The 112,835-nt window shown below is 70.4% G+C and carries 109 protein-coding genes, 1 pseudogene and 1 riboswitch (1 of these 111 cut by a window edge); of the genes and pseudogenes, 50 read left to right on the forward strand and 60 right to left on the reverse strand.

Annotated features, from left to right (window positions below; all coding sequences use genetic code 11):
- The 3 genes in view from J2Y46_RS08910 to J2Y46_RS08920 are tightly spaced (at most 43 nt apart) and all read left to right on the forward strand, a layout consistent with a single transcriptional unit that may run on beyond the window.
- Window positions 1–98: the 3' portion of a carbohydrate ABC transporter permease gene (locus tag J2Y46_RS08910; protein WP_045300821.1), read on the forward strand. 745 nt of this gene lie to the left of the window's left edge; the window shows 98 of its 843 coding nt (coding positions 746–843); the start codon falls outside the window, past its left edge; its stop codon occupies window positions 96–98.
- 43 nt (window positions 99–141) lie between these two features.
- Window positions 142–1,095 carry an ROK family protein gene (locus J2Y46_RS08915; RefSeq protein WP_045300823.1) on the forward strand — a complete coding sequence of 318 codons (954 nt, stop codon included), beginning with the start codon at window positions 142–144 and terminating at the stop codon, window positions 1,093–1,095.
- Window positions 1,088–1,867: a glucosamine-6-phosphate deaminase gene (locus J2Y46_RS08920; RefSeq protein WP_045300825.1), complete on the forward strand. Its 780-nt coding sequence runs from the start codon at window positions 1,088–1,090 to the stop codon at window positions 1,865–1,867. Before J2Y46_RS08915 ends, J2Y46_RS08920 begins: the two co-directional genes overlap by 8 nt.
- A 15-nt stretch (window positions 1,868–1,882) precedes the next feature.
- Here J2Y46_RS08920 and J2Y46_RS08925 read toward each other — a convergent pair whose 3' ends face one another.
- From J2Y46_RS08925 to J2Y46_RS08945, 5 genes are all read right to left on the reverse strand, one after another.
- Window positions 1,883–3,274 (reverse strand): FAD-linked oxidase C-terminal domain-containing protein, encoded by a 1,392-nt coding sequence (locus J2Y46_RS08925; protein ID WP_310241733.1) that lies wholly within the window; start codon window positions 3,272–3,274, stop codon window positions 1,883–1,885.
- Window positions 3,271–3,663, reverse strand: a complete 393-nt coding sequence (locus tag J2Y46_RS08930) for a YrdB family protein (RefSeq protein WP_045300829.1) — start codon at window positions 3,661–3,663, stop codon at window positions 3,271–3,273. The genes J2Y46_RS08925 and J2Y46_RS08930 overlap by 4 nt, the downstream gene beginning before the upstream one ends.
- A 94-nt stretch (window positions 3,664–3,757) precedes the next feature.
- Window positions 3,758–5,641: a sigma-70 family RNA polymerase sigma factor gene (locus tag J2Y46_RS08935; protein ID WP_310241736.1), complete on the reverse strand. Its 1,884-nt coding sequence runs from the start codon at window positions 5,639–5,641 to the stop codon at window positions 3,758–3,760.
- Between the two features lie 313 nt (window positions 5,642–5,954).
- The gene (nagA, locus tag J2Y46_RS08940) at window positions 5,955–7,091 is read right to left on the reverse strand and encodes an N-acetylglucosamine-6-phosphate deacetylase (protein WP_045300831.1); all 1,137 of its coding nucleotides are present in this window, start codon (window positions 7,089–7,091) and stop codon (window positions 5,955–5,957) included.
- Between the two features lie 27 nt (window positions 7,092–7,118).
- Window positions 7,119–8,633 carry a family 20 glycosylhydrolase gene (locus J2Y46_RS08945; RefSeq protein WP_396653172.1) on the reverse strand — a complete coding sequence of 505 codons (1,515 nt, stop codon included), beginning with the start codon at window positions 8,631–8,633 and terminating at the stop codon, window positions 7,119–7,121.
- A 151-nt stretch (window positions 8,634–8,784) separates the two neighbouring features.
- Window positions 8,785–8,869: riboswitch (ZMP/ZTP riboswitch) on the forward strand.
- 38 nt (window positions 8,870–8,907) lie between these two features.
- Here J2Y46_RS08945 and glyA point away from each other — a divergent pair.
- Window positions 8,908–10,182 (forward strand): serine hydroxymethyltransferase, encoded by a 1,275-nt coding sequence (gene glyA, locus J2Y46_RS08950; protein WP_045300835.1) that lies wholly within the window; start codon window positions 8,908–8,910, stop codon window positions 10,180–10,182.
- A gap of 232 nt (window positions 10,183–10,414) precedes the next feature.
- Window positions 10,415–11,296 (forward strand): bifunctional methylenetetrahydrofolate dehydrogenase/methenyltetrahydrofolate cyclohydrolase, encoded by an 882-nt coding sequence (locus tag J2Y46_RS08955; protein WP_045300837.1) that lies wholly within the window; start codon window positions 10,415–10,417, stop codon window positions 11,294–11,296.
- A gap of 2 nt (window positions 11,297–11,298) precedes the next feature.
- On the opposite strand, the gene J2Y46_RS08960 is transcribed toward J2Y46_RS08955, so the two are convergent.
- From J2Y46_RS08960 to J2Y46_RS09030, 15 genes are all read right to left on the reverse strand, one after another.
- The gene (locus J2Y46_RS08960) at window positions 11,299–11,946 is read right to left on the reverse strand and encodes an NAD(P)H-dependent oxidoreductase (RefSeq protein WP_310241741.1); all 648 of its coding nucleotides are present in this window, start codon (window positions 11,944–11,946) and stop codon (window positions 11,299–11,301) included.
- Window positions 11,943–12,425: a MarR family transcriptional regulator gene (locus tag J2Y46_RS08965; RefSeq protein ID WP_310241743.1), complete on the reverse strand. Its 483-nt coding sequence runs from the start codon at window positions 12,423–12,425 to the stop codon at window positions 11,943–11,945. The genes J2Y46_RS08960 and J2Y46_RS08965 overlap by 4 nt, the downstream gene beginning before the upstream one ends.
- Window positions 12,426–12,581: 156 nt before the next feature.
- The gene (locus tag J2Y46_RS08970) at window positions 12,582–13,316 is read right to left on the reverse strand and encodes an amino acid ABC transporter ATP-binding protein (protein WP_310241745.1); all 735 of its coding nucleotides are present in this window, start codon (window positions 13,314–13,316) and stop codon (window positions 12,582–12,584) included.
- On the reverse strand, window positions 13,313–14,158 hold the full coding sequence (locus J2Y46_RS08975) for an amino acid ABC transporter permease (RefSeq protein ID WP_310241748.1): 846 nt from the start codon (window positions 14,156–14,158) through the stop codon (window positions 13,313–13,315). The genes J2Y46_RS08970 and J2Y46_RS08975 overlap by 4 nt, the downstream gene beginning before the upstream one ends.
- A 22-nt stretch (window positions 14,159–14,180) precedes the next feature.
- Window positions 14,181–15,032, reverse strand: coding sequence for a transporter substrate-binding domain-containing protein (locus J2Y46_RS08980; RefSeq protein ID WP_310241751.1), 852 nt, complete (start codon window positions 15,030–15,032; stop codon window positions 14,181–14,183).
- Between the two features lie 103 nt (window positions 15,033–15,135).
- Window positions 15,136–16,209 (reverse strand): DUF6596 domain-containing protein, encoded by a 1,074-nt coding sequence (locus J2Y46_RS08985; RefSeq protein WP_310241754.1) that lies wholly within the window; start codon window positions 16,207–16,209, stop codon window positions 15,136–15,138.
- The gene (locus tag J2Y46_RS08990) at window positions 16,209–16,589 is read right to left on the reverse strand and encodes a YciI family protein (protein WP_045300849.1); all 381 of its coding nucleotides are present in this window, start codon (window positions 16,587–16,589) and stop codon (window positions 16,209–16,211) included. Before J2Y46_RS08990 ends, J2Y46_RS08985 begins: the two co-directional genes overlap by 1 nt.
- A 76-nt stretch (window positions 16,590–16,665) precedes the next feature.
- Entirely contained in the window at window positions 16,666–17,229 is a 564-nt protein-coding gene (locus J2Y46_RS08995) for a hypothetical protein (protein ID WP_310241756.1), read from the reverse strand.
- Between the two features lie 55 nt (window positions 17,230–17,284).
- Complete coding sequence (locus J2Y46_RS09000) at window positions 17,285–18,082, reverse strand: transglutaminase family protein (RefSeq protein WP_310241758.1); 798 nt, start codon at window positions 18,080–18,082, stop codon at window positions 17,285–17,287.
- Window positions 18,083–18,150: 68 nt separating this feature from the next.
- On the reverse strand, window positions 18,151–18,957 hold the full coding sequence (locus tag J2Y46_RS09005) for an aldolase/citrate lyase family protein (protein ID WP_045300858.1): 807 nt from the start codon (window positions 18,955–18,957) through the stop codon (window positions 18,151–18,153).
- Window positions 18,942–19,727: a fumarylacetoacetate hydrolase family protein gene (locus J2Y46_RS09010; RefSeq protein WP_310241760.1), complete on the reverse strand. Its 786-nt coding sequence runs from the start codon at window positions 19,725–19,727 to the stop codon at window positions 18,942–18,944. The genes J2Y46_RS09005 and J2Y46_RS09010 overlap by 16 nt, the downstream gene beginning before the upstream one ends.
- A gap of 10 nt (window positions 19,728–19,737) precedes the next feature.
- A complete protein-coding gene (gene hpaD / locus J2Y46_RS09015) occupies window positions 19,738–20,898 on the reverse strand; it encodes a 3,4-dihydroxyphenylacetate 2,3-dioxygenase (RefSeq protein ID WP_045300861.1) in 1,161 nt (386 codons plus the stop codon).
- Window positions 20,899–20,944: 46 nt separating this feature from the next.
- Window positions 20,945–22,504 (reverse strand): 5-carboxymethyl-2-hydroxymuconate semialdehyde dehydrogenase, encoded by a 1,560-nt coding sequence (gene hpaE, locus J2Y46_RS09020; RefSeq protein WP_310241762.1) that lies wholly within the window; start codon window positions 22,502–22,504, stop codon window positions 20,945–20,947.
- A 56-nt stretch (window positions 22,505–22,560) separates the two neighbouring features.
- Window positions 22,561–23,250, reverse strand: coding sequence for a GntR family transcriptional regulator (locus tag J2Y46_RS09025; protein WP_045300865.1), 690 nt, complete (start codon window positions 23,248–23,250; stop codon window positions 22,561–22,563).
- Window positions 23,247–24,797 (reverse strand): fumarylacetoacetate hydrolase family protein, encoded by a 1,551-nt coding sequence (locus tag J2Y46_RS09030; protein ID WP_310241765.1) that lies wholly within the window; start codon window positions 24,795–24,797, stop codon window positions 23,247–23,249. The genes J2Y46_RS09025 and J2Y46_RS09030 overlap by 4 nt, the downstream gene beginning before the upstream one ends.
- Before the next feature lie 127 nt (window positions 24,798–24,924).
- Between J2Y46_RS09030 and J2Y46_RS09035 the strand changes: the two genes are divergently transcribed.
- Complete coding sequence (locus J2Y46_RS09035; protein ID WP_310241767.1) at window positions 24,925–26,310, forward strand: MFS transporter; 1,386 nt, start codon at window positions 24,925–24,927, stop codon at window positions 26,308–26,310.
- A gap of 65 nt (window positions 26,311–26,375) precedes the next feature.
- Here J2Y46_RS09035 and J2Y46_RS09040 read toward each other — a convergent pair whose 3' ends face one another.
- Window positions 26,376–26,984: a TetR/AcrR family transcriptional regulator gene (locus J2Y46_RS09040; RefSeq protein WP_310241769.1), complete on the reverse strand. Its 609-nt coding sequence runs from the start codon at window positions 26,982–26,984 to the stop codon at window positions 26,376–26,378.
- Between the two features lie 113 nt (window positions 26,985–27,097).
- On the opposite strand from J2Y46_RS09040, the gene J2Y46_RS09045 reads away from it, so the two are divergent.
- From J2Y46_RS09045 to J2Y46_RS09090, 10 genes are all read left to right on the forward strand, one after another.
- Entirely contained in the window at window positions 27,098–27,832 is a 735-nt protein-coding gene (locus J2Y46_RS09045; protein WP_157005619.1) for an enoyl-CoA hydratase/isomerase family protein, read from the forward strand.
- Window positions 27,832–28,752: a 3-hydroxyacyl-CoA dehydrogenase family protein gene (locus J2Y46_RS09050; protein ID WP_310241771.1), complete on the forward strand. Its 921-nt coding sequence runs from the start codon at window positions 27,832–27,834 to the stop codon at window positions 28,750–28,752. The genes J2Y46_RS09045 and J2Y46_RS09050 overlap by 1 nt, the downstream gene beginning before the upstream one ends.
- On the forward strand, window positions 28,752–30,884 hold the full coding sequence (gene paaZ, locus J2Y46_RS09055; RefSeq protein WP_310241773.1) for a phenylacetic acid degradation bifunctional protein PaaZ: 2,133 nt from the start codon (window positions 28,752–28,754) through the stop codon (window positions 30,882–30,884). The genes J2Y46_RS09050 and paaZ overlap by 1 nt, the downstream gene beginning before the upstream one ends.
- A 35-nt stretch (window positions 30,885–30,919) precedes the next feature.
- Window positions 30,920–31,342, forward strand: coding sequence for a hydroxyphenylacetyl-CoA thioesterase PaaI (gene paaI, locus J2Y46_RS09060; RefSeq protein ID WP_310242334.1), 423 nt, complete (start codon window positions 30,920–30,922; stop codon window positions 31,340–31,342).
- Between the two features lie 39 nt (window positions 31,343–31,381).
- Complete coding sequence (gene paaA / locus J2Y46_RS09065) at window positions 31,382–32,356, forward strand: 1,2-phenylacetyl-CoA epoxidase subunit PaaA (protein WP_310241774.1); 975 nt, start codon at window positions 31,382–31,384, stop codon at window positions 32,354–32,356.
- Entirely contained in the window at window positions 32,356–32,661 is a 306-nt protein-coding gene (paaB, locus tag J2Y46_RS09070; RefSeq protein ID WP_310241776.1) for a 1,2-phenylacetyl-CoA epoxidase subunit PaaB, read from the forward strand. The genes paaA and paaB overlap by 1 nt, the downstream gene beginning before the upstream one ends.
- 110 nt (window positions 32,662–32,771) lie before the next feature.
- Entirely contained in the window at window positions 32,772–33,569 is a 798-nt protein-coding gene (gene paaC / locus J2Y46_RS09075) for a 1,2-phenylacetyl-CoA epoxidase subunit PaaC (RefSeq protein WP_396653161.1), read from the forward strand.
- Window positions 33,563–34,075, forward strand: a complete 513-nt coding sequence (paaD, locus tag J2Y46_RS09080) for a 1,2-phenylacetyl-CoA epoxidase subunit PaaD (RefSeq protein ID WP_310241778.1) — start codon at window positions 33,563–33,565, stop codon at window positions 34,073–34,075. The genes paaC and paaD overlap by 7 nt, the downstream gene beginning before the upstream one ends.
- Window positions 34,075–35,292: a 1,2-phenylacetyl-CoA epoxidase subunit PaaE gene (gene paaE / locus J2Y46_RS09085; protein ID WP_310241781.1), complete on the forward strand. Its 1,218-nt coding sequence runs from the start codon at window positions 34,075–34,077 to the stop codon at window positions 35,290–35,292. The genes paaD and paaE overlap by 1 nt, the downstream gene beginning before the upstream one ends.
- Window positions 35,293–35,301: 9 nt before the next feature.
- Window positions 35,302–36,063 (forward strand): enoyl-CoA hydratase/isomerase family protein, encoded by a 762-nt coding sequence (locus J2Y46_RS09090; RefSeq protein WP_045300884.1) that lies wholly within the window; start codon window positions 35,302–35,304, stop codon window positions 36,061–36,063.
- A gap of 162 nt (window positions 36,064–36,225) precedes the next feature.
- Here J2Y46_RS09090 and J2Y46_RS09095 read toward each other — a convergent pair whose 3' ends face one another.
- Entirely contained in the window at window positions 36,226–37,878 is a 1,653-nt protein-coding gene (locus J2Y46_RS09095; RefSeq protein WP_310241784.1) for a thiamine pyrophosphate-binding protein, read from the reverse strand.
- Between the two features lie 151 nt (window positions 37,879–38,029).
- Here J2Y46_RS09095 and J2Y46_RS09100 point away from each other — a divergent pair, with 151 nt between their 5' ends.
- Complete coding sequence (locus J2Y46_RS09100; RefSeq protein WP_045300886.1) at window positions 38,030–38,338, forward strand: hypothetical protein; 309 nt, start codon at window positions 38,030–38,032, stop codon at window positions 38,336–38,338.
- Between the two features lie 16 nt (window positions 38,339–38,354).
- On the opposite strand, the gene J2Y46_RS09105 is transcribed toward J2Y46_RS09100, so the two are convergent.
- Window positions 38,355–39,068, reverse strand: coding sequence for an IclR family transcriptional regulator (locus J2Y46_RS09105; protein ID WP_045300888.1), 714 nt, complete (start codon window positions 39,066–39,068; stop codon window positions 38,355–38,357).
- A gap of 124 nt (window positions 39,069–39,192) precedes the next feature.
- Between J2Y46_RS09105 and J2Y46_RS09110 the strand changes: the two genes are divergently transcribed.
- The 5 genes from J2Y46_RS09110 to J2Y46_RS09130 all read left to right on the forward strand — a co-directional run bounded on the left by J2Y46_RS09110 (window position 39,193) and on the right by J2Y46_RS09130 (window position 44,169).
- Window positions 39,193–41,112, forward strand: a complete 1,920-nt coding sequence (locus tag J2Y46_RS09110) for an FAD-binding monooxygenase (protein ID WP_310241789.1) — start codon at window positions 39,193–39,195, stop codon at window positions 41,110–41,112.
- Window positions 41,113–41,353: 241 nt separating this feature from the next.
- Entirely contained in the window at window positions 41,354–42,823 is a 1,470-nt protein-coding gene (locus J2Y46_RS09115; RefSeq protein ID WP_310242338.1) for an NAD-dependent succinate-semialdehyde dehydrogenase, read from the forward strand.
- Between the two features lie 89 nt (window positions 42,824–42,912).
- Window positions 42,913–43,119: a dodecin family protein gene (locus J2Y46_RS09120; protein WP_045300893.1), complete on the forward strand. Its 207-nt coding sequence runs from the start codon at window positions 42,913–42,915 to the stop codon at window positions 43,117–43,119.
- Window positions 43,120–43,203: 84 nt separating this feature from the next.
- Window positions 43,204–43,572 (forward strand): hypothetical protein, encoded by a 369-nt coding sequence (locus J2Y46_RS09125; RefSeq protein WP_310241794.1) that lies wholly within the window; start codon window positions 43,204–43,206, stop codon window positions 43,570–43,572.
- 3 nt (window positions 43,573–43,575) lie between these two features.
- Complete coding sequence (locus J2Y46_RS09130; protein WP_045300897.1) at window positions 43,576–44,169, forward strand: GNAT family N-acetyltransferase; 594 nt, start codon at window positions 43,576–43,578, stop codon at window positions 44,167–44,169.
- A 48-nt stretch (window positions 44,170–44,217) separates the two neighbouring features.
- Here the strand turns inward: J2Y46_RS09130 and J2Y46_RS09135 are convergent, their stop codons facing one another.
- The 4 genes from J2Y46_RS09135 to J2Y46_RS09150 all read right to left on the reverse strand — a co-directional run bounded on the left by J2Y46_RS09135 (window position 44,218) and on the right by J2Y46_RS09150 (window position 45,779).
- Window positions 44,218–44,424 (reverse strand): three-helix bundle dimerization domain-containing protein, encoded by a 207-nt coding sequence (locus tag J2Y46_RS09135; protein ID WP_310241798.1) that lies wholly within the window; start codon window positions 44,422–44,424, stop codon window positions 44,218–44,220.
- Window positions 44,425–44,492: 68 nt separating this feature from the next.
- The gene (locus J2Y46_RS09140) at window positions 44,493–45,164 is read right to left on the reverse strand and encodes a VOC family protein (protein WP_310241800.1); all 672 of its coding nucleotides are present in this window, start codon (window positions 45,162–45,164) and stop codon (window positions 44,493–44,495) included.
- A 9-nt stretch (window positions 45,165–45,173) separates the two neighbouring features.
- Complete coding sequence (locus J2Y46_RS09145) at window positions 45,174–45,314, reverse strand: hypothetical protein (protein ID WP_169748710.1); 141 nt, start codon at window positions 45,312–45,314, stop codon at window positions 45,174–45,176.
- A 99-nt stretch (window positions 45,315–45,413) separates the two neighbouring features.
- A complete protein-coding gene (locus J2Y46_RS09150; RefSeq protein WP_045300903.1) occupies window positions 45,414–45,779 on the reverse strand; it encodes a DoxX family protein in 366 nt (121 codons plus the stop codon).
- 113 nt (window positions 45,780–45,892) lie between these two features.
- Here J2Y46_RS09150 and J2Y46_RS09155 point away from each other — a divergent pair, with 113 nt between their 5' ends.
- Window positions 45,893–46,324: a helix-turn-helix domain-containing protein gene (locus J2Y46_RS09155; protein WP_084695684.1), complete on the forward strand. Its 432-nt coding sequence runs from the start codon at window positions 45,893–45,895 to the stop codon at window positions 46,322–46,324.
- A 150-nt stretch (window positions 46,325–46,474) separates the two neighbouring features.
- Window positions 46,475–47,509, forward strand: a complete 1,035-nt coding sequence (locus J2Y46_RS09160) for a winged helix DNA-binding domain-containing protein (RefSeq protein ID WP_310241806.1) — start codon at window positions 46,475–46,477, stop codon at window positions 47,507–47,509.
- A gap of 147 nt (window positions 47,510–47,656) precedes the next feature.
- Here the strand turns inward: J2Y46_RS09160 and J2Y46_RS09165 are convergent, their stop codons facing one another.
- Window positions 47,657–49,093 (reverse strand): XRE family transcriptional regulator, encoded by a 1,437-nt coding sequence (locus J2Y46_RS09165; protein ID WP_045300909.1) that lies wholly within the window; start codon window positions 49,091–49,093, stop codon window positions 47,657–47,659.
- 141 nt (window positions 49,094–49,234) lie between these two features.
- On the opposite strand from J2Y46_RS09165, the gene J2Y46_RS09170 reads away from it, so the two are divergent.
- Window positions 49,235–51,115, forward strand: a complete 1,881-nt coding sequence (locus J2Y46_RS09170; RefSeq protein ID WP_310241809.1) for a phosphoenolpyruvate carboxykinase (GTP) — start codon at window positions 49,235–49,237, stop codon at window positions 51,113–51,115.
- A 238-nt stretch (window positions 51,116–51,353) separates the two neighbouring features.
- Here the strand turns inward: J2Y46_RS09170 and J2Y46_RS09175 are convergent, their stop codons facing one another.
- Window positions 51,354–53,351 (reverse strand): ABC transporter ATP-binding protein, encoded by a 1,998-nt coding sequence (locus J2Y46_RS09175; protein WP_310241811.1) that lies wholly within the window; start codon window positions 53,349–53,351, stop codon window positions 51,354–51,356.
- Window positions 53,352–53,377: 26 nt separating this feature from the next.
- Complete coding sequence (locus J2Y46_RS09180) at window positions 53,378–53,593, reverse strand: transcriptional regulator (RefSeq protein ID WP_045300911.1); 216 nt, start codon at window positions 53,591–53,593, stop codon at window positions 53,378–53,380.
- 152 nt (window positions 53,594–53,745) lie between these two features.
- On the opposite strand from J2Y46_RS09180, the gene J2Y46_RS09185 reads away from it, so the two are divergent.
- The 7 genes from J2Y46_RS09185 to J2Y46_RS09215 all read left to right on the forward strand — a co-directional run bounded on the left by J2Y46_RS09185 (window position 53,746) and on the right by J2Y46_RS09215 (window position 58,886).
- Window positions 53,746–54,687 (forward strand): ABC transporter ATP-binding protein, encoded by a 942-nt coding sequence (locus tag J2Y46_RS09185; RefSeq protein ID WP_045300912.1) that lies wholly within the window; start codon window positions 53,746–53,748, stop codon window positions 54,685–54,687.
- On the forward strand, window positions 54,684–55,556 hold the full coding sequence (locus tag J2Y46_RS09190; RefSeq protein ID WP_310241813.1) for an ABC transporter permease: 873 nt from the start codon (window positions 54,684–54,686) through the stop codon (window positions 55,554–55,556). Before J2Y46_RS09185 ends, J2Y46_RS09190 begins: the two co-directional genes overlap by 4 nt.
- Window positions 55,553–56,380 (forward strand): ABC transporter permease, encoded by an 828-nt coding sequence (locus J2Y46_RS09195; RefSeq protein ID WP_045300913.1) that lies wholly within the window; start codon window positions 55,553–55,555, stop codon window positions 56,378–56,380. Before J2Y46_RS09190 ends, J2Y46_RS09195 begins: the two co-directional genes overlap by 4 nt.
- Before the next feature lie 133 nt (window positions 56,381–56,513).
- Window positions 56,514–57,188, forward strand: coding sequence for a TetR/AcrR family transcriptional regulator (locus tag J2Y46_RS09200; protein ID WP_045300915.1), 675 nt, complete (start codon window positions 56,514–56,516; stop codon window positions 57,186–57,188).
- Window positions 57,185–57,595 (forward strand): hypothetical protein, encoded by a 411-nt coding sequence (locus J2Y46_RS09205; protein WP_045300917.1) that lies wholly within the window; start codon window positions 57,185–57,187, stop codon window positions 57,593–57,595. Before J2Y46_RS09200 ends, J2Y46_RS09205 begins: the two co-directional genes overlap by 4 nt.
- Window positions 57,592–58,197, forward strand: a complete 606-nt coding sequence (locus J2Y46_RS09210) for an SRPBCC family protein (protein ID WP_245619624.1) — start codon at window positions 57,592–57,594, stop codon at window positions 58,195–58,197. The genes J2Y46_RS09205 and J2Y46_RS09210 overlap by 4 nt, the downstream gene beginning before the upstream one ends.
- Window positions 58,194–58,886, forward strand: coding sequence for a DUF4166 domain-containing protein (locus J2Y46_RS09215; protein WP_310241819.1), 693 nt, complete (start codon window positions 58,194–58,196; stop codon window positions 58,884–58,886). Before J2Y46_RS09210 ends, J2Y46_RS09215 begins: the two co-directional genes overlap by 4 nt.
- A gap of 65 nt (window positions 58,887–58,951) precedes the next feature.
- On the opposite strand, the gene J2Y46_RS09220 is transcribed toward J2Y46_RS09215, so the two are convergent.
- The 7 genes from J2Y46_RS09220 to J2Y46_RS09250 all read right to left on the reverse strand — a co-directional run bounded on the left by J2Y46_RS09220 (window position 58,952) and on the right by J2Y46_RS09250 (window position 65,771).
- The gene (locus J2Y46_RS09220) at window positions 58,952–60,433 is read right to left on the reverse strand and encodes an MFS transporter (RefSeq protein WP_045300919.1); all 1,482 of its coding nucleotides are present in this window, start codon (window positions 60,431–60,433) and stop codon (window positions 58,952–58,954) included.
- Between the two features lie 229 nt (window positions 60,434–60,662).
- Window positions 60,663–61,016, reverse strand: a complete 354-nt coding sequence (locus J2Y46_RS09225) for a hypothetical protein (protein WP_045300921.1) — start codon at window positions 61,014–61,016, stop codon at window positions 60,663–60,665.
- A 62-nt stretch (window positions 61,017–61,078) separates the two neighbouring features.
- Window positions 61,079–61,555 carry a 6,7-dimethyl-8-ribityllumazine synthase gene (gene ribH, locus J2Y46_RS09230; protein WP_045300923.1) on the reverse strand — a complete coding sequence of 159 codons (477 nt, stop codon included), beginning with the start codon at window positions 61,553–61,555 and terminating at the stop codon, window positions 61,079–61,081.
- Window positions 61,552–62,826 carry a bifunctional 3,4-dihydroxy-2-butanone-4-phosphate synthase/GTP cyclohydrolase II gene (locus J2Y46_RS09235; protein ID WP_045300925.1) on the reverse strand — a complete coding sequence of 425 codons (1,275 nt, stop codon included), beginning with the start codon at window positions 62,824–62,826 and terminating at the stop codon, window positions 61,552–61,554. Before J2Y46_RS09235 ends, ribH begins: the two co-directional genes overlap by 4 nt.
- Entirely contained in the window at window positions 62,823–63,446 is a 624-nt protein-coding gene (locus J2Y46_RS09240; protein ID WP_045300927.1) for a riboflavin synthase, read from the reverse strand. Before J2Y46_RS09240 ends, J2Y46_RS09235 begins: the two co-directional genes overlap by 4 nt.
- Window positions 63,446–64,483: a bifunctional diaminohydroxyphosphoribosylaminopyrimidine deaminase/5-amino-6-(5-phosphoribosylamino)uracil reductase RibD gene (gene ribD, locus J2Y46_RS09245; RefSeq protein WP_045300930.1), complete on the reverse strand. Its 1,038-nt coding sequence runs from the start codon at window positions 64,481–64,483 to the stop codon at window positions 63,446–63,448. Before ribD ends, J2Y46_RS09240 begins: the two co-directional genes overlap by 1 nt.
- A gap of 328 nt (window positions 64,484–64,811) precedes the next feature.
- Window positions 64,812–65,771 (reverse strand): sugar-binding transcriptional regulator, encoded by a 960-nt coding sequence (locus J2Y46_RS09250; RefSeq protein WP_045300932.1) that lies wholly within the window; start codon window positions 65,769–65,771, stop codon window positions 64,812–64,814.
- 75 nt (window positions 65,772–65,846) lie between these two features.
- On the opposite strand from J2Y46_RS09250, the gene J2Y46_RS09255 reads away from it, so the two are divergent.
- Together J2Y46_RS09255 and glpK are read left to right on the forward strand one after the other, a co-directional pair.
- Window positions 65,847–67,586 carry a glycerol-3-phosphate dehydrogenase/oxidase gene (locus tag J2Y46_RS09255; RefSeq protein ID WP_310241828.1) on the forward strand — a complete coding sequence of 580 codons (1,740 nt, stop codon included), beginning with the start codon at window positions 65,847–65,849 and terminating at the stop codon, window positions 67,584–67,586.
- Between the two features lie 71 nt (window positions 67,587–67,657).
- The gene (gene glpK / locus J2Y46_RS09260) at window positions 67,658–69,196 is read left to right on the forward strand and encodes a glycerol kinase GlpK (RefSeq protein ID WP_045300936.1); all 1,539 of its coding nucleotides are present in this window, start codon (window positions 67,658–67,660) and stop codon (window positions 69,194–69,196) included.
- Between the two features lie 2 nt (window positions 69,197–69,198).
- Here the strand turns inward: glpK and J2Y46_RS09265 are convergent, their stop codons facing one another.
- Window positions 69,199–70,059, reverse strand: coding sequence for a DNA-formamidopyrimidine glycosylase family protein (locus J2Y46_RS09265; RefSeq protein WP_310241832.1), 861 nt, complete (start codon window positions 70,057–70,059; stop codon window positions 69,199–69,201).
- Between the two features lie 87 nt (window positions 70,060–70,146).
- The gene (locus J2Y46_RS09270) at window positions 70,147–70,713 is read right to left on the reverse strand and encodes a GNAT family N-acetyltransferase (protein WP_310241833.1); all 567 of its coding nucleotides are present in this window, start codon (window positions 70,711–70,713) and stop codon (window positions 70,147–70,149) included.
- A 741-nt stretch (window positions 70,714–71,454) separates the two neighbouring features.
- Between J2Y46_RS09270 and J2Y46_RS09275 the strand changes: the two genes are divergently transcribed.
- Entirely contained in the window at window positions 71,455–72,105 is a 651-nt protein-coding gene (locus tag J2Y46_RS09275; RefSeq protein ID WP_310242340.1) for a DUF559 domain-containing protein, read from the forward strand.
- A 274-nt stretch (window positions 72,106–72,379) separates the two neighbouring features.
- Here J2Y46_RS09275 and trpS read toward each other — a convergent pair whose 3' ends face one another.
- The 7 genes from trpS to sdhC all read right to left on the reverse strand — a co-directional run bounded on the left by trpS (window position 72,380) and on the right by sdhC (window position 79,378).
- Window positions 72,380–73,387, reverse strand: coding sequence for a tryptophan--tRNA ligase (trpS, locus tag J2Y46_RS09280; protein ID WP_310241834.1), 1,008 nt, complete (start codon window positions 73,385–73,387; stop codon window positions 72,380–72,382).
- A 30-nt stretch (window positions 73,388–73,417) separates the two neighbouring features.
- Entirely contained in the window at window positions 73,418–74,284 is an 867-nt protein-coding gene (locus J2Y46_RS09285; protein WP_310241836.1) for an exodeoxyribonuclease III, read from the reverse strand.
- A gap of 41 nt (window positions 74,285–74,325) precedes the next feature.
- On the reverse strand, window positions 74,326–75,753 hold the full coding sequence (locus J2Y46_RS09290) for a YhjD/YihY/BrkB family envelope integrity protein (protein ID WP_310241837.1): 1,428 nt from the start codon (window positions 75,751–75,753) through the stop codon (window positions 74,326–74,328).
- A gap of 76 nt (window positions 75,754–75,829) precedes the next feature.
- Complete coding sequence (locus J2Y46_RS09295) at window positions 75,830–76,630, reverse strand: succinate dehydrogenase iron-sulfur subunit (protein ID WP_045300948.1); 801 nt, start codon at window positions 76,628–76,630, stop codon at window positions 75,830–75,832.
- Window positions 76,630–78,453: a succinate dehydrogenase flavoprotein subunit gene (gene sdhA / locus J2Y46_RS09300; RefSeq protein WP_045300950.1), complete on the reverse strand. Its 1,824-nt coding sequence runs from the start codon at window positions 78,451–78,453 to the stop codon at window positions 76,630–76,632. Before sdhA ends, J2Y46_RS09295 begins: the two co-directional genes overlap by 1 nt.
- Before the next feature lie 44 nt (window positions 78,454–78,497).
- The gene (locus J2Y46_RS09305; protein WP_045300952.1) at window positions 78,498–78,947 is read right to left on the reverse strand and encodes a succinate dehydrogenase hydrophobic membrane anchor subunit; all 450 of its coding nucleotides are present in this window, start codon (window positions 78,945–78,947) and stop codon (window positions 78,498–78,500) included.
- Window positions 78,947–79,378 carry a succinate dehydrogenase, cytochrome b556 subunit gene (sdhC, locus tag J2Y46_RS09310; RefSeq protein ID WP_082497100.1) on the reverse strand — a complete coding sequence of 144 codons (432 nt, stop codon included), beginning with the start codon at window positions 79,376–79,378 and terminating at the stop codon, window positions 78,947–78,949. Before sdhC ends, J2Y46_RS09305 begins: the two co-directional genes overlap by 1 nt.
- A gap of 238 nt (window positions 79,379–79,616) precedes the next feature.
- On the opposite strand from sdhC, the gene J2Y46_RS09315 reads away from it, so the two are divergent.
- The 9 genes from J2Y46_RS09315 to J2Y46_RS09355 all read left to right on the forward strand — a co-directional run bounded on the left by J2Y46_RS09315 (window position 79,617) and on the right by J2Y46_RS09355 (window position 90,043).
- A complete protein-coding gene (locus tag J2Y46_RS09315) occupies window positions 79,617–80,732 on the forward strand; it encodes a mannose-1-phosphate guanylyltransferase (protein WP_310241840.1) in 1,116 nt (371 codons plus the stop codon).
- 179 nt (window positions 80,733–80,911) lie between these two features.
- Window positions 80,912–82,057: a BMP family protein gene (locus J2Y46_RS09320; RefSeq protein WP_045300959.1), complete on the forward strand. Its 1,146-nt coding sequence runs from the start codon at window positions 80,912–80,914 to the stop codon at window positions 82,055–82,057.
- Window positions 82,058–82,168: 111 nt separating this feature from the next.
- On the forward strand, window positions 82,169–83,683 hold the full coding sequence (locus tag J2Y46_RS09325; protein ID WP_310241842.1) for an ABC transporter ATP-binding protein: 1,515 nt from the start codon (window positions 82,169–82,171) through the stop codon (window positions 83,681–83,683).
- The gene (locus J2Y46_RS09330; RefSeq protein WP_045300962.1) at window positions 83,680–85,047 is read left to right on the forward strand and encodes an ABC transporter permease; all 1,368 of its coding nucleotides are present in this window, start codon (window positions 83,680–83,682) and stop codon (window positions 85,045–85,047) included. The genes J2Y46_RS09325 and J2Y46_RS09330 overlap by 4 nt, the downstream gene beginning before the upstream one ends.
- Window positions 85,044–86,324, forward strand: coding sequence for an ABC transporter permease (locus J2Y46_RS09335; protein ID WP_045300964.1), 1,281 nt, complete (start codon window positions 85,044–85,046; stop codon window positions 86,322–86,324). Before J2Y46_RS09330 ends, J2Y46_RS09335 begins: the two co-directional genes overlap by 4 nt.
- Before the next feature lie 95 nt (window positions 86,325–86,419).
- Window positions 86,420–86,821, forward strand: coding sequence for a cytidine deaminase (locus J2Y46_RS09340; RefSeq protein ID WP_045300966.1), 402 nt, complete (start codon window positions 86,420–86,422; stop codon window positions 86,819–86,821).
- Entirely contained in the window at window positions 86,818–88,119 is a 1,302-nt protein-coding gene (locus J2Y46_RS09345; RefSeq protein WP_310241847.1) for a thymidine phosphorylase, read from the forward strand. The genes J2Y46_RS09340 and J2Y46_RS09345 overlap by 4 nt, the downstream gene beginning before the upstream one ends.
- Window positions 88,120–88,213: 94 nt before the next feature.
- A complete protein-coding gene (locus J2Y46_RS09350; RefSeq protein WP_045300970.1) occupies window positions 88,214–89,329 on the forward strand; it encodes an adenosine deaminase in 1,116 nt (371 codons plus the stop codon).
- A 324-nt stretch (window positions 89,330–89,653) separates the two neighbouring features.
- The gene (locus J2Y46_RS09355) at window positions 89,654–90,043 is read left to right on the forward strand and encodes a hypothetical protein (protein WP_310241850.1); all 390 of its coding nucleotides are present in this window, start codon (window positions 89,654–89,656) and stop codon (window positions 90,041–90,043) included.
- Between the two features lie 501 nt (window positions 90,044–90,544).
- Here the strand turns inward: J2Y46_RS09355 and J2Y46_RS09360 are convergent.
- From J2Y46_RS09360 to J2Y46_RS09410, 11 genes are all read right to left on the reverse strand, one after another.
- Window positions 90,545–91,501 carry an SDR family oxidoreductase gene (locus J2Y46_RS09360; protein WP_310241852.1) on the reverse strand — a complete coding sequence of 319 codons (957 nt, stop codon included), beginning with the start codon at window positions 91,499–91,501 and terminating at the stop codon, window positions 90,545–90,547.
- A complete protein-coding gene (locus J2Y46_RS09365; RefSeq protein ID WP_310241854.1) occupies window positions 91,498–92,508 on the reverse strand; it encodes a bile acid:sodium symporter family protein in 1,011 nt (336 codons plus the stop codon). Before J2Y46_RS09365 ends, J2Y46_RS09360 begins: the two co-directional genes overlap by 4 nt.
- Window positions 92,505–93,875 (reverse strand): NAD(P)/FAD-dependent oxidoreductase, encoded by a 1,371-nt coding sequence (locus J2Y46_RS09370; protein WP_310241855.1) that lies wholly within the window; start codon window positions 93,873–93,875, stop codon window positions 92,505–92,507. Before J2Y46_RS09370 ends, J2Y46_RS09365 begins: the two co-directional genes overlap by 4 nt.
- A 112-nt stretch (window positions 93,876–93,987) precedes the next feature.
- Window positions 93,988–94,716, reverse strand: a complete 729-nt coding sequence (locus tag J2Y46_RS09375; protein ID WP_052676865.1) for a TSUP family transporter — start codon at window positions 94,714–94,716, stop codon at window positions 93,988–93,990.
- Window positions 94,717–94,720: 4 nt separating this feature from the next.
- Complete coding sequence (locus J2Y46_RS09380; RefSeq protein ID WP_310241857.1) at window positions 94,721–95,527, reverse strand: alpha/beta hydrolase; 807 nt, start codon at window positions 95,525–95,527, stop codon at window positions 94,721–94,723.
- Between the two features lie 113 nt (window positions 95,528–95,640).
- Complete coding sequence (locus tag J2Y46_RS09385) at window positions 95,641–96,792, reverse strand: mannitol-1-phosphate 5-dehydrogenase (protein WP_310241859.1); 1,152 nt, start codon at window positions 96,790–96,792, stop codon at window positions 95,641–95,643.
- On the reverse strand, window positions 96,792–97,229 hold the full coding sequence (locus tag J2Y46_RS09390) for a PTS sugar transporter subunit IIA (protein WP_310241861.1): 438 nt from the start codon (window positions 97,227–97,229) through the stop codon (window positions 96,792–96,794). Before J2Y46_RS09390 ends, J2Y46_RS09385 begins: the two co-directional genes overlap by 1 nt.
- 150 nt (window positions 97,230–97,379) lie before the next feature.
- Window positions 97,380–98,936 (reverse strand): PTS mannitol transporter subunit IICB, encoded by a 1,557-nt coding sequence (locus J2Y46_RS09395; RefSeq protein ID WP_310241863.1) that lies wholly within the window; start codon window positions 98,934–98,936, stop codon window positions 97,380–97,382.
- Between the two features lie 46 nt (window positions 98,937–98,982).
- A complete protein-coding gene (gene ptsP / locus J2Y46_RS09400; protein ID WP_045300981.1) occupies window positions 98,983–100,638 on the reverse strand; it encodes a phosphoenolpyruvate--protein phosphotransferase in 1,656 nt (551 codons plus the stop codon).
- A 3-nt stretch (window positions 100,639–100,641) separates the two neighbouring features.
- Window positions 100,642–100,920, reverse strand: a complete 279-nt coding sequence (locus J2Y46_RS09405; RefSeq protein WP_045300983.1) for an HPr family phosphocarrier protein — start codon at window positions 100,918–100,920, stop codon at window positions 100,642–100,644.
- A 42-nt stretch (window positions 100,921–100,962) separates the two neighbouring features.
- Window positions 100,963–101,316 carry a PTS sugar transporter subunit IIB gene (locus J2Y46_RS09410; protein ID WP_045300984.1) on the reverse strand — a complete coding sequence of 118 codons (354 nt, stop codon included), beginning with the start codon at window positions 101,314–101,316 and terminating at the stop codon, window positions 100,963–100,965.
- A gap of 120 nt (window positions 101,317–101,436) precedes the next feature.
- Here J2Y46_RS09410 and J2Y46_RS09415 point away from each other — a divergent pair, with 120 nt between their 5' ends.
- On the forward strand, window positions 101,437–103,371 hold the full coding sequence (locus J2Y46_RS09415; protein WP_310241869.1) for a PRD domain-containing protein: 1,935 nt from the start codon (window positions 101,437–101,439) through the stop codon (window positions 103,369–103,371).
- Window positions 103,372–103,493: 122 nt separating this feature from the next.
- On the opposite strand, the gene J2Y46_RS09420 is transcribed toward J2Y46_RS09415, so the two are convergent.
- Both J2Y46_RS09420 and J2Y46_RS09425 read right to left on the reverse strand, forming a co-directional pair.
- Window positions 103,494–104,447: a hypothetical protein gene (locus J2Y46_RS09420; RefSeq protein ID WP_310241870.1), complete on the reverse strand. Its 954-nt coding sequence runs from the start codon at window positions 104,445–104,447 to the stop codon at window positions 103,494–103,496.
- A gap of 285 nt (window positions 104,448–104,732) precedes the next feature.
- A complete protein-coding gene (locus J2Y46_RS09425; RefSeq protein WP_310241872.1) occupies window positions 104,733–105,317 on the reverse strand; it encodes a GNAT family protein in 585 nt (194 codons plus the stop codon).
- Window positions 105,318–105,542: 225 nt separating this feature from the next.
- On the opposite strand from J2Y46_RS09425, the gene J2Y46_RS09430 reads away from it, so the two are divergent.
- The 5 genes from J2Y46_RS09430 (at window position 105,543) to J2Y46_RS09450 (ending at window position 110,774) form a co-directional block, all read left to right on the forward strand.
- Window positions 105,543–107,090 (forward strand): ABC transporter substrate-binding protein, encoded by a 1,548-nt coding sequence (locus J2Y46_RS09430; protein WP_310241875.1) that lies wholly within the window; start codon window positions 105,543–105,545, stop codon window positions 107,088–107,090.
- 105 nt (window positions 107,091–107,195) lie between these two features.
- The gene (locus tag J2Y46_RS09435; RefSeq protein ID WP_045300989.1) at window positions 107,196–108,155 is read left to right on the forward strand and encodes an ABC transporter permease; all 960 of its coding nucleotides are present in this window, start codon (window positions 107,196–107,198) and stop codon (window positions 108,153–108,155) included.
- Complete coding sequence (locus tag J2Y46_RS09440; RefSeq protein WP_211255946.1) at window positions 108,152–109,033, forward strand: ABC transporter permease; 882 nt, start codon at window positions 108,152–108,154, stop codon at window positions 109,031–109,033. The genes J2Y46_RS09435 and J2Y46_RS09440 overlap by 4 nt, the downstream gene beginning before the upstream one ends.
- Complete coding sequence (locus tag J2Y46_RS09445) at window positions 109,030–109,860, forward strand: ABC transporter ATP-binding protein (protein ID WP_310241878.1); 831 nt, start codon at window positions 109,030–109,032, stop codon at window positions 109,858–109,860. The genes J2Y46_RS09440 and J2Y46_RS09445 overlap by 4 nt, the downstream gene beginning before the upstream one ends.
- Window positions 109,857–110,774 (forward strand): ATP-binding cassette domain-containing protein, encoded by a 918-nt coding sequence (locus J2Y46_RS09450; protein WP_310241880.1) that lies wholly within the window; start codon window positions 109,857–109,859, stop codon window positions 110,772–110,774. Before J2Y46_RS09445 ends, J2Y46_RS09450 begins: the two co-directional genes overlap by 4 nt.
- Window positions 110,775–110,937: 163 nt before the next feature.
- Here the strand turns inward: J2Y46_RS09450 and J2Y46_RS09455 are convergent.
- Window positions 110,938–112,347 (reverse strand): annotated as a pseudogene (locus J2Y46_RS09455) (phospho-sugar mutase); the annotation flags it as partial.
- Window positions 112,348–112,835 lie beyond the last annotated feature (488 nt).

A 112,835-nucleotide genomic window follows, 5' to 3' on the forward strand; every position in this document is an offset into this window, starting at 1 on the left:
CTGCGTCGACGATCATGGCGGTTCCGGTCATCGTGTTCTTCCTCTTCGTTCAGCACCGCATGACGAGCGGTCTGGTGGCAGGGGCGGTCAAGGGCTGATGCGCGCGGACGACAACGCCGCCTCCCACGGGGAGGTCGGCCGATGAGGGTCGGGCTGGACGTCGGCGGGACGAAGACCGACGCCGTCGCGGTCGACGCCGACGGCGAGATCGCGGGTCGCCTTCGCATCCCCACGGGATGGGGACCGGATGCCGTGGCCCAGACCGTCCTCGACGCCGTGCGTGCGCTCGGCTCGGAGGCCGGCGTCGACCTCTCCACCGTGCAGTCCGTCGGGGTAGGCATCCCAGGTCAGATCGAGCCGGGCACCGGCCGCGTGGTGCACGCGGTGAACCTCGGCGTCGACGAGCTCGACCTCGCCGCCGCCGTCGCGCCCCGGCTGGGGGTGCCGGTGCAGGTCGAGAACGACGTCAAGGCCGCCGCACTCGGAGCGCACGCGCTCCACACGAGGGGCGGCGCGCCCGCGCCGGGCTCGATGGCGTATCTCAACCTCGGCACCGGCATCGCCGCGGGAATCGTCTCGGACGGCGTCCTCTGGCGGGGCGCCCGCGGCACCGCGGGCGAGGTCGGCCACATCTCGGTCGACCCGAACGGGCCGCTGTGCCGCTGCGGCCAGCGCGGCTGCATCGAGGCCTTCGCGGGCGGCGGCGCGATCGCTGAGCGCTGGGCAAAGCGCTCCGCGCTGCCGGTGCGCGACGTCTTCGACGCCGCCGATGCGGGCGACCCCTCTGCCCGGCAGCTGCGTGGCGGGCTCGCCCGCGGCGTGGCCGCCGCGATCCGGGTGCTGGTGCTGACGGTCGACGTCGATATCGTGGTCCTCGGAGGAGGTGTGACGGCGTTGGGAGACCGACTGATGACGGATGTCGCAGCCGAGCTCGCGGCCAGTGCCGAGGCATCCCCGTTCATGCGCTCGCTGCACCTCGCCGACCGGGTCGAGCTGCTGCCGCCGGGTTCGCCGGCAGCCGCACTCGGAGCCGCGCTGGTGGGTGCGGAGGGCGACGCCACACACGACGCAGAGGAAGCACTGGTCCATGGCTGAGATCGTCATCGTCAAAGACAAGGCCGCCGCGGGCGCGCTCGTCGCCGACCACATCGCAGAGCTCGTCCGCTCGAACCCCGAGACGGTCCTGGGGCTCGCGACGGGGTCCACGCCGCTGCCCGTGTACGAGGCGCTGCGCTCGCGGCTGGAGGGCGTCGACCTTTCGCGCGTGCGCGGATTCGCGCTCGACGAGTACGTGGGCATCGACCCCGCTCATCCCGAGAGCTACCGCTCGGTGATCACGCGCGAGGTCGTCGAGCCGCTGGGTCTCAACCCCGAGCTCATCCGCACGCCCGACGGCACGCCGGAGGGCATCGAGCATCACGGCGAGGAGTACGACGAGGCCATCCGCGACGCCGGCGGCATCGACCTGCAGATCCTCGGCATCGGCACCGACGGCCACATCGGCTTCAACGAGCCCGGCTCGTCGTTCTCGTCGATCACCCGCGTGAAGACGCTCACCGAGCAGACGCGCCGGGACAACGCACGCTTCTTCGATTCGATCGACGACGTGCCCATGCACTGCATCACGCAGGGGCTCGGCACGATCCTGCGCGCGCGGCACATCGTGCTGCTGGCTTTCGGCGAGGGCAAGGCGGCCGCGGTCGCGGGGGCCGTCGAGGGTCCGCTGTCGGCGTCGCTGCCGGGCTCGGCGATCCAGCTCCACCCGCACGCGACGATCGTGGTCGACGAAGCCGCCGCATCGCAGCTGACCCGCTCGGACTACTACCGCTACGCCTACGACAACAAGCCGGAGTGGCAGGGCATCTGAGGCTCCCGCGTCAGCTCAGCGCGCGAACACCTTGCCGGGGTTGAGGATGCCCTGGGGATCGAAGACGCGGGTGATCTGCCGCTGCAGCTCCCACTGATCCTCGCCGAGCTCGTCGGCGAGCCAGCGGCGCTTGAGCACGCCCACGCCGTGTTCGCCGGTGAGCGTGCCGCCGAGGCGCAGCGCCGCGCGGAAGAGGTCGTCGGCGGCCGCCCAGATGTCGTCCGGCGCCTCGACGACGCCGAACTCGTCGGGCTCGGCCTCGAAGATGAAGTTGGGATGCAGATTGCCGTCGCCCGCGTGGGCGACCGTGGGGATCACGACGCCGTGCTCGCGTTCGACGCGGGCGATCTCGTCGAACATCGCGGGCAGGGCGCTGCGGGGCACCGAGACGTCCTCGATGAGGGCTGTGCCGAGCGATTCCATGGCGGGGTGCATCGACCGGCGGATCGCCAGCAGCCGCTCGCCCTCTTCGCGGTCGTGCGAGACGACGGCCGTGCCTCCGGCGCGACGGAGCACGTCGGCGATGGCGTCGGCCTCGGCGATCGCGGCCGGGCCGTCGGTCTGGATGGTGAGCTGCGCCGCGCCGGGCGTCGGCGCCTCGAGCGCCAGGAGCGCGTGCACGGCGGCGAGGGACGCGGCATCCATCAGCTCCATGATCGCGGGCTGCGCACCGGAGGCGGTGACGGCGGACGATGCCTCGGCCGCCGTCCGCACGTCGGGGAACGTCGCGGCGATCGTGCAGACCTCGCCGGGCACGAGTCGGCGCAGCTTCAGGGTCGCGCCGACGACGACGCCGAGAGTCCCCTCGGACCCGATCACCAGCGACGTCAGGTCGAGGCCCGTGACGCCCTTGACGGTGCGGTGGCCGAGGCGGAGGAGCCGACCGTCCGCGAGCACGAGGTCGACGCCGAGCACCGCGTCGCGCACCACGCCGTACTTCGCGCACAGCAGTCCGCCGGCGCCGGTGGCGATGTTGCCGCCGACCGTCGAGATCGCCCGGCTCGCGGGATCGGGAGCCCACCAGAGGCCGTACGGGGCGAGCGCGGTGTTGAGGTCGGCGTTGAGGACGCCCGGCTCCACGACCGCGAGGAGGTCGTCGGGGCGCACCTCGAGGACGCGGTCCATGCCCCGCACCGACAGCGAGATCTCGCCGTCTCCGGCATTGGCGCCGCCGGCGAGGCCGGTGCCGGCGCCGCGGGTGACCACGGGCGCGCCGGTACTCGCGGCGATGCGGAGCGTCTGCTGCACATCGTCGATGCTGCGGGCGTGCACGACGGCGAGGGGGAGACCGGATGCCGCGTGCCCCGACTTGTCGGCGCGCGCGGCGGCGAGCGAGGCCGCGGAGGTGTCGACGCGATCGCCGAGTGCCGCGCGCAGCTGGTCGAGCGCGTCGGCGCCCGAGGTCACGACAGGCGCCGCCGGCCGGCGATGACCCCCGCGGTCACGGCGACGACGCCGAACGCGACGCCGATCCACGCGTTGCCCATCGACCACCAGGCGGCGGTCGCGGACACGTAGACGAGCAGCTCGACGATGGCGCGCACGAAGGGGTGCACGGCGAACACGGCGCGCGGCGAAACGAACAGGGCCCAGAGGAGGATCGCGATCACGGGGGCCCCGACGCCGGCGACGATGTTCCACGGGAACGGCCACATCGTGAAGCCCCACAGCGCGAGCGTGCCGAACGCGAAGATCTCGCACACGAACGCGATCACGTCGATCGCCGAGAGGGGTGCGCGCGTTCCCGGTGCCGGTTCGGCAGGGCGCGCGGGAGTGACGTTCGGCGTGTCGGACATGGCTTCCAGTCTACGGCGGCATGCTCCGCGCGTCCGCCGGGCACCGGTGCGCGGGCCCGGCGCTGAGCGTCGCGGGCGACCCGGGACGCGGGGGTCAGTTGCCGCCGTCGGCAGGCACCGTCTCGACGGGCACGTGTGCCACTTCCGGGGCGTTCGCGGGCGTCTCGGTGGTCGTTGCGGCGGGCATGCGCTCGACGACTCCGTGTCCGAGGCCGTTCGGGGGGCTCGCATTCCGCTTCGAGGTGCCGGTGCCGGCGCCCGTGTTGCCGCCGTTGCCGTTGCCGGTGCCGTTGGTGGGGGTGCCGTTGCCTGTCGAGCCGCCGTTTCCGGTGTTGCCGCCGTTGCCGTTGCCGTTGCCGTTGCCGTTGCCGTTGCCGTTGCCGTTGCCGTTGCCGTTGCCGTTGGGGGTGCCGTTGCCTGTCGAGCCGCCGTTTCCGGTGTTGCCGCCGTTGCCGTTGCCGTTCCCGTTCCCGTTGTTTCCGGACTCGCTGGTGTTGTCGCCCGACGACTTGCCGTTGTCTCCCGTGCTGCCGGTGGCGAGGCGATCGACGCCCTGTGCGTTGCCGTTGTTGCTCGACTGGTTGCCGGTGCTGCCTTGAGCTTTGCCGTTGCCGGACTGGCCCGTGGCCTTGCCGCCGGCCGACGAAGCGGTCCCCTCGCCTGTTGCGCCGCCGTCGCCCGCAGCGGGGTCGGGGACGACGGGCACGTCGGCCGGGCCGGGACCCGGCTCGGCCGGAAGCTGGAGCGCGGTGTCGCCGGTGTCGTCCGGCAGAAGCGCCGGGGCGTTGACGTTCTCGGCGAGGACCTCGTCGGTCGGCGTGGGCGTCGGCGCCGGTTCGGGGCCGGCCGTGGCCGGCAGCATCACTGCCGCGGCGACCACGCCGCTCACGACGAAGAGGCCGGCCGCGGCGAGTCCGGAGGCCGCGCCGATGCCGGCGACGGCCGACGTGCCGAAGACCGCCGCCGACGAAGCGACGGCGGTCGCCGCCCCTGCTGCGCCGACCGCCCCCGCCGATCCGACGCCGGCCGACGTCGCAGCCGCACCGACAGCCGCACTCGCGCCGGCACTCGCACCCGCACTTGCGCCCACGACTCCGCCCGGGGCGATGGTCACCGTGCTGTGCACCACGCTCGAAGGCATCGAGGCCAGAGCCACCAGGGAGGTGCCACCGCCCTGAACCGTCGCGAGGTAGCCTGCGGTGCCGACGGCACCCAGGGCGATGGGCAGCAGCACGAGCGCCAGCCGGCTCGAGACCTCCTTGGCCTCGCTCGCGACGATCGAGCAGCGCACGCAGTGCGCGAGGTGCTGCTCGAGCTTCGCGAGGTCGCGCCGGCCGAGGTTGAGACGGGTGTACGCGCCGAGGCGCTCGATGGTCCACTGGCAGTCCGAGCCGTCGACCACAGACCGCAGGTGGGCCTGGATCCAGGCTTCGCGCAGCCCTTCCCGCGCGCGGAACGTCAGCTGGGCGACCGCCGTCGGCTTCATGCCCAACAGCGGCGCGATCTCGGCGGGCTTCATGCGTTCGATCTCGGAATACCAGAGCACCTCCTGCCACCGTGTCGGCAGGCTGCGGAAGGCCTGATGCGTCAGGCCGCGGTCGAGCGCGGCCTCGCTCTCGTGCTCGGCGCCCGAAGGATCCTCCACGCCGTCGAGCTCCTCGTACGCGGTCTCGCGGCGCGCGCGCCCCCATGCCGCCGCGGTGTTGCGGATGCTGGTGAACAGGTACGCGCGGAACGAGCCGGTCGGCCCGCCGCCGTGCGCGATCGAATGGTAGATGCGGGTGTACGCCTCTTGCACGAGGTCGTCGGCGTCGAGGCTCGATGTCATGTTGCGCGCGACGGTCACGCCTGCGCGGTAGTGGCGCCGCCAGAGCTCCGCGAACGCGTCGGTGTCGCCCGATCTCGTCCGCAGGACGAGATCGGCGTCGGCGTCAGCGACGACGTCCGTCTCGTGCTCCTGCACTTCCTCGTGGTCCATGGGCCCCCCAGTTGCGCGGCGCACATCGACGACGTCGATCCCGGGTGCGGACCGTGGTTCGCTCCATTGTCGTCGCCGCCTCCGGATTTGACCAGGGCTGCGACGTGAGGGCGCGGCATCCGTCCTGAGCGAATATCCAGAATTCGCGTAATAGACGGGGGTTCTCCACGTCTCTTTCATCAGAGTGGCAGGCCGCCCTTATGAGGGGCCCGGCGGCGGCCGCCCCCGCGGGAATCCTGCGGGCAGGGCGGGGCTCGGAGGTATCTCGGGGGAGGGACCTTCGGCCCCGCCTTTCACGCGCGCGCCGGCGTACTCAGGCGTCGTGCCCCGCGACCCACACGCGGCGCACCGCGAGGGTCTCGTCGAGCAGTACCGCGTCGGCGGGCGCGCCGATGTCGAGGGTGCCGAGATCGCCGCGGTGGATCGCGTGGGCGGGCTGCCGGCTCAGAGCGTGCGAGGCGACCTCGAGCGGCACGCCCGCGGCCACGACGTGGCGAAGGGCGGCGTCCTGCGTGAGCGTCGAGCCGGCGATCGCGCCGCCCTCTTCGAGCCTCGCGACGCCGTCGGTCACGCGCACGGCGAGGCCGCCCAGCTCGTACCGGCCGTCCTGCGACCCGGCCGCGGCCATCGCGTCGGTGATGAGCGCGATGCGGTCGCCGGCCACGGCGAACAGCGTCGCGATGAGCTCGAGGTCGACGTGCACGCCGTCGGCGATGATCTCGAGCGTGACGCGCTCGTCGCGCAGGCCCGCGACGACCGGGCCGGGGGCGCGGTGATGGATGCCGGGCATCGCGTTGAACGCGTGGGTGAGCAGCGTCGCGCCGGCGTCGAAGGCGCGTCGTGTCGTGTCGGCATCGGCGTTCGTGTGGCCCACCGCGACCGCGACGCCGGCGTCGACGAAGCGCCGGATCGCATCGAAGGCTCCGGGGCGCTCGGGGGCGAGGGTGACCTGGCGGATCGTGCCGCGTCCCGCCTCGAGCAGTCGGTCGACGGATGCCGCGTCCGGCGCGCGCAGCAGCGACTCGGTGTGCGCGCCCTTGTGGCCGGGGTCCAGGAACGGACCCTCGAGGTGCGAGCCGAGGACGGTGGGATCGGCGTCGCAGAGGTCGGCGACCATCGCCACACGCGCAGCGAGGTCGTCGATCGGCGCAGTGATGAGCGAGAGCACCGCGCGCGTCGTGCCGTGGGCGCGGTGCACGGCACGCGCGGTGGACACGGCCTGCGGGCCGTCGTCGAAGCTCGCGCCGGCGCCGCCGTGGCCGTGGATGTCGATGAACCCGGGGACGAGGCATCCGTCGCCGCCGTCCACGACCTCATCGGCGGGAGGGAGGTCGCCGCCGACACCGGCCGACGCGACGCGGCCGCCGTCGAACAGCGCCCATCCGTCGAGGCGGTCGCTGTCGACGGATACGGAGCCCAGCAGGCGGACGGAGTGGACGAGGGTGGCCATGCGGTGCTCCGGATCACTCGGCCGAGGTCATTCGGTGACCCACGGGATCTCGTCGGACGGGTGGAAGCCGATGCCCATGCTGGTCCACAGCGGGCCGAGGGCGCCGACGCGCTCGCGGAACGACGCCCAGGTGCGCAGGTCGCTCGCTCCGGTCGCCGGCGACCAGGCGGCCTCCGCGGCGGCGGCCGCGCGGGGGAACGCCATCGTGTCGATGTCGGCGGCGGTGCGGATCGTCTCGGTCCACAGCGGCGCCTCGACGCCGAGGATGCCGGAGTCGTCGACGCCGGGGAGCACATCGGACGGCTCCCACGAGTAGGCGCGCTCGACGCTCGTCGGGCCGTTCGCCCAGGTGAGGCCCAGCTCGGGTCCATTCGGGTACTTCATGTCGAGGTAGATCGCGTCGGCGGGGGAGAGGATCAGCTGCGCGCCGTTGTCGACGAACGCCGTCGCCTTCTCGGCGGCGCCCTCCTGCGGTGTGAGGAACCCCCAGTACTGGCCGACCGTGGTGTCGGCGATGCCGACCGCGGCCCCGGCCTCGTGCCACGCCACGGGCGTCTTTCCGAGGTCGGAGATGATCTCGCTCGCTCGCCCGACGAACTCCGCGAAGTCCTCGTCGGTCGTCGAGAGCGACTCGTCACCGCCGAAGTGCAGGTACGGGCCCGGGGTCATCGCGGCGAGCTCGCCGAAGACGTCCGCCACGAAGTCGTAGGTCGCCTGGTCGTGGATCTTCAGCGAAGAGAACCCGACGGCCATGCCGTCGTACGGTGCGCCGGCGCGCGGCTCGTCGCCGCCGTAGTCGCGGATGACCTCGCGCATGTGGTCGCTGACGCTCGGGTCCTCGGCCAGTTCGGGGTAGGCGAGCCCGACTGCGTGCGTGTGCCCGGGCATGTCGATCTCGGGGACCACGATCATGTGACGGGAATCCGCGTACTCGACGATCTCGCGGTAGTCGTCCTTCGTGTAGAAGCCGCCAGGGTCACCGCCGACCGAGGTTCCCGACGCCTTCTCGGTGAGCTCGGGCCGCGAGTCGAGGTGGACGCGCCAGCCCTGATCGTCGGTGAGGTGCAGGTGCAGCGCGTTGAACTTGAGCGATGCCGCGTGGTCGATGTAGGCCTTGACCGTCTCGACGGGGTGGAAGTGGCGGGCCACGTCGAGCATGACGCCGCGGTACGCGAAGCGCGGGGCGTCCTCGATCGTGACGGGGGATACCGTCCATTCGTCGCCGTCACGGGCGATGAGCTGGCCCAGTGTCTGCACGCCGTAGAAGAGTCCGGCCGCGTCGGCGCCGGTGACGGTGACGGATGCCTCGTCCACCGCGATCCGGTAGGACTCGGGTGCGTCCGAACGCGCGTCGATCCGCAGTTCGATGCCCGCGCCGTCGCCGCTCGCGAGGGTCAGCGCGGTGCGGGCCTCGACGATCGCCGACAGGGCGGCGGCAGCATCCGCCTCTCCGGTCACCGCCGTGGCGGACGAGAGCCGGAAGGGCGCGTCGGTCCCGGCCTCGATCGAGACGGGGGCGGGGACGACGGCGGGAAGCGACACGGTGTCTCCATTCTGTGCGACCGGGGTGCATCCGGCCAGCAGCGCAGCGGCGAGGACGGCTGCCGCGACGGCCCGTCCTCGTCGACGATTCATGTAAAGAGTCCTAACAAAAGCGATCGGACTCAGCCTAGTGGTTCGTGTTCCGTTATGCTCGGTGTGTCGCGACTGGCGTTGAGGTGGGCCACCACCGGGGAGCGACCGACTACGGCATTCGACCGCACGCCTGGGCCGATGTGGGACACCCCTATCTGAAAGCCGTGAGTCTGGAGATCGCATGACCGATCAGTTCTTCAACGCCCCTCTCGCCGAGGTCGATCCCGAGATCGCCCAGGTGCTCGACCGCGAGCTCGACCGCCAGCGCGGCTACCTCGAGATGATCGCCTCCGAGAACTTCGTGCCCGTCTCGGTGCTGCAGTCGCAGGGCTCGGTGCTCACCAACAAGTACGCCGAGGGCTACCCGGGCCGCCGCTACTACGGCGGCTGCGAAGAGGTCGACGTCGCCGAGGAGCTCGCCATCCACCGCGCCAAGGCTCTGTTCGGCGCCGAGTTCGCGAACGTCCAGCCCCACTCGGGCGCCACCGCGAACGCCGCCGTGCTGCACGCCATCGCCCGCCCCGGCGACACGCTGCTCGGACTGTCGCTCGACCAGGGCGGCCACCTCACGCACGGCATGAAGATCAACTTCTCCGGCCGGCTCTACAACATCGTCGCGTACGGCGTCGACCCCGAGACCTCGACGATCGACATGGACGAGGTGCGCCGCCTCGCCGTCGAGCACAAGCCCAAGGTCATCATCGCCGGCTGGTCGGCCTACCCGCGTCAGCTCGACTTCGCCGCCTTCCGCGCGATCGCCGACGAGGTCGGTGCGACCCTATGGGTCGACATGGCGCACTTCGCCGGTCTCGTCGCGGCCGGCCTTCACCCCAACCCGGTCCCGCACGCGCACGTCGTGTCGTCGACCGTGCACAAGACCATCGGCGGCCCCCGCTCGGGCTTCATCCTCACCAACGACGCCGACATCGCGAAGAAGATCAACACCGCGGTCTTCCCGGGCCAGCAGGGCGGCCCGCTCATGCACGTGATCGCGGCGAAGGCCACCGCGTTCAAGCTCGCGGCCACTCCCGAGTTCAAGGAGCGCCAGGAGCGCGTCCTGCGCGGCGCCCACATCATCGCGGAGCGCCTGTCGCAGCAGGACGTGAAGGACGCCGGCATCGCCGTGCGCTCGGGCGGCACCGACGTGCACCTCGTGCTCGTCGATCTGCGCAACGCTCAGATCGACGGCAAGCAGGCCGAGGACCTCCTGCACGAGATCCACATCACCGTGAACCGCAACGCCGTCCCCAACGACCCGCGGCCCCCGATGGTCACGTCGGGCCTGCGCATCGGCACGCCGGCGCTCGCGACCCGCGGTTTCGGCGACGCCGAGTTCACCGAGGTCGCCGACGTCATCGCGCTCGCGCTGCAGCCCGGCGCCGACGTCGAGGAGCTGCGCCTGCGCGTCTCGGCCCTGACGGCCGCTTTCCCGCTGTACCCCGACTTCCGCCACTGAGCGGGAACGCCGTCGCACCGCGGCGGCATCGTCTGGTACCACTTGTCGACACGGGTGCCGCGGCCCGGCACCGGGCCGCGGCATCCGTCCCGCCCCCTCCTCGACCACGATCCGCGAGAGTGCAGCTGATCGCCGAGATGGTGGGTGGTTCCCTGCCTTTCGTCCGCCAGCTGCACTCTCGCGGGCCGGGGTACCCAGGCCCAGAGCGCACGACCACACGAGGAGACCAACGATGACCGCACATAAGCTCGACGGGCGCGCGGCTGCGGCCCAGATCAAGGACGAGCTGCGCGAGCGCGTCGCGGCGCTCAAGGACCGCGGCGTCACGCCCGGCATCGCGACCGTGCTCGTCGGCGCCGACCCGGCGTCGCAGCTGTACGTCGGGATGAAGCACCGCGAGTCCGAGGCCATCGGCATGAACTCGATCCAGCGCGAACTTGCGGCCGACGCCACGCAGGCCGAGGTCGAGGCGCTCATCGACGAGCTCAACGCCGACCCGGAGTGCCACGGCTACATCGTGCAGCTGCCGCTGCCCAAGCACCTCGACACCGACGCGATCCTCGAGCGCATCGACCCCGCGAAGGACGCCGACGGCCTGCACCCGACCAACCTCGGGCGCCTTGTGCTCAACGTCAACTCCCCGATCACGACGCCGCTGCCGTGCACGCCGCGAGGCGTCATCGAGCTGCTGCTGCGCAACGACTACGACCTCAAAGGCAAGGACGTGGTCGTCGTGGGCCGCGGCGTGACCATCGGCCGCTCGATCGGCCTGCTGCTCACGCGTCGCGAGATCAACGCGACCGTGACCCTGACGCACACCGGCACGGCCGACCTGTCGCATCACCTCCGCCAGGCTGATGTGATCGTGGCCGCCGCGGGCGTCAAGCACATCGTGCAGGCTGCCGACGTGAAGCCCGGTGCGGCCGTCCTCGACGTGGGCGTCACCCGTGAGGACGACCCCGAGACCGGCAAGTCCCGCGTCTACGGCGATGTCGCGCCCGATGTCGCCGAGGTCGCCGGCTACGTCTCGCCGAACCCCGGCGGCGTCGGACCCATGACGGTGGCGCTGCTCATGACCAACGTCGTCGAGGCCGCGGAGCGCTCGCTCGCCTGACCTCAGGCCGCGACGAGCGCGGATCGCTCGCGCGGACGCACGGACTCGGCATCCGTCGCTGCGAGCGAGGCCATCCCGCGGACCCAGCGCTCGCGGTCGGCCCCGGTGCTGTGCCGCACCTGCGCGAGGCGCGTCACCCCACGGACCTTGATGCCGCAGTACTCCAGTGTGGCGTTGCGGAGCGACCGGATCGGCGCGTTGCGGTAGACCCACGCGTTCCAGAGCACGGGGGAGTCCATCGTCATGACGATGCGTGCGCTGCGCCCGGTGAGCAGCTTGTCCCACAGTCGCCCGGTCGGGCGGTAGCGGTAGGCGAAGCCGCGCACGAAGACGCGGTCGATCCACGTCTTGAGGGCGCCCGGAAGCGACCCCCACCATTGCGGGAAGAAGAACACCAGGTGGTCCGCCCAGTCGACGTCGGCGACGTAGGCGGCGACCTCGGGCGTGAGCGGAACGTCGGCGTCGGTGCGGGGCAGGCGCACTTCATCGCGGACGGACGGATGCTGCGGCACGGCGTCGTTCGCGAGATCCACGACCCGCACCTCGGCGCCGCCGGCGCGCGCGGCGTCGGCGTACGAGCTGGCGAGGGAGTGGTTGAGGCTGCCGGCGAAGGGCGTGCCGACGATCACGAGGATGCGGGGAGCGTTCATGCGAGGGTCTCCTGAGGGTGGTGGACGGCACGCGGGCCGGGCGCCGGCTGCTGCTGGATGAAGGCGGTGAGGGCGATGAGCTGGGCGTTCATGCGAGGGGCGTCGATCGGGTCGCCCGCGAGTGACGGGTGCGTCAGCATCGCGGCGAACTCGCGCTCGAGCACCTCGCCGGCATCGCGCACGAGGGCGGTGCCCTTGGGGGTGAGCGAGAGCAGGATGCTGCGACCCGCACCGGGCTGGGACGCTGCCGTGATCCAGCCGTCCTCGACGAGTGCGGGCACCCGCTTGCTCACGGCGGCCTTGGTGACGCCGAGGCAGCGGGCGAGCGTCGTCATGTCCACGGGCTCGTGGTCGTACAGCACGGCCAGGAACTGGAAATGGTTGAACGTCACGCCCCACCCCGCCTGAAGCGCGGTGTCGGCGAACGCGTCGATCTCCGCGATGAGCTCGTGGAGGGTGAAGGTCAGGCGGTCGGACACATAGTGAGTAAACCAGTTGACTCACCATAAGTCAACAGGTTGACTCGCCCCGCCGCGTTCACATCACGTGATCTCGCCGAGGCGATGCGTTATACGCGCGCATAACGGGTGCGCTCGGTGAGATCACGCGATATGGACAGCGCGGCCTGGCCTCACTCAGGCGGTGAAGCGGGCGAGGAACTCCCGGGTGCGTGGTTCGCGCGGGGCCGCGAGGACGTCGGCGGGCGGCCCCTGTTCGACGATCGTGCCCGCATCGAGGAACACCACGCGGTGGGCGACATCCCGCGCGAACGCCATCTCGTGCGTCGCCATGAGGATCGTGGCGCCGTCGGCGGCGAGCTGACGCACGAGCTCGAGGACCTCGCCGACGAGTTCGGGGTCGAGCGCCGAGGTGATCTCGTCGAGGAACAGCACCTCGGGGTCGGTCGCGATGGCCCGCACGATCGCGGCACGCTGCTGCTGGCCGCCTGAGAGGCGGTCGGGGTGCTCGCGCGCCAGGTCGGCGAGCCCGATGAGGCCGAGCAGTTCGAGCGCACGAGCCTCGGCCTCACGTCGGGGAGTGCGGTGCACGACGCGCGAGGCGAGCGTGACGTTGTCGAGCACCGTGAGGTGCGGGAAGAGGTTGTAGCTCTGGAAGACCGCGCCGAAGCGGGCGCGTACGCGGTTCGCATCGATGCGCGGATCGGAGATGTCCTCGTCGTCGAGGAAGATCTGCCCGTCGTCGATGGGTTCGAGGAGGTTCAGGCATCGCAGCAGCGTCGACTTTCCCGATCCGCTCGCCCCGATCAGCGCGACCACTTCGTGAGTGGCCAGGTCGATGTCGACGCCGCGGAGCACTTCGCGCTCGCCGAAGGACTTGTGGATGCCGGTCGCCCGCAGCAGGGCGGTCACAGGATCGCCCCCGCCTGCTCGCGCTCGCGCAGTCGCGCGGTGTACCAGTCGGTGAGCCGGATGGTGGGGATCGCGAGCAGGATGAACAGCACCCCGGCCACGACGTACGGCGTGAAGTTGTAGGTGAGCGAGGCGACGGATCTCGCCGCGGCGATGGCGTCGACCGCGCCGAGGATGGAGATCAGCCCGACGTCCTTCTGCATGGAGATGAAGTCGTTCATGAGGGGCGGCGTGATCTTGCGGAAGGCCTGGGGCAGCACGACGCGGCGCAGCGACTGCACGTAGCCGAGGCCGAGCGCCCGCGCCGCAAGGCGCTGCGACGGGTGGACGGCTTCGATGCCGGCGCGGATCACCTCGGCGACATACGCGGAGTACGTGAGCGTCACCGCGATCACCCCGAGCAGTACGACCGGCATGCGCGTGTTCGTGATGGTCGGCAGACCGAAGCCGATGAGGTAGAGCACGATGATGAACGGCAGGCCGCGGAAGAGGTCGGTGTAGCCGGCCGCGACCACGCGCGCCGGGAAGAAGACCGGTCCGCGGAGGGTGCGCAGCACGGCGATCACGAGTGCCACGACGGCGACGGTCACGACGGAGTAGGCGAGGACCTGCAGGTTGATCAGGAAGCCGTCCCACACCTTCGGCAGCGCCTGGATCGCGACGTCGAGGTTGAAGAACGACTGCTGGACCTTCGACCAGCCCTCGGTGTTGATGACCGTCGCCCAGACGATCACCGCGAACGCGATCGACGACGCGATCGCGATGAGCACCGACCGCCGCGAGCGGCGGTGCCGGTAGGCGCGACGGTCGAGCTCGAGCGCGCTGGGCTGGTGCGGGCTCACCGAACGAACGTAGCGGACGCGGTCACTGCAGCTGAGGCACGCCTTCGCTGAGGACGGCGAGCCACTTCTCCTCGAGGGCGTCGAGGGTTCCGTTCTCGCGAAGCGTGTCGACGGCCGCGGTGACGTCCGCGGTGAGCGGGGAGTCCTTCGCCAGGAGCAGGCCCCACTGGTCGGGTACCCCCGCTGCCGGGAGCTCGCCCACGGTGAAGGAGTCGTCGATGTAGAAGTTCACCGCGGTGTAGGCGGTCGGGGTGTCGAGCACGAGGGCGTCGATCTGTCCCGCCTTGAGCGCGGCGACCGCGTCTTCGTTGGAGCTGTAGAGCTGCGGCGTGGTGGTGGGCGCGATGGCCTGTTCGATCGTCGTGGCGCTGGTGGATCCCGACATCGCGCCGAGCACGAGGCTCTTGAGGCCCGCGATGTCGGTCACGCCCTCGGCGGCGCCGCCCTTCAACGCGACCACCGACTGGCTGGCCTCGTAGTAGGGCGACGAGAAGTCGACGGCCTGCTTGCGCTCGTCGGTGATCGTGTACTGCTGGATGTTGAAGTCGAAGCTCTTCGGCCCGGGCGCGATCGCCGACTCGAAGCTCGTCCGCACCCATTCGACGTCTTCGGGGGCGAACCCCAGCTCCTCGGCGACGGCGTAGGCGACCGCTGCCTCGAACCCCTCACCCGACGCGGGGTCGTCCTCGATCACGTACGGCTCGTACGCCGTCTCGCCGGTCGCGATGGTGAGCTTGCCGGGCGTGAGGTAGCCCGCGTCGGCGGCCGACTCGCTGCTGGCCGGCGCGGAACCGGAGGCGCAGCCGGTCAGGGCGAGGGCCGCGACGGCGATGCCGGCGGCGGCGATGCGGACGAGACGGATGCGGCGCGACATGGGTGCCTCCAGGAGTCGAGTGTCCGCGCGTGCGTGCTGTCGCTGCGCGGATCCCTCCATCTTGGCGACGGGCCGGGCGGAACGGCGCGCGCGGGTCGGTTTGTTACACGTCCGATGCCGAGGGGGCGCCGGTGGCGAGCCGTCCCTCCGCGGCGGCCAGTGCGGCGCGGGCGCCGTCGGTGGGCGCGATCGCGACGAGCCCGCGGTACAGCTTCACGAGCGCCTCGACGTCGAGGGAGCCGGTGCGGGCGCGGTCGCAGTGCACGGCCTGGATCGCAGCCTCGAGCTGGAAGCGCCCCAGCGGTCGCCCCAGCGACGAGGCGCGACGCAGCAGAGCGGCGCCCTCCGCGATGAGGGCGCGATCCCACTCGGCCGGGTCCTGCTCGTCGAGCGGCGGCCACGGAACGTCTGCGCGGGCGGGCGCACGCGACTGCGCGTAGGTCAGCAGCGCGGCGAGGCCCCACGCCTCCGGCTCGTCGTCGAGGAGGGTCGCGGTGAGCACCGCGAGCCATCGCGCCTCATCGGCGAGCGACTCGCGCGGCTCATCGCCCTGGTCGAGCCAGCCGATCGCGTACGCGCCGTAGATCGCCTCGAGCACGTCCGGCAGCCGGGAGGGGATATCGGCGCGGGTGGGGATGCGCAACGGGATGCCGGCGTCCCGGATCCGCCGCTTCGCGCGTACGAGCCGCTGGGCCATCGCGGACGGCTCGACCGCGAACGCACGGGCGACCTCGGCCGCTTCGAACCCGAGCACCGTCTGCAGCATGAGCGGCGTGCGCACGGCGGGGTCGACCGCCGGGTGCGCGCACGCGAAGAGCAGTTCGAGTCTGCGGTCCGGGATCGCCTCGCCGCGCTCGAGGGCGCTGAGCGCGTCGACCTCGAGCTCGTCGGCGCGTGCCGCGATGATCCCCTCGTCGAGCGGCACACCCGTACGGCGGGCCGCCGACGAGAGGGCGTCGCGCAGTCGGTTGCGGGCCACGGTGACCAGCCACCCTTCGGGATTCGCGGGGATGCCGGCGTCCGGCCACGTGCGCAGCGCCCGCTCGAACGCGTCGGCGAGGGCGTCTTCGGCGAGCGAGACGTCGTGCGTGGCAGCGGCGACCACGGCCAGGATGCGGCCGTACGACTCCCGCGCGGTGCGCTCAGCGACCGCGAGGGAGTCGGATGCGGCCGGCATCAGCTCGCGAACGGGGTCCAGGCGCCGTTCTCGAAGCGGGTCGCGCTGGGCCGCACCTCGACGGTGCCCCAGCTGATCGACGGGGCCTTGCCGGCCCAGCCGATGGCGGCGTCGAGGTCGGCGACATCGACCACGAACGTGCCGCCGAGCTGCTCCCTGGTGTCGGCGAACGGTCCGTCCTGCACGCGCAGCGTGCCGTCGGGCGCGGTGACCGAGGTGGTCACGGCCGAAGGCTGCAGCACCTCGGCCGACACGAGCACGCCGGCCGCGTCAAGCGCCTTGGCGTACTCGTCGAACTCGCGCATGCCCTCGCCCCAGGCGTCGTCGCCCATGTCTTCGGGGGTCATCTCGGGGTAGTGGAGGAGGAGTGCGTATCGCATGGCGTCGTCCTTTCTGGAGGGGTATCGACACCCTCATGACGATCGGCGCCCGCCCGGATCGACAGGGCGGGCCGAATCAGCCCTTGCCGAGTTCGTCGAGCATGCGTCGCTGCTCGTCGGTGAGCCCGTCGTTCAGTTCGCGCCGGGCGGCGGATGCCTCGGGGGAGGGGATCGGCGGGGCCGCAGCATCCGTTCCCGCAGCCTTCGAACCGGTCGCCTTGTCGTAGAGCGTGCCCGCGTGGGTCTCGACCTTGTCGTCGATCGCGCCATAGATCGCCCAGCCGATGAGGAGGATCACCGGCGGGATGACCCAGCCCCAGAACGCGCCGAAGATGCCGCCGCCGATGGAGACTCCCGTGAAGACCACCGTGACGATCCAGACGAGGAACGCGACGGCGAAGGCCAGCAGGAACTCGACGAGCTTCTCGCCGGCCTTGGTGCGCTGGTTCGCGGACTTAGCCGCCATCGAGCGGAACCACTTCTCGACGAGCGGCTTGATCCAGATGACGAGCGCCGTCAGCACGATGCCTGCCCAGAGCGCGGCCCAGCCGACGCGGGCGGGCGTGAGCCAGCCGACGACCAGCAGGACGACGATGTTGAACACCAGCAGCGACGCGAACCGCACGACCCACTTCTTCATGACATCACTGTGCCACGTCGGGTCGGGCCTGTGGAACGACTCCGCGCGCGAGGGCTCAGGCGATCGAGACCAGCTGGGTGACGTCGTCGTCCGGCAGTGCGTCGGCCGTCGCGGTCACCGTCAGCTCGACCAGGTCGGCGCGCCCCGAGAACACGTTGAGAAACGCCGTATCGGCGGCATCGCGGCCGGTCGCGATGCGCACGAGGCTCGAGCGCGGCGCGAGCGTCGTCGCGTCGATCGCCCGCCATGCGCCGTCGATCCACGCCTCGGCGACGGCGTGGAAGTCCATGGGGCTCAGCCCCGGTGCGTACACGGCGACCGTACGCGCCGGGATGCCGAGTCCCCTCAGCAGCGCGACGCACAGGTGCGCGTAGTCGCGGCACACGCCCCGCCGGGCGAGCAGCGTGCGCGCGGCGCCGTCGGTGGGCAGCGAGGATCCGGGGAGGTACGACAGACGTGTGCCGACCCACGACGAGACGGCGGCGAGGAGCTCGGTGGCGCCCTCGATGCCGCGGAATTCGGCGGTCGCCGTGGGTGCGAGCGCGTCGGACTCGGCGTACCGGCTCGGCCGCCTATAGACGAACCGCTCGACATCGTCGTCGCCACCCACGCAATCGCCGGCGTGAAGGGTGGCGCTGTACTCGATCGCGAACGCCCCCACCGGCGCCATGACCCGGTGCAGGCGCGTGCCGTGGGCATCGTGAAGCTCGTCGATCTCGACGGGCCTGCCGTCCACGTTCGCGGCGAGGTGCTCGGAGTCGGGGGAGTAGTGAGTCGAGGCCGTGATCGCGAAGACCAGTTCGGCCGGTTCGGTGACGTTCAGGGCGATGCGGCTGGAGACGTCTCGCTTCATTGCCCCAGCGTGACACGTCCGGACCGCCTCCCGGGCGGCCTTGACACGCTGCGCCTGCAGCGGTCCGGCTAGTACGAGGCGCGTTCCCCGGGTGAGCCAGGGGCGGGGGCGAAGCGGGCCGCAAGGGCTTCGGAGCCGCGGGCGAGGAGTGCGACGTCGGCGCCCACGAGGACGAACGACGCGCCTGCTTCGAGGTAGGCGTCGGCGGTGGCGGGGTCGAACGCGTTGACGCCGGCGGGCTTGCCGGCCGCGCGGACGGCGTCGAAGGTGCGGTGGGCGGCGGCGACGACGTCGGGGTGCGTCTGCCGGCCGAGCACGCCCATCGATGCGGCGAGGTCGCTCGGGCCGACGAACACGCCGTCCACGCCATCCACCGCGGCGATCTCGGCGGCCGCCTCGACGCCGGCCGCCGTCTCGATCTGGACGAACAGGGAGACGTGCTCGTCGGCGTCTTGGAGGTACCCGTCGACACGGTTCCAGCGCGCCGAGCGCGCGAGCGCGGAGCCCACCCCGCGGGTGCCCCGCGGGGGATAGCGCACGGCGGCGACGGCGGCTTCAGCATCCGCCCTCGAGGACACCATGGGCACGAGCAGGTTCTGGGCTCCGAGATCGAGCACCTGCTTGATCGTGACGACGTCGCCGATCGGCACGCGCACGACCGGGGTGATCGGGTAGGCGGCGACGGCCTGCAGCTGGGCCAGCACCGACTCGAGGCCGTTGGGGGAGTGCTCCATGTCGATCAGCAGCCAGTCCAGGCCCGAGCCGGCGCAGATCTCGGCCACGAGCGGCGAGCCCGTGCACACCCACATGCCCGCGAGCGGGCGGTCGGCGTTCGCGAGGGCGTCGCGGAAGGTCGGGCTCAGACGAAGCGGCATTCGATCACTCCCATGGGTCCGTAGTCGCACCTGACGGTATCGTCCCGCGACACCCACATGGGGCGGGTGAACGAGCCGGCCAGGATGATCTCGCCCGCCTCGAGCCGCGCGCCGTGCTGGTGGAACTTGTTCGCGAGCCACGCGACGCCGGTCGCAGGGTGGCCGAGCACACCGGCGGCGACCCCCGTCTCCTCGATCTCGCCGTTGCGGCTGAGCACGCCGGGGACCCAGCGCAGATCGATCTCGTCGGGGCGCTTGCGGACATCGCCGAGCACCATCGCACCGTAGGCGGCGTTGTCGGAGATCGTGTCGACGATGGTGCGCCCTTCGAGCTCGATGTGCGAGTTCAGCACCTCGAGGGCGGGCACCGCGTAGTCGATCGCGGCCAGGGCGTCATCGAGGGTGCAGTCGGGACCCTCGAGCGGTTGCTTCAGCACGAACGCGAGCTCGACCTCGATGCGCACGTTCGAGAACAGGTCGACGGGGATCTCGGCGCCCGAGCGGTACACGGTGTCGTCGAACATCACTCCGTAGTCGGGCTCGGTGATGCCGGTGGCCTGCTGCATCGCCTTCGACGTGAGCCCGATCTTGCGGCCGACGAGCGTGCGTCCGGCGGCGATGCTCTGGTCGCGCCACACGCCCTGGATCGCGTACGAGTCCTCGACCGTCGCGTCGGGGTACCGCGCCGTGATGCGCGGGATCACCGAGTGCGTGCGGTCGGCCTCTGCCAGCTCGGCCGCGATCTGGGCGATGTCGTCGGGGTGCAGCATCCGTGTCCCCTTACAGCTGGTGGCCGAGCTTGTACTCGCCCTGCTTGTACTCGGGCATCGAGTCCTCGCCGGGGCGCGTGTACGAGAAGCCGTCGGCGCCGATCGTGACCGCCATCTCGGAGCTGTCGGTGCGGGCGACGACAGGCTGCGGGTTGCCATCGAGGTCGAGCACGAGCGAGGCCTCGGTGTACCAGGACGGCACGACGGGGTTGCCCCACCAGTCGCGGCGCTGGTTGTCGTGCACGTCCCACGTGACGACGGGGTTGTCGGGGTCGCCGGTGTAGTAGTCCTGCGTGTAGATCTCGACGCGGTGCCCGTCGGGGTCGCGCAGGTACAGGTAGAACGCGTTCGAGACGCCGTGGCGGCCGGGTCCGCGCTCGATCGCGTCGGAGCGGCGGAGCGCGCCGAGCTTGTCGCAGATCGCGAGGATGTTGTGCTTCTCGTGGGTGGCGAACGCGACGTGGTGCATGCGGGGTCCGTCGCCGCCGGTCATCGCGGTGTCGTGCACGGTGGGCTTGCGGCGCATCCACGCCGCGTAGACCGTGCCCTCCTCGTCCTGGATGTCCTCGGTGACGCGGAACCCCAGCGACTGCATGAAGTTGACGGCGCGGGGCACGTCGGGCGTGACCTGGTTGAAGTGGTCCAGGCGCACCAGCTCGCCCGGCGTGTGCAGGTCGTAGCGCCACGACAGGCGCTCGACGTGCTCGGTGGCGTGGAAGAACTCGTACGGGAAGCCGAGCGGATCGGTCACGCGCACCGAGTCGCCGATGCCCTTGGTGAACCCGTCGTGGCGGCGCTCGATGCGGCAGCCCAGCTCCTCGTAGAAGGCGACGGCCTTGTCGAGGTCTTCCGGGGTGCGCACGCGGTACGAGAACGCGGCGACCGCGGCGACGGGGCCCTGACGGAGCACCAGGTTGTGGTGGATGAACTCCTCCGTCGAGCGGAGGTAGATCGTGTTCTCGTCCTCTTCCGTGACGTAGAGCCCGAGCACGTCGACGTAGAACTCGCGGGACGCGAGCAGGTCGGTGACCACGAGCTCCATGTACGCGCAGCGCAGGATGTCGGGTGCGGGCACGCTCGGCGTCGGGATCGGGTCGTCGGAGAGGATCGGCGCCTCCTGGCTCACGTAGAAGCCGGAGGAGGTGCGGGTCATCTGATCACGGTGGGTCATGTCGCGTCCTTGCGTGGGGTCGAAGGGGGATCGGATGCCTGCGGCCTCAGTGGGCGGCGGCATCCGCCTTTCCGAAGGTGGGGTTGTGGGCGGGGCCGAGCGTGATGTGCACGGCCTGCTGGTCGGTGTAGAAGTCGATGGAGCGGTAGCCGCCCTCGTGTCCAAGACCGGAGGCCTTGACGCCGCCGAACGGGGTGCGGAGGTCCCGCACGTTGTTCGAGTTGAGCCAGACCATGCCGGCCTCGATGGCCTGAGAGAAGTTGTGCGCGCGCTTGAGGTCGTTGGTCCACACGTACGCGGCGAGGCCGTAGCGCACGCCGTTGGCGAGCTCGAGGGCCTCCTCGTCGGTATCGAACGGCGTGATCGCGACGACCGGGCCGAAGATCTCCTCCTGGAAGATCCGGGCGTCCGGCGCCACATCGGCGAACACCGTGGGGCGCACGAAGTTGCCGGTCTCGAACCCTTCCGGGCGGTCACCGCCGGCGACCAGGCGCGCCTCCGACTTGCCGATCTCGATGTACGAGACGACCTTTTCGTAGTGCTCGGGGTGCACGAGCGCTCCGACCTCGGTCTTCGGGTCGTGCGGGTAGCCGACCACGACGCGGTCGGCCTGCGCGGCGTAGCGCCTCACGAACTCGTCGTAGATCGGGCGCTCCACGAGGATGCGGGAGCCGGCGGTGCAGCGCTCGCCGTTGAGCGAGAAGACGCCGAAGATCGTGGCGTCGATGGCGGCGTCGAGGTCGGCGTCGGCGAAGACCACGGCGGGCGACTTGCCGCCGAGCTCCATCGACAGGCCCTTCAGGAACGGGGCCGCGTTGCCGAAGATGAGCTGCCCGGTGCGCGACTCTCCGGTGAACGAGATGAGCGGCACGTCGGGGTGCTTGACCAGTGCGTCGCCGGCGTCCTCGCCCAGCCCGTTGACGAGGTTGAACACGCCCTTCGGGAGGCCTGCCTCCTCGAAGATGCCGGCCCACAGCGACGCCGACAGCGGCGTGAACTCGGCGGGCTTGAGCACCACCGTGTTGCCGGTGGCGAGTGCCGGGCCGAGCTTCCACGACTCGAGCATGAACGGGGTGTTCCACGGCGTGATGAGCCCGGCGACGCCGATCGGCTTGCGGTTGACGTAGTTCATCTGCCGCCCCGGCACCTTGTAGGCGTCGTCGGCCTGCGCCACGATCAGGTCCGCGAAGAACCGGAAGTTCTCCGCCGCCCGCCGCGCCTGGCCGAGTGCCTGCGTGATCGGCAGGCCGGAGTCGAACGACTCCAGTTGGGCCAGACGCGCGTCGCGGGACTCCACGATGTCCGCGATGCGGTGCAGCACACGCGAACGCTCGCGCGGCAGCATCCGCGGCCACGGCCCCTCGGCGAACGCGCGCCGGGCGGCGGCGACGGCGCGGTCGATGTCGGCCTTCTTGCCGGCGGCGGCCAGCACGTACGTCTCGTTCGTCACCGGGTCGAGCACGTCGAACGTGTCGCCGTCGGCCGAGTCGACGAACTCGCCGTCGATGTAGTGCTGGATGCGGCTCGGCAGGCCCTCGGGCACATGCCGCGTCGCCCCGGCGCTCTGCGCTTCGCGGGTGGTGCCGGCTATCGTGGTGTCGGTCATTGCTGCTCCTTCGTCGGAGGTCGGGGACGGATGCCGCTGCCCGCGGCATCCGCGAATCAGAACGCTGGAAGGCCCAGAGCCTCGTCAGGGTGCTCGTGGATCATGTAGGCGTCGAGGGTGGCCGAGCGGTGGCGCCGGGCGGCCTTCTCGATCTCGCCGAGAGGGGCCCCGGTCTCGATGAGCACGAGGATGTTCTCGTGCTCGCGCACCGACTCCTGGGCACGGCCGGGCACGAAGCTGAAGGTCGAGTCGCGCAGGTGCCCGAGGCGCGCCCACTCGGCGTGCACGAGGTCGAGCATCCGCGGGTTCGCGCACTTCTCGAACAGCGCTGCGTGGAACTCCTGGTTGAGCGCCGTGAAGGCGCGCGGGTCGAAGTGCTCGAGCGTCTCGATCATGAGCTCATTGATGCGGCGGGCGTTGCGGATGTCGTCGGCCGTGAGCCGGCGCGCGGCCAGCGCCGTGGCGGTGCCCTCGAGGATCGACAGCGCCTGCATGCTGTACCGGTACTGCGAGTCGTCGACCATCGACACCCGCGCCCCGACGTTGCGCTCGAACGTGACGAGCCCCTCGGCCTCGAGCTGGCGGATCGCCTCGCGCACCGGCACCACGCTCATGTCGAGCTCGCCCGCGATGCTGCCCAGCACCAGGCGGTAGCCCGGCGTGAACTCCTGGTTCGCGATGCGCTCCTTGATCCAGCGGTACGCCTGCTGCGACTTGCTGAGCGTGTCGGCTTCGGTCGGGCTCATGCGCGGTCTCCTTCGCGGGCGTCGTACTTCGCGCGCCACTCGGCGTTCATCGGGAAGAGTCCGTCGACGGGATGCCCCTCCGCGACGCGGTCGGCGATCCAGGCGTCCTCGTCCTCCTGGGCGAGTGCCGCGTCGACGATCTCCTCGACGATCCCCGGCGGGATCACCACGACCCCGTCCGCGTCGCCGACGATGACGTCCCCGGGCTGGACCGTGGTGCCGCCGCACGCGATCGTCACGTCGGCGTCCCACGGCACGTGCTTGCGGCCCAGCACCGCAGGGTGGGCGCCGGCGGAGTAGACGGGGATGCCGACCGCGGCGACGGCCGCGGCATCCCTCACCCCTCCGTCGGTGACGATGCCGGCGGCGCCGCGGGCGTGCGCGCGGATCGCGAGGATGTCGCCGAGCGTGCCCGACCCGGCCTCGCCGCGCGCCTCGATCACGACCACTTCGCCCTCGCCGACGGCGTCGAACACGCGCTTCTGCGCGTTGTAGCCACCGCCGTGCGACGCGAACAGGTCCTCGCGGTTCGGCACGAAGCGCAGCGTGCGGGCGATGCCGACGAGTTTGGCCTCGGGATGCAGCGGCCGCACGCCGTCGACGTGCACGTTGTTCAGCCCGCGCTTGCGCAGCTGCGCCGAGAGCCCGGCGACCGGGACGGCCTGGAGCTTCGCGCGCAGCGCGTCTGCCAGAACAGGAGATGTGGCGGAGACAGGGGACTGCGCTTCAAAACGTCCTGCCTCGGCCAGATCTCCTGATTCCGCAGACGAGCCCGCCGGAAGCCCGGCCGCCTCCCGCGAGCCCCAGGCCTCGGTGCGCTGCAGGTCGTCGACCGCGGGCAGGGAGCCCAGCTCGGCGTCGAAGGCCGCCGAGCCCTGCGACACCGTCGTCACGAGTCGTCCCGACGACGGGCCGCCGGGAACATCGACCTCGACCTCGACGACATCGCCGGGCTTCGCGACCGATGAGCCGGCGGGCGTGCCGGTGAGGATCACGTCGCCGGTCTCGAGCGTGAAGTGCTGCGACAGATCGGCCACGAGCTGCGCGAGCGGGAAGATCATGCCGGCGGCCGTGTCGTCCTGCGCGATCTCGCCGTTGAGCCACGTGCGCACGCGCAGCGCGTCGGGATGGATGGTGCGGGCGTCGATGAGCGTCGGGCCGACGGGCGTGTAGCCGTCGCCGCCCTTGGAGCGCACGTTCGAGCCCTTGTCGCTCTGGCGCAGGTCGTAGAGGCCGAAATCGTTGGCCGCGGTCACCCAGGCGACGTGGTCCCACGCGTCTGCGAGGCCGACGCGACGCGCCGGGGTGCCGATCACGAGCGCGATCTCGCCCTCGAAAGCGAGCAGCTCGGTGCCTTCCGGGCGTTCGATGGTGTCGCCCGACGCGGCGACGGAGCTCGACGGCTTGAAGAAGTACGACGGATGCTGCGGCCGCCGCCCGCGCTGATCCGCACGCGAGGCGTAGCTGAGGTGGATGGCGATGATCTTGCCCGGGCGGCCGGGAAGCGCCGAGAAACGGCGGTCTGCGGTCTCCGTGATCTCGTCCATGAGCTCCCTTACTCGAAGCGACCTGTTGCGTCGTATTCGAAATCGTATATGATCGTCCAGCATCCGGCAACCATTCCCCAAGGGTTCGCCGGCGACGACGCCGTCAGCCCCCGACACAGGAGTCACCATGAGCAGCGCATCAGGACCCACAGCAGGGTTCACCCCCACCGGAACCATCGCGTCCACCACGGACCGACGTCGCGTCGTGTTCGCGACGGTGGTCGGCACCACCGTCGAGTGGTACGACTTCTTCATCTACGCGACCGCGGTCGGACTGGTCTTCGGCCAGCTGTTCTTCGCGCCGCTCGGCGCCAACAGCGCGATCGTCGCCTTCGCCACCGTCGGCGTGAGCTTCCTGTTCCGCCCGCTCGGCGCGTTCCTCGCCGGTCACTTCGGCGACAAGTACGGTCGCAAGGTCGTGCTGATGTGGACGCTGATCCTCATGGGTGCGGCGACCGCGCTCATCGGCGTGCTGCCGACGTATGAGGCGATCGGCGTCGCGGCGCCCATCCTCCTCGTGCTCCTGCGCATCATCCAGGGCATCTCCGCCGGCGGCGAATGGGGCGGCGCGGTCCTGATGGCCGTCGAGCACGCGCCGAAGCAGCGCCGTGGCGCGTTCGGCGCCTCGCCGCAGATCGGCGTGCCGCTGGGCCTGCTGCTCGCCTCGGGAGTCATGGCGCTGATGGCGATGATCGCCCCCGGGGATGCGTTCCTCGTGTGGGGCTGGCGCGTGCCGTTCCTGCTCAGCGTCGTGCTGATCCTCGTGGGCTACTACGTCCGCCGCCGTGTCGAGGAGAGCCCGGTCTTCGCCGAGCTCGCCGAGCGCAAGGAGAAGGCGCGGATGCCGATCATCACGCTCTTCCGCAAGCACCTGCTCCTCGTGTTCATCGCGGCGCTGGTGTTCGCCGGCAACAACGCCGTCGGCTACATGACCACGGGCGGCTACATCCAGGGTTACTCGACCAACCCCGAGGGTCCGCTCGCGCTCGAGCGCGGACCGGTGCTGTGGGCGGTCGCTGGTTCGGCGGTCACGTGGCTGCTGTCGACGCTGGCCGCCGGGTTCATCTCCGATCGCATCGGCCGCCGCACGACGTACATCATCGGCTGGATCCTGCAGCTGGCGGGTGTGTTCCTGCTCTTCCCGCTCGTCAACACCGGGAGCATCTGGCTGCTCTTCCTCGGTCTCGCCGTCCTCACGATCGGCCTCGGCTTCACGTACGGCCCCCAGGCTGCGCTGTACTCCGAGCTGTTCCCGGCATCGATCCGCTTCTCGGGCGTCTCGATCTCGTACGCGATCGGCGCGATCCTCGGCGGCGCGTTCGCCCCGACGATCGCGACGGCCCTCGTACAGGCGACCGGCTCGACGCTGTCCGTCACGTGGTACCTCGCCGGCATGACCGTCGTGGGCCTGATCGCGACGCTGCTCCTGCGCGACCGCTCCGGCATCCCGCTCGGTCCGGACCACGAGGCCGAGCAGTCCGTCAGCCCGATCTACGGCCTCTCCAAGGCCTGACCTTCCGGAAACGGATGCCGCGCCCCGAGCCCCTGTGCAGGCTCGGGCCGCGGCATCCGTCCGTTTCAGCGGGTGCGCATGCCGTCGAGGGCGACGGCGACCACGTCGTGCGCGAGGCGCTCGCGGTCGACCGGACCGCCGGGGCGGTACCACTCGACGATCGAGTTGACCATTCCGAACACCAGGCGGGTGGCGACGGCGCCGTCGACATCGGCGCGGATCTGACCCGCGCGCTGCGCCTCCGCGACGAGCGCCGTCACGCGGTGGTCGAAGGCGCGCCGGCGCTCGAGGGCCGCGCGCTCGACATCGCTGTTGCCGCGCACGCGCAGCAGGAGGGTGACGTAGGGGAGCTTGTCGACGAGCACCCGCACCGCTCCGCGCAGCACCGCGCCGAGCCGCTCGGCCGGGTCGCCGGCGGAGCCCTCCGGCTCGTCGAGCACGCCCTCGAGGCTGTCGAGCGCCTCGGCGAGGGCGAGGGCGAGCAGCTGCTCCTTCGAGTCGAAGTGGTGGTACAGCGCCGACTTCGTGAGGCCGAGGCGGGAGGCGAGATCGGCGACGGATGTCGCGTCGTACCCCTGCTCGTTGAAGAGGCCGACGGCGACGGCGAGCACCTGGCCGCGGTCGTAACCCGGCCGCCCGCGTCGCGCGGGGGAGGCGTCGGTGCTCGCGGACATGCGCCCAGTCTCGCACCGGTCCGCTTCGACACCGCGCACCACGTGGCAATACTGAACGATCGATCAGATATTATGGGCGCGTGACCGCGACGGAGCGGACCGAGAGGATGCCGATGCCTGAGCCGCTCAAAATCCAGCGCCGCGAGGACCGCATCGTCGCGACGCTGTCGCGGCCGGAGGTGCGCAACGCCATCGACCAGGACACCATCGACCGGCTGCACGAGCTGTGCGGCGAGCTCGAGCGCGAGCCGCGCACGCTCATCCTCACGGGCTCCGACGGTGTGTTCGCTTCGGGCGCCGACATCGCGCAGCTGCGCGAGCGTCGGGCGGCCGACGCGCGCCGGGGCATCAACACCCGCGCGTTCACCCGGGTGCGCAACCTGCCGATGCCGGTCATCGCGGCGATCGACGGCTACGCCCTCGGCGGGGGCGCCGAACTCGCCTACGCGGCCGACATCCGCATCGGCTCGCCGAGCCTCAAGATCGGCAACCCCGAGACCGGACTCGGCATCATCGCGGCCGCGGGTGCGACGTGGCGCCTGCCCGAGATCGTCGGCGAGGCGCGGGCCGCAGAGCTGCTGCTGACAGGACGGATCCTGGATGCCGACACCGCGGTCGAATGGGGCCTCGTGTCGTCGCTGTTCGAGCCGGGCGACCTCCTCCCCGCGGCCCACGCGATCGCCGACCGCATCTCACGCAACGATCCGCTCGCGACCCGCCACACGAAGACGGCGCTCCTCGCCCCGCGCGCCGCGCACCCCGAGATCGAACTGGAGCTGCAGGCGCAGCTCTTCGAGAGCCCGGAGAAGGACCGCCGCATGACCGCGTTCCTGGAGAGGAAGCGGTGATGAGCACGGCGGACGGCGGCCCCCGGTCGTCGAGCGAGCGACGTACGACGGATCGCGCTGAGTCCTCGGGAGTGCCTGGGCGGGTCGGGGTGATCGGCGGCGGGCGCATGGGTGCGGGCATCGCACACGCGTTCGTGCTCGCCGGTGCCGACGTGGTCGTCGTCGAGCGCGACGCAGACGCGGCGGGGGCGGCATCCGCTCGCGTTCTCGAGAGCGTGCGCCGCAGTGTCGCGCGCGGCGGCACCGACCGCGGGTTCGACGCGCTCGCCGCGGCGATCGAGACGGCGACGGATGCTGCGGCTCTGGCGGACTGCGGCCTCGTGGTGGAGGCGGTCCCGGAGGATCTGGAGCTCAAGCTCGAGGCCCTCGGCCGCGCCGAGCGCGTGCTCGCGCCGGAGGCGGCGCTCGCCACCAACACCTCGTCGATCTCGATCGATGGCCTCGCGTCCGGCTTGGACCGCCCGGAGCGCTTCCTGGGCCTGCACTTCTTCAACCCCGTGCCGGCGTCGCAGCTCGTCGAGGTCGTCACCGGCACCGCCACCGACCCCGCGCTCGTGGACGACGCCGAGGTGTGGATCGCGTCACTGGGCAAGACGCCCATCGTCGTGCGCGACAGCCCGGGCTTCGCGTCGAGCCGGCTCGGTGTCGCGCTGGGGCTCGAGGCGATCCGCATGCTCGAGGAGGGCGTCGCGTCGGCCGCCGACATCGACGCGGCGATGGAGCTCGGGTACCGGCATCCGGTCGGCCCGCTGCGCACGACAGACCTCGTCGGCCTCGACGTGCGACTCGGCATCGCCGAGGAGCTGCACCGCCGGCTGGGGGAGCGTTTCGCGCCCCCGGAACTGCTCCGGCGCCTCGTCGCCGACGGGCATCTCGGCCGCAAGACCGGCCGCGGCTTCTACGAATGGAGTGAACAGTGATGATCGAGCGGACAGGGACGGGCATCCTCCCCAGCTACCTGCGCGGCGCGTGGTGGACGCCGGCTTCGGCGACGGGTGCGACGCAAGTGCGCGACGCGTCGACCGGCGACGTCGTGACGCTCGTCAGCACCGACGGCATCGATCTCGCCGGCGCGATCGCCCACGCGCGGACCGTCGGCCAGGCGAGCCTCGGCGCCCTCACCTTCCACCAGCGCGCGCTGCTGCTGAAGGAGTTCGCCATCGCGCTCACCGCGCGCAAGGCGGAGCTGTACGAGCTGTCCAAGCGCGCCGGCGCGACCACGCGCGATTCGCTGAGCGACGTGGACGGCGGCATCGGCGTGCTCTTCACCTACTCGTCGAAGGGGCGGCGCGAGCTGCCCAACGCCCAGGTGTACCTCGACGGCCCGGTCGAGCCGCTGTCGAAGGACGGCTCGTTCCTCGGGCGCCACGTGTACACGCGGCTGCCCGGCGTGGCCGTGCAGATCAACGCCTTCAACTTCCCCACATGGGGGGCGCTCGAGAAGTTCGCGCCGGCGTTCCTCGCGGGCGTGCCGACGATCGTGAAGCCGGCCACACCCACCGCCTACGTCGCCGAGGCATGGGTGCGGATCCTCGTCGAGACCGGTCAGCTGCCGGCAGGCTCGCTGCAGCTGGTGAGCGGCGCCGTTCCCGGGCTGTTCGACCATCTCGGGCTCGGCGACCTCGTCGGCTTCACCGGCAGTGCCTCGACCGCATCCCGACTCCGGGAGCAGGCTGCGCCGGGCGTCCGGTTCACGAGCGAGACCGACTCGATCAACGCGTCGGTGCTCGGACCCGACGCGGTGCCTGGCACGCCCGAATTCGACGCGTACGTCAGGCAGCTCACGGTCGAGCTCACGACGAAGGCGGGCCAGAAGTGCACCGCGATCCGGCGCGCCATCGTACCGGCGGGCGCCGTCGAGCCGCTCGTCTCCGCCCTCCGCGACAGGATCGCCGAGCGCGTCGTCGTGGGCGACCCTCACGCCGAGGGCGTCACGATGGGCCCGCTCGTCTCGCTCGCGCAGCGCGATGAGGTGCTGCGCGCCGTCGGTGCGCTCGAGGCCGCGGGCGGCCGGATCCTGCTCGGAACGACGGATGCCCCGGACGTGACGCTCGCCGACGGCTCGATGGGTCCGGCTCCCGAGGGAGCCTTCGTCACGCCCATCGTGATCGGTTTCGACGGCGCGGCCGACGCGCTTCCGGAGGCCGTGCACGACGTCGAGGCATTCGGTCCCGTGGCGAGCGTGCTCGCCTACCGCACCGTCGATGAAGCGGCCGATCTCGTCGGGCGCGGCGGCGGATCGCTCGTGACGAGCGTCGCGACTGCCGACCCCGCGGTCGCCGCGACGCTGCTGGCCCGCACCGCCTCCTACAACGGACGCATGCTGTTCCTCGATCGCGACGACGCGCGCACGTCGACGGGTCACGGCTCGCCCGTGCCGCACCTCGTGCACGGCGGGCCCGGCCGCGCCGGCGGTGGCGAGGAGCTCGGCGGCATCCGCGCGGTGCTGCACCATATGCAGCGGACCGCGGTGCAGGGCTCGCCCGCGATGCTCACGGCTCTGACCGGCGTGTGGCATCAGGGCGCAGCATCCCGTTCCGATCGTCACCCGTTCCGCAAGTCGCTCGCGGAACTCGCGATCGGCGACCAGATCGCGTCGCCCCTGCGCCGGGTGACGCTCGACGACATCGAGACGTTCGCGAACTTCACCGGCGACCTGTTCTACGCACACATGGACGAAGAGGCGGCCGCCGCGAACCCGTTCTTCCCGGGCCGCGTGGCGCACGGCTACCTGCTCGTCTCGTGGGCCGCGGGGCTCTTCGTCGACCCGGAACCCGGGCCGGTGCTCGCCAACTACGGCCTTGAGAACCTGCGGTTCATGACGCCCGTCTCGCCCGGCGACGAGATCCGCGTGGTGCTCACGGCGAAGCAGATCACCCCGCGCGAGACCGACGAGTACGGCGAGGTGCGGTGGGACGCGGTCATCCTCAACCAGCGCGAGGAGATCGTCGCGATCTACGACGTCCTCACCCTGGTCGCGAAGACGCTGGAGCAGCCGGATGCTGTGGCTGCGGCATCCGTGACCGTCGAGTCTGCGGAGGTGGGCGCGTGAGCGATCCCGCCGCGCACTTCGTCGGGCAGCGCCGCATGCTGCAGCGCGACCGTGCGTCGGCCGCGCTCGGCATGGTCGTCGAGCGCGACGAGCCCGGCGACGCCGTCGTGTCGATGCCGGTGCGCGACGACATGACGAACGGGTTCGCCATCACGCACGGCGGGATGGTGTTCGCGCTCGCCGACACGGCGTTCGCGATGGCCTGCAACGAGGACGACGACGTGACGGTTGCCGCCGGCGCGGACATCTCGTTCCTCAAGGCCACCCACGCCGGCCAGACCCTGACCGCACACGCGCGGCGCCGCATCCTCTCCGGGCGCAATGGACTCTACGACGTCACGGTGACCGACGAGACCGGTGACGTCGTCGCCGAGTTCCGCGGCCGGTCCGTCACCACGCGCCGCACCCACCCCGACGATGCGGGCGGCCGCGGTGCCGAAGCATCCGTCACCGGGTAGACTTTACTGAACGAACGGTCTGTAAATAAGGAGTCGATGATGACGACCGAGGTGCTGATCGACGAGGCCGCCGAGCAGGCGGCGTTCGACGCGATCATCGAGGCCGACTCGCGCATCGAGCCGCGGGACTGGATGCCGGCGGCCTATCGCAAGACGCTGATCCGCCAGATCTCGCAGCACGCGCATTCCGAGATCATCGGGATGCAGCCCGAGGGCAACTGGATCTCTCGCGCACCCAGCCTCAAGCGCAAGGCGATCCTGATGGCGAAGGTGCAGGATGAAGCCGGCCACGGCCTGTACCTGTACTCCGCTGCGCAGACCCTCGGCATCACGCGCGACGAGATGACCGAGCAGCTCATCGAGGGGCGGGCGCGGTACTCGTCGATCTTCAACTACCCGACGCCGGCGTGGGCCGACATGGGCGCGATCGGCTGGCTCGTCGACGGCGCCGCGATCTGCAACCAGGTGCCGCTGTGCCGCGCATCGTACGGTCCGTACGGCCGGGCGATGGTGCGCATCTGCAAGGAGGAGTCGTTCCACCAGCGGCAGGGATTCGAGATCCTGCTGACCCTGATGCAGGGGACGCCCGCGCAGCGCGAGATGGCGCAGGACGCCGTGAACCGCTGGTACTGGCCGTCGCTCATGATGTTCGGGCCGCCGGACGACGAATCGCCGAACTCGGCGCAGTCGATGGCGTGGAAGATCAAGCGCTTCTCGAACGACGACCTCAGGCAGAGGTTCATCGGGATGCTGGTGCCCCAGGCCGAGGTGCTGGGCGTGACCCTTCCCGACCCGGAGCTGCGGTGGGACGACGAGGCGCAGCGGTGGCACACGAGCGAGATCGACTGGACGGAGTTCCACGAGGTGCTCGCCGGCCGCGGGCCGATGAACGTCGAGCGCATCCGCAACCGCCGCAATGCCCACGACGACGGCGCCTGGGTGCGTGAGGCCGCCGCGGAGTACGCCCGCAAGCAGCAGCTGCGGGAGTCCGCGGCGATGAAGGGAGCTGCGTGATGGCCACTCCAGGTACCTCGCCGCGCGAGTCGTGGCCGCTGTGGGAGGTGTTCGTGCGCGCGAACCGCGGGCTCAGCCATGTGCACGCCGGCTCACTCCACGCGCCGGATGCCGAGCTCGCGCTGCGAAACGCCCGTGACCTGTACACCCGCCGAGGGGAGGGCACGTCGATCTGGGTCGTCCCCGCCGACGCGATCACGACGAGCGACCCCGATTCGAAGGGGGCGTTCTTCGAGAGCCCCGCCGGCAAGAACTACCGCCACGCCACGTACTACACGGCGTCGGAGGGGGTGCCTCACCTGTGAGCACCATCGGCCACACGGATTTGGGGCGCGATTCGTCCGTCGGGGCGGAGAATGTCCGCCCCGACGGAGAGAACGCGCCCCAAACCGGGGAAGAACCCACGCACGGTGACGTGACCGTCGAGCAGCTCGAGCTGTCGGCCGAACTGGCCGGCGGTGGAGGCCGCGCGGCGACGGCCGACGTCGCCGAATACGCGTTGTGGCTCGGCGACGACGCGCTCGTGCTGTCGCAGCAGCTCGGCTGGTGGATCGCCCGCGCGCCCGAGCTCGAGGAGGATGTCGCGCTCGCCAACATCGCGCTCGATCTGCTCGGGCACGCGCGCTCGTTCCTCCGCTACGGCGGAACGTACGACGACCGCACCGAAGACGACCTCGCATACTGGCGCGACGAGCCGGGGTTCCGCAGCGCATGGCTGTTCGAGCAGCCGAACGGAGACTTCGCGCAGACGATCGCGCGCCAGCTCGCGGCATCCGTGTATCTCTTCCAGCTGTACACGGCGCTCAGCGAGTCGTCCGACGAGACGTTGGCCGCGATCGCCGCGAAGGCGGTCAAGGAGGTCGAGTACCACCGCGACCATGCCGTGCAATGGACGCTGCGCCTCGCGGGCGGCACCGATGAGTCGCGTCGGCGCATGATCCGGGCCATCGGGGATGTGTGGCCGTACGTGGGCGAGCTGTTCCGTGACGAGCCGCTGACCGACCGACTCGACGGCGTCGCCGTGCGGCCGTCGACGCTGCAGCCGGCGTTCGACGCCGTCATCGCCGCCGTGTTCAGGGAGGCGGAGCTCGAGGTGCCGACCACGCCGATGTCGTCGGCCGGCGGACGCCGTGGCTCGCATTTCCCGACGATGGGCTACCTGCTCGCCGAGATGCAGGTGCTCGCCCGACAGCACCCGGGGGCGACATGGTGACGCTTCGACAGGTTCAGCGACCGGTGGGCGAGGCCGAGCGCGCGTGGGAGGTGGCGGCGTCCGTTCTCGATCCCGAGGTTCCCGTCCTCACGATCGAGGATCTCGGCGTGCTGCGCGACGTCACGGTCGACGCCGGGCGCGTGACGGTCACGATCACGCCCACGTACTCGGGCTGCCCCGCGATGGACGCGATCCGCGACGACGTCGTGCTCGCCCTCACCTCGGCGGGCTTCGACGACGTCGACGTGCGACTGGTGCTCGCCCCCGCATGGACCACGGACTGGATGACGGATGCCGGCAAGCACAAGCTCGTCGAGTACGGCATCGCCCCGCCCACCGGGCGCGCCGCGATGAGCGGGCCGATCCGGCTGCAGCTCTCGGTGCGCTGCCCCCGCTGCGGGTCGCTCGACACGCGCGAGCTCGCGCGATTCGGGTCGACGTCGTGCAAGGCGCTGTACGAGTGCCGCGCGTGCCTCGAGCCCTTCGACCACTTCAAGGTGCACTGATGCGGCCCGACGCCGTTCGACAGGCTCAGGGACCGGGGACGCCGAGCGAGAACGAGCGGATCGCCGAGACGCTGCTCACGACCGCGGTCGGCGGCCCGCGCGGCGCCAAGCATCGCGCACGGTTCCACACGCTGCGGGTCGCCGCGGTGCGGCCGCTCACAGACGCCTCGGTGGAGGTGACCTTCGCGATCCCCGAGGAGTCGCGGGACGCGTTCGACTACCTCGCGGGTCAGCACGTCGCGCTGCGGAAGGTCCTCGACGGCCACGAGGTGCGTCGCTCGTACTCGCTGTGCCGCGCCGAGGACGCGGGCGGCGGGGGCGATGGCCCGCGCACCATCAGTGTCGCGATCAAGCGAGACTCGGGCGGTCGGTTCTCGACCTGGGCGCAGACCGAGCTGAAGGTCGGCGACGAGATCGACGTGATGAGCCCGCAGGGCACCTTCACCTCCAAACTCGCCGACCTCGACGACGCGCACGTGGCGGGGATCGCCGCGGGGTCGGGCATCACGCCGCTGATGGCGCTCGCCGCGACCGTGCTGGCGCGGTCGCGCACCTCGCGGTTCACGCTCGTGTACACGAACCGCTCGAGCCTCGACGTCATGTTCCTCGACGAGCTCTCCGACCTCAAGGACCGCTACCCGACGCGGCTCGCGCTGCACCACGTGCTCTCGCGCGAACAGCGCACCGCGCCGCTGCTGTCGGGCCGCATCGACGAGCCGCGGCTGCGGCGGATCCTCGGCGATCTCGTGCTCCCCGACACTGTCGACGAGTGGTTCCTGTGCGGACCGTTCGAACTCGTGCAGCTGTGCCGCGACACCCTCGCCGACATCGGGGTCGACCCCGCCCACGTGCGTTACGAGCTCTTCACGACGGGCGAGGGGGAGCGGGCCGAGCCGTCGGCCGGGCGCCCGGTGGTCGTCGCGGAGGACGAGCCGGTGCGTCGCATCGAGTTCACACTCGACGGGCAGTCGCAGTCCGTCGACACCCCGGTCGCCGCGCACGAGTCGATCCTCAACGCCGCGCTGCGCGTGCGCCCCGATGCGCCGTTCGCGTGTGCCGGCGGTGTGTGCGGCACCTGTCGTGCGCGCCTGCTGCAGGGGTCGGTCGCCATGACGGAGAACTACGCGCTCGAGCCCGACGAGCTCGAGCGCGGCTACGTGCTCACCTGTCAGTCGCATCCGACCACCGATACCGTCGTCATCGACTACGACGTCTAGGAGGAACGAATGATCGAGCTGTCCATCACCGGCGACGTCGCCGAAGTCGTCCTCAACGCACCGGCGAAGCTCAATGCGCTGTCGCTGCGCGAACTGGGGGAGATGGATGCCGCCTACCGCAGCGCCGAGGAGTCCGGGGTGCGTGCGCTCGTGCTGCGCGCCGAGGGCCGGGCGTTCTGTGCCGGTCGCGACATCGCCGGCGTGGATCCGGTGACCGACGACGTGCCCGAGTACCTCGCGGGCGTGGAGACGCTGATGCGGCGGATCGCCGCGTTCCCGGCGCCCACCTTCGCGGCCGTCCACGGCGCGTGCCTGGGCGTGGGGCTCGGCCTCGCCATCGCGACCGACGTCGTCTACGTCGCCGACGACGCGAAGATCGGCTCGCCGTTCGCGAGCCTGGGCGCGATGCTCGACTCGGGCGGCCACGCCCTGCTGTACGAGAGGCTGGGTGCGCACCGGGCGCTCGACCTCATCTACACCGGCGCGATGATGTCGGGTGCCGAGGCTGTGGCGGCCGGCCTGTTCAGCCGCGCGATGCCCGTCGAGGAGGTCTTCGACTTCACGATGCAGCGCGCAGCGCTCGCCGCGGCCGGACCGACTGCTGCCTTCGTCGCCTCGAAGCGACTGATCGCTCGCCTGCGCGGCGAGCGATTGTGGGACGCTCTGGCCGAAGAGGCGCGCGGCCAGGAAGCGCTGCGCAGCACTGCCGACTACCGCGAGGGATTCGCCGCGTTCCAGCAGAAGCGCAAGCCCGACTTCACGGGGGAGTGAGCCCCGCAGCCTGTCCCGGTGAGGGGGGCGTCGCGTACGATCGCGGCGCAGGACGCGGATCCGGAGTTCGGAGAAACTTCGTGTTTCCGCAGGTATGGCCCGCTCTCGATCCGGAAACGGCGCGAGTCTGCGAACTCCCGATCCGCGACGAGTCCGCCGGGGCTAGGAGTTCACGCGGATGATCTCGCGCTGATAGGGCGCGATCACCTCGCCCGAGATGCGGCAGTCGAGCACGAGGAAGGGACGGGATGCTGCGGGCTCGGCCGCCCAGTCCGCGAGCCGGTCCAGGTCCGCCAGGGTGCGCACGACGACGCCCTCGGCGCCGACGCCGGCCGCGAGGGCGGCGAAGTCGACCTCGGGGATGAGCATGGGCTCCCTCGCGAGCCCCTTGAGGCCGTAGAGGTTGATCTCGGCGCCGTACGCCGCGTCGTTCCACACCACCGCGATCCCGCGGCCGGCGGCGACCCGGACGGCTGTCTCGAGGTCGGCGAGGGCCATGAGCCCGCCGCCGTCGCCCGTCGTCAGCACAACGGTCGCCGAGGGCTTCGCGAGCGCAGCGCCGGGCACCGACGGCCAGCCGAGCCCGATCGACTGGAACGCCGTGCCCACCATCGTCATGCGATCGGGGGAGGCGACCGGCCAGTACATGTTGGCCCAGCCGATGAAATGGCCGCCGTCGGACACGACGACCCGGTCCTCCGGCAGCAGCGCGCCGATGCGCGCGGCGACGGTCCGCGGGTCGAGGCGACCGTCGGGCGCGACGCCGTGTCCTTGCTCATATGCCCGCAACGGCATGAGGTCGACGGACTCGCGCCAGCCGCTCGGCGCGCCGCCTCGTGCCTGCAGACCGTCGGCGAGGGCGCGGGCCACCACCGCGGCATCGCCGCGCACGTAGCCGCCCACGTGAGGGTGGGTCGCGGCGGGTGCGACGTCGACCTGGAACACGCGGGTGCCCGGTGCGAACAGCTCGCCGAAGCGCATCGTGAACTGGTTGAGCGACGCCCCGAAGACGACGGCGACGTCGGCCTGGCGCACCAGCTCCATGGCGCCCTCGGCGCCGAAACCACCGGTCACGCCGAGGTCGAACTCGCCGCGGGGGAAGACTCCGCGGCCGAGCGCGGTGGTGGCGGTGACGGCGCCGACCGCGTCGGCGACGTCGCCGAGGGCCTCGCCCGCACCCGAGATCCAGGCTCCGCGACCGGCGAGGAGGAACGGCCGCTCCGCCGAAGCCAGCGCTTCGACGAGTCCCTCGACCGCGCCCTCGGCGAAGGGCCCCGCGGGCACGAGAGGAGCGGGAAGTCGCGGCTCCGGAGCCTCGGGAAGCGGGCCGGCGTCGCGCGCGGCGACGTCGTAGGGGATCGCCAGCACCGTCGGCACCCGGTAGGTGAGCGCGTGCTCGATGGCGATGATCGTGGTCGCCGCAGCATCCGCCCGCCCGACGGTATAGGTGCGCGCGCCGACGGCCGATGCGAGGGCGATCTGGTCCACGTCCCAGGGGCGCGGGCCGGACGTCGGCTCGTCGCCGACGACGAGCACGAGGGGCACGTGCGCCTGCACGGCCTCGGCGAGGGCGGTGATCGTGTTCGTGAAGCCGGCGCCGTAGGTCGCGGTCGCGGCGGCCAGCCGGCCGGAGGCCCGGTGGTACGCGTCGGCGGCCACGACGCCGCCGGCCTCGTGGCGCACGGCGGTGAAGTGCACGTCGGTGGAGCGCTCGAGCGCGTCGAGGAAGTACGCGTTGCCGTTGCCCATCACGCCGAAGACGTGGTCGATGTGGCGGGCGAGCGTGAGGGCGACGTGGGCCGAGACGGTGCTCATGGCGGGAGACATGGCGATGCCTTTCGAGACGGAACGGATCGAGAGCCGTATGTGTCTCGCGCGTGCGCGCTGCGTGCCCATTTTTCGAGCACCGGCGGGCGACGGTGCCACCGGACGTGACGAGTATAGGTCTTCGGGCAGGATGGGAGTCATGAAGACGACTCAGCTCCGCCGGTACACGCTCGTCGACGGGGAGTACGACGCCTTCGTCGCGTGGTGGAACGAGTGGATGCCGCGGGTACGGCCCGCCGCCGGCTTCACCATCGAGTTCGCCTACGGCCTTCCCGAGACGAACGAGTTCGTGTGGGCCGTGAGCGCCCCCGGCGACGAAGATGCGTTCGTCGCCCTCGAGAAGGAGTACCTGGCGTCCGAGGCGCGCGCAGAGGCGTTCGCCGGCGTGCCGCAGCGCGTCGCGGAATACAACATCCGTCTCGTGACCGACTACCCGACCACCGCCTGACGAACCGGCCCCGGGGTCAGCCGCCCAGCGCGTCGCGGATCGCGCTCGCCGACCGGGTGAGGCGCGCGGCGATCTCCTCGTCCGAGTGCGCGCTCGCGACGAACACGACCGCGATCGCCGCGGGCCCGCGCCCGCGCACGACGAGCGGCACGGCGACCGCCCGCAGGCTCGGGATGACCTCGTCGTGGCTCGTCGCGAAGCCGCGGGTGGCGGCATCCGCGACCTCCGTCGCCAGCTCCGGTGACACGCCGGCCGGCCACGACGACGTCGGCAGCAGTGACAGGATCGCCTTGCCCGGTGCGCCGCGCGTGATCGGATGCCGCGTGCCCGGCCGCTGCGCGACGGGGTTCACGGCGTGGCGCGGCTCGACGCTCGACAGCGTGACGCACTCCTCGTGGTCGAGCACCGCGAGGAAGCAGGTGACCCCGAGGTCGCCCGCCACCGCGGTGAGTTCGGGGAGCGCCTCTGCCTGGAGGTCGTGCGCGATGCCCGCAGCGAGGGCCGCGAGGCGCGCGCCCAGCTCGATGCGGCCGGCGGCGTCGCGCTCGACGAGTCCGTGGTCTTCGAGCGTGCGCAGGAGCCGGTAGGCCACCGACCGATGCACCGCGAGCCTGGCCGCGATCTCGTCGATGGAGAGGGGACCACGTGCGTCGGCGAGCACCTCGAGGATCCGGATGCCGCGGCTCAGCGTCTGCGACGCGGGCGCCGTCGTGGCGTCGGACCTTGTCATGCCGCATCCCTTCGTATACGATCTGTTCAATAGTAGAACGGTGTGTTCGAATATAGAACACGCCCAGCTCGTCAGCAAGCCCCAGGCCGCGAGCCCTCGACACCGTCGTCCGAGGAGGACATCGATGCAGTTCCACCACCACGGCTACGTCTCGGCAGACCCGCGCGTGCAGGACGCCGCCGGCACCGGCATCGACAGGCCTGCCGAACTGCCCGACGAGATGGACATCCTGATCGTGGGCTCGGGGCCGGCGGGCATGCTCCTGGCTGCCCAGATGTCGCAGTTCCCCAGCCTGACCACGCGCATGATCGAGCGGCGCGACGGGCGCCTCGTGCTGGGCCAGGCCGACGGGATCCAGCCGCGGAGCGTCGAGACGTTCCAGGCGTTCGGGTTCGCCGAGCGCATCGTCGCCGAGGCCTACAACATCGCCTGGATGAACTTCTGGGGTCCCGACCCCGAGAACCCCGACAACATCATCCGCACGGCCCGCACCGAGGACTACGCCCTCAAGATCAGCGAGTTCGCGCACCTCATCGTGAACCAGGCGCGCGTGCTCGACTACTTCGCCGAGGCCGCCGCCCATGGCCCGGGCCGCATCCTGCCCGACTACGGGATCGAGTTCGTCGGCCTCACGGTGCACGACGACGGCGAGTTCCCCGTCGAGGTCCGCGTGCGGCATGTCGCGGGGGAGCGCGCCGGTGAGGAGCGAACCGTCCGCGCGAAGTACGTCGTCGGCTGCGACGGCGCGCGCAGCGGCGTGCGCGAGGCCATCGGCCGCAAGCACGTCGGCGCGTTCTCGGCCCACGCCTGGGGCGTGATGGACGTGCTCGTCAACACCGACTTCCCCGACTGGCGCACCAAGTGCGCGATCAACTCCGAGGCCGGCAACATCCTCCTGATCCCGCGCGAGGGCGGCTACCTCTGCCGCGTCTACGTCGACCTCGGCGAGGTCGCGAAGGACGACGACCACCGCGTACGTCGGACGCCGATCGAGGCGGTCATCGCCAAGGCGAACGACATCCTCCACCCGTACTCGCTCGACGTGAAGCAGGTCGCCTGGCACAGCGTCTACGAGGTCGGCCATCGTGTCACCGACAAGTTCGACGACGTCGACGTCGACCAGGGTCACGACCCGCGCGTCTTCCTCACCGGCGATGCGTGCCACACGCACAGCGCGAAGGCGGGTCAGGGCATGAACGTCTCGATGCAGGACGGCTTCAACCTCGGGTGGAAGCTCGGGCAGGTCCTCACCGGGCTCAGCCCCGCCTCCCTCCTCTCGACGTACTCCGCCGAGCGCCAGCCCGTCGCCCAGCAGCTCATCGACTTCGACCGGGAGTGGTCGGCCCTCATGGCCCGCAAGCCCGAGGAGATCTCCGACCCGCAGGAGCTCGCCACCTTCTACCTCGGCACGGCCGAGTTCCCGTCGGGATTCATGACGCAGTACGGCGCGTCGATGATCGTGACGGATGCTGCGCACCAGGCGCTCGCCGAGGGGTTCCCGCTGGGCAAGCGGTTCAAGTCCGCGGAGGTCGTCCGCGTGTGCGACGGCAACCCGGTCCACCTCGGCCATCACGCGAAGGCCGACGGCCGCTGGCGGATCTACGCCTTCGCCGACGCGCCTGCGGCGGGGGAGGAATCCGTCCTCGCCGACTGGGCCGCGTTCATCGCCTCGCCCGAGTCCCCGGTGCAGCGCTTCACGCCGGAAGGCGCCGACGTCGACGCCGTGTTCGACGTCAAGGTGATCTACCAGCAGCCCCACGAGGACGTCGACATCTCCCGCGTGCCCGAGCCGTTCCTGCCGAAGACCGGACCCCTCGGGCTCACCGACTGGGAGAAGGTCTACGCGGCCGCGCCGAGCGCGTGGACGAGCGCCGACATCTTCGAGGAGCGCGGCCTGTCGCGCGACGGCGTGGTCGTCGTCGTGCGCCCCGACCAGTACGTCGCGGCCGTGCTCCCCCTCGACGCGACCGACGAGCTCGCGGCGTTCCTCGCCGGCGCATTCGTCGACCAGCACGCTCCGGCGCTCGCGCACGCCCTCAATTGAGGAGCAGAGCCGAGTTGAGGAGCAGCGGCCCGAGTCCTCTCCTCATCTCGGCCCTCGACCTCGAATGAGGAAGCAGGTGATCGGTTCACCCGTTGTGCAGGCGGGCGAATCATGACAGCGAACTGTACAAGATGTACATCGGCCGGCAAGAGCGGCCGCGGGCAGAATAGCCCCAGACCAACGACCGAAGCGGGTGCCGCGGCATCCGTCCACCGACAAGGGAGTCCCCGTGACCACGACGATCACCGAAACCCGTGAGTCCGAGCTGCTGGCGTCCGTGCCCGATGGGCTGTTCATCGGCGGGCAGTGGCGTGCGGCATCCGGCGGCAAGACGCTGAAGGTCTACGACCCGTCCAACGGCGAGGTCGTCAAGGAGATCGCGAACGCGTCGCCGGAGGACGGCAAGGCCGCTCTCGACGCGGCGGTCGACGCGTTCCCGGCGTGGGCGGCGACGCCGGCGCGTGAGCGGGCGGTGATCCTGCGTCGCGCGTTCGATCTGCTGCAGGAGCGCAAGGAGGACTTCGCGCTGCTGATGACGATCGAGATGGGCAAGCCACTGGCCGAGGCGCGCGGCGAGGTCGCGTACGGCGGCGAGTTCCTGCGGTGGTTCAGCGAGGAGACCGCCCGCGTGCAGGGCCGCTACGGCGCGAACCCCGAGGGCACCGGCCGGATGATCGTGTCGCAGCACCCGGTGGGTCCGTGCTTCCTGATCACGCCGTGGAACTTCCCGCTCGCGATGGCGACCCGCAAGATCGCTCCGGCGCTGGCCGCCGGCTGCACCGTGGTGATCAAGCCCGCCGAGCTGACGCCGCTGACCACCCTCGCGTTCGCGCAGCTGCTGGAGGACGCGGGCGTGCCGGCCGGTGTCGTCAACGTGTTCACGACCTCGACGTCGGGCGCGGTGTCCGAGCCGATCATCCGCGACCCGCGGCTGCGGAAGCTGTCGTTCACCGGGTCGACGCAGGTCGGGCAGCGGCTGCTGGAGCAGGCCGCGCAGGGGGTGCTGCGCACCTCGATGGAGCTCGGCGGCAACGCGCCGTTCGTGGTGTTCGACGACGCCGACCTCGACAAGGCGGTCGACGGGGCGATCGCGGCCAAGTTCCGCAACATCGGTCAGGCCTGCACCGCCGCGAACCGGTTCATCGTGCACCGCTCGGTCGCCGACGAGTTCGCGCGCCGGGTCACCGAGCGCGTCAACGGCTTCACCATCGGCCGCGGCACCGAGGAGGGCGTGAACATCGGTCCGCTCATCGACGACCGTGCCGTCGCGAAGGCGTCGCAGCTGGTGCAGGATGCCGTGAACCGCGGCGCGAAGGTCACCACCGGCGGCAACGAGGTCGACGGCCCCGGCACGTTCTACGAGCCCACCGTCGTCACCGACGTGCAGCCGGGCTCTGAGATCCTTCGTGAGGAGATCTTCGGGCCGGTGCTCGCGATCATCCCGTTCGACACCGAGGACGACGCCGTGCGCCTCGCCAACGACACCGAGTACGGGCTCGTCTCGTACGTGTTCACCGAGAGCCTCGCCCGCGGGCAGCGCATGATCGAGCGCCTCGAGACCGGCATGATGGGCCTGAACATGGGGGTCGTCTCCAACGCGGCGGCCCCGTTCGGCGGCTGGAAGATGTCGGGCCTGGGCCGCGAGGGCGGCGCCGAGGGCATCCACGAATACCTTCAGACCAAGTACACCCTCACCCCGAACCCGTTCTGACCGACGGGGAGGCGCTCGCGCACCCCCTTCCCAACGAGCGGGAGCGCGATCACTATGGTCGTGTCGGCATCGAGCGATATGGGGTTGAGATGAGCGTTTACCGAGTGATCGACGTCATCGGCACGAGTGCCTCGTCCTGGGAGGAGGCCGCTCGAGAAGCCATCGACACCGCCGCGGGATCGCTGCATGATCTGCGCATCGCCGAAGTGACGAAGCAGGACGTCGTCGTCGGCGACGACGGCGCGCTGCTGTTCCGTGCGCGGATCCAGCTGTCGTTCAAGTACGCGCCGGAGTGACCCGTCGCAACGCCTCTGGTGGCGTCGCGCCGGGCTCTCTATGTTTGGTGTCAGCGCGTGCGGACCGAAGCGGAGGAGTCGTCGATGGAGTCACCGGTCGAGAGTCTGACGAAGTCCGCGCCGTCATGGGGCGCGAAGATGGCGTTCGGCGAGACGATCGATGTCGGCGGGCGACAGGTGACCCCGGCGGCCCTGGTCGTCTTCGGGTTCGGCGGCGGCGGCGGTTCCGGCAAGTGGCCCGCGCGCGGCGGGCTGCCCGAGGGTGAGGGCGAAGGAAGCGGCGGGGGTGGCGGCGGCTACGTGCTGCCCATCGGCGCGTATGTGAACGGTCCGAAAGGGCCGAAGTTCCAGCCGAACCCGGTGGCCATGATCGTGGTGAGCGTCCCGCTCGTGTCCGCCGCCGGCTGGGCGCTGGCGCGGATCATCACCGCGGTGAGGTCGGGTCGGAGGTAGGACGTGGTCCTTGCGACGTCGCACGTGATCAAGCCGCTCACTCCCGAGACGTTTCCCGCGTGGCTGGCGCTCGCGCAGAAGCACAACGGGGTGTGGGGCGGGTGCTACTGCTCGTACTTCCACGGTGACACCGAGCACACCGTGAAGAGCGAGTACGACCGCGCGACGTTCAAACAGCGGCTCGTGGATGAGGGCGTCGCGCACGCCGCGCTCGTCTTCGACGGCGACGACGCGATCGCGTGGTGCGAGTTCGGCAGTCCGGCCGAGCTGCCGGGCATCTACCACCGCAAGGAGTACGACGCGGGCGAGACGAACCCGGCGCCCTGGCGCATCACCTGCTTCTTCGTCGACCGCGACCACCGGCGTTCTGGCGTCGCGCGGGAGGCACTGGACGGTGCGCTGGAACTGATCGCGCAGGCGGGCGGCGGCGAGGTGATCTCGTTCCCCAACGAGCTCCCGCCCGGCAAGAAGACGTCGTCGTCTTTCCTTCACAACGGCACGAGGGCCATGTTCGAGAAGGCCGGGTTCACGTTCGAGCGCCACATCGGAAAGAACAAGACCGTGGTGCGCAAGACGGTCCCGCCGGCCGGCGCCTGACGCGGGTTCGCGCGGGCGGAGTCGGCGAGAGGACGCCGCGCGGGCGGACTACTGGATCGGATGCTCGAGCCGCGCGCGTGCTTCGCGCTCGACCAGCACGGGGACGAAGTCGCGCACCTTCGCGCGCGCGAAGTGCGAGTGCGCGTCGGCGACGGCGCGCTCGATCTCGGAACGATCTCTCGAGGGGAACCGCCCTTCCAGCCGGTCCACGACGTCGGAGAGGGCCTGATCCTCATCCGCGAGCTCACGGGTCATGTGCTCAGGGTGCTCTTCGCCCTCCGCTCTCGTCAAGCAGGCGAGGACCGAGGTGTCGGCGACGCGGATCAGTCGTAGGTATCGGTCCACGACGCGATGTCCACGCCGTGGTTGTCGGGCGAGGCGAGCGACCACCACGCCGGAGCGTGCGAGTCGTCGGCGAGTCGGCCGCCGGCCGCGAGTGCGGCGTCGACGCGGGCCCGGGCCTGGTCGGCCGGCACGAAGACGTCGAAGTGCGTCCGGCCCCTCGACGGCGAGTCCCCGGTGATCGGGTTGAAGGCGAGCTGCGGTCCGCAGCGCATCGGATCCGCGGCATCCGTGTCGCCCACGTCCTCATAGCCGAGCGCCGCGGTGAAGAAGGGGCGCACGTCGGCCCCGGAATGCTGAGCGACGTAGATGCCGATCGACTGTGCGCGCGAGGGGTCGGGGATCAGGCGCTGCGCGCCGGCGGCCACCGACACGGCGGCGGCGAAGTCCACGGCTGCGGCGGGGATGCCCTCCGCGCCGGCGTACGGGACGCGCACGACGACTCCCTCGGGACGCACGTCGATGTCCGGCCGGAGGCCGAATCGCTCGGCGGCCGCGACGATCGGGGCGACGAGCCCAGCGGCATGGGAGAGGGAGGTCGCAGTGAAGACGGCCTGCGGTCCCGTGCCGGTGACCCGCCAATCGGAGACGCCAGACGCCTGATGGAACCCCGCCGCCGAGATCGCGTCCGAGCCGTTCGCCGTTTCATCCATCGAGGTCTCCTACACCGGTTCGGTCGTGCGGATCAGACCGCAGTTCACGCACGACCAGGCGACCAGGAAGCGCTCATCGTCGAGGATCTCGAAGGTCAGCGCGTCTCCGCACGTAGGGCAGATCCGCGGATCCGCGTCGTTCACCCTCATGCCGTCAGCTTAGGCAACCGGCTCGTGTGCCGGGAGTCCTGAGGAGAGCGGATGCCTGAGTGCGTGGGGAACATCCGCTCTCGTCCGGGGTCCGTGGGGTCAGAGCACGACCAGGAAGCCGACCACGGCGCTCACCGCGGACAGCACGGCGAGCACGATCGACGGGGTCGCGTTCTCCTTGCGGCGCACGTGCACGGCGACAGCGCCGATCATGACGACGGTCAGGGCGGCAGCGGCGATCGGGGTGAGGATCGGCGCGATGCCGGTCAGGAGCGGCAGGATCAGGCCGATACCGCCGATCACCTCGGCGGCGCCGATGAGCTTCACGGTCGGGTCGGCGAAGTCGTCGGCCCAGCCCATGCCGCTCGCGACGAGAGCGGACTTGGGACGGGCGACCTTCATGGCGCCGGCCGCGACGAAGGCGAGGGCGAGCAGGCCGTTGAGGATCCAGAGGGCGATGGTCATGCGAGTACTCCAGGGAGAGGTCGTGGGGTCTGTTACTGTTTGTAAGTAACCCCATGATGCGTCACCTCGAAGACGCGTACAAAAGGCACACGGATGTAAGTAGGTGACACGCGATGGCGACCACCCTCACGATCGAGCTCCCCGGCGAGCCCACGCCGACCGGCTACGAACGCTCGTGCGAGGAGGCCTCTCCCGGCTCCGACCACGGCCGCGCCATCCGCGACGTGCTCGACCGCATCGGCGACAAGTGGTCGCTGCTCGTGGTCGGCACGCTGCGGCGGGAGCGGCTGCGCTTCACCGAACTGCAGCGTCACATCCCGGGGATCTCGCAGCGCATGCTGACGCTGACGCTCCGCCAGCTCGAGCGCGACGGGCTCATCACCCGGACCGTCCACGCCGAGGTGCCGCCGCGCGTCGAGTACGAGCTGACACCCCTCGGCGGCACGCTCATCCAGCTGGCGATGGCCCTCGCCGACTGGGCGATCGAGAACCACCCGCGCATCGAGGACTCGCGCGCCGCCTACGACGCCGCACACCAGCGCTGACGATCGCGGACACCGGGCGTCCGCAGCCTGGGCCATGATGGGCGGGTGGTCCCCACTCCTTCTCCAGACGCCGCTGGCGCGTCGCCCGGAGCCTCCGGGCGCGTGGGCCCAGCCTCGACCATTCGGTCCGAGCGGCTCCGGTCGCACCGCTTGAGCGCCCCCGCGGCGACGGTCGCCGACGCCGCGCGGCACATGCTCGCGACGCAGAGCCAGGAGTTCTGGGGCGGGCGCTGGGCGCTTGCGACGCGCGTGCGCGGCCGAACGACGGTGCGCGACGTGGACGCCGCCTACGGCCGCGGCGAGATCGCGCGCACCTGGACCATGCGCGGGACGATCCACACGATCCCCACCGCCGACATGGAGTGGGTGCTGTCGCTGACCGCAGAGCGCCAGCGCCGCCAGGCGGCGGCCGTGCACCGCAACGAAGGGATCGACGCCGACGAGGCCGACCGCGCCGAGCGCCTCGCGCGGGCAGCGCTCGGCGGGGGCAACCGCCTCACGCGCAAGGAGCTGTTCGAGGTGTGGGAACAGGGAGGGGTGTCGACGTTCCGGCAACGGGGCTACCACCTGCTCGTCGCCCTGTCGCTGCGCGCCGTGCTGTGCCAGGGCCCGGTCGTGCCACGGGAGAAGGGGCCGACCCGCGAGCAGTTCTTCGTGCTCGCCGACGAGTGGATCACGGATGCCGTGACCCCGGCCGATCCGATGGCTGAGTTCTTCGTCCGCTACGTCGCCTCGCACGGTCCCGCCGGCGTGCGGGACTTCGCGTGGTGGAGCGGGCTCCCGCTCGGGATCTCGCGTGCGGCGGCGGAGGCGGCATCCGATCGCCTGCGTCTCGTCGCCGACGAACCCGAGCCGCAGTACGTGGTCGCCGGCGCCGCACCGCGGCGCAGCGCCGCGGCCCCCGAGGTGGTGGCACTGCCGCCGTTCGAGGAGTACTACCTGTCGTACGCCGACCGCACCGTGCCCTGCGCGCCGGAGTTCCTGAGTGCGATCGGCCCGAGCATGAACGGCATCGTCCGTCCTATCCTCGTCGCGCGCGGCGAGGCGGTCGGCGTGTGGACGCACTCGCTGGCCGTGGGCCGCCACGCGGAATCCCCGGTGCCCGAGCTGTTCACCCCTGGGGCGGCGACCGACGAGGAGATCGCCGCCGCGCTCGACCGCTACCGCGACTTCATCACGGCATAGCCCCGGGTCTGGCCGCCGAAGCCCGCGCACACCTGCCGAAACACGGGTTCGTCACCGAACACGCCGGGGCGCACCATCCGTTCCCGGCGTGTCGGCGTTACCGACCCGTGTTTCGGCAGCAGACGCCCCGCGCCGAGTGGCACGGGCTCAGGCGTGGCGGTCGAGGAAGTCGTACACCTCGTTGTCGTCGACGCCGGGGAAAGCGCCGCGGGGGAGCGGCGAGAACATCTGCATGTGCACACGCGCGCTCGGCCAGGCCTTTCCCGCCCAGCGCTCCGAGACTCCGGAGGCGACGCGGCGGCAGCACGACTCGTCAGGGCACGTCGAGGTCGCGCGCTTCTGCGTCTCACGTCCGCGGAACCACCGCGCGTCGTCGAAGGGCACGCCCACCGTGATCGAGAACTCGCCCTCCGCGGTGGTGCCGGTCTGCGTCGAGCACCAGTAGGTGCCGGCCGGGGTGTCCGTGTACTGATAGTGCTCGGTGGTGCGGTTCTGCTCGGAGAAGGCGGCGCGCGCCGAGAACTTGCGGCACGCGATCTGGCCGTCGACGGCGCCGGTGACGTCCATCGGGAGCGGCAGGTCGTCGTTCTCGTAGACGCGGGAGATCGCCCCCGAGCCGTCGACGCGCAGGAAGTGCAGCTTGATCCCCAGGTGGTGCGTCGCGAGATTGGTGAGCCGCATGCCGGCCGCCTCGTGCGTCACGCCGAACGCGTCGCGGAAGTCCTCGACGGCGAGGTTGCGGTCCTTCTTCGCCTGCTGCAGGAACGCGACCGACGCCGTCTCGGGCATCAGGCAGCACGCGGCGTAGTAGTTGATCTCGAGCCGCTGCTGCAGGAAGTCGGCGTAGTCGGTCGGCCTCTTGTGGCCGAGCAGGCGGTGCGCCATCGCCTGCAGCGCCATCGACCGCAGGCCGTGGCCGCCGGGGATGGAGGCCGGTGGCAGGTAGATGCGCCCGTGCTCGAGGTCGGTCACCGAGCGCGTCGAGTGCGGCAGGTCGTTCACGTAGATCAGCTCGAAGCCGAGCTTCTCGGCCATGATGCTCACGGTGCGGTGCGTGAGGGCGCCTGACACGTGCCCCGCTGCCTTGAGCTGCTTCTCGGCGAGCTTCTCGATGTCGGGGAGGTAGTTGTCGCGCTCGCGCATCATGAGGCGCAGCTCGGTGTTGGCGCGGCGCGCCTCCTCGGGCGTCGCGATGGCCTCGCGCTCGCGACGCTGCAGCTCGCGGTGCAGGCCCAGGATCGATTCGATCGTGTCGTCGGACATGCCCTTGGTCACCTTGATCGGCGTGACGCCGAGCTGGCGGAAGACCGATCCCGACTGCGCGCGTTCGAGCTCGATCTCGAGCGCCGCGCGCCGGTTCGGCGGCTCAGCCGAGAGGAGGTCGCCGACATCGACACCCGTCGTCGAGGCGATCGCCTGCAGCAGCGACAGCTTCGGCTCGCGCTTGCCGTTCTCGATGAGGCTGAGCTGGCTTCCGGCGACCCCGACCAGTGCGCCCAGCTCGTCGAGCGTGTACCCGTGGGCGAGACGCTGGTGACGGATGCGGTGGCCCAGGGTCGACAGTTCGAGTGACGTGGGGGGCATTCCTTGATGCTAGCGAAAGAATCGCAACTCTTGACACCAGATTTCGCAGGAAGAGCGGCCTGTTACGCCCGAAAGTAGAGGAAGAGCACGAATCTGCATCGTCGAAACCATCTGACGGTTGAATCAACGAGGAGCGACACCATGGCCCTTGCCGACATCTTCCCCCGAACCGAAGGCTCCGCCGCCGCCCGTCCCACCCTCACCCGGACGTATGGCGAACTGCCGACCGTTCAGGGCGAAGGCATGGTCGCTCTGCGCGCATGGGTCGACGAGATCGCCGCCCTCACCCGGCCGGCGCGCATCCACTGGGTCGACGGCTCCCGCGCCGAGAACGACATGCTCCTTCGCGAGATGGTCGACGAGGGCAAGCTCATCAAGCTCAACCCCGAGTGGCGCCCGGGCTCCTACCTCGCCCGCTCCCACCCGAGCGACGTGGCGCGCACCGAGGCGCGCACGTTCATCGCCTCGGAGCGCGAGGAGGACGCCGGTCCGACCAACAACTGGGCCGCGCCCGACGAGATCCGCGCCACCATCACTCCGCTGTTCGAGGGCTCGATGAAGGGCCGCACGATGTACGTCGTGCCGTTCTCGATGGGTCCGGTCGGCGGCCCCCTGTCGCACATCGGCGTGCAGGTGACCGACAGCGCGTACGCCGTCACCTCGATCGGCATCATGACGCGCGTCGGCACCGACGTGCTGCGCGAGATCGCTGGCGGCGCGCACTGGGTCAAGACCGTGCACTCCGTCGGCGCCCCGCTGCAGCCGGGCCAGGCCGATGTCGCGTGGCCGTGCAACGACGAGAAGTACATCGTCCACTTCCCCGACACCCTCGAGGTCTGGTCGTACGGCTCGGGCTACGGCGGCAACGCGATCCTCGCCAAGAAGTGCTTCGCGCTGCGCATCGCCTCGGTGATCGGCCGCGACGAGGGCTGGCTCGCCGAGCACATGCTGCTCATCCGCGTCATCGACCCCGCGGGTCGCGCCTACCACATCGCCGCCGCGTTCCCGTCGGCGTGCGGCAAGACCAACCTCGCGATGCTCCGCCCGACGATTCCGGGCTGGCGGGTCGAGACCCTCGGCGACGACATCGCGTGGCTGCGCCCCGGTGAGGACGGCCGCCTCTGGGCCATCAACCCCGAGGCCGGCTTCTTCGGCGTCGCGCCCGGCACCGGCCAGTCCACCAACGTCACAGCGGTCGAGACGCTCTGGGGCAACACGATCTTCACGAACGTCGCGCTGCGCCCCGACGGCGACGTGTGGTGGGAGGGCCTCACCGACGAGCCGCCGGCACAGCTCACCGACTGGGAGGGTAACCCGTGGACGCCGGACTCCGGTCGTCCCGCCGCCCACCCGAATTCTCGCTTCACCGTCGCCGCGGCCCAGTGCCCGCAGATCGCCGACGACTGGGACGCCCCGCAGGGCGTGCCGATCGACGCGATCCTGTTCGGCGGCCGTCGCGCCACCAACGTGCCGCTCGTCGTCGAGGCGACGGACTGGACGCACGGCGTGTTCATGGGCTCGAACATCTCGTCGGAGAAGACCGCGGCCCAGGAGGGCACCGTCGGAGAGCTGCGGCGCGACCCGTTCGCGATGCTCCCGTTCTGCGGCTACAACATGGCCGACTACTTCGGGCACTGGCTCAAGGTCGGGCAGCAGCTGCGCTTCGATCGCGCACCGCGGGTGTTCCAGGTGAACTGGTTCCGCAAGGGCACGGACGGACGCTTCCTGTGGCCGGGCTTCGGCGACAACTCGCGCGTCATCGACTGGATCATCCGTCGCATCGAGGGCGAGGTCGGTGCCGTCGAGAGCCCGATCGGCCGCCTGCCGCACAGCGCCGACCTCGACCTCGACGGCATCGAGGTGTCGCAGGCCGACCTCGACGAGCTGTTCGCGGTCGACGCGCAACTGTGGCTGCGCGAGGCCGACCTGACCGAGGAGTTCTACCGCACCTTCGACGGCCGCGTCCCCGCTCCGCTCTGGGCCGAGCTCGCCGCGCTCCGCTACCGCCTGCAGCGCGCCTGACCCGGTTCCGAAGCCTCGGCCCTGCCTGTGCGAGGGGTCGAGGCTTCGGTCTCGGTTGCGACCGGCGACAGTCGCACACAGACCGGCGCCCGGCCCTCTTCTTGGCAGAGGGGCCGGGCGCCTATTCCTTCTCCGGCTCGGGCTGTTCCGCAGTCGCTTCCGGCGGGTGCGCGGCCCCGCCGAGCGCACAACGCGACTGCGGAACAGTAGGGAGTCGGTCGGGCGGGGGCGAGGAGGATCAGACCAGCAGCTGGTGCTTCGCGAGGTCGCGGTAGAGCGGCGTGGTCTGCACGAGCTCGGAGTGCGTGCCCTGGCCGACGACGCGGCCGTGCTCCATGACCACGATGTGGTCGCTGTCGACGACGGTCGACAGGCGGTGCGCGATCACGATGAGCGTGCGGCCGGCCGCGACGGCGTCGATCGCCTCGCGCATGCGCTGCTCGTTGAGCCCGTCGAGCGATGATGTCGACTCGTCGAGCAGCAGGATCGGGGGAGCGGCCAGCAGGGCCCGCGCGATCGCGAGCCGCTGGCGCTCGCCGCCCGAGAGCATCACGCCCGACTCGCCCACGGGCGCGTCGATGCCGAGGGGGTTGCGGTCGAGCACTTCGCCGAGGTTCACCGCGCGCAGCACGGCCTCGCACTCGGAATCGGATGCCTCGGGCGAGGCGAGTCGGAGGTTGTCGCCGATCGTCCCGGCCAGCGTCGGTGCGTCCTGCTCGACGTAGCCGAGCTGCGCGCGCAATGCGTCGCGATCGAGCGTGCGAACGTCCGTGCCGTCGAGGAGGATCGCACCGTCGGTCGGGTCGTAGAAGCGCTCGATCAGCGCGAGGGTCGTGCTCTTGCCGGCGCCCGACGGGCCCACGAGGGCGACGCGCGCCCCCCGCGGGACCGAGAACGACACGCCCCGCAGCACCTCGGTGTCGGCGGAGACGGATGCCGCGGCATCCGCCGGCCCTTCGAGGCCGGAGTCGCCGGACCCGTCGCCGAGCACGATCGTCGACGTGTCGACGTGGGCGCTCTCGAGCACCGCCAGCGCCTCGGACTCGGCCTTGCGGCGCGCCTCGACGACGTTCTCGGGGTAGCGGAAGCGCACGTCTCGGAACTCGATCGCGGCCGCCTCGCGTGTCGCCGAGGCCGGTGCCGAGGCCGCGACGGCCCGCGCGGCGACCTCGGCGTCGTCCTGCGACTCGGTCGGGAGATCGAGCACCTCCTGGATGCGGCCCAGGGCGCCGAGAGCCTGGCTCACCGAGGTGATCGCGCCGAAGAAGGATCCCAGCGGTGCGATGAGCATGAACAGGAACATGATGAAGGTCACCAGGCTCGCGATCGACAGCGCGCCGGTGGCGACGCGGAAGCCGCCGAGCCCGATGACCACCAGCAGCGACACCTGCAGCGCGACGTTCGCGATCGGCACCACGAGCGCCGACACCTTCGCGATGCGCACGCCGACGTTGTAGGCATCCGTCGCCTGCGCCGTGACGGCGTCGACTTCGCGCTGGGTGGCGCCGGATGCGCGGACCGTGCGGATCGAGCCGACCGCGCGCTCGACGCCCGACGCGAGCGCTCCCACCTTCTCCTGCTGCTCGGTGGACGCGGTGCGGATGCGGCCGCTCAGCAGCACCACGCCGAGCACCGAGACCCCGATCACGAGCACGATGATCGTGAGCAGCACCGGGTCGATGATCGCCATGGCGATGAGCGCGCCGGCGAACAGGAGCCCGTTGCCGATGGAGTCGGCGAGGCCCTGCGTGAGCGCGGCGTAGAGGAGCGTGGTGTCGCTGCCGACGCGAGAGACGATGTCGCCGGTGCGGCGTGCGTCGAACTCGCTGATGGGCAGGTGCAGGATGCGGGCGATGAGGCGGCGTCGGCTCGAGTACACGACGGCAGTGCCGGTGCGCTGCAGCAGGTAGTGCTGCCAGCCCGAGATGAGCGACGCGAGCAGCACGAAGCCGACGAGCGCCCAGATGAGCATGCCCAGGTCGAGGTTCTCCTGCACGCGTGTGATGACCTGGCCGACCAGCAGCGGCTGGATGAGCGACGCGCCCGCGCTCAGGATGCTCAGCACCACGACGACGGCGAGCGTGCGCTTGTGCTCGAAGAGATAGGGGAGCAGCTGCGAGAAGGTCGCGCGCGGCCCGTCTTCGGGCTTGCCGCGCCGAGATCGTCCGCGCCGGACGCGGGGCGACTCCGCAGGCGCGGGGATGGCGGGGGCTTCGTCGAGATCGGCGGAGGGCATGGGTGTACCTCGTTCGTGAAGGGGGCTTACCTTCGACCGTACTTCTTGTGGACGGCCTGCCGGCTCACGCCGAGGGCGCCGGCGATCGCCTGCCACGAGAAGCCGAGGTTGCGCGCCTTGCGCACCTGCACCTCCTCGGCACGTGCGAGCTCGCGGCGGACCTCGGCGAGACGGTGCAGCTCCGCGATCGGCTCGCGACCGCCTGCCGCCCCGATCAGGGTAGTCAGTTCGTCGCCGCTCATGGGGCAGCCTCTCACTCGGCAGACACGGATGCTGCGGACCGCGGCATCGTGTCAACCGTAGTTGACAGCGGGGCAGGCGTCAACTCATGTTGACGGGCGGGTCGTCCAGCCCGGCACTGGGCGGTGTCGGAGCGGGGCGTTAGGGTAGTCCGGTGCCTGCCCCCGTGATCACCGCTGACAACCTCGTCAAGGCCTACAAGGTCAAAGGCAAGCCCGACTTCCTCGCCGTCGACGGACTGTCGTTCGAGGTCGCGCCGGGCGAGTCGTTCGGCCTGCTCGGCCCGAACGGTGCGGGCAAGTCCACGACGATGAAGATGGTGGGCGCGGTATCGACGCGCACCAGCGGAGACCTGTCGATCCTCGGGCTCGATCCCGACCGCTACGGCCCCGAGATCCGATCGCGCCTGGGCGTCGTGCCCCAGCAGGACAACCTCGACGGCGAGCTCAACGCGCGTGAGAACCTCTACATCTACGGCCGCTACTTCGGACTGCCGGGCAAGGTCTGCCACCAGAAGGCCGACGAGCTGCTCGCGTTCGCGCAGCTCGAAGACAAGGCGAAGAGCAAGGTCGAGCAGCTCTCGGGCGGCATGAAGCGGCGGCTCACGATCGCGCGCGGCCTCATCAACGACCCGCGCATCCTGCTGCTCGACGAGCCGACGACGGGTCTCGACCCGCAGGCGCGCCACGTGCTGTGGGACCGCTTGTTCCGCCTCAAGGAGCGCGGCACCACCCTCGTGCTGACCACGCACTACATGGACGAGGCCGAGCAGCTCTGCGACCGGCTCATCGTCGTCGACAAGGGCCGCATCATGGCCGAGGGCACGCCGGCCTCGCTCATCCGCGAGCACTCCAGCCGCGAGGTGCTCGAGGTGCGCTTCGGGTCCGACCGCAACGAGCAGGTGGCTCCGCAGCTCGAGGGCATCGGCGACCGCGTCGAGGTGCTGCCCGACCGCATCCTCGTCTACGCGAACGACGGCGAGGCGGCGCTCGAGACGGTGACGCACCGGGGGCTCACCCCGATCACATCGCTCGTGCGTCGCTCCAGCCTCGAGGACGTGTTCCTCCGGCTCACCGGAAGGTCGCTGATCGAATGAGCCCTCCTTCCGAAGACGCCACGACTCGCGTGCAGCCCACGCTCGACGAGCTGCGCGCCGAGGCGATGCAGTGGGGTCGCAAGCCCCGGGCACTGGGCACGTGGTACGTCACCGAGCACATGGTGCGCGCGATGCGCGCGTACGGCTGGACCATCATCGTCGGCGCGCTCGGCCAGCCCATCCTCTACCTGCTGGGGCTCGCCGTCGGCCTCGCCGCGCTCATCGACGCCCCGATCACCCAGAACGGCGTCGAGGTCTCGTACCTCGTGTTCGTCGCGCCGGCGCTTCTGATGACGGCCGCGATCTCGGTCGCGTCGGAGGAGTTCTCCTATCCGGTCATGGCCGGCTTCAAGTGGCGGCGCTACTTCTTCGGGTTCAGCGCGACAGGGCTGTCGCCGGGTCAGATCGCCGGTGGCGTCATCGCCGGCGCATCAGCGCGCATCATCGTCGTCGTGGTCGCGTACTACCTGTTCCTATGGCTGTTCCAGGCTGTGCCGAACCCCGAGACCGGGTGGCTCACCATTCCGATCGGCCTGCTCGCGGGCCTCGCGTTCGGCATCCCGTACATGGCGTACGCCGCGTCGATCACCGACGACAAAGGCCAGGTCGCGCTCGTGCAGCGCTTCATCTTCATGCCGATGTTCCTCTTCTCGGGCACGTTCTACCCGCTGGCCACGCTGCCGCTCTGGCTGCAGTGGATCGGCTGGGTGTCACCGCTGTGGCACGCGACCGAGCTCGGCCGCGTCGCCACCTACGGCCTGCCCATGGACCCGTTCGCGATCGTCGTGCACGTGGGCTACCTGCTCCTGCTGTCGATCGGCGGCTACGTGATCGGCCGCCGCATCTTCCAGAGGAGGCTCGGCGCATGACTGTCGCGACCGGAACCGAGACCGGCGCGATCCGTGCCGGCGGAGTGCGCGCGCTGTGGGCGGGCAACCCGCAGTCGGTCGTGCAGCGCGGCCTCATCGCCGCGCGCTCGTCGAGCTGGGCCGTCGTGCTGTCGGGCTTCTTCGAGCCGGTGTTCTATCTCGCCTCGATGGGCATCGGCCTCGGCTCGCTCATCGGCGACGTGCAGACCTCCAGCGGCGTCGAGGTGCCTTACGCCGCGTTCATCGCCCCCGCGCTGCTCGCCGTCTCGGCGATGAACGGCGCGATCTACGACTCGACGTGGAACGTCTTCTTCAAGCTCAACTACGGCAAGCTCTACGAGGGCATGCTCGCGACGTCGCTCGGGCCGCTCGACGTCGCGCTGGGCGAGATCCTCTACGCGCTGCTGCGCGGCCTGCTGTACGCGACCGGCTTCATGATCATCATGCAGATCCTCGGCCTCAACCTGGCGTGGACCGCGATCCTGGCGCTGCCGGCGGTGCTGCTCATCGCCTTCGGGTTCGCGAGCCTCGGCATGGCCGTCACGAGCTACATGAAGACGTTCCAGCAGATGGACTGGATCAATTTCGTGCTGCTGCCGATGTTCCTGTTCTCGGCGACGCTGTACCCGATCACGATCTATCCCGAGTGGATCCAGCACATCATCATGGCGTTCCCGCTGTGGCACGGCGTCGAGCTCGTTCGCGGACTCACCACCGGCATCCTCACACCCGAGATGTGGTGGCACGTCCTCTACTACGTCGTCATGATCGCCATCGGTCTGGTGTTCACGACGAAGCGTCTGCGCGCGCTGTTCCTCGACTGATTCCCGGCTGACGCGGATGCGGCAGCCCACGCGGGCTGCGGCATCCGCGTCTTCGCATCTCGGCGTGTCTGCGATGCGCCTCGTCGGCGAGTCACTCTTGAACATGTTCAGAAATGGCGATACGTTTCTGAACATGTCCAGTTCCATGGTGGCAGCAACCAAGAGCGAGCGCACGCGGGCGCTCATCCGCGACATCGCACTGCGTTCGTTCCGGGAGCGCGGGTACGACCAGACCACGATCAGGCTCATCGCGGCCGAAGCCGGCGTCTCGGTGGGCACGACCAATTACCACTTCGCGTCGAAGAACGACCTGGTCCAGGAGCTGTACCTCGACGTCCAGCAGCAGCACCGTGCGGCCGCGCAGCCACTGCTGGCGACGAGTGCCGATCTCATCGAGCGGCTCGGCATCGTGTTCCGCACGGGCCTCGCGCAGCTGGAGCCGTACCACCGCTTCGCCCCGGAGTTCCTCTCCGCGGCGGTCTCGCCACGCTCGTCGATCAACCCGCTGTCGAGCGACTCCTCGGAGTCGCGCGAGATCGTGGTCGGCCTCTTCCGCGAGGCGATCACCGGCGCCGCGGACAAGCTCCCGCCCGAGTTCGATGAGGGTCTGCCGTCGGCGCTGATGCTGGGCCACCTGCTCCTCGCTCTGTTCTGGGTCTACGACACCTCCGAGGGTCGCGAGCGCACGAGCAGGCTGCTCGAACGGGGCCTGCGGCTCCTCAGACTCTCGCTCCCTCTGGTTCGGCTGCGCGTGCTCCGCAAGCCGCTGCGCGAACTGCTCGACCTCATCGCCGAGGTGCAGGCGTGACGAACCACGGCGAAGCCGCGTCGACCGCATCCGAGGAGTCCCCGGCCCCCGCGGACGTGGGGCTCTGGAGTGAGCGGTGGTTCCGCGTTCTCACGCTGGTGAACGTCGCCATCGTCATCGCGTCGGCGTGCGTCTGGGCTGCGTCACTGAGTGGCGCGCTGCCCATGGCGGCGTCGTGGCTGATGTTCGCGGTGCCTGTCGTTCCTGCCACCGTCGCGATGCCGGCCGTCTCGGTGGTCATCGTCGGGTCGGCTGCGGCCCTGTCCGCGCTGAACATGTTCGGCGAGAGGCAGAAGGGCCGGCGCTTCCTCCGCGCCATGACGGTGTGGGGCACCATCGCCCTCGGCGCGCCGGTGGCGTTCGCGGCGGTGTGGATCTTCGTCGCGGCGATCGGCTCGCTGCGGTGAGCGGGCGTGCGATCTACGTCAGCATCCGCATCGTTGCGCCGATGGAGCGGGTGTGGCGGCTCACCCAGGACCCCGCTCTGCATGAGCGCTGGGACGTGCGCTTCAGCCGCATCATTCCGACCGAACCCCTGGCCGGCGGCGGCACGCGCTTCGCGTACGAACGCCGCCTGCCCGGATGCACGATCACGGGCAACGGCACGACGATCGGCGAACGCGCGCGTCCCGATGGAACGCGCACCTCTGTGCTCCGCTTCGACAGCGACAGCCGGCTCTCACCGCTCGGCACCGGTCGAGGCTACTGGCGCTACCGCCCGGACGGTGACGACGTCGTCTTCACGACCGGGTACGACTACAGCCCGCAGTGGGGCCGCGCGCTGGATCTCATCGTTCGACCGCTGATGGGATGGGCGACCGCCTGGAGCTTCGATCGGCTGCGGATCTGGGCCGAGACCGGCATCCCGCCCGAGCGGTGGCCGCTCTGGTCGGTGCTGCGTTTCTGGCGATCGCAGCGGCCTCGGGCCGCGCGGTGTGAGCGCCGTCCCGCGAACCGCCGCGTCATGGAGGACGCCCCGACGACCCTGCACTCGCTGGTGCACCCGTGAGGGCCGAGACCGCGATCGCGACGTCCGTCTTCGCGCGGGCCATGGGCGAGGACTTCGCCCGTCTCCACCCGATGCTGCAACGGCGTTTCGGTGTCGGCCTCGCGCCCGGCTACGCGTGCGTCGGCCGCGGCACCATGACCACGATTCGCCGAGGCCCCTGGTGGACGATCCCGTTCCTTCAGATCGGGCGCTTCCGCAACATCCTCATCCCCGAGACGGGCCGCGACATCGCGTTCACGATCGAGAACTATCCCTACCGCGACCCGTTCGGACGCGAGACGGTCACCTTCGTGCGCCACTTCCGGATGCCTCGTGCCGTGCGCCGCTTCGACGCCACGATGATCCTCGGCGACGACGGCCGCGTCATCGACTACCTCGGCAGCCATCAGCACCTCGCGGTCGACCTCCAGCTGACAGCGGAGCCCGACGGCAGCCTCCTGCTGCGATCCGACCGGCAGCGCTTCTACGAGGGCCCGTTCGGCTTCCGTTTTCCCATGCTCTTCAGCGGCCGTGCCGAGCTCCGCGAGAGCTACGACGACCGCGCACAGGTCTTCCGCATCCGCCTCGAGGTGCGCAACCGGCTCTTCGGATTCCTCTTCGGATACCAGGGCGAGTTCCGGTGCGAGTTCCCGCACGCGACCGACGCGCCCCTGCATGCGAAACCCGTCAGGCACGAGCGTCGGACGTGAGTGAAGACGATGGGATGCCTCGACCCGGCCGGGTCGAGGCATCCCATCGTCCTGCAGAACCAGGGCTAGAGCGAGCCGGTGGCTCCGACGCCCAGGTCGGCGTCGTAGTCGACGTCCTTCGTCTCGGGGGACAGGAGAAGCGCGATGAAGGTCAGCACTCCCATCGCCGAGAGGTACACGCCGACGAGCCAGGGGCTGCCGTCCGCCGAGGCCCACAGCGCCACCGCCACGATCGGGGCGAGCGCGGCGCCCAGGATCGACGACACGTTGTACGAGATGGCAGAGCCCGAGTAGCGGACATTCGTCGGGAAGAGCTCCGGCAGGACGGCGCCCATCGGTCCGAACGTCGAGCCCATCAGCATGAAGCCGAAGATGAGGAACGCCTGCGTCAGCGCACCCGTGAACTTCGGGTCGAGCTGCGGCGACAGGAACAGGTTGAACGTGAGGCCGAACACGATGATCAGACCCGTCACCCACAGCAGCAGGCGGCGGCGTCCGATCGTGTCGGCGATCGGGCCCGACAGCAGCGTGAAGATGCCGAAGAACACGACGCCGATGATCTGCATCACGACGAAGTCGGTGTAGCCGAAGCCGAGGCCCGGGTAGAACTGCGCGGCGAAGGCCGCCGGGTCGAACGCGGTGCCCGCGGCCTCGGCCGCCTTCTGCGCGGCCGCGGACGCGACCTCCAGGTCGGCGGCCTTCGTGCCGTACGAGAGCGTGAAGTTCGTCATCAGGTAGAACAGCACGTAGGTCGCCAGCATGATGAACGTGCCGAGGATCAGGTGCCACCAATGGTGACGCAGGACCGTGGCGAGCGGGAACTTGCGGATCGCACCCTTCTCCTCGGCCTTGACGAACGTGTCGGACTCGACGAGACGCAGACGCACCCAGAGGCCGATGATCACCATGACGGCGGAGAACAGGAACGGCACGCGCCAGCCCCACGCGAGGAAGTCGGCCGAGCGCTGGCCCGCGCCGTCGGGGTGGGGGAGCAGGAAGTTGATCGCGAGGAACACCGAGTTCGCGATGATGAAGCCGAGCGGCGCGCCGAGCTGCGGGAACGTGCCGTACCAGGCGCGCTTGCCCTTCGGGGCGTTCTCGGTCGCGACGAGCGCGGCGCCCGACCACTCGCCGCCGAGCGCGAAGCCCTGGGCGAGGCGCAGCACGAGCAGCAGCACGGCCGCCCACACGCCGATCTCGTTGAATGTCGGCAGGCACCCGATGAGGAACGTCGCGATGCCCATCGTGAGCAGGGACGCGACGAGCGTCGCCTTGCGGCCGAACCGATCGCCGAAGTGCCCGAACACGATCGCGCCCAGCGGACGCGCGATCATCGCGGCGCCGAAGACGCTGAACGACAGCAGGAGCGAAGTGGTGTCGTTGCCGGTCGGGAAGAAGAGGATGGGGAAGACGAGGACGGCGGCGGTCGCGTAGACGTAGAAGTCGTAGAACTCGATCGTGGTGCCGACGAGGCTCGCGAGGATGACACGGGAGCGGGGGTTTGCGGGTGCCGCGGGGGTCGCGGCGGTCGTGCTGGGGGAGGACATATTCACCTGGGGCATACGCGGAGCGAGTCATCCGGATGGGATGCTGCGGTGGGCGGACGCCGGGCGCAGGGTGACGCGTCGGGCGGCACTGCACTGGATCACCGTGGGTGCGGGCGTTGTCGCCCGGTACGAAGGACCAGCCTACTCCCGGGATTCCGCCCCGGCCGCAGAGGCGGAGAACGGATGCCGCGGCTCAGGGCCCGCGGCATCCGTTCCGTGTGTCAGTCGGTCAGCGCCAGAGCACGGCGATCGCGGCGTTGGCGAAGGTGAGGACGCCGATCGACCAGAAGATGGCGCCGGGCACCGAGCCGGTCTTGCGCTGTCGGCCGGCGCCGATGCCCAGGAGTGCGCCGATGATGACGAGGATGACCAGCTTCACGCCGATCTTGGCGTAGTTGAGGTCGTAGTCGATGCCCCACGGGGCGGCGAGGATGAGGCCGGCGAGACCGGCGATCGCGAGGCCCCAGTTCATGAGGCGCGTGATCTGGTGCTTTCCGTTCACCGCTTCGACGACCCAGGCGCCGAAGAGGATGGCGAAGCCCACGAGGTGGACGAGCACGACGACGTGACGGAGGATTTCCATGCCATCAGTCTAGCTGAAGGTTGTCGTCGTGACGCGTCCGATTCGTCCCGCGCTCACGCCGTTCAGGCGCGCAGGTCGCGGAGCACCACGGCGGTGCGGATGGCCGCGTCGGCCGCCTCGAACCCCTTGTCTTCGACGGAGCCCTCGAGGCCGGCGCGGGCGATGCCCTGGGCCTCGTCGTCGAGCGTCAGCACGCCGAAGCCGACAGGCTTGCCGGTGTCGAGCGCGACGCGGGTCAGGCCGTCGGTCGCCGCGTTCGAGACGAACTCGAAGTGGGGAGTGCCGCCGCGGATGATGACGCCCAGCGCCACGACCGCGTCGGCTCCGGCCTCCAGAGCCGCCTTCGCCACGACGGGGAGCTCGAACGAGCCGGGCACGCGAACGAGCCGGTGCGAGGCGCCCGCGGCATCGGCGGCGCGTGCGGCGCCCGCGATAAGGCCGTCGGTGATCGTCTCGTGCCACGTGCCCGCGACGACGACCAGGTCGAGTCCGCTGCCGTCGACAGGTGCCGTGGCCTCGGGTGCGCCCTTGCCGCTCATCGTTCTGCTCCTTCGTGCATGTGTGCGATGGCGTCCGCGAGGTCCGCCTCGTTGATGATGTGACCCATGCGATCGCGCTTGGTCTCCAGGTACTGGTGGTTGTTCGGGCCGACGCCGACCAGCAGCGGCACCTGCTCGACGATGTCGAGGCCGAGCTCGCGCAGCTGCTTCACCTTGTCGGTGTTGTTGGTCAGCAGGCGCACCTTCTCGATACCCAGGTCGGTGAGGATGCCCGCGGCCGCCGCGTAGTCGCGGGCGTCGGCCGGCAGGCCCAGCGCGAGGTTGGCGTCGACGGTGTCGAGGCCGCGCTCCTGCAGCGAGTAGGCGCGCAGCTTGTTGATGAGGCCGATGCCGCGACCCTCGTGGCCGCGCATGTAGATGACCACGCCGCCGTCCTGTTCGATGGCGTCGAGGGCGGCCTCGAGCTGCGGGCCGCACTCGCACTTGAGCGATCCGAACGCCTCGCCCGTCAGGCACTCCGAGTGCACGCGCACGAGAGGCGCGTCCGAGAGCTCGCCCGAGACGACCGCTATGTGGTCGGTGCCGGTGACGCGGTCCTTGTACGCGAGGAAGCGGAACTCGCCGTGCCCGGTGGGCACGTGCGCCTCCGCGCGCAGGCTCACGCGGCGCTTGTGGGCGTTGCGGATCGCGGGATCGCACGGGAAGTTCTCATCGAGGTGGGCGGCGAGCTGCTCGATCGTGATGACCGGGATGCCGTACTCGGCGCCCAGCTCCTGCAGCCCGGGCAGGCGCATCATGCTGCCGTCCTCCGCGACCACCTCGCCGATGACACCGACCGGTGCGAGTCCGGCGAGCTTCATGAGCTCGACGGCGGCTTCGGTGTGGCCGGCGCGCTCGCGCACGCCGCCGTCGACGGCGCGCAGCGGCAGGATGTGGCCGGGGCGGATCACGCTGGTGGGCGTCGATTCGGGGTTCGCGAGCACGTTGAGCGTGTGCGCGCGGTCCGCGGCGCTGATGCCGGTCGACACACGGTCGGCGGCGTCCACGCTCACCGTGTACGCGGTGCCGCGGGCGTCCTCGTTGTTCTCGACCATCGGCGGAAGGTCGAGGCGGTCGGCCCAGTCCGCGGGCATCGGCGCGCACAGGAAGCCGCTCGTCCAGCGGACCGTCCACGCGACCCACTCGGGAGTGGCGAGCTGGGCCGACAGGATGACGTCGCCCTCGTTCTCGCGGTTCTCATCGTCCGCGACGATGACCGGCCGGCCGGCGCGCAGCGCCTCCAGGGCCTCGGGGATCGTGGCAAGGCTCATTTCGAGCCTCCTTCCGTGGAAAAAGCCAGCAGGCGTTGCACGTGGCGCGCCAGGATGTCGGTCTCGAGGTTGACGCGATCGCCCGGCACGCGAGCGCCGAGCGTGGTCGCGGCGAGGGTCTCGGGGATGAGCGAGACCTCGAACCAGCCCTCCCCGGGGGCGGCGGCGCTTGCACCGCTCACGGTGAGCGAGACGCCGTCGACGGCGATCGAGCCCTTGTCGACCACGAGCGGGGCGAGCTCGCCGGGGACCGAGATGCGCAGCACCTGCCACTGTTCGCCGGGTCGCACCTCGAGCACCTCGCCGGTGCCGTCGATGTGGCCCTGCACGATGTGCCCGCCGAGGCGGCCGTGCGCAGCCGTCGCGCGCTCGAGGTTGACCACGCGACCGGCGGAGACACCCTCGAGGGTCGACATGTCGAGCGTCTGCTTCATCACGTCGGCGGTGAACCAGTCGGAGCCCTGGTCGACGACCGTGAGGCACACGCCGCTGACCGAGATGGAGTCGCCGTGCGCGGCATCCGACACCGCCTTCGGCCCTCGCACCGTGACGCGCACGCCGTCTCCCGACGGCTCGACAGCGGTGACCTCGCCGATCTCCTCGATGATTCCGGTGAACATCACTCGTCTCCTTCCGAAGCGGGGTGGGCGACGAACAGCAGATCGTCGCCGAGAGGGGTGACGGATGCCACGGCCAGGCGCCGCGCCTCGCCGATGGTGGTCACCCCGATGTCCTGCACCGCGAGCCGGTCACCGCCGAGCAGCACCGGAGCGACGTACACGAGCAGCTCGTCGGCGAGGCGTTCGCGCAGGAACGACGCCGCGACGGCGGGCCCGCCCTCGACGAACACGCGCTGCACGCCTCGGGTGCGCAGATCTTCGAGCAGTGCTCGCAGACCGCCCGAGGCCTCGTCGCCGGGGTATTGGAGGAACGCGTGCGGATGCTGCCGTACGCGCGCCGCCTCGGGCACGGCACGCGCGCCCACGACGACCGGGACCGGCTGGTGGGGCAGCAGCGAGCCGTCGTCGGCGCGGGCGGTGAGCGCCGGGTCGTCGGCGAGCACCGTGCCGGTGCCGGCGACGATCGCGTCGGCTTCGGCGCGGCGGCGGTGGACGTCGGCGCGAGCCTGCGGCCCGGTGATCCACGTGCTGGTGCCGTCGGATGCCGCGGCCCGGCCGTCGAGGCTCTGGGCCCACTTCACCGTCACGTGCGGCCGGCGCAGGCGCTGGACCGTCAGCCACGAGTCGAGGAGGGCGGTCGCCTCGTCGGCGAGCAGGCCGGCCTCGACCTCGACGCCGGCTGCGCGCAGCCGCGTGCCGCCGCCGGAGGAGTGGTCGCCGGGATCCGCGATCGCGTAGACGACCCGGGCGACGCCCGCGGCGATGAGGGCCTCGGAGCAGGGTCCGGTGCGACCGGTGTGGTTGCAGGGCTCGAGGGTCACGATCGCGGTCGCGCCGCGCGCGGCGCCGGGCGCGAGCCTCGACAGCGCGTCCACCTCGGCGTGCGGGGTGCCCGCACCGCGGTGCCAGCCCTCGGCGATCACGTCGCCGTCCGGCGACAGCAGGAGCGCGCCCACCTGAGGGTTCACTCCGCGCGGACCTCGTCGGGCGATCGTCAGCGCCCGACGCATCGCGTCGTGTTCCACTGTGCTCGCCATCCGGCCCCTCGTCTCGTCGTTCTCGACGCCCCGGGGCATAGGAAGCGGAGGCGCGCATGGCGACGCCTCTGTGCTGCCTCCCATCCGGACTAGCGACCTGCTCCCTGAGGAGACCTGTCGCATCACCGTCGGTTCCGGAATTCCACCGGATCGGCCGTGGCGGCATCCGAAACGGATGCTGATGCCTAGGCTCGCGGACTGTCACCGCCGGTTCGGATTCTCACCGACCCCGGAGCACGTTGATGCTCTCGAGTGTAGTCAACGCGGCATCCGTCCATTCATTCCATGTCTTCGAATGAAGTCCGCACCCGACTCCTGCCGCTGCGGCTCACTCCAGGAGCGCCCGCGCGGTGGCCTCGTCGACGATGAGGTCCGTCGCGATGCCCGCGGCGAGGGCGCCACGGAGGCTCGCGAGCTTGGAGACTCCCGACACGATGCAGAGGCGCCGCGGGATGCCTCGCAGGAGGCCCAGGCTCGGGCCGGTGGCACGGTCGTTGAGGGCGATCCCGTCGCTCGAGCCGTCCGCGCGGTAGAAGACCGTGGCCACGTCGCCGACGACCCCCTCGTCGGCGAGCTGATCGAGTTCAGCCGGCTCGAGGTAGCCGCCGCTGTAGACGTGGCTCGGTACGCGCGATCCCGCGGAGCCGGTGCTGAAGAGCACGAGGTCCATCGCGGGGAGCATGTCGAGGATGCGCCGCGTGCTGCGCTCGCGCCACATCGCGTCCTTCGTGGCCGGGTCGTCGAAGAACGCCGGCACGGGGAACTGCTGCGCGCTCCCGTCGTAGGCGGCGGCGAACCGGCTGAGGATCTCGCTCGCGTAGAGGAGACCCGTCGAGTGGGTGTTGCCCGAGCCGTTCAGCTGCACGAATGTCGCGCCGTGCACTGACTTGGGCACGAGATGACGGCTCACGGCAGCGGTCGTCGATCCCCAGGCGACGCCCACGATCATGTCGTCCTGGACGAGGTCGAGGAGCGCGTGCGCGGCGGCGACGGCGACGCGCTGCAGCCGGTCGACCTCGGTGGTCTCGTCGGGAACGGGAACGACTTGGGTGAGGACGCCGAAGCGCTCGGCCAGTCGCTCCTCGAGCCGTTGCGGCGCGGCGAAGGGCGACCGGATGCGGATGTCGACGATGCCCGTCGCCCGGGCGTGCGTGAGCAGCCGCGACACCGTCGAACGCGACGTGCCGAGCTCCTGCGCGATCGCATCCATGGTGCGGTCCTGCACGTAGTAGAGGTGCGCGGCCGTGAGCGCGCGCTGCATCGTGCGGGCGTCGCCGATCTGGTCCATCGATCCATCGTGCACGTATGTGCATATCGTCTGCAAGGACGTCCAGCGGTGTCATGATGGGACGACACCACGACGATGGGGGATGCGATGGCGGCGCGGGCAGCGGAACGAGGATGGGCGACTCTCGCCGCGCGGCCGTACGCCGATGTGCTGATCATCGGCGGCGGCATCAACGGTCTCGCGACGTTCCGCGACCTCGCGATGCAGGGCGTGGACGTCGCCCTCGTCGAGCGCGACGACTTCATCAGCGGCGCGTCGGCAGCGTCGTCGCACATGATCCACGGCGGCATCCGCTACCTCGAGAACGGCGAGTTCCGGCTGGTGCACGAGGCCGTGACCGAGCGCAACGCGCTGCTGCGCACCGCCCCGCACTACGTCAGGCCGCTGCAGACGACCATCCCGATCTTCTCGACGTTCTCGGGAGTCCTTTCGGCGCCGCTGCGGTTCCTGCGACACGGCGGCGGGAAGCACCATGAGCGCGGGGCCGCGCTCATCAAGATCGGGCTCGTCATCTACGACTCCTTCTCCCGCGGGGGCGGCGTGTTCGGCAAGGGCACCGTCCCTCGTCACACCTTTCACGGGCGCAAGCGCTCGCTCGCGCAGCTGCCTCAGCTGAACCCCGACGTGAAGTACACCGCGACCTACTGGGACGCGTCCCTCCACGACCCGGAGCGCCTCGCCATCGACGTGCTGCGCGACGGCCGCGCCGCGGGCGGCGATCGGGCGCGAGCGGCCAACTACACCGCGGCGGTCGGGGTCGACGACGGGCGGGTCGTGCTGCGCGACACGCTGACCGGCGAGGAGACGCGGTTCTCGGCATCCGTCGTCGTGAACGCCAGCGGTCCGTGGACGGACCTCACCAATCTCGTCCTCGGCGACCCGACCCGGTACATGGGCGGAACGAAGGGCTCGCACGTCGTGCTCGACCACCCCGGGCTGCTCGCCGCGACCGGCGGGCGGGAGCTGTTCTTCGAGAACGAGGACGGGCGCATCGTTCTCACCTACCCCCTGAAGGGCCGCGTTCTCGTCGGCACCACCGACCTCGAGCACGACATGGCCGACCCGATCGTGTGCACCGAGGCGGAGGTCGACTACTTCATCGAGCTCATCAGCCAGGTGCTGCCGACGATCCCGGTCGAGCGTTCTCAGATCGTCTACCGGTTCGCCGGCGTGCGGCCGCTGCCCGGCCACGACGATGTCTCGCCCGGGTTCGTCTCGCGTGACTATCGCATCGAATCCGCACCGCTGACCGGTGGGGATGCGACGGTCCTGAGCCTCATCGGCGGAAAGTGGACCACCTTCCGCGCGTCGGCCGAGCATCTCGCCGACCGCGCCCTCGAGCTGCTGGCCCGCCCGCGCCGCGGCTCGACCCGTGGAGTGCCGATCGGCGGGGGCCGCGGATACCCGATGACCGAGCGCGCTCGCCGGCAGTGGATCGCGGCTCATGCCGCCCACGTGCCGGCCGGCCGCGTCGCGGTGCTGCTCGACCGCTACGGCACCATCGCCGCCGCCGTCGTGGACGCGATCGCCGCGGATGCCGACGACGCCCTGCTCGAGCACCTGCCGGACTACAGCTCGGGCGAGCTGCGCCACCTCGCCGCGACGGAGGACGTCACGCATCTCGACGACCTGCTGCTGCGGCGCACCAGCGTCGCGTTCGTCGGCGAGGCGAGCGCGGCGGCGGTCGCCGAGGCGGCCGACGCGGTCGCCCCCGTGCTCGACTGGGACCCCGCACGCACCGCGCTCGAGGTCGGACGTGCGCTGGAGCGGATCCACGCCGCCGACCCGTCCTGGATCCCCGCCGCCGCGCGATAGCCTGACCGCACGCGCGCCCGGCGCGCGGCCGACCGCGCGGGCGATGTCGCCCGCCGAGCAAGGAGACGACGTTGCCCGACCACGTGCTGTCCATCGACCAGGGCACGACCTCGACGCGTGCCATCGTGTTCGACGCCGCCGGTGCCGTGGTCTCTGTATCGCAGCGTGAGCACGAGCAGATCTTTCCCCGTGCCGGTCGAGTGGAGCACGACCCGGTCGAGATCTGGACCAACACCGAATGGGTCATCGCGTCGTGTCTGTCGCGCGCCGGGCTCGCGGCATCCGCGGTCGCCGCGATCGGCGTGACGAATCAGCGCGAGACGGCGATCGTGTGGGAGAAGCGCACCGGGCGTCCGGTTCACAACGCGCTCGTGTGGCAGGACACCCGCACCCAGCCCCGTATCGACGAGATGGCGGCCGAGGGGGGTGCGGATCGGTTCGCCGAGGCCACCGGGCTGCCGCTCGCCACGTACTTCTCCGCGTCGAAGGTCGCGTGGATCCTCGACAATGTGGACGGAGCGCGGGCCGCCGCCGAAGCGGGGGAGCTCCTGTTCGGCACACCCGACACCTGGGTGGTGTGGAACCTCACCGGCGGCGCGCGCGGCGGCATCCACGTCACGGATGTCACCAACGCGTCCCGCACGCTGCTCATGGACCTGCGCACGCTCGACTGGGCGGACGACCTGCTCGCCGTGTGGGGCATCCCGCGCGCGATGATGCCCGAGATCCGCTCGTCATCCGAGGTGGTCGGACACTCCTCGCTGCCCTCGGTGCTCGACGGCGTCCCGATCGCCGGGATCCTCGGCGATCAGCAGGCGGCGACCTTCGGGCAGGCGGCCTTCGACGCGGGGGAGTCGAAGAACACCTATGGCACCGGCAACTTCCTGCTCGTGAACACCGGCACCGAGATCGTGCGATCAGGCAGTGGCCTCATCACCACGGTCGGCTACCGGATCGGCGACGAGCCCGCCCGCTACGCGCTCGAGGGATCCATCGCGGTGACCGGCTCGCTCGTGCAATGGCTGCGCGACAACCTGGGCATCATCCAGCGTTCGGAGGACGTCGAGACTCTCGCCGCGAGCGTCGACGACAACGGCGGCGCCTACTTCGTGCCGGCGTTCTCCGGGCTCTTCGCGCCGTACTGGCGCCCCGACGCGCGCGGCGCGCTCGTCGGACTCACGCGCTACGTCAACAAGGCGCACATCGCGCGCGCGGCCCTCGAGTCGACGGCGTTCCAGACGCGCGACGTGATCGACGCCGTCGTCGCCGACACCGGCCGCACGCTCGACGAGCTGCGCGTCGACGGCGGCATGACGCGCGACGACCTCCTGATGCAATTCCAGGCCGACATCCTCGGCATCCCCGTCGTCCGCCCGAAGGTCGTCGAGACGACCGCCCTCGGCGCCGCGTACGCCGCTGGCCTCGCGACCGGCGTATGGAGCGACCTCGACGAGCTCCGATCGCACTGGCGGGAGGACGTCCGCTTCGAGCCGCGGATGCGCGAGGACGAGCGCGAGCGCCGCTACCGTCAGTGGCGCAAAGCGGTGTCGAAGTCGCTCGACTGGGTCGACGAGGACGCCCGCGTGCTCATGGGCACGACCGGCGACTGAGGCTACTTCAGAAGGCGCGAGAGGCGGCGGTCGGCGAGGATCTTGCCGCCGGTCTGGCAGGTGGGACAGTACTCGAGCGAGTTGTCGGCGAAGAAGACGCTGCGCACCTCATCGCCGCAGACAGGGCACGTCTCACCGCGGCGCCCGTGGACCTGCATACCCCGGCGTTTCGCGTCCTTCAGCTCGGCCGGTGGCTTTCCGGATGCCTCGGCGACAGCATCCGTCAACGTCTCGGTCATCGCGTCGAACAGGCGCGTGACGTCGTCGTCGGACAGTGAGGAGGCCAGCGCGTACGGCGACATCTTGGCCGCGTGCAGGATCTCGTCGGAGTAGGCGTTGCCGACCCCCGCGATGATCATCTGGTCGCGCAGCACCCCCTTGATCTGGGTGCGGCGGCCGGCGAGCAGCTCGGCGAAGGTGTCGCGCGAGAAGGAGGGGTCGAGGGGGTCGGGGCCGAGCCGTGCGACACCGGGGACGTCCGACGGTTCGCGCACGACGTAGACCGCGAGGGACTTCTTCGTGCCCGCCTCGGTGAGATCGAACCCGGCGCCGTCGGAGAGCGCGACGCGCAGCGCGATCGGCGTCTTGCCCGGGCGGATGATCGTCTTGGGCAGCTCGTCGTACCAGCGCAGCCACCCGGCCTTGGCGAGGTGGAACACCAGGTGCGGGCCGGTCGTCGCGAGGTCGATGAACTTGCCGTGGCGCGAGGCCCCCGTGATCTCCTGCCCCTGGAGCGCGTCGATCGGCGGGTCGTACGTCTTCAGCGCCGCGATGTTCGCGACGGTCGCCCGCGTGATCTGCACGCCGGTGAGCCGCGCGCGGAGGAAGTCGACGAGTCCCTGCACCTCGGGCATCTCGGGCATGCGCTCATCCTGCCATGCCGTGGCGACACGCGGGCCGGCCGTGAGAGGTCGGGAGGACGCGGCCACGCGACTCGGTCGGGCCGGTCGTCAGTCGTCGAGGACGGGCCAGGGCTGAGGCATCCGCTCGTCCGTCTTCAGGAGTCCCGCGATCCAGCCGTCGTCGCGATTCTTCGCGCTCACGAGCGCCTGGCGCAGAGTGCCCTCGAAGCGGAAGCCCAGCGCGCGGGCGACGCGCGCCGACGGCTCGTTGCCGACGACGGCGCGCCACTCGATGCGGGTGAGGCCTGCGCCCTCGGTCGAGAAGGCCCAGTCGATCACCGCGTTCGCGGCTTCGCGCAGGCGTCCGCCGCCGCGCTGGTCCGGGGCGATCCAGTACCCGATCTCACCGTTGCCCTGCCCGTCGAGGCGGTAGAAGCCGATGGTTCCGACGAGGGTCGCGCCGTCGCGGATCACCCACGTGCGATGCAGCTCGCCCGCCCACTGCTCGGCGACCGCGTCGATGAACTTCTCGGCGTCCTCGCGCGCGTACGGCGACGGCACCCGCGTGTACCGCTGGATGTCGGGGTCCTGGCACGCCACGTAGACGGCGTCGACGTCCTCCACACGCGGCGCGGACAGCTCCAGGCGCGTGGTGCGCAGGGTCACGGGCTCCATCCGCCCACCCTATGGGGTGCTCGCAGCAAGCCTGCCCGCGTCCCGTGCGTCCAGCGGCCAACGTGCATGTCGCGCATCTGCGACACAGGTCCGAGAACCGGCGCCCCAGTTCCGAGAACCCGGAGCCCCAGTTCCGAGAACCCGGCGCCCCAGTTCCGAATTCAGGATTGGAAGTGCTTGGGGGGACCAGGATCGTGTCATTCCGCGGTCCCCCCGCAGATCTGCGTACGCCCATCCTGAGTTGGGAACATGGCTCGGGGCGACTCTCCACCATCACCTCCCCGAATTCCACGGGCGTCAGCTCGCCGTGCGCTCGGCTGAGATCCCGCCCGGTTCCCTACTCAGGATGGTCTGCGGGATGCCGGCCCGTGAGGGCCGAGAATCCGGGGGCACCGGCCGTCTGGCGCCTGCGGATCCTGAGTTCGGAACAGAGCCGGGCGAGGAAGCGGTGCGGGCGGCGGCTCCTCCACAGGCGGCGGCGGACATCGGTCCTCCCCAGAACCGGAAGAATGCCCGAACGCGCCGTCCCCCTGCGCGAGCCTCGGTCGAATGTGGGAGACGCACAGAACACGCGCGGAGATGTTCCACGCTGGCATGACGCGGCGGCAGATCACGGCGCTCGTCCGCGCCGGGGAGCTCATACGCGCCCGTCGAGACCACTACTTGCCCGCCGATGCCCCGGATGCCGTTGTGCGCGCCGTGCGAGTCGGAGGCCGTCTGACGTGCCTGTCGTTGCTGGAGATGCTCGGGGTCTTCGTGCTGGAGAATTCCCGGCTGCATGTGCACCTCACGCCGAGCTCCAGCCGTATGCGCTCGCCGCACAACCGCAAGAAACGTCTGGACCTGTCGAAGCCGCATGGCACACGACTCCACTGGGAGGTGCTGCCTGAGGATCCGGGCAATGCGACCTGCGTCGACATCGTGGTCGCCCTCGCGCAGGCCATGATCTGCCAGAGTCCCCGGGCAGCGGTTGCTTCGCTCGACAGCGCGCTCAATAAGAAGCTGCTCACCGAGGCGCAGGTGCCCGAGGTCTTCGCACTGGTTCCCGCGCGGTACTCGGCGCTTCGCCCGCTCATCGACGGTCGCTCGCAGTCGGGACCCGAGACCTTCGTCCGCCTCATTCTGAGGGCTCTCGGCTGCACCTTCGACCTACAGGTCGAGTTCGACGACGTCGGGTTCGTGGACCTCGTGGTCGACGGATGGCTCGTCATCGAATGCGACAGCAGGCAACACCACAGCGACTGGGCGCAGCAACTCAAGGACTACCGCCGCGACCTCGCGCTCGCGCGCCGGGGATACGCGGTGCTGCGGCTGACGGCACAGGACATCATGCACCGGCCGGACGAGGTCATGCAGGCGATCGCGGGGCTGACTGCCCGCAACGGTCGCTGACCAGCACACCGCCCTGTCTGCGGTCTCCAGCTCAGAACGTTCCGTGTTCAGGAGATGCGCGCACGATGTCCGGGCGTGGGGCCGAGAACTCGGGCGGCAACGAAGAGCGAAAGGATGCCGATCCTGAATCGGGAACAGGAGAGAACGGATGCTGTGGTCCGAGGCCCCGACACCCGGCCGGGGCCGCGACACCCGGCTGGGGCCGCGACACCCGGCCGGGGCCGCGACACCCGGCCGGGCGACACTCGGCCGGGGGCCGCAGCATCCGGTCCGGTCAGCGGGAGCGGCGGAGGAGGCCGACCTTGTCGTAGACGTCGGTGAGGGTGCGGTTGGCGACCTCTTCGGCCTTGCCGGCGTTGACGGCGAGGACGCGGTCGAGCTCCGCGGTGTCGTCGAGCATCTGCAGCGCGCGCTCGCGCACCGGGCCGAACTCGTTGACGACGACCTCGGCGAGGCCCTTCTTGAAGTCGCCGTAGCCGCGGCCCGCGTACTCGTCCTCGATCGAGGGGATCTGGCGACCGGTCAGGGCCGCGTAGATCACGAGCAGGTTCGAGACGCCGGGCTTCGCCTCGCGGTCGTAGCGGACGGAGCCCTCGGAGTCGGTGACGGCGCGCATGATCTTCTTCGCCGAGACTGCCGGGTCGTCGAGCAGCCACAGCACGCCGGCATCGGACTCCGCCGACTTCGACATCTTCGCGGTGGGGTTCTGCAGATCGTAGATGCGGGCCGTCTCCTGCTGGATGACCGGCATCGGCACCGTGAACGTCTCGCCGAAGCGGCTGTTGAAGCGCTCCGCCAGATCGCGGGTCAGCTCGACGTGCTGCTTCTGGTCGTCGCCGACGGGCACGATGTCGGTCTGGTACAGCAGGATGTCGGCGGCCATCAGCACGGGATAGGTGAAGAGCCCGACCGACGTGGCATCGGAGCCGTAGCGCGAGGACTTGTCCTTGAACTGCGTCATGCGCCCGGCCTCGCCGAAGCCGGTGATCGTCGACAGGATCCATGCCAGCTCGGCGTGGGCGGGCACGTGCGACTGCACGTACAGCGTCGACTTCGAGGGCTCGATGCCCGCGGCGATGTACTGGGCGGCGGTGCGGCGCGTCTTCTCACGCAGGTGCTCGGGGTCCTGCGCGACGGTGATCGCGTGCAGGTCGACCACCGAGAAGAACGCGTCGTACGACTCCTGCAGCTCGCGCCACTGCATGAGGGCCCCGATGTAGTTGCCGATCTGGAGCGAGTCGGCGGAGGGCTGCATGCCGGAGTACAGGCGCGATCTACTCATCCGACAAGTCTATAAAGCGGATGCTGCGCCTCAGCGCCCGATCGAGTAGTCGGCGACGACGGGGGAGTGGTCGCTCCAGCGCGTGTCCCACGAGGGCGCTCGCACCACGCGGTAGTCGGCGACCCGGGCACCGAGCTCGGGCGTCGCGAGGTGGTAGTCGATGCGCCACCCGGTGTCGTTGTCGAACGCGCGTCCGCGCATGGACCACCAGGTGTAGGGGCCGTCGACGTCGCCGTGGAAGCGGCGGCCGATGTCGACCCAGCCGAGGCCGGGGCCGGTCGAGCCGTCGGCGCCGGTGACCTCCGCCCCTTGCTCGCCGAAGAACCGGTCGAAGTACGCGCGTTCGCGAGGGAGGAACCCGGCCTTCTTGACGTTGCCCTTCCAGTTGCGGATGTCGAACTCGCGGTGACCGACATTGAGGTCGCCCATGACGAGCGCGAGCGGGGATGCGGCCTTGAGCTCCGGCATCCGCTTCTCCATCGCGTCGAGGAAGGCCCACTTCGCGTCCTGCTTGGGAGTGTCGGCCTCGCCCGTGTGCACGTACGCGCTGACGACGATGAGGCGCTCGCCGTCGATGTCGAAGTCGGCCTCGATCCAGCGGCCGGCGCTGTCGAGCACCTCGGCCGCATCCTCGGCGGCGGGGCCAAGCACACGGCGCACCTCGACCGACGGAATGCGGCTGGCCACGGCCACGCCGGCGCGGCCCTTCGCGAGAGCCTCGTCGTTGACGATCTCCCAGCCCGGGAGCGCCGCGCGCAGCTCGTCTTCGGTGGCGCGGACCTCCTGGAGGGCCATCACGTCGATGTCGGCGGCGTCGAGCCACTCGAGCATGCCCTTGCGCGTCGCCGCGCGGATTCCGTTGACGTTGACAGAGGCGATGCGAACACGGCGAGACACGACGGCAAGACTATCCGGGGCCACCGACACCGGAGGACCCGTCAGCCGGTGCCGTCGCCGTTGCGCGCTGTGGCCCTCGACGACCTCGAGCGCTTCCGCCTCGGCGCCGCCGCTTTCGTCTCGGGTCCCTGGTCCTCGGCCGCAGTTGGACCCGCCGCCCGCGGCATCGCAGCCTGCGACGCCGCGGGCTTCGACGGACCGGCCTTCGGCGCCGAGGTCGGTCCCGACGCGTTCGCATCCGGTCTCGCCGTCACCGCGGACGCGTGCGGGCGCCCCGGCGTGGCGGCCTCGACCTGGCTCAGCTCCTCCTCGGCGTCGCGCACCGCGCGGTCCGCGATCCATACGCGATACCACGGCGCCTGGTCACGGGCGTCCTGGGCCGTGCGCAGGCGCACGCGCGCTGCCAGCAGGAGGGCGGCATGCTCCGCGGCGACACGCTCGGCATCGGTCTGCGGCAGCAGCACGACATCGCGGTCCTTCGCCGCGACGGCGATCCAGGCGGCCGCGACGAGCATGACGATCCCGAGCAGCCGGAACCACAGCAGCATCCCGATGAAGATCGCGAAGGTCGCCAGCAGCGGGTTGGAAGGGGTGTAGCTGAGCAGCAGACCCGCGCCGAGCTGGAGCACGGAGATCCCGAGTCCGCCGAGCATGGCTCCGGGCCAGATGCGCCGCCACGGCAGCTTCGTGCCGGTGAGGAAGCGGAAGAAGCCGACCAGCGCAGTCGAGGTCACCGCGAAGCCGATCAGCAGGGAGCCGATGCTCACGCTGATCGTGGTGAGCGCGCTGGTGTCCTTCCACCCGATCAGTGAGAAGATCCAGTTCATCGCCAGCGTTCCCACCGTGCTCAGAGCGGCGCCCAGAATGAGCGCAGCGCCGAAGATGAGCGCCGCGAGGAAGTCGCGCGCCTTGAGCAGGAAGTAGCTGCGTCGATCCGGGGGGATGGCGAACAGCTCGCGCACGGCGCGGCGGGAGTAGGTGACCCAGTCGATCGCCGTCCAGATGAGGGCGCCCAGGGCGATGATCCCCGTCCAGCCCAGGACGCCGGAGTTCTGCGACGCGATCTCCTGCACCTGCTCGTTGGTGAACAGGCCGCCGGACGGCGCGATGAGCCCCGGGATATAGACGTTGATCAGGTCGATGAGGGCGTTGACGGCGTCCGGGCTTCCGCCCAGCCAGATCCCGGCGATCGCGAACACGAGGTAGATCGCGGCGAAGCAGGCGAAGAGCGCGACGTAGCTGACGCCCGCCGCGAGCAGGAACCCGTTCTCGATGAGGAAGTGCCGCCACACCCGCACGGGGAACCACGCCATCGTCGCCTGCGTGAGTCGCGTGGCCCGGCTGATCGGCGTGTCGAACCGCTGCCTGAGGCTGTGCTCCGTCGCCTCCCAGCGCTCCCGGAGGGATTCCTCCTCGCGCTGCGCGGCGTCCGCCGCCGCACGGGCGTCGGGCGGGGGAGTGTGCGTCACGGTGTTCAGATTAGCGACAGACGGATGCCGCATCGCTCAGCGATGCGGCATCCGTCTGTCTGAAGGAGAAACGGGGTTACGGGCGCCCGCGGAGGACCGCCTGCTTGACCTCGGCGATCGCCTTGGTCACCTCGATGCCGCGAGGGCACGCCTCGGTGCAGTTGAAGGTCGTGCGGCAGCGCCAGACGCCCTCCTTGTCGTTGAGGATGTCGAGGCGCACATCGCCCGCGTCGTCGCGCGAGTCGAAGATGAAGCGGTGCGCGTTGACGATGGCCGCGGGGCCGAAGTACTGTCCGTCGGTCCAGAAGACGGGGCACGACGACGTGCAGGCGGCGCAGAGGATGCACTTGGTGGTGTCGTCGAAGACCTCGCGGTCGACGATCGACTGGATGCGCTCCTTGCCCTTCTCGGGGGTCGAGTTCGCGATGAGGAACGGCTGAACCTCGCGGTACGACGCGAAGAAGGGCTCCATGTCGACGACGAGGTCCTTCTCCAGCGGCAGGCCCTTGATGGCCTCGACGTAGATCGGCTGCGAGATGTCGAGGTCCTTGATGAGCGTCTTGCACGCGAGCCGGTTGCGGCCGTTGATGCGCATCGCGTCGGAGCCGCAGATGCCGTGGGCGCACGAGCGGCGGAAGGTCAGCGAGCCGTCGACCTCCCACTTGATCTTGTGCAGGGCGTCGAGCACGCGGTCCGTCGAGTAGAGCTCGACGTCGTAGTCGACCCAGCGCGGCTCCTCGTCGACCTCGGGGTCGAAGCGCCGGATGATGAAGGTGACGAGGAACGACTGGATGCCGGTGTCGTTCGCGGACTCCTCTGCGCGGACGGGCGCGTCGGCGTCGGTGCGCTCGATGACGTCGGTGACCGAGGTCGCCATCAGTACTTCCTCTCCATCGGCGGGTAGTTCAATTCGCCCTTTTCGTTCTTCGTGAAGACGACCGGCTTCCAGCCCAGGCGGATGTGGTCTTCGGCGTTCGACGAGTGCGGGTCGCCCGACAGGTACGCCATCGTGTGCTGCATGTAGTTCTCATCGTCGCGCTTCGGGAAGTCGTCGCGCATGTGGCCGCCGCGGCTCTCCTGACGGTTCTTCGCGGTGACGACGACGACCTCGGCGATGTCGAGGAGGAAGCCGAGCTCGACGGCCTCGAGCAGGTCGGTGTTGAACCGCTTGCCCTTGTCGTCGACGTGCACGTTCTTGTACCGCTCGCGCAGCTCTTCGATCGTGAGGAGCACCTCGCCCAGCGACTCGTCGGTGCGGAACACCTGGGCCTTGCGGTCCATCTCGTCCTGCAGCGTCTTGCGCAGGACCGCGATGCGCTCGGTGCCCGGGTTGTTGCGCAGGCCCTCGATGAGGTTGCGCACCTCGGCCGCGGGGTCTTCGGGGAGCGGCACGAAGTCGGCGGTCTGCACGTACTCGACGGCGTTGCGGCCGGCGCGCTTGCCGAAGACGTTGATGTCGAGCAGCGAGTTGGTGCCGAGGCGGTTCGAGCCGTGCACCGAGACGCACGCGCACTCGCCCGCGGCGTAGAGGCCGGGCACGACCGTCGTGTTGTCGCTCAGCACCTGCGCGTCGTTGTTCGTCGGGATGCCGCCCATCGCGTAGTGCGCGGTGGGCATGACGGGCACCGGCTCGACCACGGGGTCGACGCCCAGGTAGGTGCGGGCGAACTCGGTGATGTCGGGGAGCTTCGTCTCGAGGACCTCGGCGCCCAGGTGCGTGCAGTCCAGCAGCACGTAGTCGCGGTGGGGTCCGGCGCCGCGGCCCTCTGCGACCTCCTGCACCATGCATCGGCTGACGATGTCGCGCGGGGCGAGGTCCTTGATGGTCGGGGCGTACCGCTCCATGAACCGCTCGCCGCTCACGTTGCGCAGGATCGCGCCTTCGCCGCGGGCGCCTTCGGTGAGGAGGATGCCGAGCCCGGCGAGGCCGGTCGGGTGGAACTGGAAGAACTCCATGTCCTCCAGCGGCAGGCCCTTGCGCCAGATGATGCCGACGCCGTCACCGGTGAGGGTGTGCGCGTTCGAGGTCGTCTTGAAGATCTTGCCGAAGCCGCCCGTCGCGAAGATGACGGCCTTCGACTGGAAGACGTGCAGGTCGCCCGTGGCGAGCTCGTAGGCGACGACGCCTGCGATCTGCTTGTCCGTGCCCTCGCCGACCGTGATCAGGTCGAGCACGTAGAACTCGTTGAAGAAGTTGATGCCGAGCTTGACGCAGTTCTGGAACAGCGTCTGCAGGATCATGTGGCCGGTGCGGTCGGCCGCGTAGCAGGCGCGGCGCACGGGGGTCTTGCCGTGGTCGGCGGTGTGGCCGCCGAAGCGGCGCTGGTCGATCTTGCCCTCGGGCGTGCGGTTGAACGGCAGACCCATGTTCTCGAGGTCGATGACCGCGTCGATGGCCTCCTTCGCCAGGATCTCGGCCGCGTCCTGGTCGACGAGGTAGTCGCCGCCCTTGACGGTGTCGAAGGTGTGCCACTCCCACGAGTCCTCTTCAACGTTGGCCAGGGCCGCCGCCATGCCGCCCTGCGCCGCGCCGGTGTGCGATCGGGTGGGGTACAGCTTCGAGATGACGGCCGTCTTCGCCCCGGGGCCGGCCTCGATCGCGGCGCGCATGCCGGCGCCGCCGGCGCCCACGATGACGATGTCGAACTGGTGGTAGTGGACGCCGTCCTTGACGTAGCTGTCGGTGGTCTCAGTGCTCACGCTGGGTGCTTTCGATGGTCGATGCTCGGGGGTCGCCCGAGTGCTTAGCCGCAGATGCTGATGATGGTGTCGGACGCGGTCTCGGCGTCGAAGCCGATGCACGGGTCGAACGTGAAGACGACGAGCGTGCCGAGCACGATCAGGAACGCGGCAGCCAGGCCGAGCGCCCAGACCAGCACGCGGCGGGTGCCGGCGTGGGTCACGTAGTCGTTGACGATCGTGCGCATGCCGTTCGCGCCGTGGATCAGCGCGAGCCACAGCATGAGGACGTCCCACCACTGCCAGAACGGCGTGGCGTACTTGCCGGCGACGAACGCGAAGTCGATGCCGTGGATGCCCTCGCCCACCATCAGGTTCACGAAGAGGTGGCCGAAGATGAGGACCACGAGCAGCACGCCCGAGGCGCGCATGTAGACCCAGCCCCACTTCTCGAGGTTGGCGCCCCGACGGCGGACGGCGGCGCGCGGAGCGCGCGGTTCGGCGATGGCGGTCATCAGTGGCCCCCTCCCGGAGCGAAGGCGAGCATGAGGTGACGCGGCACGAAGCCCAGCATCGTCACGGCCCACAGGCCCAGCACGCCCCACCACAGCTGGCGCTGGTGGCGTGTGGCCCACGACCACATGTCGACCAGGATGATGCGCAGGCCGTTGTACGCGTGGTACGCGATGGCGCCGACGAGGGCGACCTCGCCGAGGGCCATCACCGGGTTCTTGTAGGTGCCGATCACCGCGTCGTACGCCTCGGGCGACACCCGGATGAGCGCCGTGTCGAGGATGTGGACGAGCAGGAAGAAGAAGATGGCGACGCCGGTGATGCGGTGCAGCACCCACGACCACATGCCTTCGTTCCCGCGGTAGAGCGTGCCGCGGGGAACTCGGGAGGTGGTCTCGGATACCGACGGTGTGACGCGTGCTGGTGCAGACACGTCCGTCCTCCTTGGATCGAAACACGATGGGGCTGGCCTCGGACTGCGAGGACGGCCCCCGAAGAGGGCCCGGAACCGTGGGCTTCGGGCCGTCGGCGTCACGCGGGCGCTGCGACCATCCTATTCCCGCATTTCGCGGACAGGCGACGAAGGCGACCCTTACGCCCCCTCCATCCGGAGGGATCTTCACGACGGGAAAGAACCCCGGTTGTTTCGCCGATCCCGCTAGCCTGGTGCCATGCCCGGACCCATCGACGATTTCTACGCCGTGATCCCCGCCGGCGGCATCGGCAGCAGGCTGTGGCCGCTGTCGCGCGCCGATGCGCCGAAGTTCCTCCACGACCTCACCGGCTCTGGCCGCACGCTGCTGCGCGATACATGGGACCGCCTCGAGCCGCTCGCCGGGCCCGATCGCATCGCCGTCGTGACCGGCCGAGCACACCGTGCCGCCGTGGAGAGGGAGCTCCCCGGGATCCCGGACAAGAACGTCTTCCTCGAGTCGGAGCCTCGCGACTCGACGGCCGCCATCGGCCTGGCCGCCGCGATCCTCTCGCGCCGCGAGCCCGACGTGATCATCGGCTCCTTCGCCGCCGACCACGTCATCCGCGTGCCGCAGCTGTTCGAGTGGGCGGTGAACCAGGCGGTCGCCACCGCGCGCGAGGGCTACATCTGCACCATCGGCATCCAGCCCTCCGAGCCGTCCGTCGGGTTCGGCTACATCAAGAAGAGCACCGCGCTGAAGGTCGAGGGGGCGCCCGAGGCCGCGCTGGTCGAGAGCTTCGTCGAGAAGCCCGACCTCGAGACGGCGAAGGAGTACTTCGCGGACCGCAACTACCTGTGGAACGCCGGCATGTTCATCTCGCGGGCCGACGTGCTGCTGGGCGAGATCGCCGAGAATGAGCCTCACCTCTATGCGGGACTCATGGATCTCGCCGAGGCCTGGGACGACCGGGATGAGCGCGGACCGGTGGTCGACCGGGTCTGGCCGACGCTCAAGAAGGTCGCGATCGACTACACCGTCGCCGAGCCCTCCGCCGCGAAGGGGCGCCTCGCCGTCATCCCCGGCCACTTCGACTGGGACGACGTGGGTGACTTCGCGAGTCTCGCCAAGCTCAACTCCCACGGCCGCAAGAACGACCTCGCCATCCTCGGCGAGAACGCCCGCATCCTGTCGGATGCCGCCAGCGGCATCGTCGTGAGCCAGACCCGGCGGGTCATCAGCCTCATCGGGGTCCGGGACATCGTCGTGGTCGACACCGAGGATGCGCTGCTGGTCACCACGAGCGAGCACGCGCAGCGCGTGAAGGGCGTCGTGGACGCGCTCAAGCTCAGCGGTCGCGGCGAAGTGCTGTGAAATCGGATGCCGCGGCCCGCGGCATCCGTTTTCCCCGATCCTCTGCTCATCTGAGCGGGATATTGCGTCTTTGTAACCTTTCGCGAACGACGCCTCACGATGCATGCAACCGCGCCGTCACAGTGGGTAACTTTGTGCAGTCCCCGTGAAGGACGCGGGGGAACGTAGTGGAGGCTGAGTTGACCATCTCACGCACCAAGAAGCTCGTCGGCGTCACCGTCGCCGCGGGCATGCTGATCGCCCTCGCCGGCTGCGGCTCCGCCCCTGAGGAGACCGAATCCACGGGAGACGCCGGAAACGTCGTCGAGGGCTTCACCCCCTGCCTCGTGTCGGACGACGGCGGCTTCAACGACAAGTCGTTCAACCAGTCCGCGAAGGAAGGCATGGACCGCGCCGCAGAGGAGCTCGGCGTCAAGCCCATCGAGGTCGAGTCCAGCTCGGCCAACGACTACGCCCCGAACCTCGAGAACCTCATCGCCGAGGGCTGCACGTTCATCATCTCGGTCGGCTTCAAGCTCTCGGCCGACACGGTCGCCTCCGCGCTCGCGAACCCCGACGTGAACTACGCGATCATCGACGACCGGGCCGACAACAGCGGCAAGACGGGCGACGACGGCAAGGAGACCGGCGACGGCACCACCGACGCGCCGAACATCAAGCCGCTCCTGTTCGACACGGTCCAGGCTGCGTACCTCGGCGGCTACGCCGCGGCCGCGTGGTCGGCGCAGGCCGGCGTCAACAAGGTCGGCACGTTCGGCGGTATCCCGATCCCGCCCGTCACCATCTTCATGGACGGCTTCATCGACGGCGTCGAGAAGTACAACGAGGACAAGGGCGCCGCGGTCGAGACCTACGGCTGGGACGTCGACGCGCAGGAAGGCTCGATGACCGGCGGCTTCGCCGCGAACGACACCGCCAAGCAGACCGCGCAGGGCATCCTCGACCAGGGCGTCGACGTGATCCTCCCGGTCGGCGGCCCGATCTACCAGAGCGCGCGCGACGCCATCACCGACGCGGGCAGCGGCACCGTCATGCTCGGTGTCGACTCCGACCTCGCCAAGGCCGACCCCTCGGTCGCCGACATGGTGCTCGTCTCGATCATGAAGCGCATCGACGAGGCCGTCTACCAGGCGACGATGGAGGCCTCGTCCGGTGACTTCGACCCCGCGACCTACATCGGCACGCTCGAGAACGAGGGCGTGGGCCTGTCGGGCTTCGGCTCGTTCGAGTCGCAGCTGCCGGAGGGCCTGCTCGATGAGCTCGCCGCCCTCCAGGAGCAGATCATCTCGGGCGACCTCGAGGTGACCTCGCCCAGCTCGCCGTAAGGCAGCAGGAACAGCGGAACGCGGCCGGGTGGACGATTCCACCCGGCCGCGTTCTTCCCGCCGCCGTCAGATGGATGGCGCCGCGGCCGACAGCATATATAGGGTGCACATATGAAGCTCGAGCTCCGTGGGATCACGAAGCGTTTCGGGTCCCTCGTCGCGAACGACCACATCGATCTCGTGGTCCAGCCGGGAGAGATCCATGCCCTTCTCGGCGAGAACGGCGCCGGCAAATCGACACTCATGAACGTGCTCTACGGCCTCTACCAGGCCGATGAGGGCGAGATCCTGCTGGACGACGTCGTCCAGCACTTCCGGGGCCCCGGCGACGCGATGAACTCGGGAATCGGCATGGTGCACCAGCACTTCATGCTCATCCCGGTCTTCACCGTCGCCGAGAACGTGATGCTGGGGCACGAGAACACGAAGGCGCTCGGCGCCCTCGACCTCGCCAAGGCCCGCCAGCACGTGCGCGCGGTCGCCGACCGCTTCGGGTTCGAGGTCGATCCGGACGCCATCGTCGGCGATCTCCCCGTCGGCGTGCAGCAGCGGGTCGAGATCATCAAAGCGTTGTCGCGCGACGCGAAGGTGCTCGTGTTCGACGAGCCGACCGCCGTGCTCACGCCGCAGGAGACCGACGAGCTGATGACGATCATGAAGCAGCTGCGCGATGAGGGCACCTCGATCGTCTTCATCACCCACAAGCTGCGCGAGGTGCGCGCGGTCGCCGATCGCATCACCGTCATCCGCCTCGGCAAGGTCGTCGGCGAGGCCTCACCGACCGCGTCCAACGCGGAGCTCGCTTCTCTCATGGTCGGCCGCGCGGTCGAGCTCACCGTCCACAAGGGCCCGCCCCAGCCCGGCGAGGGCGGACTCGAGGTGCGCGATCTCCGCGTCGTCACCGCGAACGGCACCGTCGTCGTCGACGACGTGAGCTTCGACGTCCGCCCCGGCGAGATCCTCGCTGTCGCGGGCGTTCAGGGCAACGGCCAGACCGAGCTCATCGAGGCCATGGTGGGCCTCGGGGAGCGCGTGAGCGGGTCGATCGAGCTCAGTGGCGTCGAGCTGGTGGGCAAGAGCGTGCGCGGCATCCTCGACGAGGGTGTCGGGTTCGTGCCCGAGGATCGCACCGAGGACGGCCTCGTGGGCACCTTCACGGTCGCCGAGAACCTCATCCTCGACCGGTCCGGCGACAAGGCCTTCGTATCGGGCGGCACGATCCGCCGCGGCGTGCTCGACGACTTCGCCAAGGCGCGCATCACCGAGTACGACATCCGCACGCAGGGCCCCGACGTCCCCGCCGGGACACTGTCCGGCGGAAACCAGCAGAAGGTCGTGATCGCGCGCGAGATGAGCCGCGAGCTGAAGCTGCTCGTCGCGGCGCAGCCGACGCGCGGCGTCGACGTCGGCTCGATCGAGTTCATCCACAAGCGCATCGTCGAGACGCGGGACGCCGGCATCCCGGTCGTGGTCGTCTCGACCGAGCTCGACGAGGTCGCGGCCCTCGCCGACCGCATCGCGGTGATGTACCGCGGAGCGATCGTCGGCATCGTGCCCGGCGACACCCCCCGAGACGTTCTCGGCCTCATGATGGCCGGCGAGAAGCCCGAGGAGGCCGTCGCGTGAACGACCAGAACCCCGCTGCGAGCGGCGACCCGCTCAAGGGGCTGCCGGCAGATCAGCTCCCGCCCGTTTCGGGCCCGCTCACAGGTTCGCCGGACCTCCCGGGACCCACGCCCGACGCGCCCGGCGCCGTCGACGGCGAGGTGCCCGCGCCGCCGCGTCAGAACGTCTTCATCAAGGAGCTGCTGCGCAGCAACTGGGTGACCACCGTGCTCGCGATCGTCGTGGCGATGGTCGTGGGCGGCATCCTGATGGCGATCACGAACGAGGAGGTCCAGGCGGCGTCCGGCTACTTCTTCGCGCGACCCGGCGACACCCTCGGCGCCGTCTGGAACGCCGTGTACGGCGGGTACGAGGCGCTCTTCCGCGGGGCGATCTACAACCCCCGGGCGAACGACTTCGCGACGCAGATCCGGCCGCTCACCAACACGCTCGGCTTCGCCGCCCCGCTGATCGCCGCGGGCCTCGGTGTGGCGCTGGCGTTCCGCGTGGGCCTGTTCAACATCGGTGGCCGCGGCCAGATCCTCATCGCATGTGCGACGGCGGCGCTGTTCACCTTCAACCTGAACCTGCCGATGTTCCTCCAGCTGCCTCTGACCCTCGCGGCGGGCATCGCCGGCGGTGCGATCTGGGGTGGCATCGTCGGTGTGCTGAAGGCGCGCACCGGCGCCCACGAGGTGATCCTCACCATCATGCTCAACTACGTCGCGTTCTATCTCGTGACGTGGATGGTGCGCACGCCCGGCATCCTGCAGCGCCCGGCGGGCGACCAGCCGATCTCGTCGGCCACGCCGTCGAACGCGCAGTTCCCCGACCTCCTCGGACCTCGCTTCCCCCTGCTCGACTGGGGCTTCGTGATCGTCATCGCGGCCACCGTGTTCGTGTGGTGGCTGGTCGAGCGCTCGAGCCTCGGATTCCGGCTCCGCGCCGTCGGCGAGAACCCGCACGCGGCCCGGGCGTCCGGCATCTCCGTGCAGCGGATGTACATCTACGCGATGCTCTTCGCCGGTGGCCTCGCGGGTCTGGCCGGCATGAACCAGATCCAGGGCTCGGTGACCACCGGCTTCGACGGGTACATCGACGCGGGCATCGGCTTCGACGCCATCACCGTCGCCCTCCTCGGTCGCAGCCGGGCATGGGGCGTGTTCGCCGCCGGCATCCTGTTCGGCGCGCTGAAGGCCGGTTCGTTCACGATGCAGGCCTCGCAGGGCATCCCCGTCGACATCGTGCTCGTGGTGCAGTCGCTCATCGTCCTGTTCATCGCGGCGCCGCCGCTCATCCGCACGATCTTCTTCCTGCCGAAGACCGATGCCGAGAAGGCCGCCAAGGCGAGAGCCAAGGCTGCGAAGAAGGCGGTGTCCGCATGACCGCGCTCGCTCCTGCTCCCGACGGGACGATCCAGCTGGCCACCGTGAAGGTGCGCCACCTGAAGCTGCCGGTGACCCTCGCGATCGCGACGGTTCTGCTGGCGCTCCTGTTCCTGTTCGTCCCCCGCAACGGCATCAGCACGTTCCGGCTGAGCGATCCGAGCTCGTCGATCGGCCTGCCGAACGTGAGCTTCCCGACCGCGGTGACCTGCTGGGTCCTCATCGGCCTCCTCGTGCTCCTGACGCTCTGGGCGTTCTGGGACTCGGCGAGCTACCGCCGCACCGGCCTCTGGCTGCCGATCGTGTTCAGCCTCCTCGCCGTGTTCGCGTTCCTCGTGTGGGCCGCCGCCGGCGGGCTCGTGCCTGTCACCGGTCTGCTGTTCGGTGCGCTGTCGCTGTCGGTCCCGCTGATCTTCGGTGCGCTCGGAGGCGTGATCGGCGAGCGGGTCGGCGTCGTCAACGTGGCGATCGAGGGCCAGTTCCTGTTCGGCGCGTTCAGCGCCGCGCTGCTTGCGAGCATCACCCACAACCCCTTCGTCGGACTCGTCGGGGCGATGGTGGGCGGCGTGCTCGTGGCGTTCGTCCTGGCGGCGTTCTCCATCAAATACCTCGTCGACCAGGTGATCGTCGGCGTCGTGCTCAACGTCCTCGTGACCGGCCTGACGGGCTTCCTCTACGGCGCGCTCCTCGTGCCCAACGAGGCGGACCTCAACCGCCCGGTGCGCTTCACGCGGTGGGAGATCCCGCTGCTCAGCGACATCCCGATCATCGGACCCGTGCTGTTCAACCAGACGTTCATCGTCTACCTCATGTACATCACGGTCGCGCTCGTCGCCTGGGGCCTCTACCGCACCCGCTGGGGCCTGCGGCTGCGCGCGGTCGGCGAGCACCCGCAGGCGGCCGACACGGTGGGCATCAAGGTGAACACCAGCCGGTTCTGGAACGTCTCGCTCGCCGGAGCGATCGCCGGTATCGGCGGCGCGTACTTCACGCTCGTCTCGGTGGGCCAGTTCACCAAGGAGATGACGGCGGGCCTCGGCTTCATCGCCCTGGCGGCGGTCATCTTCGGCCGCTGGGACCCGATCCGCGCAACCCTCGCGGCGCTGCTGTTCGGGTTCGCGACGAACCTGCAGAACCTGCTGACCGTGCTGCGTACGCCGATCCCCAGCGAGTTCATGTTGATGCTGCCGTACCTCGTGACGATCATCGCCGTCGCCGGCTTCGCGGGTCAGATCCGCGGCCCCGCCGCCGCCGGCAAGCCATACATCAAGGGATGACGCGTGCCTGCCGCGCGTGTGAAGGGCGACGGATGCCAGGCCGCGGCATCCGTCGACCCTCCTGATACCCGACCCGACGCGAACGGAGCGCGCGCATGACCGATATCGACTGGGATGAGCTGCGCGCCGCGGCGACCGACGCGATGCGGCGGGCGTACGCCCCCTACTCGCGCTACAAGGTCGGCGCCGCCGCCCTCGTGACCGACGGGCGCATCGTGACCGGCTGCAACGTCGAGAACGCGTCGTACGGCATCACCCTCTGCGCCGAGTGCGGTCTCGTCAGTGAACTCGCGAACTCGGGCGGAGGGAGCCTCGTCGCCTTCGTCTGCGTCAACGGCCATGGCGACACGATCATGCCGTGCGGCCGCTGCCGGCAGCTGCTCTTCGAATTCGCGATCCCCGGCATGCTGCTCGAGACGGTGTCCGGCATCAGAACCATCGACGAGGTGCTGCCCGACGCGTTCGGACCCCGCGACCTCGAGGAGGCGACGCGATGAGCGACGCGACGGGCGTCGAGCCGTTCGACGCGGTCGACGTGATCCGCGCCAAGCGCGACGGCGGTGCGGTGCCGGAGCAGGCGCTGCGCTGGATGGTGGACGCGTACACCCGCGGCTACGTCGCCGACTCGCAGATGGCCGCCTTCGCGATGGCGGTCCTTCTCAACGGGATGACGCGCGACGAGATCCGCGTCATGACCGACGCGATGATCGCGTCGGGGGAGCGGATGAGCTTCTCGGGGCTCGGCAAGTCCACGGTCGACAAGCACTCGACCGGCGGCGTCGGCGACAAGATCACCCTGCCGTTGGCCCCGCTCGTCGCCTCGTTCGGTGTCGCTGTGCCGCAGCTGTCAGGCCGCGGGCTCGGCCACACCGGCGGCACGCTCGACAAGCTCGAGTCGATCCCGGGTTGGCGCGCCGCGCTGTCGAACGACGAGATGTTCGCGCAGCTGCAGGGTGTCGGCGCGGTCATCTGCGCCGCCGGCTCCGGCCTCGCACCGGCCGACAAGAAGCTGTACGCGCTGCGTGACGTGACCGGCACCGTCGAGGCCATCCCGCTCATCGCGTCGAGCATCATGTCGAAGAAGATCGCGGAAGGCACCGACGCGCTCGTGCTCGACGTGAAGTTCGGCTCGGGCGCCTTCATGCGAGACGTCGACCGGGCGCGCGAGCTCGCCCGCACGATGGTCGCCCTCGGCACCGACTCGGGCGTCTCGACGACGGCGCTCCTCACCGACATGAACACCCCGCTCGGCCTCGCCATCGGCAACGCCAACGAGGTGCGCGAGTCGGTGGAGGTGCTCGCCGGCGGCGGTCCCGCCGACGTCGTCGAGCTGACGATCGCCCTGGCCCGCGAGATGCTCGCGCTGGCCGGCCGGCCGGACGCCGACGTCGAAGCGGCGCTGCAGGACGGCCGCGCGATGGACGCGTGGCGCGCGATGATCCTTGCGCAGGACGGCGATCCGGATGCTGCGCTGCCCGCGCCCAACGAGACGCACACCGTCACCGCGACCGAGGGCGGCTACGTCACCGGCATGGAGGCGCTCCCGTTCGGCGTCGCCGCGTGGCGCCTGGGTGCGGGACGCGCCCGCGCGCAGGACCCGGTGCTGCACGCGGCGGGGATCGATCTTCACGTGAAGCCCGGCGATCAGGTGACCGCCGGCCAGCCGCTGTTCACCCTTCTCGGCGAGGATGCCTCCCGGTTCGACCGCGCCCTCGAAGCCCTCGACGGGGCGTGGGAGATCGGCCCGGACGCACCGCAGCGCCGTCCTCTCGTCCTGGAACGCATCACCGCCTAGGCTGAGTCAGTCCCGCGGCGGGCCCGACGCGGCGCCCGGGCCGCAGCATCCGTCCGCACCCCCGACTCGCGATCGCAACCGAGGAGAACCCCCAATGCCCATCGACCAGCACGGCGACGCCATCCTCGACGGAGTGTCGCTCCGGAGCCTCCCCAAGGTCTCGCTGCACGATCACCTCGACGGCGGCGTGCGCCCCGCGACGATCATCGAACTGGCCGACGCGATCGGGTTCGAGGTCCCCGAGTCCGACCCGGACGACCTCGCGGACTGGTTCGCCGAGAAGAGCGACTCGGGTTCGCTCGTCGAGTACCTCAAGACCTTCGACCTGACGATCGGCGTCATGCAGACGCGCGAGGGCCTCACGCGGGTCGCCCGCGAGTTCGTCGAGGACCTCGCCGCGGACGGCGTCATCTACGGCGAGGTGCGCTGGGCGCCCGAGCAGCACCTGGGCGGCGGGCTGTCGCTCGACGAGGTCGTCGCGGCGGTGCAGGAGGGCATCGAGGAGGGTGAGGACGCGGCGGAGAGCCGCGGCCACGACATCCGTGTCGGCCAGCTGATCTCGGCCATGCGCCACAGCGACCGCTCGCTCGAGATCGCACGGCTGGCCGTGGACTGGCGCAACCGGGGCGCGGTCGGGTTCGACATCGCCGGTCCCGAGGACGGGTTCCCGCCCTCGCGCCTGCGGGAGGCGTTCGACTATCTGGCGTCGGAGTTCTTCCCCGCCACCGTGCACGCGGGTGAGGCCGCCGGCCTGGACTCGATCCGCTCGGCGCTGATCGACGGCCGCGCGCTGCGACTCGGCCACGGCGTGCGCCTCGCCGAAGACCTCGAGGTCGTCTCGCGCGCCGGTGAAGAGGTGCTCGTCCAGTTCGGCGACCTGGCGCGCTGGGTGCGCGACCGCGAGATCCCGCTCGAGCTGTCGCCGTCGTCGAACCTGCAGACCGGCGCCATCGAGCGCTGGGGCACGACGATCGAGGATCACCCCTTCGACCTGCTCTACCAGCTCGGCTTCGCGGTCACCGTGAACGTCGACAACCGCACCATGAGCCGCACGTCGCTCACGCGCGAGCTCGCGCTGCTCGCCGAGACGTTCGAGTACGGCCTCGACGATCTCGAGGCCTTCCAGCTGAACGCCGCGGCCGGCGCCTTCCTCCCGGTGGAGGAGCGCGAGGAACTCATCGACCTCATCGCCGACGGCTTCGACGCGTAGCCCGCAGGCTGCTGGGGAGAGCGGATGCCGCGGCCCGCGGCATCCGCTCTCTTCGTGCGTCGTCTGCAAAACTCCACGGATCACCGACTTTCGACGGGCTATGAGGCCTTGCGGTCCCTCAACCGAGTCTGTGTTGTGGAGTTCTGCGGATCCTGGTGCCTGGCGTGGGCGCCGAGGATCGCCTTCATCGCCGTGAGGGTCTCTTCCGAACGGTAGTAGATATCCTCTGCCACGGGTCGGATCGTGGTGTAGCCCAGCCCAGCCCAGCCCTGCCGCGGCGATATCACGTCGGCGGTCGCGCAGCTGCGACTTCCAGTCTTCGTGGTGAGCCTTGCTGTCGCACTCGACGACGAGCCACCCGTCGATGATCAGGTCGACGCGCCCGACGCCGGGAAGCTCGACCTGAACGTCGACATGGCACCCCAGCGCCCGGAAGAGCAGGCGCATGAGCGTCTCTGCCCCCGATTCGCAGCGAGGGTCAAGCAGGTCCCGCAGTATTCGATAGCGCCGCGGCAGACGGCGGAAGATTTCGGCGATTTCCGCCTCGTCCACGAGCCCGGAGTGCCAGGCGCTGTCCAGGGTGGCCACCGCATCACGCGGAGGCTGACACCGACACGCCTGAACGAGTGCGCTGACCAGGTCGACCGCCAGAGCTGTTCTCTCGCATTCGGTGTCGCGCCAATGGGCGACGACCTGCTCGGGCCGCACGGGTAGACGTGTGGTTGCGGGCGTGAACTGCAGATGTAGGGGGTGCCGGTCCCTCACGAACACACCGATCTCCGCAAGAAGAGAGACACAGTCGAGCCGACCACCGAGGCGGCTCGCCTCCAGCAGTCGCGGATGGGCGTCGGCGCGGAGGTAGCGGCCGTTCCGGGTGCGGACGAGGCGCCCGTCGGCTACGAGACATGCGATGCGGTGCCGGCTCATGCCGTGCTCGGCGAGCGCCTGGGGACTGAGGAACGTCGCCGAGAGTATGCGGTGCGCGGCGGCGCGCTTCTCGAGTTCGGACACGTCACCCAGCGAATCGGTCGCGCGCCGAGCGGGGTGGTCGGCCCGAGGGATCCGGGGACAATCTCCGCGGATCGCGGGCTGGGGAGAAGCCGCGGGTGGCAGAACTCCACGGATCCGCGTGCGTCTCGGCCCGTTCGAGGCCTTCGAGGGCGCAGCCGGCGCAATTCCGTGGAGTTTCGCAGAGCGACCGGAGAGCTGCCGCGGTCAGCGGCGGGCTACGCCGGGATGTGACGCCAGGTACGCCTCGAAGGCCTCGGACGACGTCTTGGCGGGGGTGAAGCCGAACTCGTCCTTCAGGCGTGCGTTGGCCAGGACGGGGCGATAGCGGAGGAAGCCCACCTGTTCCGGGCCGTGGACGGTGAGGTGCAGTCTCCGACCCACCCGCAGGCCGAAGCCCAGCAACCCGGCGGGCACGGTCACGACGGGCTTGCCGAGGCGCCGGGCGATCTCGGGCACGGTCACGCGGCCGTCGCCGGCGACGTTGTAGATCCCGGGCGGGCCGTCGGTGGCGGCGCGTGCCATGGCGGCGGCGACGTCGTCGACCCACACGAAGACGAAGGGGGACTCCGAACCGCGCACCTTGAGGAGTGCGGGGCCGTCCCAGAGCGCCGTGATCTGGTTCTCCACGGTCGGCCCCAGGATCGTGCCGATGCGGAACACGACCTGCTCGAGCTCGGGGTGCGCCTCGCGGTATCCGGCGAGCAGCTGCTCGACGAGGCGCTTGTGCTTCGAATACGGGAACTCGTCGTTGCCCCGCACGGGGTCGCTCTCGCGAAGCCACTCGGGGTTGTCGGCGTGGTAGCCGTAGGCGGCTCCCGAGGACGACACCACGATCCGCTTCACGCCGGCCTCGACGCCCGCCTCGAGCACGTGCCGCGAGCCGTCCACATCCACCCGGTACTCGAGACCGTGGTCGCGGCCGGGGTTGACGATGGCGGCGAGGTGCACGACGACATCGATCCGGTGGCGGCGCAGCAGCGGCACGAGGCCGTCGGGACGGGTGACGTCGCAGTCGTCGTAGACGACGCCGTCGACGGGATGCTGCGGCCGCCGCACGTCGCCCGCCACGACCAGTTCGACGTCGGGGCGGCCCGCGAGAGCCGCGGCCACGTGGGATCCGAGGAAACCGGCGCCGCCGGTGACGAGGACGCGGCGGCTCATGCGACCGGCTCCGAAGGACCGGACGAGCCCGTCGCCGGTGATCCCGTTCCGCCGTCCGGTGCCGCCCGCAGCGCCGCGTGGCGCGACGCGTCGCCCTTGGCAGATCCCGTGCGCCTCTTCGTGTGCCGCGCCCAGAGCGCGGCGACCAGGAGCCCGGCGATGATGTCCCAGATGCCCCACCAGCCGGCGACGATCGCCATGCCGCCGAGGCCGCCGAAGAAGGCGAACACCAGTCCGAGGCCGAGCCCGGCGTTGCGGATGCCGACCTCGAACGTCATCGCCTTGCGCTCGCGGGTGCCGAGGCCCCCGACGACCGCGGTGCTGTAGCCGATCGCCAATGCGACGGCGTCGTGGATCGTGACGACCAGGATGATGATGCCGAGGAACGCGACGAAGTAGGCCCAGTTGCCCGCGAGCGCGGCGACGATGAAGCCGACGAGCGCCAGCAGCGAGAACCACTTGACGAACGGCTGCACGCGCTTCGCGAACGCGGGGAAGCGGTGGCGGATGAACAGACCCAAGGCGAACGGCAGACCGATGATCAGAAGGATGTCGCCGAGCATCGCCCAGGCGTCGAGCGACACCGCCTCGAGCAGGGTGCGTGCGGTCGGGTGCAGCGACCCCCAGAATGCGATCGACAGCGGCAGCACGAAGATGTAGATGATGTTCGAGACCGCGGTCATCGACACCGAGAGCGCCACATTGCCGCCGGAGCGATGCGTGAGCACCTGCGAGATGTTGCCCGGCGGGCAGCAGGCCACGAGGATCATCCCCAGCGCCATGGACGGCGTCACCGGCAGGATGAGGGTCAGCGCGAACGTCACGGCGGGCAGCACGACGAGCTGCGCGAGGATCGCGATGACGAAGGGCTTCGGCTTGCGCGCGACGACCTTGAAGTCCTCCACCGTCGTGTCGAGCGCGATGCCGAACATGATCAGCCCGAGGACGACATTGAGGATCACGAGCGTGCCCGGGTTGAAGTTGAGCACGACGTCGTCGGGGTTCACGCCGTCACCTCCCGCCGGGCGGCACCGCGCGCCCGTCGCGGGCCACCGGATGCGGCATCCGTCCTGAGGGACTGCGTGGCGGTGCGGACAGCGCCGCGGTACGCGTCCTTGTTCACGTAGTACGACATGCGCTCGAGGCCGAGGTAGTTGTAGCCGCCCGTCAGATCCGGCCACGGCTCGCCCGTCACCCGCGCGCGGAACGCGGCCGCGCGATCGGGGTGGCGCTCGATCGCCGCGAGGTACGCGGCGATCAGCTCGGCCTGCTCGTAGCGTCCCTGCCAGCCGATTCCGGATGCCTCGATCATGCCCATCACGTAGAGCCCGTTGAAGGACGGGGTGAAGGTGTTGAGGAACAGGCGTGGGGCCATGCCCGACCAGTCCAGCGCGGCGCGGTCGACGAACGGGTAGTCGAGCTTGTAGCCGGTGGCGAGGAGCACGGTGTCGTACTCGGCCGACGACCCGTCGCGGAAGTGCACGGTGCGTCCGTCGAAACGGTCGATATCGGGCACGATCCGCAGGTCGCCCTGGCCCAGGTGGTTCAGGATGAGCGTGTTGACGATGGGGTGCGACTCGTAGATCTTGTAGTCGGGCTTGGGGAACCCGAACCGCACGGGGTCCCCGGTGAAGGCGCGCAGCACCCGCGTGTCGACGAACTGCTTGATGCGCGCCGGGAGCGGCTTGCCCTGGTTGAGGGTGTCGGAGGGTCTGCCGAACAGGTACCGCGGCACGAAGTAGTAGCCGCGGCGCACGCTCATGTCGACGGCTGCCGCGTGGTGCACGGCGTCGACCGCGATGTCGCAGCCGGAGTTGCCGGCGCCGATGATGAGCACCCGCTTGCCGGTGAGCTGCGTCGCGGACTTGTAGGCGCTGGTGTGGAGGAGCTCACCCGTGAACTCGCCGCGGAACGCCGGGACGTTCGGCTCGGCGAGGGTGCCGTTCGCGAGGATCACCCCGTCATAGCGCTGCTCGACCGACGCGTTCCCCGAGCCTGCCGAAGGGCCTTCGGCGCGCAGCATCCAACCGCCGTCGTCCGTGGGCTCGAGCGAGGTGACCTTCGTGTCGAATCGGAATCGGCCGGTCAGCCCGAAGTGGTCGGCGAAGTCGCGGAAGTACGCGATGAGCTCGCGGTGGCTCGGGTAGTCGGCCTTGGTGCGCATCGGGAACTCGGTGAACTCGGTGGTCGTGCGCGATGAGATGAGGTGCGCCGACTCGTACATCGTGGAGCGCGGGTTCTCGATGTCCCAGAGGCCGCCGACCCCCCGTGACGCCTCGAAGCCGTCGAACTCGATCCCGGTCTTCTGCAGCGCCCGAGCGGCGGAAAGGCCCGATGGTCCGGCGCCGATGATGGCATAGCGATGCGCGCTCATGCGTCCTTCATTCCGTCTCCACACGTCGTCGTGTCGTCGGCGCGACGGTGCCGACCCCAGGTTCGAGAGCAACCCTAAGCGTTAGTCGGAATTAACCGAAATCCCCGTCGCCTCACACGAAGACTGCCAGGATGCCCCGCACGAGCACCACTGTCGCACCGGCCCACGCGATGGCGAGCATCGCCGCCCGGGCGATCCGCGGCGACACGTTGCGCGACAGGATCGTGCCGATCGCGATGCCCGCGATCGTGGCGACCACGAGGGTGCCCACATCTGCGGCGGGGCTGGTCGGCAGTCCGCGCAGGACAACCGATGCGATGCCGAAGGCCAGGAAGATCACCTGCACGCTCGCCGCGAAACGGCGCTGCGGCCACTTGTCGCCGACCGCGTACGCGGCCAGTGCGGGGCCGGACAGACCGCTCGCGGCATTCATGAAGCCGGCGGCCGACCCGGCGACGATCGCACCGGTACGACCTGACAGCGACGCCGAGAGCGCGGGGATGTGACTCGCCACGAGTGCGAAGTACGCCATCGCCGCGATCAGCAGCAACAGGGCGGCCTCGGGCAGCAGGTGCACCAGCAGCACGCCGAAAGGCGAGGCGACGAGGCCCGGCCAGATGAGCCACCAGGTGCGCCGCCACTCGACGTGCTTCCAGACGAAGGGGACCGCGGTGCAGGCAGCCACGAGGGCGAGGAGCACCGCGATCGTGACCCCTTCGACCGGTCCGTAGAGCACGACGATCGGCCCCACGAGCACCAGCACGAACCCGAGTCCGGTGATGCGCTGGATCACCGCCGCGACGAAGGCCGCGATCGCAGCCAGGACCAGGGTGAGGGCCACCGTCTCAGCCCTGCGCGAGCGCGAAGGCTCCGACGAGCTCGGTGAGCTGGTCGCGCATGTCCTCGTCGGAGATCGTCGGGGTGTTGTCGCCGGCCTGCAGGCCGTAGTCGCCGAACGAGGAGTGGCTCGCGCCCTCGATCTCGTGCATCTCGGCGTCCTCGGGCAGCAGGTGGCGGGCGTCCGCGATCTTCTCGGGCGTCGAGAGCCCGTCTTCGCTGCCGGAGACGCTGATCACCGGCAGACCCGACTCCGACAAGTCGTTCGAGCAGTAGGAGCCGAACAGGGCCAGGCCGTCGGCATCCGTCGCGAGCTGGCACGCCCGTACGCCGCCGAGCGAGTGCCCGCCCACCAGCCACGTGTCGACGTCGGGCGCGAGGCCGGTGAACGTCGACAGCGGCCTCACGTCGAAGAACGCGAGGTTGAGCCACGGCTTGGTGATGACGACGGTGACGCCGTCCTCGGCGACGACGCCCGAGAGCTTGTAGGCGTATGCCCACGGGTCGACCTTCGCGCCCGGGATGTACACCAGTCCCACGTCGGCGGACTCGCCGGTGGGGGAGAGCACGATGCCCGCGTCGGTGTCGGTGATCTCGATGCCCGGGTTCGCCTTCACGTCCGCGAGCGGATCCGCCTCGGCGCCCATCACGCCGACCTGGCTCCAGATCAGGATGCCGACGACGGCGAGCACGATGAGCGCCCCGATCGAGCCGAGGATCCACCACAGGGCTCGCAGCCCGCGCCGGCGGGGCTTGGCCGCGGGCTCGGGAGTGGTTTCGGGCGAAGTCTCGGATTCGGGGCCGGGCTGGTTCACCGAATCAGCGTACGTGCTCGCCGCGGTTCACCGCGGGTTCGGGACGCACGAGGCCCGTTCGGGGCGATCGCAGCGCGCCCCGAACGATCGCGGCGCGCCCCGAACCCGGAAAGTCACCCGAGTTCCGCCTGCCGGGCCGCCACGATCGCCTCGACCTTCGGGAAGAGCGGATGCTGCGGCTCAAGGCCCGTGACCGACTCGGTGAAGGACGCGGCATCCTGTTCCCGCAGCATCCGCTGCAGGTCCACCGACTGGGCGTCCTCGGTGTCGTCGAACGCGAGCGCCGCACTCATCGCCGCGACCAGGGCGTCGACGCCGAGTCCGCGCTCGGCGGCCTCGGCGGCGGGGCCGACGAACCGCTCGTGGCGCGAGAGCTTGCGCAGCGGCTGACGGCCGACGCGCCACACCGTGTCGGGGAGCGCCTTGTTGCGGAACCGGCCGAGGATCGTCGCGCGGTAGTCCGCCAGCGACGCGGCGTCGAGCCCGTGCTTGGCCTCGAGGAGCGCCGAGGTCTCTTGGAGCGCAGCTTCGACACGCGACGCGATGCCGGGGTCCGCTAGCGCGCCGGCGATCGCCTCGACGCCGGCCTGGGCACCGAAGTAGGCGGTGGCGGCGTGCCCGGTGTTGACCGTGAACAGCTTGCGCTCGATGTAGGGCGCCAGGTCGTCGACGAAGTGCGCGCCGGGGATGTCAGGCGGGTCGTCGCCGAACGGCGGCCGCTCGATCGCCCATTCGAAGAACGGCTCGACCGTGACGTCGACGCCGGCGCCCTCCGGCTGGGCCGGCACGATGCGGTCGACGGCGGTGTTGGCGAACACCGCTCGCGACGAGAGCGCGTCCCACGCGTCGCCGGCGAGGGCCTTGACCTCGTCGCGGAGCAGGTCGGTGGCGTTGATCGCGTTCTCGCACGCCATGATCTGCAGCGGCGGACTCGATGGGTCCCGCAGTGCGAGCCCGGCGACGATGTGCGGCGCGACGAACTTCAGGATCGTCGGTCCCACCGCCGTCGTGACGACGTTGGCTCCGGCGATCTCGTCGATGACCTTGTCGGGGTGCTCCGCGCTATTGATGGCGGTGAAGCCCGTCACCACGGTGTCGCGACCGCCCTCGCCCACCTCGTGCACCGTGTAGCGGGACACGCGGTTGATCGCGTCGACGAGCGGGGCGGCGACATCCGAGAAGACGAGTTCATACCCGCCCTCGTGCAGCAGCAGCCCGACGAACCCCCGCCCGATGTTGCCGGCCCCGAAGTGGACGGCCTTCATCACACGCCCGCCGCCGACACCAGGCCGAACAGCTCCTCCGGCGTCTGGGCGGTCTTGAGCCGGGCAACTTCGTCCTCGTCCGAGAACAGGATCGCGATCTGCGACAGGATCTCGAGATGCTCATCGCCCTTGCCGGCGATGCCGACCACGAACGTCACCGGGTTGCCGTCCCAGTCCACGCCGCCGTCGTAGCGCACGACCGACAGCGCCGAGTCGAGGATCTCGTCCTTGGTCTCGTTGGTGCCGTGCGGGATCGCGAGCTCATTGCCCATGTACGTCGACACGGTCTGCTCGCGCTGGAGCATCGCGTCGTAGTAGGCGCCGGTGACCGCGCCTGCCGACTGGAGGATGTCGGCCGCCTCCCGCATCGCCTCGTCGCGCGTCGCGCTCCCGGAGTGGATGCGCACCTGCCCGATGCTCAGAACCTCGCGTGCCATGTTGTCGCCTTTCTCGTCATTCGCCTGTGGTGTCGTCGGAGGAGATACGGATGCCGCGACCCGCCGCCCGTTCCGAGCAGCGGGGCGCGGCCGTGCCGAGGGCGATGGGGCCGGGGGCTTCTCGCCCGCCCGGCCCCACCGCGGTCTCAGCTACGCACCATCCTCGTGCTGGGCGCGGACGAGGTCCACGACCTCGTCGTAGCGCGGCGAGTTCATGAAGTTGTCGACCGACACGTGCACCGAGTTCGGCGTCTTCTGCCGCGCCCGGTCGGTGAGCTGGTTCTGCGTGATCACCAGATCCGCCGACGCGTCCAGGGCCGCGATCGCCTTGTTGGTGACCGTGACGTTCTCGATGCCCGCCTTCTTGATCTTGTTGCGCAGCACGCTCGCACCCATGGCCGACGAGCCCATGCCCGCGTCGCACGCGAACACGATGTTCTTGATCTCGCGCTCGGTCATGGTGGCCGGCTCGATGCCGCCGTCGGCGCTCGTGGCGGCGCCGCTGCGCAGGCCGTCCAGCGCAGCCGACGACTTGCCCTTGGCCGCCGCCGTCTGCGTGATCGCCGCGCCGAACGCGTCGTCGGTCGCCGCCATCGCCTCCAGGTCGCGCTTGCGCGAGGCGCGCAGGATGACCCACGAGATGAGGAACGTCACGGTGGCGGCGAGCACCACCGAGAGCAGCACCGCGACATACGAGTTGTTCGCGACTTGAGCGATCACCGCGAAGATGCTGCCTGGTGCGGCCGGCGCCCTCAGGGCGCCCCCGAGGAGCATGTTCGTCGTGACGCCGGTCATGCCGCCTGCGATCAATGCGAGGATCAGCATCGGCTTCATCAGCGCATACGGGAAGTACACCTCGTGGATGCCACCGAAGAACTGGATCACCGCGGCGCCCGGCGCGGAGGCGCGTGCGGCGCCGATGCCGAAGAACGTGAACGCGAGGAGCAGGCCCACACCGGGACCGGGGTTGGCCTCGAGCAGGAACAGGATCGACGAGCCGGTCTCGGCGGACTGCTGGATGCCGAGCGGCGTCAGCACGCCGTGGTTGATGGCGTTGTTGAGGAAGAACACCTTCGCCGGCTCGATGATGATGCTCGTGAGCGGCAACAGGTTCATCGAGACGAGCCAGTCGACCGCGTTGCTGAGCACCTGCATGATGCCGTTGACGACCCACGCGATCGGGTAGAAGCCGATGACCGCGAGCACGAAGCCCCAGATGCCGGCCGAGAACATGTTCACGAGCATCTCGAAGCCGGCGCGGATCTTGCCCTCCCAGAGGCTGTCCAGCCACCTCATGGAGTAGGCGCAGATCGGGGCCATGATCATCGCGCCGATGAACATGTGGACCTGGCCGAGCTGGTTGTCGGCGGGCAGGTCGGCGTTGATCTGCGCGATCAGGTAGTCCGACCCCGCGATCGCGCCGAACGTGCCGATCGAGGCCACCACGCCGCCGCGCACGCCGTAGATGATGTTGCCGCCGGTGTAGGCGATCAGGATCGGCAGGAGGTAGTGGATGAAGGGACCCACCAGCGTCGCGAGCGCCGGGACCGGGGTCCAGCCGACCGCGATGAAGAACGCGGTGAAGATGCCCCACGCGATGAGCGCGGGGATGTTCGGCATGATCATGCCGGACAGGAACGTGCCGAAGCGCTGGACTCCGACCCGCGCCTTGCTAGTGCCCGCGGCGGGCACTGACGCCGTTGTCATTTTGCTGTCTCCCTTTGTATGTGGGTGTCCGGGCCGCCGGGGCGACCTATCGGGTGGCCGCCTGCTGGGCTGCGGACCGGGCGGATGCCGCGCTGTTCGCGGCGAGGGCTGCCGTGGCGATGTCGCGTGCCTCGGCGATGGTGTGCTGGAGAAGTGTGGCGCGCACGTCGGCGAGAGCCGTGGGTGCCATGGACAGACTCGTGGCGCCCAGGCCGACGAGCACGACGGCGAGCAGGGGATCTGCCGCCGCCTCGCCGCAGATGCCGACCGGCTTGCCGTTCGCGCGGCCGGCGTCGCCGACCTCGCGGATCAGGCGCAGCACCGCCGGGTGCCACGGATCCTGGAACGACGCGACCGATCCGAGGAGCCGGTCTGCGGCGAGCGTGTACTGCGTGAGGTCGTTGGTGCCGATGGAGGCGAAGTCCGCGTCCACCAGGATGCGGTCGGCGAGAAGCGCCGACGAGGGCACCTCCACCATGACGCCGGCGGTCTTGATGCCGTAGTCGCGGGCGAGGGCGGTGAAGTAGTTCGTCTCCTCGACGGTGGCGACCATCGGCGCCATGACCCACAGGTCGGCATCGGTGGCGGCATCCGCTTCGGCGAGGGCCGTGAGCTGCTCGCGCAGGATGTCCTCGCTGGCGCGGAGGGCACGGATGCCTCGGAGCCCGAGCGCCGGGTTCTCCTCGTGCGCGTCGTTCAGGAACGCGAGCGGCTTGTCGGCACCGGCGTCGAGCACTCGCACGACGACCTTCTTGCCCGGGAACGCGGCGAGCAGCTTCGTGTACGCCTCGCGCTGCTGCTCGACGGTGGGCGCCTGGTTGGAGCTCAGGAACAGGAACTCGGTGCGGAACAGCCCCACGCCCTCGGCCCCCAGCGCGACAGCATCGGCGGCGCCCTCCGGGTTGCCGAGGTTCGCCAGCAGCGGGATGGAGGTGCCGTCCGCGAGGGCTCCGTCGGTGATGGGAGCGGATGCTGCGGACGCACGTGCGTCCGCGCGGTTCTGCGCCCGCTCGAGCTCGTCGGCGGTCGGGTCGGTCGTCACGACGCCGGCGGCGGCATCCACGATCACCGTCTCGCCGTCGCGCAGTGCCGTCGCCGAGGTGGCGCCCACGATCGCGACGATCGACTTCTCGCGCGCGAGGATCGCCGTGTGCGAGGTGGGTCCGCCCTCGGTGGTCACGAGGGCCAGCACCTTGGTCAGGTCGAGCAGCGCCGTGTCCGCCGGTGCGAGATCCTTCGCGACGAGGACGAACGGGTGCCCGGGGTCCGGCACACCCGGTGCCGCGACGCCGCGCAGGCGCGCGATCACGCGCTGCGCGACGTCGTCCAGGTCGGCGGCGCGCTCGCCGAGGTAGCCGCCCATCGCCGCGAGCTGGTCGCGGAACGACGCGAAGGCGTCGAACACGGCGAACTCGCCGGTCTTGCCCTGCGCGAGCCTCGTGCCGATCTCGTCCGCGAGGGTCGGGTCCTCGGCCATCATGGCCTGCGCCTCGAGCACCTCCTGCGCGGCTCCGCCCGCCTGCGCGCCACGGGCCTCGAGCTCGCGTGCGACGGCGGCGACGGCATCCGTCACCCGCGCCTTCTCCTCGTCGGCGCTGATCTCGCTCGGCGCGTCCGAGGGAGCCGGTGCGGGCTCCGCCATGCGTGCGACGGGCCCCTGGGCGACGCCGAGTCCGATTCCCACCCCGCGGAGTTCGGTCATGGTTCAGGCCTCCGCGTCGTGATCGGTGGTGAGCAGCTCCGCGAGGGTGTCGAGGGTCGACTCCGCCCCGTCGCCGTCCGCGGTGAGGGTCACGTAGTCGCCCTGCTCGATGCCGAGCGCGATCACGCCGAGGATGCTCGCCGCGTTGACCGGACTCCCCGCGTCCTTCGCGATGGTGATCGGGATGCCGGCATCCTTCGCGGCCTGCGCGAACAGCTTCGCCGGACGCGCGTGCAGACCGTGCGCCGATCCGATCCGGACGGTGCGGGAGATGGGTGGCATGTCGTGACCTCTCTGTCTGTTCCTGGTTCGTCGCGGTGTTGTTCAGTCCTGAGGTGGCGGGGCCGCATCCGCGGCCGGGAGCGGCCCCCCGGGGCTCCCGATCGCGGCGCGGACCAGTGCGAGTGTCCGCGTGCCGTCCCGGTCTCCGAAGATGTCGGGCGGCAGCAGCACCACCGTCGTGCCTCGCGCGGCGGCATCCCGTTCTATCCGCTCGAGCGCATGGAGCAGATGCGGTCCCACGAGGACGACGTCGGCGGCATCGAGATCGATCGGAAGCGACTGCTCGGTGCCGGCGAAGGCGGAATACTCGAGTCCCTCTGCGTGGGCCGCGTGACGCACGCGCTGAGCGACGAAGGTGCTCGACGCACCCGCTCCGCAGACCACCAGGATCCTCATCGACCCGCCTCCTCTTGTGGCCATTCTTGTGAGAACGCTGGGAGGGGACAACCACTCCTTCTTCCGCGGGGGCGGAAACGCCGCGGCCCTGCTGTCCGGTGCGCGTGGTTGACTGGGCGTGTGACCCGAGCCCGGCAAGATCGTGTGCTCGGACTGCTCCTGCGCGACGGCGACTGGGTCACCGCATCCGCTCTCGCCGACGCGCTGGGCGTGACCCCCCGCAGCATCCGCTCCTACGTCACCGCCGCGAACGCGCGGGTGGCGCCGGGCGTCGCTGTCGAGTCCGGGCCGCAGGGCTACCGCGCCGGATCCGATGGCGCGGCGGCTCTTCGTGCGGGCGGCGACACGGGCACGCCCCGCGACCGGCTGCACACGCTCGTGCGGGCGCTTCTCGACGCCCCCGACGGCATCGACGTGTTCGAGACCGCCGACGCGCTCCATGTCTCGCCGGCCACCCTCGACGCCGACCTCGCCCGCGTCCGCGGGCTGCTCGGCGGAACCGAGCTCACCCTCGAGCGATCCGCGTCCCGCGCCCGGTTGCGCGGCACCGAGGCCGCGCAGCGGCGGCTGCTGAGCAAGCTCGCCCACGACGAGATGGATGCGGGGTCCTTCGATCTCGCCGCCCTCCGCCGCACGCTCGGCGAGGGATCGGTCGGTGCGCAGGCCTTCGGCCCGTTCAAGGCCGAGCTCGTCGCGCGCCTCGGCGAGCTGGGCTGGTTCGTCAACGAGTTCGGCATCGCCGACGTCGTCATGCACATCGCGATCGCGGCCGACCGCACCTCGCGCGACCGCCCGCTCGATGCGGCCGGCTCCACCCAGCGGGAGCGGCCGACCCAGAGCCAGGTCGCCGAGATCATCGCCGGACTGTCCGAACGGCACCTCGGTGTGCGGCTCGGCGGCGCCGATCTGCAGCACCTCGCGACGCTGGTGCTCACCCGCGTCGTCGCGCCCGACGGGCACGAGGACGCCGCATCCGGGGCCGTGACGTCCTCGCTCGATCCCGAGATCGAGGCCGTGGTGCGCGAGGTCGTGACCGCGGCCGCGGACGAGTTCCTCGTCGACATCGCGCACGAGGACTTCGTGGCGCGGCTCGCCCTCCACGTGCAGAACCTGCTGCACCGCGCCCGCGAGCAGGCGTGGTCGCGCAACCCGCTGACGCGGTCGCTCAAGTCGACGTACCCGATGATCTTCGAGGTCGCGGTGTTCATCGCGAGCCGGCTGCAGCAGAGGCTCGGCATCCCGCTCCCCGACGACGAGATCGCCTACATCGCGATGCACGTCGGGGGCCGGCTCGAGCGCAGCCGCCGCGCGGACCAGCTCCTCACCGCGACGATCGTGTGCCCGGGCTACTACGACCTGCACGAGCTGCTGCGCTCCAGCGTCGACCGCTCGCTCGGGCAGGCGATCGAGGTGGTGGGCGTCGAGACCCGCGCCGATCCCGACTGGGCCTCGATCGACACCGACCTCGTCCTGACGACCATCGACCCGCCCACGACGAACGACCGGATCGTGCGCATCCAGCCGTTCCTCACCGACAGCGACGTCGAGCGCGTGCAGGCCGCGGCCGGGCGGATCCGGCGCTCGCGCCGCCTCGCGCGGCTGCGCGCCGAGCTGGAGCGCTACTTCGAGCCGTCCGCCTTCCTCCGCGGCCTCGATGAGGCCGCCGGCGAAGAGGGCGTGATCCGGGGGCTGGGCGCCCTGCTGCAGGCCCGCGAGGTCATCGATGCTGAGTACGTCGAGCGCACCATCGAGCGCGAGCGTCTGTCCTCGACCGCGTTCACCGACGCGCTGGCGGTGCCGCACGCGCTCGAGATGACGGCATCCCGCACCGCCATCGCCATCGGCATCGCCGACCCGTCGATCCCCTGGGGCGACGGGCGCGTGCAGGTGGTGGCGCTGGTCGCGTTCTCCGAGACGGACCGCGAGGCGTTCCAGACGGTGTTCGAGCAGTTCGTCGAGGTGTTCAGCGAGCGCGACAGCGTGCAGCGCCTCGTCCGCCGGGGCACAGACTTCAACGCCTTCCTCGACGAGCTCGTCGCTGTGATCGACGGCTGAGCCGCAGCATCCGTCTCCGGTGCCCGCCGTCTGTCACGGGTTTGGGGCGCGTATTGTCCGTCGGGGCGCGGATTCTGCGCCCCAACGGAGCGTTCACGCCCCAAAACCCCTTCATCCGTGCGTCATCGCGAAGGCCGGATGCCGAACGCCTCGAGACGTGCACCGAGCTCCGACGCTGTCGCCAGGTGCGACCAGCCCCATCGTGCGTACCGGCGCTGGGTCGTGCCACGGATCCAATCCTCGCGTTGCTTCTCCTCGTCGAGCGTCTGGGAGGAGGTCCGGCCGTCGAGGAGCTTTCCGTCGACGTACTTGATTGCTCCGTCGAACTCGCCGAACGCGGCGATCTCCTCGAGTCCGAAGTCCACGTAGTAGGGCTGTCCGCGCGGTCCAGGAACGGCCACCTGAAGCTCGAGGATGCGGAACCCGAGCTCTCGCAGCCGGATCCGGCTGATGCTCTCACCAGGCAGTTGCGCTCGACCGTCGGCGAAATCCAGGACTCGTCGTGCGCGCGTCTGACCGTGCGCAGATCGCCTGACGATCTCGGCGACCCTGTCGCGAAAGGCTTGGGCTCCCTCCACGTCGTACTCGCCTGGTCCCGCCACGAACTGCTTGCGCAGTGCCGCATCGGCGATCGTCACCGCCTGCTCGAACGTCGCGGTGCGCGCGACATCCGCGACCGTGCGTGCGAGCGAGGTGAACCGCAGGCCGTCCGCTTCCACGACGTCCTCGTCGGACAATTCACCACGATGACGGACGACGCCGAAGGGGGCGCCAGGGCGCTGCGCCGCCGCGATGATGTGGATGCGCTCGCGATCGGCGCGATAGAGGGGCAGTCCATGCGCGGCTGCCGCGGTTTCGTGCGACACGACCGGCGAGCTCGCCGACACTTCGGTCAGGGCCTGCGCGCGGGCGATGGCCCGAGCCTCGGGTTTCGCCGCGGTCCACGCGTCGCCTCGAACGAAGACACCCGGTCGGATCTTCACGAGCTGGCCCGCGCGCAGCGCCTGAGCGAGACGCCGTGGGCTCACCCCTCGCAGGAGCAGGTCGTCGTGCCGAAGGAGGCTCAAGACGGTCACACGTCGAGTCTTCGCAACGACGACAGGAGCGTGGTCGCCGGTGACCAACCCGTGGACAACACGGCGGTGCGGCGCGGTGTGGACCGGCTGGGGAGGAACCGGCCGCCGATCCCACTTTCGTCAGCGGGGACTGGGTCATCCCGCACGTGGTTTGGGTCGCAGCTTCTCCGTTGGGGCGGAGGATCTGCGCCCCAACGGAGAGATCGCGCCCCAAACCCGGAAGTGGCTGGATGCAGCGGGCCGGGCCGGCAAACGACGAGGGCGAACGGATGCTGCGCCCCGGCGTCAGCCGCGGGCGAGGCGCTCGGTGAGGTCGAGGCGAACCGCGGGCCACTCGGTCGGGAGGATCGAGAAGACCACGGTGTCGCGGAGGGTGCCGTCGGGGCCGAGGCGGTGATTGCGCAGGACGCCGTCCTGCTTGGCGCCGAGGCGGGCGATGGCGGCGCGGGACTGACGGTTGTGCCAGTGTGTGCGGAACTCGACCGCGATGGCGTCGCACTGCTCGAACGCGTGGGTGAGCAGCAGCAGCTTCGCGGCGGTGTTGACGGCGGTGCGCTGAGCCTCGAGCCCGATCCAGGTGTGCCCGATCTCGACGTGCCGGTTGGCCTGATCGATGTTGCAGAACGTGGTCGTGCCGATCACCCGCCCGGTGTCGAGCCGGCGCACCGCCCACGGATTCATGTGGCCCTCGTCGCGCCACGCGAGTCGCTGCGCGATGTCGGCGGCGATGCCCTCCGGGCGCGGCACCGATGTGTACCAGGCGTGCTCCAGGCCCGCGGCCGCGGCGGCCAGGTCGGCCTCATGCTCGGGGGAGAGGGGTTCCAGGCGCACGTGCGCGTTCTCGAGGGTGACCGGCGAGGTGAGGAGCATGCCTCGAGCGTAGGCCGCGGGTGCTTCGAACCATGTCGGATGCGCAACGTGCGAAGCATCCCGATCGGGTTGACGTCCACATGCGCGCCCGCGCGTCGTCATACTTCGCAATTGTTCGCCCCGCCCGGCCCTCGCCTCCGAAGCCCCGCCTAGGCTCGAACGGTGCGTCCATTCCGGCGCATGCACAGCGAAGAGGACTCGAAACAGATGAAGACGAAGAGGCGAGTGATCGCCCCCATCGCACTGGCACTGGCGGCGACCATCGGTCTGGCCGCCTGCGCACAGGGCGATGCCGCACCCGAGACGTCCGGTGCCGAGGCCACCGGCCAGCTCACCTACGCGATCGCGAGCGACCCGTCGTCGCTCAACCCCATCAACGTCAGCGACCGCTGGGGCCTGACCGTCACCAACATCGTCTACTCGCCGCTCGCCCGGGTCGAGGGCGACGGCACCGTCGTCAACGAGCTGGCCGAGTCCATCGAGCCCGCAGACGACGGCCTCTCGGTCACCGTCACGCTGAAGGACGGCCTGAAGTGGTCCGACGGCGAGCCTCTCACGGCCGACGACGTCGTCTTCACCTACACGAACAAGGCGGTCCGCGAGAACGGCAACGCCGACCTGCTGTACGTCGGCGACCAGCCCATCACCGCCGAGGCGACCGACGAGCGCACCGTGGTCTTCCACCTGCCGAGCGTCAGCGCCGCGGCCCTCAGCAACATCGCGACCGAGACGTACATCATCCCCGAGCACGTGTACGGCGACGTGACCGACTTCTCGGTGACCGAGCTCGACCCGCTCGCGGTCGGTTCGGGCCCGTACACGCTCACCGAGTACGAGCGCGGCCAGTACCTCACGTTCGAGGCGAACGAGAACTACTACGGTGAGGCGCCGCAGATCCCGGAGCTGACGCTGCGCATCGTCTCGGACTCGAACACGACCAAGACGGCGCTGCAGACCGGTGAGGTCGACGCGTCGTTCGCCACGCCCGACCAGATCACCGAGCTCGAGGGCGCGGGCCTGAACGTCTACCCGTACGCCGAGGGGCGCGTGGCCTACCTGGGCCTCAACGCCGCGAAGCTCACCGACCCGAAGGTCCGCCAGGCGATCTTCTTCGCCCTGAGCCGCGACGACATCAACACGGCCGCGTTCCTCAGCGACGACTACTACGAGAACGCGTACACGATCCTTCCGCCGAGCAACGCGTTCGCGACCGAGGACGTCGAGAAGTACGAGCAGGACACGGATGCCTCGGCAGCCCTCCTCGAGGAGGCCGGCGTCTCCGACCTCTCGTTCACGCTCGCGTACGCCGGGGCCGACCCCGCGCAGAAGACCGAGGCGACCCTGATCCAGCAGCAGCTGAAGGACGCCGGCATCACGGTGGAGCTCGCGGGCATCGAGCCCGCCGCGGTCTTCGAGGAGATCCAGAAGGGCGCCGACTCGCAGTACGACGCGTTCCTGGGCGGCTACATCATGGGCCAGGATCCCGACGCGTACAGCCTGCTGTACCGCACGGGCGCCTCGGCGAACTACTTCTCGTACTCGAACCCGGCCACGGACGCGCTGTTCGACCAGGGCGCGGTCGAGCTCGACCCCGAGGCCCGCAAGGCGATCTACGCCGACCTGCAGGCGCAGATCGCCGAGGACGCGGTGGTCTTCCCGCTGGCCGACAACCTCAAGATCCTCGCCGTGAACCCGCGGATCGGCGGCGTCGAGGACGCCAAGCTGGTCCCGATCTACACGTTCGAGAACTTCGGGCTCCTCACCGAGCAGTGAGTCACCGACGTCACGGGTCCCGGCGACGGGGCCCGTGACGTCGTCGTGTGTCCGGTGGGCGCTGCGCGGCAGCATCCGCCGGACACAGCCCGTGAAAGGAGAACGATGGCGGTCTACATCCTCCGCCGTCTGCTGCAGGTCGTGCCGATGCTGCTGCTCGTGACGTTCGTCGTCTTCGCGCTGCTGCACGCGGCGCCTTACGACGTCGTCGACACCATCACGACACCGCAGATGTCGGAGGAGACCAAGGCCGCCATGCGCGAGCGGTACGGCCTCGACCAGCCCATCGTGGTGCAGTACGGACTGTGGCTCGCCAACGTGCTGCAGGGCGACTTCGGCTACTCGCTCGCGAGCCGGCACTCGATCGCCGAGGAGCTGGCCGCGCGCATCCCCAACACGATCATGCTCGTGGCTCCCGCATACCTCGCGGCGCTGCTGCTCGCGGTGGTGCTCGGCCTCATCGCCGGTTCGCGCCGCGGCACCGTCGTCGACAAGGCCATCGACGGCCTGGCGGGGATCGGCATCGCGACGCCGTCGTTCTGGTTCGCGCTGCTCGTGATCTACGTCTTCGGGTACCAGCTGCGCTGGTTCCCGATCATCGGCATGCACTCGGTCGGCAAGCAGGGCGACCCCGTCGACTTCCTCATGCACTTCGTCATGCCGTTCCTGGTGCTCGTGGTCGCGTTCTTCCCCGAGCTCGCGCGGTACGTGCGCTCGGCGACGATCAGCCAGTTCTCGCAGGACTACGTGCTCGTGCAGCGCGGGTTCGGCGCCTCGCGTCGCCAGGTGCTGACGCGCCACGTCGGCCGCAACGTGATGCTGCCGATCATCACGCAGCTGGGCCTCGCCCTTCCCATCCTCGTCACCGGTGCGATCGTGACCGAGTCGATCTTCGGCTGGCCCGGGATCGGCCCCTACTTCCTCACCGCCACGCGGAGCCTCGACTACCCCGTCGTGCTCGCGGTCCTGCTGCTGTCGGCGGTGCTCGTGATCGTCGGAAACCTCATCGCCGACGTGCTGTACGTCGTCGTCGACCCGCGCATCCGGATCGGAGCGGGCTCGTGACCACCACCCCCACCACCACCCCGAACGTCGCAGCGGTCGTCGACGCCACCACGCTCGTGCACCGCACGCGCTCGTTCCGCTCGGTCTCGGCCCTGCTTGCGATCGCGTTCCTGGCCGTCGTGGGCCTGACCGCGCTCCTCGCGCCGCTGCTGCCGCTCGACCCGTCGACCACCGACCTCGCCATCCGGTGGCAGCCCCCGAGCGCCGCGCACTGGTTCGGCACCGACGAGCTCGGCCGCGACTACTTCTCACGGGTCGTCTACGGCGCGCGCATCTCGCTGACCGTGGGCATCCTCGCGATGGCCGCCGCGACCGCCATCGGCGTCATGGTCGGGCTCATCGCCGGCTACGCCGGCGGACGCGTCGACGACGCCCTCATGCGGTTCGTCGACTTCCTCTCCTCCATCCCGTGGATGGTGCTCGTGATCGTCGCGAGCGTCTTCCTCAAGCCGGGCCTGTGGACGATCATCTTCGTGATCGGCGTCTTCTCGTGGATGGCGACCGCACGCCTCGTGCGCGCCGAGACCCTCACCCTCCGCGAGCGGGCGTTCGTCCGCTACGCCCGCTACATCGGCGTGCGGCGCGAGCTCGTGATGTGGCGCCACGTCGTGCCCGATGCGGCGCCGACGATCATCGTCGCCGCGACGGCGAGCATCTCGACCGCGATCCTCACCGAGTCGGCGCTCAGCTTCCTCGGGCTGGGGATCCAGCCGCCGATGGCGTCGTGGGGGAGCCTGCTCGAGAGCGCACAGGGAAGCCTCCAGACCGCGCCGTACCTCGCGCTCATCCCCGGTGTGCTGATCCTGCTCACCGTGCTGTCGTTCAACGTGCTGGGCGACGCGCTGCGTCAGTCGGTCAGCGAAGGAGGAGCGTCATGACATCGGCGAGCCACGTGCTGCTCAGCGTCGACGGGCTCGACGTCGACCTGCCCGGGCGCACCGGCGGCCGCGTGACAGTGCTCGACGACGTCTCGTTCGACGTCCCGCGCGGGCGCGTGGTGGGCATCGTCGGCGAGTCGGGCTCAGGCAAGACGATGCTGCTGCGGGCGCTCATGGGGATCCTCCCCGACGGCGCGAACCGTGAGTGGCGCCGCGTGCTCCTCGACGGGGAGGACGTCACGTCTTCGAGCCGGCGCCTGCCGGCGGCCATGGTCTTCCAGGACCCGATGACCTCGTTCAACCCGCTCGTGCGGATCGGCGCGCATCTGACCGAGGTGGCGCGGCGCTTCCAGAAGGTGGGAAGGCGCCAGGCGACCGCGCTCGCGCGCGAGGCGCTCGCCGCGGTGCGCATCCCCGACCCCGGTCGCGTGCTGTCGCGGTATCCGCACGAGCTCTCGGGTGGCATGCGCCAACGGGCCATGATCGCGATGGCCCTGCTCGCGCAGCCCGAGCTGCTCCTCGCCGACGAGCCGACGACGGCGCTCGACGCCACGATCCAGGCGCAGATCCTGGCGCTGCTGCGCACCCTCCAGGCCGAGCGGTCGCTCACCGTGCTCATCGTGACGCACGACCTCGGAGTGGTCGCCGCGGTCTGCGACGACGTGCTCGTGATGAAGGACGGCCGCATCGTCGAATCGGGCGAGGTGGATCGCGTCTTCCGCGAGCCGCGGCATCCGTACACGAAGGAATTGCTGGATGCTGCGCCCGACGCTCCCGCCGAGCTCGGCGCGGCCGCGACCGGCGACGAGGGAGGAACGCACGCATGAGCGACCTGACCCCGACCCGCACGGTCGATCTCGTCGACGTGCGCGGGCTCGTCAAGACCTTCCCGCAGCGAAACGCGTGGGGGCGCACGACCGGCACGACTCGCGCCGTCGACGGGATCGACCTGACCATCCGCCGCGGCGAGACGCTGGCGCTCGTGGGGGAGTCCGGCAGCGGCAAGTCGACGCTCGGGCGCTGCATCCTCCAGATGGACGAGCCCACGAGCGGCACCGTCACGTACGAGGGCGTCGACCTCACGGCGCTGCCCCGCGCGAAGCGCGCGCCGTACCACCGTTCGATGCAGGTGATCTTCCAGGACCCGTTCTCGTCCCTCAACCCGCACCGGACCGCACTCCAGAACGTGATGGAGCCGCTGACCGTGCTCGCTCCTGACTCCGATCCGCGGTCCCGCGCCATCGAGGCGCTCGCCGCCGTGGGGATCGACGGGGACGCCGTCAACCGCCGGCCGCGCGCGTTCTCGGGCGGTCAGCGCCAGCGCATCGTGATCGCCCGCGCAATCGCCGTGCGGCCTGGCTTCGTCGTCTGCGACGAGCCGCTGTCGGCGCTCGACATGTCGATCCAAGCGCAGGTGACCGACCTCCTGCTGCGGCTGCAGCGCGAGCTGGAGCTCACCTACCTGTTCATCTCCCACGACCTGTCCGTGGTACGAGAGATCGCGACGCGCACCGCCGTCATGAACCGCGGGCGCATCGTCGAGCTCGGTCCCACCGCGGAGGTCTTCGCCTCACCGCACCACCCGTACACGCGGCACCTGCTCGACGCGGCGCTGTCGACCGACCCGGCGCAGGCGCGCCGCCGCCTCGAGCGCATCTCCGCGCGCCCCGAGCCGGTCGGCCTCGAGCCCGACGGCACCGCGCTCGCCGAGGTCACGCCCGGCCACTTCGTGCTCCGCTGACCGAGGAGGGGACGGATGCTGCGGCCCGCAGCATCCGTCCCCTTCCGTCGTCGTTGCTGCCCGGTGTCGCCCCGGGTTCGGGGCGCAGATTCTCCGTCGGGGCGCAGAACGTGCGCCCCGACGGAGGAATTGGGCCCCAAACGCGAGGAGACGGGGACCGAGGTCAGCCGCCGTACTCGCCCAGCAGAGCGCGCGCGCCGTCGGCAAGCGCGGCGATGCGCGCGGCGGCGTCCTCGCGGGACTCGCCGCGCACGTCGAGGTACAGCTTGAGTTTGGGCTCGGTGCCGCTCGGGCGCACGATGACGCGCGAGCCGTCGGCGAGCCACAGGCGCAGCACGTCGCCGGGCGGCAGGTCGTCGACGCCGTCGAGCAGGTCGTCGATGCGGTCGACCGCGACGTCGCCGACGGATGACGGGTGCCGCTCCCGCAGCGCCGCCATGATCCGGGCGATCTGCGACACGTCCTCGACGCGGATCGAGACCTGGTCGCTCGCGAACGCGCCGAACTGCTCGTCGAACTCGGTCAGCAGGTCGGCCAGCGTCGCGCCCCGGCCGCGGGCCTCCGCCACCATGCCCAGCATCGCGACGGCCGCCGAGATGCCGTCCTTGTCGCGCACGGTCCCGGGGTTCACGAGGTAGCCGAGCGCCTCCTCGAATCCGAAGACGATGCCCGGTGCGCGCGAGATCCACTTGAACCCGGTGAGCGTCGCGTGGAAGTCGAGGTCGTAGTGCTGGGCGACCGCTTCGAGGCCGGGCGACGACACCAGCGAACACGCGAGCGAGGCACCTTCGGCGGCTCCGTCGGCAGTCGCGACCCGGCCGGCGCGCCAGCCGAGCAGCAGGCCGATCTCGTTGCCCGTGAGGCGGCGCCAGCCGCCCTCGGCGGACTCGTCCGGCAGGGCGACGGCCAGGCGGTCGGCGTCGGGGTCGTTCGCGATGACGAGCTCCGCGCCCGCCTCGCGTGCGGCCTCGAACGCGAGGTCCATCGCGCCGGGCTCCTCGGGGTTCGGGAACGCGACGGTCGGGAAGGCGCCGTCGGGCTCGAGCTGGGCCGAGACCGGCACGGGCGCGGGGTAGCCCGCAATCTCGAGGATGCGCGAGAGCGTCTCCCAGCCGACCCCGTGCATCGCCGTGTACACCCACGTGAGGCCCTCGGCGCCGGCGGGCGCGGGCGCGACGGCCGCGGTCGCGGCGACGTACTCGTCGACGACGCTCTCGGTGGCCAGCTCGAACCCGAGCGACCGCGGAACCGTGCTGATGTCGCCGGCCTCCGCCACGCGCGCGATGTGCGCGGCGATCTCGGCATCGGCGGGCGACACGATCTGCGATCCGTCGTCGGCACCGCCCAGGTACACCTTGTAGCCGTTGTCGTCGGGCGGGTTGTGGCTCGCCGTCACCATGACGCCCGCCGCGGCGCCGAAATGGCGCACGGCGAACGCCAGCACCGGCGTCGGCAGCAGCCGCGGCATGAGGATCGCTCGAAGCCCCGCCCCGGCGAAGATCTCGGCCGAGTCGCGCGCGAACACGTCGGAGTTGCGGCGCCCGTCGTAGCCGATCACGACGATCGGGGCGTCATCGAGGATTCCGGGCACCTCGGGCCCCTCGGCCTCCAGCGCGTCGGCCGACGGCGCGTGGGTCAATTCGGGCGCCGACGGCTCCGCGAGTTCAGCTGCACCGGATGCTTCGCCTTCAACGTCCTGCGCGGCGTCCGAGGTCGCGCCGGCATCGTCGCTGCGATCTCCGGCCTCGACGTCGGCGGCATCGGCATCGGCCTCGGCATCGGCCTCGGCCTCGGCATCGGCCTCGGTGTCGGTCGGCGCCTCCGCGCCGTCGAGTTCCCGGCTCGCGGGCTCGTCGCCAGGATCCGCGGGGGCGTCATCTCCCGATGCACCATCGCCCGATCCCGCAGGCGCGACCGCGACCGCGTCGTCCGCTGCGCCGTCGTGGGCGGCGGTCGCGGCATCCGTGCCCGCATGCGACCCGGCCTCCGCGCCCACCGGCGGGAGTCCCGCCTGCTCGCGCACGTACGCCGCCAGTCCTGCGGCGGCCTGCGCGACGAGCA

The organism is Microbacterium sp. BE35, from assembly GCF_031457705.1.
Taxonomy (GTDB): domain Bacteria; phylum Actinomycetota; class Actinomycetes; order Actinomycetales; family Microbacteriaceae; genus Microbacterium; species Microbacterium trichothecenolyticum.

Coding starts and splice junctions, on each gene's coding strand:
- J2Y46_RS09175 (WP_310241811.1), bottom strand. CDS start 53,351: ATGCCCTCCGCCGATCTCGACGAAGCCCCCGCCATCCCCGCGCCTGCG.
- J2Y46_RS09450 (WP_310241880.1), top strand. CDS start 109,857: ATGAGCGACCTGACCCCGACCCGCACGGTCGATCTCGTCGACGTGCGC.
- ribD (WP_045300930.1), bottom strand. CDS start 64,483: ATGGCGAGCACAGTGGAACACGACGCGATGCGTCGGGCGCTGACGATC.
- J2Y46_RS09100 (WP_045300886.1), top strand. CDS start 38,030: ATGAAGACGACTCAGCTCCGCCGGTACACGCTCGTCGACGGGGAGTAC.
- J2Y46_RS09410 (WP_045300984.1), bottom strand. CDS start 101,316: ATGAGGATCCTGGTGGTCTGCGGAGCGGGTGCGTCGAGCACCTTCGTC.
- J2Y46_RS09295 (WP_045300948.1), bottom strand. CDS start 76,630: ATGGCGACCTCGGTCACCGACGTCATCGAGCGCACCGACGCCGACGCG.
- ptsP (WP_045300981.1), bottom strand. CDS start 100,638: ATGACCGAACTCCGCGGGGTGGGAATCGGACTCGGCGTCGCCCAGGGG.
- J2Y46_RS09045 (WP_157005619.1), top strand. CDS start 27,098: ATGCCTGAGCCGCTCAAAATCCAGCGCCGCGAGGACCGCATCGTCGCG.
- J2Y46_RS09225 (WP_045300921.1), bottom strand. CDS start 61,016: ATGGAAATCCTCCGTCACGTCGTCGTGCTCGTCCACCTCGTGGGCTTC.
- J2Y46_RS08915 (WP_045300823.1), top strand. CDS start 142: ATGAGGGTCGGGCTGGACGTCGGCGGGACGAAGACCGACGCCGTCGCG.
- J2Y46_RS09195 (WP_045300913.1), top strand. CDS start 55,553: ATGACTGTCGCGACCGGAACCGAGACCGGCGCGATCCGTGCCGGCGGA.
- J2Y46_RS09025 (WP_045300865.1), bottom strand. CDS start 23,250: ATGAGCCCGACCGAAGCCGACACGCTCAGCAAGTCGCAGCAGGCGTAC.
- J2Y46_RS09180 (WP_045300911.1), bottom strand. CDS start 53,593: ATGAGCGGCGACGAACTGACTACCCTGATCGGGGCGGCAGGCGGTCGC.
- J2Y46_RS09270 (WP_310241833.1), bottom strand. CDS start 70,713: ATGGAGCCCGTGACCCTGCGCACCACGCGCCTGGAGCTGTCCGCGCCG.
- J2Y46_RS09405 (WP_045300983.1), bottom strand. CDS start 100,920: ATGCCACCCATCTCCCGCACCGTCCGGATCGGATCGGCGCACGGTCTG.
- J2Y46_RS09000 (WP_310241758.1), bottom strand. CDS start 18,082: ATGAAGCGAGACGTCTCCAGCCGCATCGCCCTGAACGTCACCGAACCG.
- J2Y46_RS09220 (WP_045300919.1), bottom strand. CDS start 60,433: ATGTCCTCCCCCAGCACGACCGCCGCGACCCCCGCGGCACCCGCAAAC.
- J2Y46_RS09170 (WP_310241809.1), top strand. CDS start 49,235: ATGGCCCTTGCCGACATCTTCCCCCGAACCGAAGGCTCCGCCGCCGCC.
- J2Y46_RS09155 (WP_084695684.1), top strand. CDS start 45,893: ATGGCGACCACCCTCACGATCGAGCTCCCCGGCGAGCCCACGCCGACC.
- J2Y46_RS09305 (WP_045300952.1), bottom strand. CDS start 78,947: ATGACCGCCATCGCCGAACCGCGCGCTCCGCGCGCCGCCGTCCGCCGT.
- J2Y46_RS09050 (WP_310241771.1), top strand. CDS start 27,832: ATGAGCACGGCGGACGGCGGCCCCCGGTCGTCGAGCGAGCGACGTACG.
- paaE (WP_310241781.1), top strand. CDS start 34,075: ATGCGGCCCGACGCCGTTCGACAGGCTCAGGGACCGGGGACGCCGAGC.
- J2Y46_RS09445 (WP_310241878.1), top strand. CDS start 109,030: ATGACATCGGCGAGCCACGTGCTGCTCAGCGTCGACGGGCTCGACGTC.
- J2Y46_RS09030 (WP_310241765.1), bottom strand. CDS start 24,797: ATGGACGAGATCACGGAGACCGCAGACCGCCGTTTCTCGGCGCTTCCC.
- J2Y46_RS09385 (WP_310241859.1), bottom strand. CDS start 96,792: ATGAAGGCCGTCCACTTCGGGGCCGGCAACATCGGGCGGGGGTTCGTC.
- J2Y46_RS08930 (WP_045300829.1), bottom strand. CDS start 3,663: ATGTCCGACACGCCGAACGTCACTCCCGCGCGCCCTGCCGAACCGGCA.
- J2Y46_RS08955 (WP_045300837.1), top strand. CDS start 10,415: ATGACCGCACATAAGCTCGACGGGCGCGCGGCTGCGGCCCAGATCAAG.
- J2Y46_RS09150 (WP_045300903.1), bottom strand. CDS start 45,779: ATGACCATCGCCCTCTGGATCCTCAACGGCCTGCTCGCCCTCGCCTTC.
- J2Y46_RS09345 (WP_310241847.1), top strand. CDS start 86,818: ATGAGCGACGCGACGGGCGTCGAGCCGTTCGACGCGGTCGACGTGATC.
- J2Y46_RS09125 (WP_310241794.1), top strand. CDS start 43,204: ATGGAGTCACCGGTCGAGAGTCTGACGAAGTCCGCGCCGTCATGGGGC.
- J2Y46_RS09275 (WP_310242340.1), top strand. CDS start 71,455: ATGCTCGGGGTCTTCGTGCTGGAGAATTCCCGGCTGCATGTGCACCTC.
- ribH (WP_045300923.1), bottom strand. CDS start 61,555: ATGAGCGGCAAGGGCGCACCCGAGGCCACGGCACCTGTCGACGGCAGC.
- paaA (WP_310241774.1), top strand. CDS start 31,382: ATGACGACCGAGGTGCTGATCGACGAGGCCGCCGAGCAGGCGGCGTTC.
- J2Y46_RS08920 (WP_045300825.1), top strand. CDS start 1,088: ATGGCTGAGATCGTCATCGTCAAAGACAAGGCCGCCGCGGGCGCGCTC.
- J2Y46_RS09235 (WP_045300925.1), bottom strand. CDS start 62,826: ATGAGCCTTGCCACGATCCCCGAGGCCCTGGAGGCGCTGCGCGCCGGC.
- J2Y46_RS09165 (WP_045300909.1), bottom strand. CDS start 49,093: ATGCCCCCCACGTCACTCGAACTGTCGACCCTGGGCCACCGCATCCGT.
- J2Y46_RS09425 (WP_310241872.1), bottom strand. CDS start 105,317: ATGCTCCTCACCTCGCCGGTCACCCTCGAGAACGCGCACGTGCGCCTG.
- J2Y46_RS08935 (WP_310241736.1), bottom strand. CDS start 5,641: ATGGACCACGAGGAAGTGCAGGAGCACGAGACGGACGTCGTCGCTGAC.
- J2Y46_RS09005 (WP_045300858.1), bottom strand. CDS start 18,957: ATGCCGCTTCGTCTGAGCCCGACCTTCCGCGACGCCCTCGCGAACGCC.
- J2Y46_RS09325 (WP_310241842.1), top strand. CDS start 82,169: ATGAAGCTCGAGCTCCGTGGGATCACGAAGCGTTTCGGGTCCCTCGTC.
- trpS (WP_310241834.1), bottom strand. CDS start 73,387: ATGAGTAGATCGCGCCTGTACTCCGGCATGCAGCCCTCCGCCGACTCG.
- J2Y46_RS08995 (WP_310241756.1), bottom strand. CDS start 17,229: ATGAAGAAGTGGGTCGTGCGGTTCGCGTCGCTGCTGGTGTTCAACATC.
- J2Y46_RS09360 (WP_310241852.1), bottom strand. CDS start 91,501: ATGAGCCGCCGCGTCCTCGTCACCGGCGGCGCCGGTTTCCTCGGATCC.
- J2Y46_RS09120 (WP_045300893.1), top strand. CDS start 42,913: ATGAGCGTTTACCGAGTGATCGACGTCATCGGCACGAGTGCCTCGTCC.
- J2Y46_RS09110 (WP_310241789.1), top strand. CDS start 39,193: ATGCAGTTCCACCACCACGGCTACGTCTCGGCAGACCCGCGCGTGCAG.
- J2Y46_RS09250 (WP_045300932.1), bottom strand. CDS start 65,771: ATGGACCAGATCGGCGACGCCCGCACGATGCAGCGCGCGCTCACGGCC.
- J2Y46_RS09040 (WP_310241769.1), bottom strand. CDS start 26,984: ATGTCCGCGAGCACCGACGCCTCCCCCGCGCGACGCGGGCGGCCGGGT.
- J2Y46_RS09265 (WP_310241832.1), bottom strand. CDS start 70,059: ATGCCCGAGATGCCCGAGGTGCAGGGACTCGTCGACTTCCTCCGCGCG.
- J2Y46_RS09370 (WP_310241855.1), bottom strand. CDS start 93,875: ATGAGCGCGCATCGCTATGCCATCATCGGCGCCGGACCATCGGGCCTT.
- paaI (WP_310242334.1), top strand. CDS start 30,920: ATGCTGCAGCGCGACCGTGCGTCGGCCGCGCTCGGCATGGTCGTCGAG.
- J2Y46_RS09315 (WP_310241840.1), top strand. CDS start 79,617: ATGCCCGGACCCATCGACGATTTCTACGCCGTGATCCCCGCCGGCGGC.
- nagA (WP_045300831.1), bottom strand. CDS start 7,091: ATGGCCACCCTCGTCCACTCCGTCCGCCTGCTGGGCTCCGTATCCGTC.
- J2Y46_RS09140 (WP_310241800.1), bottom strand. CDS start 45,164: ATGGATGAAACGGCGAACGGCTCGGACGCGATCTCGGCGGCGGGGTTC.
- J2Y46_RS09190 (WP_310241813.1), top strand. CDS start 54,684: ATGAGCCCTCCTTCCGAAGACGCCACGACTCGCGTGCAGCCCACGCTC.
- paaB (WP_310241776.1), top strand. CDS start 32,356: ATGGCCACTCCAGGTACCTCGCCGCGCGAGTCGTGGCCGCTGTGGGAG.
- J2Y46_RS09200 (WP_045300915.1), top strand. CDS start 56,514: ATGTCCAGTTCCATGGTGGCAGCAACCAAGAGCGAGCGCACGCGGGCG.
- J2Y46_RS09340 (WP_045300966.1), top strand. CDS start 86,420: ATGACCGATATCGACTGGGATGAGCTGCGCGCCGCGGCGACCGACGCG.
- J2Y46_RS09145 (WP_169748710.1), bottom strand. CDS start 45,314: ATGAGGGTGAACGACGCGGATCCGCGGATCTGCCCTACGTGCGGAGAC.
- J2Y46_RS09035 (WP_310241767.1), top strand. CDS start 24,925: ATGAGCAGCGCATCAGGACCCACAGCAGGGTTCACCCCCACCGGAACC.
- J2Y46_RS09435 (WP_045300989.1), top strand. CDS start 107,196: ATGGCGGTCTACATCCTCCGCCGTCTGCTGCAGGTCGTGCCGATGCTG.
- J2Y46_RS08980 (WP_310241751.1), bottom strand. CDS start 15,032: ATGTCGCGCCGCATCCGTCTCGTCCGCATCGCCGCCGCCGGCATCGCC.
- J2Y46_RS09090 (WP_045300884.1), top strand. CDS start 35,302: ATGATCGAGCTGTCCATCACCGGCGACGTCGCCGAAGTCGTCCTCAAC.
- J2Y46_RS09095 (WP_310241784.1), bottom strand. CDS start 37,878: ATGAGCACCGTCTCGGCCCACGTCGCCCTCACGCTCGCCCGCCACATC.
- J2Y46_RS08990 (WP_045300849.1), bottom strand. CDS start 16,589: ATGCGATACGCACTCCTCCTCCACTACCCCGAGATGACCCCCGAAGAC.
- J2Y46_RS09390 (WP_310241861.1), bottom strand. CDS start 97,229: ATGGCACGCGAGGTTCTGAGCATCGGGCAGGTGCGCATCCACTCCGGG.
- J2Y46_RS09240 (WP_045300927.1), bottom strand. CDS start 63,446: ATGTTCACCGGAATCATCGAGGAGATCGGCGAGGTCACCGCTGTCGAG.
- J2Y46_RS09350 (WP_045300970.1), top strand. CDS start 88,214: ATGCCCATCGACCAGCACGGCGACGCCATCCTCGACGGAGTGTCGCTC.
- J2Y46_RS09135 (WP_310241798.1), bottom strand. CDS start 44,424: ATGACCCGTGAGCTCGCGGATGAGGATCAGGCCCTCTCCGACGTCGTG.
- glyA (WP_045300835.1), top strand. CDS start 8,908: ATGACCGATCAGTTCTTCAACGCCCCTCTCGCCGAGGTCGATCCCGAG.
- hpaD (WP_045300861.1), bottom strand. CDS start 20,898: ATGACCCACCGTGATCAGATGACCCGCACCTCCTCCGGCTTCTACGTG.
- J2Y46_RS09395 (WP_310241863.1), bottom strand. CDS start 98,936: ATGACAACGGCGTCAGTGCCCGCCGCGGGCACTAGCAAGGCGCGGGTC.
- paaZ (WP_310241773.1), top strand. CDS start 28,752: ATGATCGAGCGGACAGGGACGGGCATCCTCCCCAGCTACCTGCGCGGC.
- hpaE (WP_310241762.1), bottom strand. CDS start 22,504: ATGACCGACACCACGATAGCCGGCACCACCCGCGAAGCGCAGAGCGCC.
- J2Y46_RS08985 (WP_310241754.1), bottom strand. CDS start 16,209: ATGCCGGCCGCATCCGACTCCCTCGCGGTCGCTGAGCGCACCGCGCGG.
- J2Y46_RS09105 (WP_045300888.1), bottom strand. CDS start 39,068: ATGACAAGGTCCGACGCCACGACGGCGCCCGCGTCGCAGACGCTGAGC.
- paaD (WP_310241778.1), top strand. CDS start 33,563: ATGGTGACGCTTCGACAGGTTCAGCGACCGGTGGGCGAGGCCGAGCGC.
- J2Y46_RS09335 (WP_045300964.1), top strand. CDS start 85,044: ATGACCGCGCTCGCTCCTGCTCCCGACGGGACGATCCAGCTGGCCACC.
- J2Y46_RS09010 (WP_310241760.1), bottom strand. CDS start 19,727: ATGCTGCACCCCGACGACATCGCCCAGATCGCGGCCGAGCTGGCAGAG.
- J2Y46_RS08960 (WP_310241741.1), bottom strand. CDS start 11,946: ATGAACGCTCCCCGCATCCTCGTGATCGTCGGCACGCCCTTCGCCGGC.
- J2Y46_RS09255 (WP_310241828.1), top strand. CDS start 65,847: ATGGGGGATGCGATGGCGGCGCGGGCAGCGGAACGAGGATGGGCGACT.